The sequence below is a fragment of the Amycolatopsis sp. N2S4-7 genome, assembly GCF_058119595.1.
In genome coordinates this window covers 7,849,383-7,961,736 of record NZ_CP172299.1, presented here as the reverse complement: position 1 = coordinate 7,961,736, position 112,354 = coordinate 7,849,383, and the positions used below count along the sequence as shown (strand labels likewise).

The 112,354-nt window shown below is 70.6% G+C and carries 109 protein-coding genes and 1 pseudogene (2 of these 110 only partly in view); 49 read left to right on the top strand and 61 right to left on the bottom strand.

All coding sequences use genetic code 11. The features are described 5' to 3' along the window. The 4 genes from ACH54P_RS37810 to ACH54P_RS37795 all read right to left on the bottom strand — a co-directional run. Positions 1 to 160 carry the 5' portion of a TIGR02391 family protein gene (locus tag ACH54P_RS37810; RefSeq protein WP_489908077.1) on the bottom strand. Its footprint begins 575 nt before the window's first position, so only the first 160 of its 735 coding nucleotides appear in the window; it begins with the start codon at positions 158 to 160; the stop codon falls past the left edge of the window. Positions 161 to 272: 112 nt separating this feature from the next. Next, a complete protein-coding gene (locus ACH54P_RS37805) occupies positions 273 to 1,706 on the bottom strand; it encodes a tyrosine-type recombinase/integrase (RefSeq protein WP_489908076.1) in 1,434 nt (477 codons plus the stop codon). Continuing rightward, entirely contained in the window at positions 1,703 to 1,909 is a 207-nt protein-coding gene (locus ACH54P_RS37800; RefSeq protein WP_489908075.1) for a helix-turn-helix transcriptional regulator, read from the bottom strand. Before ACH54P_RS37800 ends, ACH54P_RS37805 begins: the two co-directional genes overlap by 4 nt. Positions 1,910 to 2,299: 390 nt before the next feature. Further along, complete coding sequence (locus ACH54P_RS37795) at positions 2,300 to 3,889, bottom strand: hypothetical protein (RefSeq protein ID WP_489908074.1); 1,590 nt, start codon at positions 3,887 to 3,889, stop codon at positions 2,300 to 2,302. A gap of 228 nt (positions 3,890 to 4,117) precedes the next feature. Here ACH54P_RS37795 and ACH54P_RS37790 point away from each other — a divergent pair, with 228 nt between their 5' ends. Further along, the gene (locus ACH54P_RS37790) at positions 4,118 to 4,744 is read left to right on the top strand and encodes a hypothetical protein (protein ID WP_489908073.1); all 627 of its coding nucleotides are present in this window, start codon (positions 4,118 to 4,120) and stop codon (positions 4,742 to 4,744) included. 13 nt (positions 4,745 to 4,757) lie between these two features. On the opposite strand, the gene ACH54P_RS37785 is transcribed toward ACH54P_RS37790, so the two are convergent. The 21 genes from ACH54P_RS37785 to ACH54P_RS37685 all read right to left on the bottom strand — a co-directional run bounded on the left by ACH54P_RS37785 (position 4,758) and on the right by ACH54P_RS37685 (position 18,329). Then, complete coding sequence (locus ACH54P_RS37785; protein WP_489908072.1) at positions 4,758 to 6,353, bottom strand: DNA cytosine methyltransferase; 1,596 nt, start codon at positions 6,351 to 6,353, stop codon at positions 4,758 to 4,760. Further along, positions 6,350 to 6,718: a hypothetical protein gene (locus tag ACH54P_RS37780; protein ID WP_489908071.1), complete on the bottom strand. Its 369-nt coding sequence runs from the start codon at positions 6,716 to 6,718 to the stop codon at positions 6,350 to 6,352. Before ACH54P_RS37780 ends, ACH54P_RS37785 begins: the two co-directional genes overlap by 4 nt. A 102-nt stretch (positions 6,719 to 6,820) precedes the next feature. Further along, positions 6,821 to 7,114, bottom strand: coding sequence for a hypothetical protein (locus ACH54P_RS37775; RefSeq protein WP_489908070.1), 294 nt, complete (start codon positions 7,112 to 7,114; stop codon positions 6,821 to 6,823). A gap of 19 nt (positions 7,115 to 7,133) precedes the next feature. Then, positions 7,134 to 8,066, bottom strand: a complete 933-nt coding sequence (locus ACH54P_RS37770) for a bifunctional DNA primase/polymerase (protein WP_489908069.1) — start codon at positions 8,064 to 8,066, stop codon at positions 7,134 to 7,136. Next, positions 8,063 to 8,362, bottom strand: a complete 300-nt coding sequence (locus ACH54P_RS37765; RefSeq protein ID WP_489908068.1) for a hypothetical protein — start codon at positions 8,360 to 8,362, stop codon at positions 8,063 to 8,065. Before ACH54P_RS37765 ends, ACH54P_RS37770 begins: the two co-directional genes overlap by 4 nt. Before the next feature lie 275 nt (positions 8,363 to 8,637). Next, on the bottom strand, positions 8,638 to 9,018 hold the full coding sequence (locus tag ACH54P_RS37760; protein WP_489908067.1) for a hypothetical protein: 381 nt from the start codon (positions 9,016 to 9,018) through the stop codon (positions 8,638 to 8,640). Between the two features lie 86 nt (positions 9,019 to 9,104). Next, positions 9,105 to 9,278: a hypothetical protein gene (locus ACH54P_RS37755; RefSeq protein WP_489908066.1), complete on the bottom strand. Its 174-nt coding sequence runs from the start codon at positions 9,276 to 9,278 to the stop codon at positions 9,105 to 9,107. A gap of 244 nt (positions 9,279 to 9,522) precedes the next feature. After that, the gene (locus tag ACH54P_RS37750) at positions 9,523 to 11,766 is read right to left on the bottom strand and encodes a cell division protein FtsK (protein WP_489908065.1); all 2,244 of its coding nucleotides are present in this window, start codon (positions 11,764 to 11,766) and stop codon (positions 9,523 to 9,525) included. Positions 11,767 to 11,870: 104 nt separating this feature from the next. Further along, positions 11,871 to 13,037, bottom strand: a complete 1,167-nt coding sequence (locus ACH54P_RS37745; RefSeq protein ID WP_489908064.1) for a conjugal transfer protein TraI — start codon at positions 13,035 to 13,037, stop codon at positions 11,871 to 11,873. After that, on the bottom strand, positions 13,034 to 13,357 hold the full coding sequence (locus ACH54P_RS37740) for a conjugal transfer protein TraH (protein WP_489908063.1): 324 nt from the start codon (positions 13,355 to 13,357) through the stop codon (positions 13,034 to 13,036). Before ACH54P_RS37740 ends, ACH54P_RS37745 begins: the two co-directional genes overlap by 4 nt. Positions 13,358 to 13,383: 26 nt before the next feature. Beyond that, entirely contained in the window at positions 13,384 to 13,749 is a 366-nt protein-coding gene (locus ACH54P_RS37735; protein ID WP_489908062.1) for a hypothetical protein, read from the bottom strand. Next, entirely contained in the window at positions 13,749 to 13,955 is a 207-nt protein-coding gene (locus tag ACH54P_RS37730; RefSeq protein ID WP_489908061.1) for a hypothetical protein, read from the bottom strand. Before ACH54P_RS37730 ends, ACH54P_RS37735 begins: the two co-directional genes overlap by 1 nt. Before the next feature lie 2 nt (positions 13,956 to 13,957). Beyond that, positions 13,958 to 14,365: a hypothetical protein gene (locus ACH54P_RS37725; protein WP_489908060.1), complete on the bottom strand. Its 408-nt coding sequence runs from the start codon at positions 14,363 to 14,365 to the stop codon at positions 13,958 to 13,960. Next, a complete protein-coding gene (locus tag ACH54P_RS37720; protein ID WP_489908059.1) occupies positions 14,362 to 15,342 on the bottom strand; it encodes a hypothetical protein in 981 nt (326 codons plus the stop codon). Before ACH54P_RS37720 ends, ACH54P_RS37725 begins: the two co-directional genes overlap by 4 nt. An 8-nt stretch (positions 15,343 to 15,350) precedes the next feature. Beyond that, positions 15,351 to 15,947: a hypothetical protein gene (locus ACH54P_RS37715; RefSeq protein ID WP_489908058.1), complete on the bottom strand. Its 597-nt coding sequence runs from the start codon at positions 15,945 to 15,947 to the stop codon at positions 15,351 to 15,353. A 43-nt stretch (positions 15,948 to 15,990) separates the two neighbouring features. Further along, positions 15,991 to 16,380 (bottom strand): SsgA family sporulation/cell division regulator, encoded by a 390-nt coding sequence (locus tag ACH54P_RS37710; RefSeq protein WP_489908057.1) that lies wholly within the window; start codon positions 16,378 to 16,380, stop codon positions 15,991 to 15,993. Between the two features lie 148 nt (positions 16,381 to 16,528). Then, positions 16,529 to 17,227 carry a hypothetical protein gene (locus tag ACH54P_RS37705; protein WP_489908056.1) on the bottom strand — a complete coding sequence of 233 codons (699 nt, stop codon included), beginning with the start codon at positions 17,225 to 17,227 and terminating at the stop codon, positions 16,529 to 16,531. A 116-nt stretch (positions 17,228 to 17,343) separates the two neighbouring features. After that, positions 17,344 to 17,580, bottom strand: coding sequence for a hypothetical protein (locus tag ACH54P_RS37700; RefSeq protein ID WP_489908055.1), 237 nt, complete (start codon positions 17,578 to 17,580; stop codon positions 17,344 to 17,346). Continuing rightward, the gene (locus ACH54P_RS37695) at positions 17,577 to 17,873 is read right to left on the bottom strand and encodes a hypothetical protein (protein WP_489908054.1); all 297 of its coding nucleotides are present in this window, start codon (positions 17,871 to 17,873) and stop codon (positions 17,577 to 17,579) included. The genes ACH54P_RS37700 and ACH54P_RS37695 overlap by 4 nt, the downstream gene beginning before the upstream one ends. After that, entirely contained in the window at positions 17,870 to 18,073 is a 204-nt protein-coding gene (locus tag ACH54P_RS37690) for a hypothetical protein (protein ID WP_489908053.1), read from the bottom strand. The genes ACH54P_RS37695 and ACH54P_RS37690 overlap by 4 nt, the downstream gene beginning before the upstream one ends. Before the next feature lies 1 nt (position 18,074). Then, the gene (locus ACH54P_RS37685; RefSeq protein ID WP_489908052.1) at positions 18,075 to 18,329 is read right to left on the bottom strand and encodes a hypothetical protein; all 255 of its coding nucleotides are present in this window, start codon (positions 18,327 to 18,329) and stop codon (positions 18,075 to 18,077) included. 114 nt (positions 18,330 to 18,443) lie between these two features. Between ACH54P_RS37685 and ACH54P_RS37680 the strand changes: the two genes are divergently transcribed. After that, positions 18,444 to 18,764 carry a GntR family transcriptional regulator gene (locus tag ACH54P_RS37680; protein WP_489908051.1) on the top strand — a complete coding sequence of 107 codons (321 nt, stop codon included), beginning with the start codon at positions 18,444 to 18,446 and terminating at the stop codon, positions 18,762 to 18,764. Here the strand turns inward: ACH54P_RS37680 and ACH54P_RS37675 are convergent. Next, positions 18,761 to 19,048 (bottom strand): hypothetical protein, encoded by a 288-nt coding sequence (locus tag ACH54P_RS37675; protein ID WP_489908050.1) that lies wholly within the window; start codon positions 19,046 to 19,048, stop codon positions 18,761 to 18,763. The genes ACH54P_RS37680 and ACH54P_RS37675 overlap by 4 nt on opposite strands. A gap of 64 nt (positions 19,049 to 19,112) precedes the next feature. Between ACH54P_RS37675 and ACH54P_RS37670 the strand changes: the two genes are divergently transcribed. Next, a complete protein-coding gene (locus ACH54P_RS37670) occupies positions 19,113 to 20,528 on the top strand; it encodes an NsdA family TPR-like regulatory protein (protein ID WP_489908049.1) in 1,416 nt (471 codons plus the stop codon). Here ACH54P_RS37670 and ACH54P_RS37665 read toward each other — a convergent pair. After that, a complete protein-coding gene (locus tag ACH54P_RS37665) occupies positions 20,488 to 21,378 on the bottom strand; it encodes a phosphotransferase (protein WP_489908048.1) in 891 nt (296 codons plus the stop codon). The genes ACH54P_RS37670 and ACH54P_RS37665 overlap by 41 nt on opposite strands. Before the next feature lie 90 nt (positions 21,379 to 21,468). Next, entirely contained in the window at positions 21,469 to 22,098 is a 630-nt protein-coding gene (locus tag ACH54P_RS37660) for a GNAT family N-acetyltransferase (protein WP_489908047.1), read from the bottom strand. A gap of 49 nt (positions 22,099 to 22,147) precedes the next feature. On the opposite strand from ACH54P_RS37660, the gene ACH54P_RS37655 reads away from it, so the two are divergent. From ACH54P_RS37655 to ACH54P_RS37645, 3 genes are all read left to right on the top strand, one after another. Next, entirely contained in the window at positions 22,148 to 23,068 is a 921-nt protein-coding gene (locus tag ACH54P_RS37655) for a hypothetical protein (RefSeq protein ID WP_489908046.1), read from the top strand. 517 nt (positions 23,069 to 23,585) lie between these two features. Next, entirely contained in the window at positions 23,586 to 23,756 is a 171-nt protein-coding gene (locus tag ACH54P_RS37650; RefSeq protein WP_489908045.1) for a hypothetical protein, read from the top strand. Positions 23,757 to 23,830: 74 nt separating this feature from the next. Beyond that, positions 23,831 to 25,615 carry an HEXXH motif domain-containing protein gene (locus tag ACH54P_RS37645; protein WP_489908044.1) on the top strand — a complete coding sequence of 595 codons (1,785 nt, stop codon included), beginning with the start codon at positions 23,831 to 23,833 and terminating at the stop codon, positions 25,613 to 25,615. Positions 25,616 to 25,639: 24 nt separating this feature from the next. Here ACH54P_RS37645 and fxsT (ACH54P_RS37640) read toward each other — a convergent pair whose 3' ends face one another. From fxsT (ACH54P_RS37640) to ACH54P_RS37630, 3 genes are read right to left on the bottom strand one after another with little or no spacing between them, the layout of a single operon-like run. Beyond that, on the bottom strand, positions 25,640 to 30,106 hold the full coding sequence (gene fxsT, locus ACH54P_RS37640) for an FxSxx-COOH system tetratricopeptide repeat protein (RefSeq protein WP_489908043.1): 4,467 nt from the start codon (positions 30,104 to 30,106) through the stop codon (positions 25,640 to 25,642). Beyond that, the gene (locus ACH54P_RS37635; protein ID WP_489908042.1) at positions 30,103 to 31,143 is read right to left on the bottom strand and encodes an AAA family ATPase; all 1,041 of its coding nucleotides are present in this window, start codon (positions 31,141 to 31,143) and stop codon (positions 30,103 to 30,105) included. The genes fxsT (ACH54P_RS37640) and ACH54P_RS37635 overlap by 4 nt, the downstream gene beginning before the upstream one ends. Next, a complete protein-coding gene (locus ACH54P_RS37630; RefSeq protein WP_489916869.1) occupies positions 31,140 to 32,636 on the bottom strand; it encodes a VMAP-C domain-containing protein in 1,497 nt (498 codons plus the stop codon). Before ACH54P_RS37630 ends, ACH54P_RS37635 begins: the two co-directional genes overlap by 4 nt. A 456-nt stretch (positions 32,637 to 33,092) precedes the next feature. Here ACH54P_RS37630 and ACH54P_RS37625 point away from each other — a divergent pair, with 456 nt between their 5' ends. Next, entirely contained in the window at positions 33,093 to 33,368 is a 276-nt protein-coding gene (locus tag ACH54P_RS37625) for a YggT family protein (RefSeq protein WP_489908041.1), read from the top strand. Here the strand turns inward: ACH54P_RS37625 and ACH54P_RS37620 are convergent. Then, positions 33,365 to 34,015 (bottom strand): TetR/AcrR family transcriptional regulator, encoded by a 651-nt coding sequence (locus ACH54P_RS37620; RefSeq protein ID WP_489908040.1) that lies wholly within the window; start codon positions 34,013 to 34,015, stop codon positions 33,365 to 33,367. The two genes, ACH54P_RS37625 and ACH54P_RS37620, sit on opposite strands and share 4 nt — an antisense overlap. A 121-nt stretch (positions 34,016 to 34,136) precedes the next feature. On the opposite strand from ACH54P_RS37620, the gene ACH54P_RS37615 reads away from it, so the two are divergent. From ACH54P_RS37615 to ACH54P_RS37605, 3 genes are all read left to right on the top strand, one after another. Next, the gene (locus tag ACH54P_RS37615) at positions 34,137 to 35,327 is read left to right on the top strand and encodes an FAD-dependent monooxygenase (RefSeq protein ID WP_489908039.1); all 1,191 of its coding nucleotides are present in this window, start codon (positions 34,137 to 34,139) and stop codon (positions 35,325 to 35,327) included. 70 nt (positions 35,328 to 35,397) lie between these two features. Continuing rightward, positions 35,398 to 36,381, top strand: coding sequence for an MCE family protein (locus ACH54P_RS37610; protein ID WP_489908038.1), 984 nt, complete (start codon positions 35,398 to 35,400; stop codon positions 36,379 to 36,381). Positions 36,382 to 36,403: 22 nt separating this feature from the next. Continuing rightward, positions 36,404 to 36,754 carry a YciI family protein gene (locus tag ACH54P_RS37605; protein WP_489908037.1) on the top strand — a complete coding sequence of 117 codons (351 nt, stop codon included), beginning with the start codon at positions 36,404 to 36,406 and terminating at the stop codon, positions 36,752 to 36,754. Here the strand turns inward: ACH54P_RS37605 and ACH54P_RS37600 are convergent. Continuing rightward, positions 36,741 to 37,454, bottom strand: a complete 714-nt coding sequence (locus tag ACH54P_RS37600) for a class I SAM-dependent methyltransferase (protein ID WP_489916867.1) — start codon at positions 37,452 to 37,454, stop codon at positions 36,741 to 36,743. The two genes, ACH54P_RS37605 and ACH54P_RS37600, sit on opposite strands and share 14 nt — an antisense overlap. Further along, complete coding sequence (locus ACH54P_RS37595; protein ID WP_489908036.1) at positions 37,405 to 37,986, bottom strand: PaaI family thioesterase; 582 nt, start codon at positions 37,984 to 37,986, stop codon at positions 37,405 to 37,407. The genes ACH54P_RS37600 and ACH54P_RS37595 overlap by 50 nt, the downstream gene beginning before the upstream one ends. Before the next feature lie 67 nt (positions 37,987 to 38,053). Here ACH54P_RS37595 and ACH54P_RS37590 point away from each other — a divergent pair, with 67 nt between their 5' ends. Continuing rightward, on the top strand, positions 38,054 to 38,476 hold the full coding sequence (locus tag ACH54P_RS37590; RefSeq protein WP_489908035.1) for a MarR family winged helix-turn-helix transcriptional regulator: 423 nt from the start codon (positions 38,054 to 38,056) through the stop codon (positions 38,474 to 38,476). Between the two features lie 4 nt (positions 38,477 to 38,480). Here ACH54P_RS37590 and ACH54P_RS37585 read toward each other — a convergent pair whose 3' ends face one another. Beyond that, positions 38,481 to 39,212 (bottom strand): class I SAM-dependent methyltransferase, encoded by a 732-nt coding sequence (locus ACH54P_RS37585; RefSeq protein WP_489908034.1) that lies wholly within the window; start codon positions 39,210 to 39,212, stop codon positions 38,481 to 38,483. Next, a complete protein-coding gene (locus tag ACH54P_RS37580; RefSeq protein ID WP_489908033.1) occupies positions 39,212 to 40,129 on the bottom strand; it encodes a proteasome assembly chaperone family protein in 918 nt (305 codons plus the stop codon). The genes ACH54P_RS37585 and ACH54P_RS37580 overlap by 1 nt, the downstream gene beginning before the upstream one ends. A 173-nt stretch (positions 40,130 to 40,302) precedes the next feature. Here ACH54P_RS37580 and ACH54P_RS37575 point away from each other — a divergent pair, with 173 nt between their 5' ends. The 7 genes from ACH54P_RS37575 to ACH54P_RS37545 all read left to right on the top strand — a co-directional run bounded on the left by ACH54P_RS37575 (position 40,303) and on the right by ACH54P_RS37545 (position 45,335). Beyond that, on the top strand, positions 40,303 to 40,812 hold the full coding sequence (locus ACH54P_RS37575; RefSeq protein ID WP_489908032.1) for a PH domain-containing protein: 510 nt from the start codon (positions 40,303 to 40,305) through the stop codon (positions 40,810 to 40,812). A gap of 28 nt (positions 40,813 to 40,840) precedes the next feature. Further along, a complete protein-coding gene (locus tag ACH54P_RS37570) occupies positions 40,841 to 42,376 on the top strand; it encodes a PH domain-containing protein (RefSeq protein WP_489908031.1) in 1,536 nt (511 codons plus the stop codon). 74 nt (positions 42,377 to 42,450) lie between these two features. Continuing rightward, entirely contained in the window at positions 42,451 to 43,143 is a 693-nt protein-coding gene (locus ACH54P_RS37565) for a 3-keto-alpha-glucoside-1,2-lyase-like domain-containing protein (protein ID WP_489908030.1), read from the top strand. A gap of 121 nt (positions 43,144 to 43,264) precedes the next feature. Beyond that, positions 43,265 to 44,053: an IclR family transcriptional regulator gene (locus ACH54P_RS37560; protein ID WP_489916865.1), complete on the top strand. Its 789-nt coding sequence runs from the start codon at positions 43,265 to 43,267 to the stop codon at positions 44,051 to 44,053. Between the two features lie 31 nt (positions 44,054 to 44,084). Further along, positions 44,085 to 44,588 (top strand): GNAT family N-acetyltransferase, encoded by a 504-nt coding sequence (locus ACH54P_RS37555; protein WP_489908029.1) that lies wholly within the window; start codon positions 44,085 to 44,087, stop codon positions 44,586 to 44,588. A gap of 133 nt (positions 44,589 to 44,721) precedes the next feature. Then, positions 44,722 to 44,919 carry a hypothetical protein gene (locus ACH54P_RS37550; protein ID WP_004561810.1) on the top strand — a complete coding sequence of 66 codons (198 nt, stop codon included), beginning with the start codon at positions 44,722 to 44,724 and terminating at the stop codon, positions 44,917 to 44,919. Continuing rightward, on the top strand, positions 44,919 to 45,335 hold the full coding sequence (locus tag ACH54P_RS37545) for a VOC family protein (RefSeq protein ID WP_489916863.1): 417 nt from the start codon (positions 44,919 to 44,921) through the stop codon (positions 45,333 to 45,335). Before ACH54P_RS37550 ends, ACH54P_RS37545 begins: the two co-directional genes overlap by 1 nt. Positions 45,336 to 45,597: 262 nt before the next feature. Here ACH54P_RS37545 and ACH54P_RS37540 read toward each other — a convergent pair. Together ACH54P_RS37540 and ACH54P_RS37535 are read right to left on the bottom strand one after the other, a co-directional pair. Continuing rightward, positions 45,598 to 46,865, bottom strand: a pseudogene (locus ACH54P_RS37540) (aminotransferase family protein). Between the two features lie 92 nt (positions 46,866 to 46,957). Then, the gene (locus ACH54P_RS37535) at positions 46,958 to 48,154 is read right to left on the bottom strand and encodes a CaiB/BaiF CoA transferase family protein (protein ID WP_489908028.1); all 1,197 of its coding nucleotides are present in this window, start codon (positions 48,152 to 48,154) and stop codon (positions 46,958 to 46,960) included. A 300-nt stretch (positions 48,155 to 48,454) separates the two neighbouring features. On the opposite strand from ACH54P_RS37535, the gene ACH54P_RS37530 reads away from it, so the two are divergent. After that, on the top strand, positions 48,455 to 50,272 hold the full coding sequence (locus tag ACH54P_RS37530; RefSeq protein WP_489908027.1) for an NPCBM/NEW2 domain-containing protein: 1,818 nt from the start codon (positions 48,455 to 48,457) through the stop codon (positions 50,270 to 50,272). On the opposite strand, the gene ACH54P_RS37525 is transcribed toward ACH54P_RS37530, so the two are convergent. Further along, positions 50,262 to 51,248 carry an ArsR/SmtB family transcription factor gene (locus tag ACH54P_RS37525; RefSeq protein WP_489908026.1) on the bottom strand — a complete coding sequence of 329 codons (987 nt, stop codon included), beginning with the start codon at positions 51,246 to 51,248 and terminating at the stop codon, positions 50,262 to 50,264. The two genes, ACH54P_RS37530 and ACH54P_RS37525, sit on opposite strands and share 11 nt — an antisense overlap. Before the next feature lie 85 nt (positions 51,249 to 51,333). Here ACH54P_RS37525 and ACH54P_RS37520 point away from each other — a divergent pair, with 85 nt between their 5' ends. Beyond that, the gene (locus tag ACH54P_RS37520) at positions 51,334 to 51,585 is read left to right on the top strand and encodes a hypothetical protein (protein WP_489908025.1); all 252 of its coding nucleotides are present in this window, start codon (positions 51,334 to 51,336) and stop codon (positions 51,583 to 51,585) included. Here ACH54P_RS37520 and ACH54P_RS37515 read toward each other — a convergent pair. The 6 genes from ACH54P_RS37515 to ACH54P_RS37490 form a co-directional block, all read right to left on the bottom strand. Continuing rightward, complete coding sequence (locus tag ACH54P_RS37515) at positions 51,536 to 52,252, bottom strand: GntR family transcriptional regulator (protein WP_489908024.1); 717 nt, start codon at positions 52,250 to 52,252, stop codon at positions 51,536 to 51,538. The genes ACH54P_RS37520 and ACH54P_RS37515 overlap by 50 nt on opposite strands. A 4-nt stretch (positions 52,253 to 52,256) precedes the next feature. Then, a complete protein-coding gene (locus ACH54P_RS37510) occupies positions 52,257 to 53,042 on the bottom strand; it encodes an SDR family NAD(P)-dependent oxidoreductase (protein WP_489908023.1) in 786 nt (261 codons plus the stop codon). Positions 53,043 to 53,044: 2 nt separating this feature from the next. Beyond that, positions 53,045 to 54,745 carry a hydantoinase B/oxoprolinase family protein gene (locus tag ACH54P_RS37505; protein WP_489908022.1) on the bottom strand — a complete coding sequence of 567 codons (1,701 nt, stop codon included), beginning with the start codon at positions 54,743 to 54,745 and terminating at the stop codon, positions 53,045 to 53,047. Further along, entirely contained in the window at positions 54,742 to 56,760 is a 2,019-nt protein-coding gene (locus ACH54P_RS37500; RefSeq protein WP_489908021.1) for a hydantoinase/oxoprolinase family protein, read from the bottom strand. The genes ACH54P_RS37505 and ACH54P_RS37500 overlap by 4 nt, the downstream gene beginning before the upstream one ends. After that, the gene (locus ACH54P_RS37495; RefSeq protein ID WP_489916861.1) at positions 56,757 to 58,352 is read right to left on the bottom strand and encodes a thiamine pyrophosphate-binding protein; all 1,596 of its coding nucleotides are present in this window, start codon (positions 58,350 to 58,352) and stop codon (positions 56,757 to 56,759) included. Before ACH54P_RS37495 ends, ACH54P_RS37500 begins: the two co-directional genes overlap by 4 nt. Positions 58,353 to 58,423: 71 nt before the next feature. After that, on the bottom strand, positions 58,424 to 59,563 hold the full coding sequence (locus ACH54P_RS37490; RefSeq protein WP_489916859.1) for an NAD(P)/FAD-dependent oxidoreductase: 1,140 nt from the start codon (positions 59,561 to 59,563) through the stop codon (positions 58,424 to 58,426). 119 nt (positions 59,564 to 59,682) lie between these two features. Here ACH54P_RS37490 and ACH54P_RS37485 point away from each other — a divergent pair, with 119 nt between their 5' ends. The 9 genes from ACH54P_RS37485 (at position 59,683) to ACH54P_RS37445 (ending at position 67,499) form a co-directional block, all read left to right on the top strand. After that, on the top strand, positions 59,683 to 61,047 hold the full coding sequence (locus ACH54P_RS37485; RefSeq protein WP_489908020.1) for a WS/DGAT/MGAT family O-acyltransferase: 1,365 nt from the start codon (positions 59,683 to 59,685) through the stop codon (positions 61,045 to 61,047). A gap of 127 nt (positions 61,048 to 61,174) precedes the next feature. Next, positions 61,175 to 61,261: a pyrroloquinoline quinone precursor peptide PqqA gene (pqqA, locus tag ACH54P_RS37480; RefSeq protein WP_086864059.1), complete on the top strand. Its 87-nt coding sequence runs from the start codon at positions 61,175 to 61,177 to the stop codon at positions 61,259 to 61,261. A gap of 3 nt (positions 61,262 to 61,264) precedes the next feature. Further along, positions 61,265 to 61,954, top strand: a complete 690-nt coding sequence (gene pqqC / locus ACH54P_RS37475; protein ID WP_489908019.1) for a pyrroloquinoline-quinone synthase PqqC — start codon at positions 61,265 to 61,267, stop codon at positions 61,952 to 61,954. Beyond that, positions 61,951 to 62,217: a pyrroloquinoline quinone biosynthesis peptide chaperone PqqD gene (pqqD, locus tag ACH54P_RS37470; protein ID WP_489908018.1), complete on the top strand. Its 267-nt coding sequence runs from the start codon at positions 61,951 to 61,953 to the stop codon at positions 62,215 to 62,217. Before pqqC ends, pqqD begins: the two co-directional genes overlap by 4 nt. Continuing rightward, positions 62,208 to 63,275, top strand: coding sequence for a pyrroloquinoline quinone biosynthesis protein PqqE (gene pqqE, locus ACH54P_RS37465; RefSeq protein WP_489908017.1), 1,068 nt, complete (start codon positions 62,208 to 62,210; stop codon positions 63,273 to 63,275). Before pqqD ends, pqqE begins: the two co-directional genes overlap by 10 nt. Further along, positions 63,272 to 64,129, top strand: coding sequence for a pyrroloquinoline quinone biosynthesis protein PqqB (gene pqqB, locus ACH54P_RS37460; RefSeq protein ID WP_489908016.1), 858 nt, complete (start codon positions 63,272 to 63,274; stop codon positions 64,127 to 64,129). The genes pqqE and pqqB overlap by 4 nt, the downstream gene beginning before the upstream one ends. 118 nt (positions 64,130 to 64,247) lie before the next feature. After that, a complete protein-coding gene (locus ACH54P_RS37455) occupies positions 64,248 to 65,651 on the top strand; it encodes a hypothetical protein (protein ID WP_489908015.1) in 1,404 nt (467 codons plus the stop codon). A gap of 79 nt (positions 65,652 to 65,730) precedes the next feature. Beyond that, entirely contained in the window at positions 65,731 to 66,270 is a 540-nt protein-coding gene (locus ACH54P_RS37450) for an ArsR/SmtB family transcription factor (RefSeq protein WP_489908014.1), read from the top strand. Further along, the gene (locus ACH54P_RS37445; RefSeq protein ID WP_489908013.1) at positions 66,267 to 67,499 is read left to right on the top strand and encodes an MFS transporter; all 1,233 of its coding nucleotides are present in this window, start codon (positions 66,267 to 66,269) and stop codon (positions 67,497 to 67,499) included. Before ACH54P_RS37450 ends, ACH54P_RS37445 begins: the two co-directional genes overlap by 4 nt. Here the strand turns inward: ACH54P_RS37445 and ACH54P_RS37440 are convergent. Beyond that, positions 67,477 to 67,929, bottom strand: coding sequence for a MaoC family dehydratase (locus tag ACH54P_RS37440; protein ID WP_489908012.1), 453 nt, complete (start codon positions 67,927 to 67,929; stop codon positions 67,477 to 67,479). The genes ACH54P_RS37445 and ACH54P_RS37440 overlap by 23 nt on opposite strands. 57 nt (positions 67,930 to 67,986) lie before the next feature. Here ACH54P_RS37440 and ACH54P_RS37435 point away from each other — a divergent pair, with 57 nt between their 5' ends. Beyond that, a complete protein-coding gene (locus tag ACH54P_RS37435) occupies positions 67,987 to 68,664 on the top strand; it encodes an ArsR/SmtB family transcription factor (RefSeq protein ID WP_489908011.1) in 678 nt (225 codons plus the stop codon). A gap of 316 nt (positions 68,665 to 68,980) precedes the next feature. Here ACH54P_RS37435 and ACH54P_RS37430 read toward each other — a convergent pair whose 3' ends face one another. The 3 genes from ACH54P_RS37430 to ACH54P_RS37420 are packed head-to-tail and all read right to left on the bottom strand — an operon-like array spanning position 68,981 to position 71,675. Beyond that, entirely contained in the window at positions 68,981 to 69,238 is a 258-nt protein-coding gene (locus ACH54P_RS37430; RefSeq protein WP_489908010.1) for a hypothetical protein, read from the bottom strand. Between the two features lie 56 nt (positions 69,239 to 69,294). After that, on the bottom strand, positions 69,295 to 70,677 hold the full coding sequence (locus ACH54P_RS37425; RefSeq protein ID WP_489908009.1) for an amidase: 1,383 nt from the start codon (positions 70,675 to 70,677) through the stop codon (positions 69,295 to 69,297). Then, positions 70,674 to 71,675, bottom strand: a complete 1,002-nt coding sequence (locus ACH54P_RS37420) for a D-2-hydroxyacid dehydrogenase (protein ID WP_489908008.1) — start codon at positions 71,673 to 71,675, stop codon at positions 70,674 to 70,676. The genes ACH54P_RS37425 and ACH54P_RS37420 overlap by 4 nt, the downstream gene beginning before the upstream one ends. Before the next feature lie 101 nt (positions 71,676 to 71,776). On the opposite strand from ACH54P_RS37420, the gene ACH54P_RS37415 reads away from it, so the two are divergent. The 3 genes from ACH54P_RS37415 to ACH54P_RS37405 are packed head-to-tail and all read left to right on the top strand — an operon-like array spanning position 71,777 to position 74,045. Next, the gene (locus tag ACH54P_RS37415) at positions 71,777 to 72,517 is read left to right on the top strand and encodes a maleate cis-trans isomerase family protein (RefSeq protein WP_489908007.1); all 741 of its coding nucleotides are present in this window, start codon (positions 71,777 to 71,779) and stop codon (positions 72,515 to 72,517) included. 60 nt (positions 72,518 to 72,577) lie between these two features. Continuing rightward, entirely contained in the window at positions 72,578 to 73,324 is a 747-nt protein-coding gene (locus ACH54P_RS37410; protein ID WP_489908006.1) for a maleate cis-trans isomerase family protein, read from the top strand. A 1-nt stretch (position 73,325) separates the two neighbouring features. Then, positions 73,326 to 74,045 carry a GntR family transcriptional regulator gene (locus ACH54P_RS37405; RefSeq protein WP_489908005.1) on the top strand — a complete coding sequence of 240 codons (720 nt, stop codon included), beginning with the start codon at positions 73,326 to 73,328 and terminating at the stop codon, positions 74,043 to 74,045. Between the two features lie 139 nt (positions 74,046 to 74,184). On the opposite strand, the gene ACH54P_RS37400 is transcribed toward ACH54P_RS37405, so the two are convergent. The 3 genes from ACH54P_RS37400 to ACH54P_RS37390 are packed head-to-tail and all read right to left on the bottom strand — an operon-like array spanning position 74,185 to position 77,234. Beyond that, positions 74,185 to 74,655 carry a DUF4262 domain-containing protein gene (locus ACH54P_RS37400; protein ID WP_489908004.1) on the bottom strand — a complete coding sequence of 157 codons (471 nt, stop codon included), beginning with the start codon at positions 74,653 to 74,655 and terminating at the stop codon, positions 74,185 to 74,187. A gap of 60 nt (positions 74,656 to 74,715) precedes the next feature. Next, positions 74,716 to 75,774, bottom strand: a complete 1,059-nt coding sequence (locus ACH54P_RS37395; RefSeq protein WP_489908003.1) for a tartrate dehydrogenase — start codon at positions 75,772 to 75,774, stop codon at positions 74,716 to 74,718. Continuing rightward, positions 75,771 to 77,234, bottom strand: coding sequence for an NAD-dependent succinate-semialdehyde dehydrogenase (locus tag ACH54P_RS37390; protein WP_489908002.1), 1,464 nt, complete (start codon positions 77,232 to 77,234; stop codon positions 75,771 to 75,773). The genes ACH54P_RS37395 and ACH54P_RS37390 overlap by 4 nt, the downstream gene beginning before the upstream one ends. A gap of 92 nt (positions 77,235 to 77,326) precedes the next feature. Here ACH54P_RS37390 and ACH54P_RS37385 point away from each other — a divergent pair, with 92 nt between their 5' ends. Both ACH54P_RS37385 and ACH54P_RS37380 read left to right on the top strand, forming a co-directional pair. Further along, on the top strand, positions 77,327 to 78,583 hold the full coding sequence (locus ACH54P_RS37385; protein ID WP_489908001.1) for an aspartate aminotransferase family protein: 1,257 nt from the start codon (positions 77,327 to 77,329) through the stop codon (positions 78,581 to 78,583). A 2-nt stretch (positions 78,584 to 78,585) separates the two neighbouring features. Further along, positions 78,586 to 79,083 carry a DUF3830 family protein gene (locus tag ACH54P_RS37380; RefSeq protein WP_013229621.1) on the top strand — a complete coding sequence of 166 codons (498 nt, stop codon included), beginning with the start codon at positions 78,586 to 78,588 and terminating at the stop codon, positions 79,081 to 79,083. Between the two features lie 538 nt (positions 79,084 to 79,621). Here the strand turns inward: ACH54P_RS37380 and ACH54P_RS37375 are convergent. Continuing rightward, entirely contained in the window at positions 79,622 to 80,443 is an 822-nt protein-coding gene (locus ACH54P_RS37375) for an aldo/keto reductase (RefSeq protein WP_489908000.1), read from the bottom strand. Positions 80,444 to 80,597: 154 nt separating this feature from the next. On the opposite strand from ACH54P_RS37375, the gene ACH54P_RS37370 reads away from it, so the two are divergent. Further along, on the top strand, positions 80,598 to 81,353 hold the full coding sequence (locus ACH54P_RS37370; protein WP_489907999.1) for a PE-PPE domain-containing protein: 756 nt from the start codon (positions 80,598 to 80,600) through the stop codon (positions 81,351 to 81,353). A gap of 32 nt (positions 81,354 to 81,385) precedes the next feature. Here ACH54P_RS37370 and ACH54P_RS37365 read toward each other — a convergent pair whose 3' ends face one another. Further along, the gene (locus tag ACH54P_RS37365; protein WP_489907998.1) at positions 81,386 to 82,261 is read right to left on the bottom strand and encodes a LysR family transcriptional regulator; all 876 of its coding nucleotides are present in this window, start codon (positions 82,259 to 82,261) and stop codon (positions 81,386 to 81,388) included. 77 nt (positions 82,262 to 82,338) lie between these two features. Between ACH54P_RS37365 and ACH54P_RS37360 the strand changes: the two genes are divergently transcribed. The 6 genes from ACH54P_RS37360 (at position 82,339) to ACH54P_RS37335 (ending at position 88,983) form a co-directional block, all read left to right on the top strand. Continuing rightward, complete coding sequence (locus tag ACH54P_RS37360) at positions 82,339 to 82,689, top strand: hypothetical protein (RefSeq protein ID WP_489907997.1); 351 nt, start codon at positions 82,339 to 82,341, stop codon at positions 82,687 to 82,689. Beyond that, a complete protein-coding gene (locus tag ACH54P_RS37355) occupies positions 82,686 to 84,245 on the top strand; it encodes a multicopper oxidase family protein (protein ID WP_489907996.1) in 1,560 nt (519 codons plus the stop codon). Before ACH54P_RS37360 ends, ACH54P_RS37355 begins: the two co-directional genes overlap by 4 nt. Positions 84,246 to 84,324: 79 nt before the next feature. Next, positions 84,325 to 85,710 carry an FAD-binding oxidoreductase gene (locus tag ACH54P_RS37350; RefSeq protein WP_489907995.1) on the top strand — a complete coding sequence of 462 codons (1,386 nt, stop codon included), beginning with the start codon at positions 84,325 to 84,327 and terminating at the stop codon, positions 85,708 to 85,710. A 5-nt stretch (positions 85,711 to 85,715) separates the two neighbouring features. After that, complete coding sequence (locus tag ACH54P_RS37345; RefSeq protein WP_489916857.1) at positions 85,716 to 87,269, top strand: acetolactate synthase large subunit; 1,554 nt, start codon at positions 85,716 to 85,718, stop codon at positions 87,267 to 87,269. Between the two features lie 19 nt (positions 87,270 to 87,288). Next, positions 87,289 to 88,092 (top strand): SAM-dependent methyltransferase, encoded by an 804-nt coding sequence (locus ACH54P_RS37340; protein WP_489907994.1) that lies wholly within the window; start codon positions 87,289 to 87,291, stop codon positions 88,090 to 88,092. A gap of 84 nt (positions 88,093 to 88,176) precedes the next feature. Next, on the top strand, positions 88,177 to 88,983 hold the full coding sequence (locus tag ACH54P_RS37335; RefSeq protein ID WP_489907993.1) for an SAM-dependent methyltransferase: 807 nt from the start codon (positions 88,177 to 88,179) through the stop codon (positions 88,981 to 88,983). On the opposite strand, the gene ACH54P_RS37330 is transcribed toward ACH54P_RS37335, so the two are convergent. After that, the gene (locus tag ACH54P_RS37330; protein ID WP_489907992.1) at positions 88,980 to 90,392 is read right to left on the bottom strand and encodes an MFS transporter; all 1,413 of its coding nucleotides are present in this window, start codon (positions 90,390 to 90,392) and stop codon (positions 88,980 to 88,982) included. The two genes, ACH54P_RS37335 and ACH54P_RS37330, sit on opposite strands and share 4 nt — an antisense overlap. 169 nt (positions 90,393 to 90,561) lie before the next feature. On the opposite strand from ACH54P_RS37330, the gene ACH54P_RS37325 reads away from it, so the two are divergent. The 4 genes from ACH54P_RS37325 (at position 90,562) to ACH54P_RS37310 (ending at position 95,176) form a co-directional block, all read left to right on the top strand. Further along, positions 90,562 to 91,251, top strand: a complete 690-nt coding sequence (locus ACH54P_RS37325; RefSeq protein WP_489907991.1) for an MBL fold metallo-hydrolase — start codon at positions 90,562 to 90,564, stop codon at positions 91,249 to 91,251. Between the two features lie 9 nt (positions 91,252 to 91,260). After that, positions 91,261 to 92,328: a sensor histidine kinase gene (locus tag ACH54P_RS37320; RefSeq protein WP_489907990.1), complete on the top strand. Its 1,068-nt coding sequence runs from the start codon at positions 91,261 to 91,263 to the stop codon at positions 92,326 to 92,328. 7 nt (positions 92,329 to 92,335) lie between these two features. Further along, on the top strand, positions 92,336 to 93,001 hold the full coding sequence (locus tag ACH54P_RS37315; RefSeq protein ID WP_489907989.1) for a response regulator: 666 nt from the start codon (positions 92,336 to 92,338) through the stop codon (positions 92,999 to 93,001). Positions 93,002 to 93,115: 114 nt separating this feature from the next. Beyond that, positions 93,116 to 95,176 carry an MMPL family transporter gene (locus tag ACH54P_RS37310; RefSeq protein ID WP_489907988.1) on the top strand — a complete coding sequence of 687 codons (2,061 nt, stop codon included), beginning with the start codon at positions 93,116 to 93,118 and terminating at the stop codon, positions 95,174 to 95,176. On the opposite strand, the gene ACH54P_RS37305 is transcribed toward ACH54P_RS37310, so the two are convergent. Further along, entirely contained in the window at positions 95,173 to 96,696 is a 1,524-nt protein-coding gene (locus ACH54P_RS37305; protein ID WP_489907987.1) for a hypothetical protein, read from the bottom strand. The two genes, ACH54P_RS37310 and ACH54P_RS37305, sit on opposite strands and share 4 nt — an antisense overlap. A 42-nt stretch (positions 96,697 to 96,738) precedes the next feature. Then, positions 96,739 to 99,075 (bottom strand): GH92 family glycosyl hydrolase, encoded by a 2,337-nt coding sequence (locus tag ACH54P_RS37300; protein WP_489907986.1) that lies wholly within the window; start codon positions 99,073 to 99,075, stop codon positions 96,739 to 96,741. Positions 99,076 to 99,203: 128 nt separating this feature from the next. Between ACH54P_RS37300 and ACH54P_RS37295 the strand changes: the two genes are divergently transcribed. Then, complete coding sequence (locus tag ACH54P_RS37295; protein ID WP_489907985.1) at positions 99,204 to 99,509, top strand: antibiotic biosynthesis monooxygenase family protein; 306 nt, start codon at positions 99,204 to 99,206, stop codon at positions 99,507 to 99,509. Between the two features lie 48 nt (positions 99,510 to 99,557). Here ACH54P_RS37295 and ACH54P_RS37290 read toward each other — a convergent pair whose 3' ends face one another. Continuing rightward, positions 99,558 to 101,729, bottom strand: coding sequence for a 3-hydroxyacyl-CoA dehydrogenase NAD-binding domain-containing protein (locus tag ACH54P_RS37290; protein ID WP_489907984.1), 2,172 nt, complete (start codon positions 101,727 to 101,729; stop codon positions 99,558 to 99,560). 7 nt (positions 101,730 to 101,736) lie between these two features. Beyond that, a complete protein-coding gene (locus tag ACH54P_RS37285) occupies positions 101,737 to 102,948 on the bottom strand; it encodes an acetyl-CoA C-acetyltransferase (protein WP_489907983.1) in 1,212 nt (403 codons plus the stop codon). Positions 102,949 to 103,107: 159 nt separating this feature from the next. On the opposite strand from ACH54P_RS37285, the gene ACH54P_RS37280 reads away from it, so the two are divergent. Then, the gene (locus ACH54P_RS37280) at positions 103,108 to 104,289 is read left to right on the top strand and encodes a TetR/AcrR family transcriptional regulator (RefSeq protein WP_489907982.1); all 1,182 of its coding nucleotides are present in this window, start codon (positions 103,108 to 103,110) and stop codon (positions 104,287 to 104,289) included. Positions 104,290 to 104,355: 66 nt separating this feature from the next. Here ACH54P_RS37280 and fxsT (ACH54P_RS37275) read toward each other — a convergent pair whose 3' ends face one another. Beyond that, complete coding sequence (gene fxsT / locus ACH54P_RS37275; RefSeq protein WP_489907981.1) at positions 104,356 to 107,061, bottom strand: FxSxx-COOH system tetratricopeptide repeat protein; 2,706 nt, start codon at positions 107,059 to 107,061, stop codon at positions 104,356 to 104,358. Between the two features lie 1,572 nt (positions 107,062 to 108,633). Between fxsT (ACH54P_RS37275) and ACH54P_RS37270 the strand changes: the two genes are divergently transcribed. Continuing rightward, positions 108,634 to 110,457, top strand: a complete 1,824-nt coding sequence (locus tag ACH54P_RS37270) for an HEXXH motif domain-containing protein (RefSeq protein ID WP_489907980.1) — start codon at positions 108,634 to 108,636, stop codon at positions 110,455 to 110,457. Between the two features lie 4 nt (positions 110,458 to 110,461). Here the strand turns inward: ACH54P_RS37270 and fxsT (ACH54P_RS37265) are convergent, their stop codons facing one another. Continuing rightward, positions 110,462 to 112,354, bottom strand: the 3' portion of a protein-coding gene (gene fxsT / locus ACH54P_RS37265) for an FxSxx-COOH system tetratricopeptide repeat protein (protein ID WP_489907979.1). It continues 2,295 nt past the right edge of the window; 1,893 of the gene's 4,188 nt are visible here — the last part of the coding sequence; the start codon falls outside the window, past its right edge; the stop codon is at positions 110,462 to 110,464.

The window sequence follows — 112,354 nt, the reverse complement described above, 5'->3', positions numbered from 1 at the left end:
CGACGATCTGCGCCGACGCAACGATCTCGTCGGGACGGCCGCGGTTGCTCAAACGGGGGCCGAGGCCGACCACGCCGGGAGGACTGGGAGGTCGGTAGAGCTCTGCGACCTGCAGGAACTTGCTTAGCTCGTCCAGCGCCCATTCCGTGTCCATGCTCATACACTCATTCTCTTCCAGGGCGCCGATATCGTTGGGACGTCTCGGGCAGGGCGTGGCGATCACTGGACATGGAGTACGTCAACTCTCTAGGCACCTCACTCGGGAATCGATCTCACTCCTTCGGCTCGCGCTGGGGCTTGTGGCCGAGGATCTTCTCGATCCGGGCCCGGTTGGCCTCCTCTCCCCCGTCGAGGAACGCGGCATAGACCTCGAACAGCACGCCGACAGAGTGGCCGGCCCACTCGGCCACGGTCGCCGGGTCGACGCCCGCCACCAGCTGCGTGCTCACCGCGGCGTGTCGCAGATCGTATGGCCGGGCGGCCAGCGGAGTTTGCTGCTGTTCTTCCGTCAGCACCACCCTGCGCACCGCACGCCAGGCGCGGGTGTAGGTGATCATCGGGATCTCCCCGCCCTGCTCCGCCTGGAACAACCGGCCGTCAGGCCCGTAGCCGTATCGCAGGATGTGCCGGTGCAGCAGCCTGGTCAGATCCGGCGGGAACGACACGGTGCGCTCAGCGTCGTCATCCCGAGACTTGAGCGGCCGGTCATCGCGGGGCTTGCCAGTGTCCGTCCACCGCCCGCCCGCATGGGGCTCGGCCTTGTCGAGACGGAACTCACCCCAGCCGTAGACATACTCGCCGTCGTCGTCGTTCCACACCGGATCGGGCAAGGACACGACGTTCCGCTTGTTCAGCGACACCGCCTCCTCCGGACGCAGGCCGGCGTAGTACATCGCGCCGAAGAACGCCTCAAGCCGCGGCCCGCTGCGCGGCAGCGCACCGACGCCGGACAGCAGCGCCCGCGCCTGAGTCGGGTTCGGCACCGCCCGCCGGTCAACCTTCCTCTTGCCTTTCGGCATCGCCGTCCACTTGACCGACGACAGCGGGTTCGCGTCGATCAGCTTCTTCTCGACCGCGTAGTCCAACGCGTTGAACAAAACTCCTCGGGTCTTCCGCGCCACGCTTGGGGCGAACTTCTTCCCGTCCAAACGCCTGGTGACTGCGCGCTGGAGGGCTCGCAGAACGTCCGGGTCGACGGCGGCCCGCACGGGTAAGGTGTTGCGCTCCAACCACTTCAACACCTTCCGAACGTCGTCCGGCACCTCCCGGTTGGTGCGGTACTCGGTGTTGTAGCCCCACTGCCGCAGCGCCGAACGGACGACCTTCGCGTCCGGGCTGTTCTTGTCCCGCTTCACGAACACCGGCATCACGCGAATCAGCGCCTCGGCCATGGTCTGACGCGCGGTGGCCGCAGCGTCCGGCCACTTCATGTCGATATAGGCCACCGTGAGCGCATACCAGCTCATGTCCCCCGCCGGCCGGGTCAGCGACGGCGGGAGCCCGGAGACGATGTCGAACGCCTCCCCCGCTCGCTGCGCCGTCAGCAGCGAAGAGCGGAACCCGTCCGCCTGCGTGTAGAGCTTGAACGACTCCTTGAAGTCCTTCTTATCGACCCGCCACAGCACGCGGTAGCTTGTGGGCTTGCCAGCCGCGTTGCTGCGGGTCTCGATCGCCCACACGCGGACGTTGTACGAAGAGCTGATCACGCGGCCTCCTCTCGGGTTTCAAGCCAGGCGTCAAGGTCGCCGCGGCGGACCCTGACACCGCCGTTCGGCAGCTTGATGCATCGCGGGCCGCGGTTCTTCGCACGCCAGTCGTAGAAAGTGGACTCCGCCACCGACAGCTCCTCGCACACCTCGGTGATCTTGAGAAGCTGTCGTGAGCCGGTGAGGTTGCGCTGCTGCGCCATGACTGCACCTCCAAGACGCCCGGCGAGCGGGCATGGTGAAGCGCCACCGAGCACAGGCCGGGCGGCACGTTGCTGGTTACGTTGCGTGGTTGTGGGGTTAGGCGGGCTGGCAGAGAGGCAGGCGGCTGAGGTGCGGGAGGCCGGAACCAAACACCGCAACACCGCAAACACCGCAAAGTGGCCCGTGACCTGCGGATCCTTCTGCGGTGTTTGTGGGTGAGGCTGGATGGCTAAATACCGCAAATACCGCAACTTGCGGTGTTTGCGGTATTTGGAGTCTCCGGATCGAGGTCAAACACCGCAGAGACCACGGTGTCGTTTCTCCTGCTCAGAGCCACTTTTTAGAGCCGTTGCGGTGTTTGCGGTGTTTGCGGTGTTTGATTCGGGGGGTCAGCTCGAATCGGTGCCGCGCTCAACCGTGTAGAGCTTCATCTTGGTGTGCGGGTCGACTTCGCTGCGTAACACCAGGTCGCCGCGCCAGCGGTCTTTTTGCCCTGCCAGCCTCTTTCCCAGCGACTTCGGGGTCAGGGGCTTGCCCGCGGCGGTGGTCGGGAACGTCCCCTTCCACCGGTCCGGTGCGCCGTACTCGGGTTCGGCGTCCGAGCGCAGCTGCTGCGCGGTCACCGGCTCGCCGCCGTAGAGGTCGCGCCAGGTGGCCAGGAACGCGTACCACTCCGCATGGTCCTCATCCAGGCCGCGGCCGGCGTCGGCGTTGCCGAGGAAGTCGCCGACGCCGTGGTGGGCCAGGAACCCGCCGAGGTACTGGGCCCAGCGGGTGAACTGCCGCATCTGCGGGACGTTGCTGGCGGTCGGTGCACCGTTGGCCGTCCAGTCGAGCACCAGCGTGAGGACGTGGCGGAGAACGGTGGCCCGGTTGACCGGGTCGAGGATCCAGGAGTCGAGGTTCGGGATCGTGAACCCGGTGCGGGCTTCCGGGCGCGGGCAGTTCGGATCGAGCCGCACCCACACCGTGCGGGAGGCCATGTCCCCGCCGGTGCGCAGGTTGTTGCCGGTGGCCAGCCACAACCGGTCGTTGGTGAAGTTGCTCGACACGTTCGTCCCCAGCCGCCGATCCGACCACGTGCGTTCGGTGACCAGCCGCGCCAGCACCGCTGAGTTGACCATCTCACCCTCGGTGAGGTTGTCGAACACCACCACTCCCACCGAATCCGACAACACGGTGGTGATCGACTTGCGCAGTTCCTCATCCGAGTCGGTCCAGGTCAGAACCCGCTGCCCGACCAGCAACCCGACGCACCCGGCGAGGATCGTCTTACCGGATCCGGGCATGGACGCCTCGATCATCCCGAACGGGGACAGCGCGTTGGTGAACGGCCGGATCAGCGGCGTCACCAGCAACGCCAGGTAGTTCGCCCGGTCAGCGGCCGACCGCCACGGGAAGTCCCGCAGGAACCGTTCCAGCAGGAATTCCCGCGCCGCGGCGACCTGCGCCGCGCTCGGCCGGTCCGGGATCGGGTCGAGGTGGCCGTTGGCGGTCAGGTAGAAGCCGGTCGCCGGGTCGTAGCCCGGCGTTTGCAGCAGCGTCCCGTCCGGGCGCAGCACCGGTGTGGAGATGATCCGGCGCAGCACCGGCAGGCCAGGCCAGGAACGCCCGGCCAGCACCGCGCTCAACACGCTCGCCGGTGGCGACACTTCCACGTCGTAGGTGTCGCCTTTCTCGTTCACCTTGCTCTGGATCACGTCGGTGTGGGTGGCCAGCAAGTTCGCCAGCAGTGCAGGCTTGAGCACCGACGCCGCGACCGGCAGCGCCACGTCATCGTCCCCGGCGGTGGGGTCAGCCGCGCCGGAGACCTGTTCGACGACCACAGGCGCGCCGTCGGCGACGTAGGTGTCGGGGATGATGCGGCCGTCCACCGCGGCAGTCAGGACCCGGATGGTTTCCGGCGCGGCCCCGGTCCGCAGCCGTGGCCGGCCACCAGGCCCGACCGACCACAGGCGTTGCGAATTCGTGCTGGCCATGGCGTTCCCTCCGTCGTGCGGGTGGTACGTGTGATACGCGCGAGCCGCATTCGTATGCCCGCCTCGAAGGCCGCCAGCGCAGTCCGCTATGCCGCTGGTGGCAACTTCGGGCATGGGCGACGAACGGGCGTGGTTTACTCGGGGGTCTGCGGCTGGATGAGGGGGCACACTGTGGGCTGGATGGAATTCACGAGTTCCGTCGTTGGTTCGTTAGCTTGGCCCGCGTGCGTGTTGTTGATCGTCATGTCATTGCGACGCGGATTGATCAACATGTTGACCTCCGGACCGCTCAAGGTGCTGAAGGCTGGCCCCAGCGGGTTCGAGCTTGAGTTCGACCGCACGTTGACTGATGCCCAAGCCAACGCGGGCATCCCGGCGGACAGGCCGAAGAAGCGGCGCCGTCGTTTCAACCTATTCGGCGTGCCGGACAAGCCGACACCCCACATGGAGGCTGAAGGAACGGCCGGGGACATGCGCCAACTCGCAGAACTGGCCCCGGCGGCTGCGATCCTCGAAGCCTTCGGCCGTCTGGAGAAGACCTTGCGCGACCGACTGGAGCCAATTATCGGCGAGCCGCGTAACTTGGAACCCATTCGACGGCTCGGTATTTATGCCGAGGACTACGACGTTCTGACCATTTCTGAAATGAAGTCGCTTTTTGAGCTTGCAACCCTGCGCGATGCGCTCGCGCACGGTGAAGGACGAGACGTAGTGGACCAGGATCGTGCGCTGGCGTACATCGAAGTCACCAACAGATTGATCAACCGGATCGAGACCGCCATGGTGGAGGACGATCCCTGGTCAGGTAAAGACACGGCTCCTGAGAAGCAGCGAACTCCGCAGGAGCGTGAGTGATCAGGTGCCGCGCTTACGCGGCGGGTTCCAGCGGTTCGCCGGTGATCGCCTCGATCACGGCGGAGCCGAGGACTTCGGCCATGCCGGGCGGGACGGCGTTGCCCCAGCCGCGGACGCACTTGCGCTTGGACTTCGCGACCTTCGGCGGCACCTTGTAGCCGCGCGGGAACCCCATCCCGGCGGCGATTTCGTGCGGTTCGAGCATCCGGAACGTGCACGACTCGACCGGCGGGGCGCCGCCCACAAGGGCGTAGCGGTCGCGGGTGGTCAGCGTGCCGATCGGCTGGTCGGTCGGCTGGGTGCCGCCGTTGCTGTAGTAGGCCATCAGCAACGCCAGCTCGCGCTCGCCGGTCGGCGGGCCGACCAGGCCGTGGTGGTTGCCCCCGGCTGACACGGTGGGGATCGGCCCGTCGATCGGGTAGGCGGCGTTGAACGAGCCGCCGTTGCGCTGGATCGAGATGAACGGCGGCACCACCACCGCGGTCTCCCGGCGGCAGGTCTGCGTCCGCATCGGTTCGAGGATCGTGCTGGCGGTGTCGACCCCGGCCCGCGCCGCGCACGAAACGAGCAGCGGCGGGCACACCAGCCCATCGGTCTCCCGGGTCGTGCGGGTCGGCAGCGGCTCGCCGACGCTGATCGCGTGCTGGCGCCACGTCCCGCCCGCCGGGGTCAGCAGCGCCCCGACGTGGCGGCGCAATCCGGCCTTGATCCGGTCCATGGTGTTCTCGGTGAGCGGGTCCGGCCGGCCGCGGTCGTCGACCCGCTCCCCGATCCGCTGGCCGGGGTCGAGCGACCAGTCGATGATGGTCGAGGCGGGCAGCACCTCGGGTTCGACGATCTGGTGACGGCAGGACCGGTTGGGGCAGCGGTAGACGTACTGGCCGTGACGGATGCCGTAGACGCCCATCGTGTTGCGCGGGTCCTTGAACACCTGCACCGCCGACACCACCTCGTCGCAGACCGGGCAGTACGCCGCCGGGCGCAGCCACTTGTCCCAGTCCGGGTCCCGGCCCAGGCTCACGTGCCAGTAGGCCAGGAAGAACCGGTTGCGGCTCTGCGCCACCTTCCCGAGCGTGGGCCCGTTGACGTGCATGGCGTTCAACGCGATCACGCGGCTGCGGTAGCCCTCGGCCTCGATCTCGCGGCGCCAGCGGCCGAACTCGGCCCACTTCACGACCTGCACCACGTTCTCCACCACGCCCCCGAGCACGGGCTTGCCGCGCCGGTTCATCGCCTGCAGGTAGCGCGGGATCTCCTCCATCAGCGCGCGTGCCCGCGCGGTCTCCGGGTTGAGCGCCCGCGGCCCGGTAACCGGGTCGAACAGCACCCCTTGCGTGCTCTGGTCGAAGTCCCGCTTCTGGCCCCGGGCGTCCGTCCACGGCGGACACGACGGCGAGGCCCAGAAGAAGTCCACCCGCGGGAACTTGCCGATGTCGGCCTTGGCGATGTCGCCCTCGTAGTGGTCCATGGTCGGGAAGTTCGCCGCGTGGGTGGCGATCGCGTCCGGGCTGTGGTTGGCCCCGAGGATGCCTTTGGTGCCGGGCACGGCCAGCACGCCGGTGGTGTCGCCGCCGAACCCGGCGAACTCGTGGTAAGTGGTGACGGTCATCGGCCGGCCGCCTTTCCGGTGCGGCGTTCGATGGCCTCGGCCCAGCACGCTGCGGTGGCGGCGACCTGGATCAGTTCCTCGGCCAGGTCGGCGACGTCGGCTTCGGCGAAGCCTTCGTAGACCTCCTCGCGCAGGATGTGCAGCCAGGTGAGGCGGCCTTCGGCGCGGGCCATCTCGGTGGTGAACCGCGCGGTGTGAGCGGCGTCGGCGGCGCGGCGGCTCAGCCCGGCCACCTCGACCTCGGGGCCGGTCCCGTCGGGGTGGTTCTGCTCGCCCCACAGCGCGTCCTGGCGGGCGCGTTCGGCGGCGATCCTGGCCAGGATGGCGGCGGTGTGCTGCGAGATGATCGGTTGGGTGGTAGTCATGGCGCGGGCTCGCTTTCGGGAGGCGGGCACGAGAAGGGCCGGGCACGCGTGGTGCCCGGCCCTCTCTGTCCGATGTGGTCAGTGCGGTGGTAGCAGCGGTGCTCAGGCGGCCTGTCCGCTGGCGGTGTCGTAGAGCGACCAGCAGTCCTCGCAGTCGCACAGCCGGCCGAGCCCGGGGCCGTCGACCGTTCCGGGCGTGATCGTGGTCGGGTCGGGCATCGCCTGCGCGGTCGCGTTGGCCGTCCGCCAGGTCGGGATGATCTCCGGTGCCTGAACGTCTGCGTCCGCACAGCCACAGCGGGCGGCGAGGCAGGGGCGGGTGTCGTCCTTGAGGGGGTGCTCGCGGTGGTGACTGTCCAGGTGCCCGCAGGCGCAGCGGTGAACGATGGCGGCCATCGTGATGGTCTCCTTCTCCTCAGGCGGCGCGGCGGGTGCCGCGTCGGGGGGTGATCCGTCGGGGGTTGTCCATCCCGGCCCGCAGCGACGTTTCGATCACGCCGTCGTCCTTGACCGCGGACTCCGGGGTGTTCCAGGTCGCGACCGCGGCCCGCAGCTGCACCCGGGCGTAGGTCTCCTCCAGCACACCGGCCCCGACCAGCTGACCGAGGGCATAGGCGGCGGTCGACAGAACCTTGTTGCGGGTGCCTGGTTGCGCCGCCACGACGCGGTCGCACTCGTCTCGCACTGCCTTCGCCGCGTACGTGGTCGGGGCGGCTACAGGCTTCTGAGTGCGGCCTGAGTTGGCCGTGGGCGGGAGTTTGACGCTGGCTTGGACAAGCCACCCCGGCAGCGCCGGGCCCTCGGTGTCGTCGAGCAGCTCATACGCGCCGTCGTCGCGGACGCTGCCGGGCGCCAGGGCGTAGCCGCCCCAGCCGCGGGTGTCGATGTGGTCGGCGATCCACTTGACCGTCGAGCCCAGCCGCACCCCGGGCGGCACCGGGTACCACAGCTGACGCCCCCCGCTGGGCGTCGAGGTGGTCCAGGTGTCCGGCAGCGGCCCGCCCCGCACGCCGGCCAGCGCTTGCAGCTCTTCCCAGCCGTCGGGGCCGGGCGCTTCGGCGGGCTTGCGGACGTCGCAGTCGATGACGTGCCACCCGGACTTGCCGGGGAACACCGCGACGTTGTACGGGACCGTCGCCCACACCCGTGTGATCGTCTCGGGGTCGGTGGTGGCCAGCGACTCCGGCGTCACGTGCCCCGCCGCGCACGGCCCCCGGCCGGGGCAGGTGTCCTTGCGGTGCCAGGCGGGCGGCCACTTGCGGTTCGGCATGATCGGGAACACCGCCCACCCTCTGCCAGCCATGGCCAGCGCGACCCGTTCCAGTCCGGCGCGTTGGGCCTCGCTCATGCGCCGATCTCCTTTCGCCAGTCGGGCCGGGGATCCCAGGCCGCGACGTCGTGCAGGTGCACCCCGAACGCCCGCGCCAGCAGATCGCCCACCCGGTCCACATCGGAGGGTGGTTGCCCGCAGGTGCGCAGGTACTTAGCCAGCGCGGGCAGAGTGGCGGAGGCGTAGAACTCCCGGTCGTTCCAGCCGCGGGCGATCGCCCGGCCGGCGCGGCGGGCTGCGTCCGCGTCGGCGTTCTCCAGCTCCGCCAGCCACGCGGTGATCTCGGCCGCGCGGTACTTCGTTTTGTCCGCCACGGCCGCCCTCCACTCGTTCGGACGGGTTGGTGTGCGCGGTATCCGGTTGCGCGTGCTGGGATCAGTGGTCGCCGCGGGTGATGAGGCTGAGTGCGGCGGTCAAGCTCCGGCAGCCGGCTGGGCTGGCGACGAGGATGGCGGCGATCGCGGCGGCGGTGACAGTGCGGGTGATCGTCACTTGTTCTCGCCTTTCTGCGCGGCCTCCCGCTGCTTGCGCTGGATTTCCTCCTGCTGGCGCTGCAGCTCGCGGTGCCAGGCACCCGAATCGTTGGTGCTCATGCCGCCACCCCCATCACGGCCAGTGCCTGCGCGGCGTCGCGGGTGGCGCGGGCACGGGCCTGGTCGGCGGCCCGCCAGATCACCACCGGGAAGGCGCCGTCCTCGCCCGGGCAGGCCGGGCGGAGCACGGGATCACCGGGCTTGCCGGGGTGGGTGTAGGCGAACCAGCGCAGCCGGAAGGTCTGCGCGTCGGCCCGGTCAGGAACGGGCAGCTCCATCCCGGGCGCGGCGGCGCGGATCATCGCCGCCGCCACCGCCGGGCGGGTCACGCCGACGGCGAAGATCGCGCCGGTGGGGTCGGTGAGCACGGTCGGGGTGTGCACGCGCAGGCACGCGTACACGTCGGTGATTGACAGGTCGGGGGCGGGCAGGAACATCGCGTCTCCTTGACGTGTGGGATGGGTGTCGCCGGACCGGCGGGGCATCGGGTGCCGGCCGCCGGTCCGGCGAGGTCCGGATGCGGCTACTTGCGGCTGTTCTTGCGCTGCGCGTGGATCGCCTCGCAGGACGGGCAGGCCGGGCGGGTGAACCAGGGCGACTCGCTTTGCCCGCGCGGGACGGTGAGCCCGCAGAGCGTCTTGACCTCGCCGGACCACCAGCTCTCGGTGCCGCGGTGCACGAGAGACTTTCCGGGCATGACGAAACCTCCAAGAATATGACGTTGAGTGACGAATCTGCGGCCCGGCTATCGCCGGGTTCGGCAGGGAATGGGTTAGGGAATCCGGGGTCGGCTAGGGAAAATTCCCTCACGGGCCCCGGCGGGGCGTTCCCTACGGCTGATCAGCGCGTATCGGACCGAAGGGAACGAGGGAAGCGAGGGAATCCGCCCGTCCGACGCCCGCTGGGAGCTGGGGTTCGGGGAGTGCGGGCGGATTCCCTCCCTACGCGTCGGTGTCGCGGTCGGCGAGCGCCTTTCGGACACGCTCCGTGTACACGGTGAGGACTCCGACCTTGGTCACCTTGACGCCCAGCTCGCCCAGCTGGACGGCCAGCTTGTCCGCGTTGAGCCCCTGGTAGGGCCGGTAGCCGGGGGCGAGCTGGCGCAGCCGGGCCACGACGTCGGTGGCCTTGGCCTTGTCGTCGTCCCCGAGGGCTTCGGCGACGTCTTCCAGCAGGTCGCGGGCGGTTTCCAGCTCCCGCGCGGGCCGGGCGCCGGCCACCGGGGTGCCGGGCTTGAGCTGGGCCATGGCGCGGGCGATAACGTCGGCGGCGGCGTCCCAGCCGCGGTCGTCGTCGACCTCGACGAAGAACGTCCGGACGATCTCGAACAGTTCGTCGGTCATGCCGGTGGCGACCATGGTTCCCCGGTCGACGTTGAACCGCAGCTCGGTGGCCCGGATCCCGGCCGCGAAGCTGCCGTCACCGAGGAACCCGTCGTTGGAGCGCCAGGTCTTGACTGCGAAGCAGCCGTTCGCGCCGACGTTTTCCACCAGTTGGGACGGGATCGCGTCCGCGCGGGAGGACTGGGTGTCGTAGACGGTGGAGACGCCGGTCTTGCGGCCGCGCTTGACGATGTTGACCGCTAGTTCCGCGGCGTGCTTGCCGAGGTCGGCGTGGCCGAACAGCTCGTGGCACTCGGAGAAGGCGACCAGCAGCGGACGCATGTCCTCGTGCTGTTCGGCGATCTGGCGGGTCAGCTTCTTGGCCCCGAGTTCGGCCAGCCGGCCCTCGCGGCGGCCGACTTCGGCGTAGAGCTGTTCCAGGTGCGCCAGCGCGGACTCGACGTGTTCGGTGGTGGCTCCCTTCTCGTAGTTCGACAGGCGGGGTGCGTAGGCGTCGAAGTCTCCGTTCATGGCGAAGACGTGGACCCGGATTTCGGCCAGCGGGTCCAGACCGACACCGAGGACCATGACCCGGACCGCGTTGGACTTTCCCTGGCCAGGCTGGCCGCCGAACACGGCGTTGGACCCGGCGATCGGGATGGACACGACGTCCCCGCGCTGGGTGATCCCGATCGGGACTCCGGCGAAGACGTCGGTGGACCCTTCGTGCAGCAGGGGGTAGTCCGGAGTCGGCTTGTCCATCACGCCCGAGTCGGCGACGTAGAGGTTGAGGTATCCGGCCTTGCCGCCCTTCTCGCGTCCATAGTCCGAGGCCCACACCTCGACGGCGTTGCGGTTGAGGTTCTTTGCCAGGACCTCGCGGCGGTCGGCGACCATGGTGGGTGCGACGCCCATGGGAAGGTCCACGATCGCCCGGTAGCCCTTGAACGCCCCCGCCCCCTCCCGGGTCGGGTTCAGCTCGAACCGTGGCGCCCAGCCGTCCTTGATGGCCTTGTTCATCGCGGGGATGCCGAGGTGGCGCAGTGCGGCCACGATCCCGTCCGCGGTCACCAGGGTGGACGCGTCCGTTCCGCCATCGCCGGTGCGGGCGAGCCACCCGGGGGTGGCCTCGGCCCGCCGGCCGATGTGGTGCAAGGCGGCCAGCCCGATCCACGGGGCGGCCAGCAGGAACGGACCCCACGCCACCGACACCGCGATGGTCACCCAGCGGACGAAGTCGGTGACCGCGCCGAACGGGGCACCGATCATGGACCAGTCGGAGAAGGAGATGGCCAGTAGGCAGCCGATCCCGAACAGCACCACGATCGCCACCAGCAGGCCCAGCAGCAGCGCCCGTCCGATCTTGACCGGGGCGTCCAGCCAGTCCATCGCGCGGCGGTGCCGCTTGTCCTTGGCCAGCTCGGCCCGTTCCTCCCAGTGCTTGAGCTCCTCGGCATCGCCGCGGGCCTCGGCCGCGCGCAGCAGTCGCTCGTAGCGGGAGTTCGTCTTGGCCTCCCACACCCGTTTGGCGACGATCCCGGCGCCGCCGAAGACGTAGGCGGCGTGCCGTCCGGCGAACTTGGCCGAGGCGACCGTGCGGTCGTGGGTGACCGCGGTGCGGGTGGCCTTGACCACGGCCGCGCCCTGGCGGCGGTACTGCGCGTACCGCCATGCCTGCTGCGCTTTCGGGTCGGTCAGCAGGGCCCATTCCTCCGGGGTGACGATCTCGCCCTCGATCGCTTCGGCCCCGTCAGTGTCGTGGCTGGGGAGGCGGTGGACGGTGGCCAGTTCCCCGGCCGGCTCCGCGACGGGCACGGTGTCGGTGGTGGTGTTCTCGTCGTCGTGGTGGTCGGTCGGGTTCATGGCTGGTGCCTTCCTGGCCGTGGGTGGTGCGCAGGCCAGAGCAAGACCGAACCACGTCCCGGGCGGGGCGTTGTTCAGCCCTGCCCGGCGCTGCGGGGTAGGGATCAGCCGATGCGGCCCGCGCGGTAGTCGTCGCGCAGCTGCACCGAGAACTTCTTGCCGCACCGCAGGGTGCGGCGGATCGATTCGCCGTTGTCCGGGTCGAACCCGTCCGGCCGGGCCGCCAGCGCAGCCGTGAACTCCTCACGCAGCTGCTCGATCGAGCGCCGCGCCGGTGTCGCCACCGTCGCGGTGCGACGCCGCGGGGTCGGCGTGCGCCGCGCCGCAACCGGCCGAGTGAGGCGGGGCTGGTCCGTGCGGGTGTTGCCCGGCTGAGCGATCGGCCGGCCGGGCGAGTCCGGCTTAGGGTCGAGAGTGGCGACCCCGCCGGGTCCCTCCCCCTCGCCCGGCGGGGTCGTCTCCCGTCCGGGGCCGGGCGTTGCCGGAGCGTCGGCGGGCAGGGCGAGCCCGGCGAACGCGGCGAGCAGCCTCGGCAGGCACCGCACTACCGCGACCGCGACGACCGGGCCCAGCAGGTGCAGCACCAGCCCCGAGACAGTGAAGTCGGCGGCCACGCCCGGCAGGTGCGGCCAGGCGTTCATGCCGAGGGTCAGGCCGAGGAACACCCACTCCGTGCGGTCCACCGCCCGGTCGTTGAGCGGCCGGCCGCGGGTGGTGAGGTAGGCGCGCCCGGCCACCACCATCAGCAGCGCCAGCGAGCAGAACGGTTCGGCCAGCCACGCGAACCACCACCGAGGGCTCCCGGCCGGGGCGCCCTCCGCCGCGAACGCCTGCACCCCGGCGGTCGACCACGCGAGCGCGAGGGTGAGCGACACCAGCGCCACCGCGAGCACCAGGCGGCGCATCCGGGCGTCGCGGTAGGCCAGCACGCGTGGATCGCGGTCCAGCCGCCACAGCGCGGCGGCCTGCTCGACCGCCTTGCGCCGGGTTCGGACTTTGTCCGTGGTGACCTGGAATGGGGCGGTGTCGGTCTCCAGCGCGAGCAGCTGGTGGGCTTCGGCGTGCTCGGCCACTCGCCGCCGCACCCGCCGCGTCACGCCGTGGCCCGCACGCTGCGGGGCGGGCACCGGATTCTCGAGTACCGGTTCCGGCGTGGCGGCGGCCGGGGTGGCCTGGGCGACGTCGGCGAGGTGGCGTTCCAGGGCGGCCAGGCCGCGCCCGACCTCCCCGCCGTCGTCGTGGTCGTCGCCTGCGATGTTCGTGGTGCTCATGCCTTGGCCTCCTTTCGGTCGGTGCCCGCGGCCGGGGCCGGGGCGTTGCTCGCGGCGGTGCTGGACAGCTGGCGCGCGGGCGGGGTCGTGGTGACGGCGGCCCGCCGCGCCGGGCGGGTGCGCCGGTGCAGCTGGATCTCGTTCGCTGCCCACACCCCCGCCAGCACGGCGGAGATCAGGTCCAGCCAGGGCGTCCAGATCAGCCCGGCCACCAGCGGCGCACCGACGCCGGTCAGCTCGATCGCGTGCGTGCCCAGCCAGGCCACCGCGCTCTCCTGCCGGGTCCGGGCCGCCGGGTGCTCACGGGTGGTCGTGTCCACGGCTCACCTCCTCGGGGTCGTCTCGGTCATGCATGGGCGGCCTCCCAGGCCATCCGCGGCGGCGGTGGGCTGTGCCCGGCCGCGTGGCGCTCGAAGTGGTGCGGGTCGTAGTCGTGGCCGTTGTGGGCGTCGAAGTAGTGGTTCACCCGCGCCCGCGGCGGGGTCAGCACGACGCGGGTTGTGTAGCGGTCCAGCCGGGCCAGGCACCCGGTCAGCACCCGGACCACCAGCACCAGCGCCGCCCGACCGAGGTGCACCAGCAGCCACAGCACCAGCGCGGCGACCACCTTGGACAGTGCCCACGTGCCGTTGCGCTCCACCAGGCGGCGCAGCAGCAGCACCGTGTCCGCCGCATCGGCCGGCGAGAGATTCGGAGTGTCTGGTGTGGACATCACCGCTCCACCCCCGTCGCCTTGTCCCACGCCTGCGCGGCCTTGCCGGACATCCGCCCCGCCGACGCGGTGGCGGCGGCCAGCGCCAGCATCGCGTGAACCGTCGCGGCAGCCAGGGTGTTGGCCACGTCCACGACGTCAGCGTGCGAGCCGAAAGCGTTGCGGAGCAGGTGTTCGGCTTCGGTGTAGTGCTCGGGTCCGGTCACGGTCAGCACTCCTCGGTGGTCGGGTCGATGGCGGCGGGGTCGTCGTCGGGGTGCAGGTCGGCGGAGATCCCGACCGGGCAGCCCTGCCGGCCGTTTCGCTGCGGGAGGTCGCCGATGGCGGCCAGGTGGACGGTGCCGTGGCTGCCGCGGCTGGTGCGACGGCTGGTCAGGCCGAGGAAATCGGCCCACGCGGTGTAGATCTCGCGGACGTCGGCCTGCGCGATCCCGAGCGTGGGCACGGTGCCGTGCAGCTGGCCGAGCTGGCCGAGACTCCAGTGCAGCGGTACCAGCCCCGCCCGGTTCGCCTTGTGCAGCACGGTGGCCAGCGCGGCGTGCGCCTGAATCTGCCAGCGTCGGCGGTCGACGTCGGTGACCGGGCCGAACAGGCTCGATCCGGTGTGGTCGGTCACGACGTCCCCGATCCCCGGCCGTGGTACCCGGCGGCCTGTTCGATGAGCTGTTTGGCCTGCGCCGCCGATTGGAGCGCTTTGCCGTAGTGCATGCGCAGGATCTGCTGGGTTTCGTTGGCTCGCTCCAGCTTGGCCATGGCCTCGGTGAGCAGCGTCGCGGCCCGTGAGGCGTCGGCGGTGTTGCCGAGGACCCCGAGGGCCTGGTTCCCCAGCGACGACATCGCATCGCGGGCGGCCTGCACCTCCGGCGGCAACTCGGCCTCGGCGAGCTGCTGCAGCGCGCCCAGCGGGATGGCTTCGGCGATGGCGTTGAGCTGCGCGACTTCTTCGGGAATGGACATGACTGTCCCCTTTCGATCGGGTGTGGGTGGAGTGCTGGAATCTCGTTGCAGCGCAACAGGTTGCGCCGAGTGCGGGCGGGTGCCGCGGGGTTGTGCGGTGGCAGGGATGTGGTGGCCGTAGCCATGGCGGGTAAGGACAAGCCGGGCGAAGTGCAGCACCAACCCCTGCATCTGAGGTGCTTTGAACCGGTCGGTCCACCAGAGGTGATCACCGCGAAGGTGATCGATGTCGGTGATCACGTCGCCGGGCATGTTCGGGCCGTCTACGACCCGGGGCCGGGTTTCGGCGATGTTCCCGCTCAGGTAGCGGTCGCACACGGCCTGGCGGTCGTGTTCGCCGAAGATGTCCAGAACCGTCCCCGCCGGGGTCAGGGCCCCGCTGTGCGCGGGTTGCCAGACCTCCTCACCGACCGCCCGGTAGTCGATGGTGAACAGGTCCCATCCGGTGATCGAATGGATCGCCCCGGCCAGCCAGTGGCAGAACCCCCGGCCGAAGAACGACTCCGCATCCCCGTCGATCTCCCCGGAGATCAGTGTGAAGAACCGACGGCCCTCCGGGGTCGGCTCCGGAAGGTTCAGGTCCACCAGCCCGTCGGAATCGCCCCGCAGATCCACCGCCGGTTCGGTGGTGGTCATGGCCGGAGTCAGGCGGCCGGCAACGCCGGGTGGCGGTGGCCGCTGATTGCGGTGACCCGCAATGCGGCGGCGACGTCGGTCACCAGGTCCACCGCCCGCTGCGGGTAGCCACCGGCGCGCAGGTGGCGGACGACCTCGTCGAGCAGCCCGGCACGGGCGACCGGGTCCCGGTCGCTCACGTAGCAGGCCATGAGGTGAGCGATCGGCCCGGTTCCCGGCTGGTAGGGGGCTCCGGTGGCGAGGGCCTCTTCGGCGGTGGCGATCATCCCGGCCAGCTCGCCCGCCACCTGGTGCTCGGTCACCCCGGCCTGCCAACGCTCGGGGTGGTCGGGTTTGGCCGCGGGGAACACCGACGCGAGGTAGGTTTCCTCGGCCGCGTACAGGTACAGCAGCCGCATCCGGTCATCGGGGCAGGCGGCCCGGGGCAGCAGCTGACGCGCCAGCCGCGCCACCCGCTGCCCGGCCTCGTGGTAGGCGGTGCCGGCCATCTGCTTGGCCAGCGCCACGGTCATGCTGGGAGCCGGGGGCGGGTAGAACGGCTCATCGTCGTCGCCGGGGTCCGGCGCGGTGGTCAGGGCCGTCGTGGAGATCGTGGCAAGGGACATGGCGAAGCCTCCAAAAAGGACACGGGAACGAACGAGGCGGGACTCAGGCGGCGGGCGGGGTGGCCAGGCGTGCCCATTCGGCCGGCCAGTCGACCGCGGCGGCCTCCCACCCGTCGGGCACCAGGGCGTAGGAGCTCTCCAGCAACGACCGGACGGTGTCGCGGGCCATCGGCAGCCGCGCCGTCCCCGACGGGGAGCGCAGCAGCACGTTCAGCAGGCCCGGGTGGCCGCCGGTGTCGGGCATGACCTGCACATCGCCGTCCCCGGCCGGTTCGACCAGGCCGGTGCGCAGTAGCTCGCGGGCGAACATCCAGCGCTGCCCGTCCAGGTGCAGCGTGACCGCCCACGGGTCGGCGACGCGGTACTCCCAGAACCCCTCGATCGTGCCCCGGCCGAGCAACCACACCGAGCAGGGAATCCGCACCTGCGTCATCGCCAACCTCCGTCGTTGCCGGGGAGGCGGGTGCCGGATCCGGCGACCGGGTCGAGCTGGTGGATGGCGGCCGTGGCCGCGGGCGAGCCGAGCAGCGACATGACGTTCCTTTCTCGACAAGGGAATGTGCTGGCAGGTAACGGGTGGGTCAGGCGGCGTGCGGCTGGTGGGCCGGGTGGGCGGCCAACAGACTGGTGACGTAGGTGACGAACGACCGCTGGGCACACGGGTGGATGGCGTCGGTCTGCGGGTCCCGCAGCGTGGTGCGCAGCCACAGCGTCAGCCGCGCCACCGACCAGCCCTGTGCGCGGCGCTTGGCGATCGCGGAAACCAGCGCCTCCAGGAACACCCGCCGCACCCGCGGGGCGCGCACCGCGGCCTTGGCCGCGATCACGCTGTCCGGCGCGGTGTTGGACAGCGGCGGCCGGCTGGCCCGCGGCCGGGACGCCATCTCGGCCTCCCGCTCAGCGGTGGCCAGCAGCCGCAGCTGGGTCGCGACGTCGCGGTAGACCCCGGCCCGGCGGTGCATCCCCACGTCCCGGGTGTCGCGGGTCAGGAGCCGGGCATTGGCGGCCAGCAGCCCTGCCAGCGCCTCGAACCGGCGCGCCACGCCCACCGCGGTGTCCTCGGCTGCCGGGACCAGCACCAGCGGGTTGCCCGCGGCGGGGGCCTGCTCGGCCTCGGCCAGCAACCGCAGCTGTGCCGCGACGTCGCCGTACACGGCCACCCGGACCTCGGTCACGGTCTCCGGCAGCCCGGCGGTGGCCAGGAGCGCGGCGTTGCGGGTCAGGGTGTCGGCCAGGTCGGTGAACCGGGCCGCGACCGGGGTGGTCTGCGTGGCGGTCATGAGCGGTCCCTTTCGGGCGGTGGAGCCGGAAGCAGGCATGGCGGTGCCCCGAGGCGAATGCGGAATTGCGAGGCGGGGCGCGGAAACTACGCCGGAAAGTGGTGGTGAAGGGTGAGTCAGGCCGCGAGGGCCAGGTGCAGGTTCTCGATCTCGACGCGGGTGGCGGCCAGCTCGGCCAGGAACACCCGAGCCAGACGCATCGCCTCCATGCCGTGCGGGCCGGAGAACCCCGCGCGCACCTCGGTGTAGGCGATGTCCAGCCAGTGCTCCCGGTCCCACGGCGTCGCGGTGGCGGGCGGCATCGTGGCCAGCAGGTGCGCGAACGCGGCCGGGACGAACAGGCGGTCGGTCATGACGTCCTCCCACAGCGCAGAGCGATCCAGGTGGTGAGCAGCGACGCGGCCACACCGATCGCGCGGTGGGCGGCCTGGTCCAGCTCGGTCAGTGCGGTGCCCGGGCCGGATTCGTCGACCACGCCGTCGCGGCGCCGCACCGTCGCGTGCTCGACGTAGCCCTGCTTCCCGGCCAGCCGCACCAGCGCCTTCAGTGGCGCCCGGCGATCGATCACGAAGTGCGTGACCGCGTTGACCGCGGCACCCGCAGCCAGCGCCCGCAGCGGCACCCGGAACCCCAGCACCCGCGTCACGCCACCGCCGCGCCCACCTGACCAGCCGTGTAGCTGGCCACGTGCCGGGCGCAGTGCTTCGCGCCCTCCCGGCCCGGCAGGCCCTTCCCGGCCGCGTCCTCGCTGGACTGCAACCACTGGTCACACACCGGATGGATGTCCGCGAACGTCGCCTGCAACGCCGCGAACAATGCCAACCCACGCACCGCGGAACTGGTCATCTCAGGCCACCTCCCCCAACTGCCCGCGGATCGCGATCGGCAGCGTGATCACCGGAGCAACCGGAGCGTCCAGCTCGGCCAGCACTGCCTCGATCTCCGCAATCTCCGCATACAGGCCGACCAGGTCCGCGACGCCGTCGAACTCCCCCACCAACACGCTGTCACCGGCCAGACCGGTCGTATCGGCGAAGTAGTCGAAGTCCAGATCGACCGCGTCCATCTCGATCTGGCGGCGACTGGGGCGGGTGGTGTTCATCGGGTAGATCCTTTCCTCGTTGACTCATTCAAGCTAGCTCAAGCTAGTTCAACGGCGCGATAGGCCAACCGAGTGAACTAGCCCAAGCTGATACAAGCGGACTAATCTGGGGTTATGGACAGCTCCGCTGGGCAAGCGCCCTTCGAAGTCGTGGCAGCCGAGATCCGAAAGGACATGCGGGAAGGGAAGCTAAAACCAGGCGACAAGCTGCCTACCCATCGCGAGCTGGCCGGCCGATACGACATCGCCATCGCCACCGTCCAGCGGGCACTCAAGGTTCTTCAGGACGAAGGGCGTCTAGTGGCGCGCCAGTCGATAGGCGTCTTCGTCACGGAGAACGCGGGGCAGGCAGAACCGCTGACGATGAGTCAGCTGGCGGCCCAACTCGCTGACCTGCAGGAGCGTGTCGAGACGTTGGAACGCCGGTCTGGCTAACCCTTGTTCAGTTCGCGGAAGAACTGGATCACGCCGTCGAGGGCGTCGTTGCCGTGGTCAGCAGCAGTGCCGACGGCCCCAGCAGCAACGATCGGAGCCTTGATCACGATGAGGATCACCCCCAGAACGATCAGCGCGAAGACGAACTTCTTGGCGGCTCCGCCGCCGGTCTTGAAGCCGGGGAACGAACTCTTGGCCATGATCTCTCCTTTGTGCTCGTTTGACTTGTCCAGTTCGACCGTGTCGATGTTGATGACTCCATGAAACAGGCCTCTGAGCTGCACGAACAGGGCACACTAGGGGGCACACTCGTACAGTGGGGGCACAGTCGGCGGGGGAGGAGAGCGAGTGGGCAACGATCAACTCGAAGCCCTGATGATGGAGGCGGGGTACCTCCGCGAGGACGGGACCGTGGGCCTCAAGGTCTTCGCGCGAGCAGTCGGAGAACAGGCTGGCAAGACCTTTAGCCACACGTACGTCCGTCGATGGCTCGACGGGATGGTGCCGCGTGACGCCAAGACTTGCACGGCAATAGCAGGCGCACTCGGACAGCGTCTCGGCCGGCGGATCAGCCTGGCAGAGATTGGCTTCGGCAAGGCGCAGAAGGTGCGAGCCGACCTCGGGCTCGACTACCCCGACCAAATCACGGACAGCGTTAGCTCTGTCGCGCGGCTGTGGCAGGCAGATATCGACAGCATGTCGACGTTGCTAGACGCACCCGCGAATGCGGCTGCCTGGAACGAAGCGGCGTTGTCCTGGCTTGTAACGACACGTGATAACGTCCTGAGCGACACAGGCAAGCGCAAGGTGGGCGAAGCAGACATCCGGGGAATTCAAAAGACAACCGAAATGTTCGACGCGCTCGACGGTGAATACGGAGGCGGTCACGCGCGAAGAGCCTTGATTGAATTCCTGCGAACAGATCTGACTGGGCTGCTCGCAGGGCAAACGACCAGCAAGGCAGTCAAAACCAAACTCTTCAAGTCGGCAACGCAGGCGACTCTACTGGGCGCCTGGATGTCATACGACGCCGGGCTACACGGACTGGCGCAGCGGTATTTCATTCAAGCACTTAGAATCTCGGAAAGCGCCGACGACCGCCTGTTAGGTGCAAGCATCCTCGATGCGATGAGTCATCAGGCGACATTTCTGGGTCGCTACAAAGAGGCGGCCAACCTTGCGAGGACGGCCCGAATGGGCACAACTCTTTCGGGATCGGCAAGTGCTGCCGCTCATTTTCATGCAATGGAAGCCCGGGCCCTTGCCCGACTCGGCGACTCAGTCGGATGCGATAAGGCAATGGCGGCAGCCGTTAAAGAGTTCGAGAGGCGCGATCCCGAGAACGACCCGGCCGACTGGTTCTCGTACTTCAATGAGGCTGAATTGGCCGCCGAACTTGGCCACTGCAACCGGGACCTCGGCCGCCCAAATGACGGAGTCACGTACGCGACGCAGTCTCTTGGCCCAACGGCTAGCGGCTACGTGCGCAGCGATTTCTTTGTAACCATGGTTCTTGCCGACTCTCATCTCGACAATGGAGATGTAGGCCAAGCCTGCGAAGTCGCCCTTAGGGCGATCGACATTGGCGAGTCGCTGAAATCCGCCCGATGTGGCGCGTACGTAGATGAATTTCGCACACGCCTCACCGGAATCGGCCAGACCGCTGAATCCAGGGACTTCTTCGACAGGGTGGCCACGGCGCGACTGTGGACACCGCAGGATGCTAAAAAGGCGCCCAGTCGCGGCGGTCTCCACCTGTCTTGATCGCAGAGACCCGCTTACGCACCTCCTGGGCCGCGTCCTCGGAGTCCTTTCCCGCGAGCCAGAGAGTCATGGCGATCTCGCGATAGTCAGCCAATGTCTCGTACCCGGACCACTTCATGATGTCGAATCCATACACATCAACAAAGGTCCGATACTCATCGGCAGTGTGCCACCCGAACCGCTCGTAAAACAACGCAGTCTGCACTAGGTCCCACTCTCTCGGACCGATACAGAAGCTGTCCAAGTCAATAAGGCAAGCGACACCTTCTCGGGAGAGAATGACGTTTCCAACGTTTGCATCACCGTGGATAACACCTCGTGGCAGCGGAAATTCGAGGCGTTCATAGCTTGCCTTCAACTCGCTAATCCGACTACGCAAATAAGCCTCGTCATCCCGAGCAAGGCTGCGCGCCTCATTAAGGCGACCTTCGATCTCCGTGAAGGGCTTCTTTGTTGCCAGCTCCAGGCTGGCGGGCGCGCGTAACGCATGTAGATCGCGAATAATTCTGGCCACATCCGCGATAGGCGCATACTTCTCTTCTTCCGAAACGGATTCCCAGAAAGTTGCGGGATGACCGGACGCGTCGACCGGCTGTGGGATATTCAGGGCGCGGTTGGCAGGGAATTCTTCGGATGCGAGCCAACGTGCTACGTCGACTTGGCGGCGAGCTTCGTCGAACCCCTGTCGCTCTCGTCCGACGCGAAGGATGACATGGTCCGGTAGTCGGAATACAGCGTTCGAGCCAATCCTGATGAGCTCGGCATTTGCGCCGTCGATGCCCGCCCCCTTGCAGGCAGCGTCAGCCAGTTCGCGCGCTGACGCCTCGGTCAAACCCTCGGTCTGACTCACGTTGTCGCCTCCCTTTGCAGTTCGACTCAACCGCAACCCTAGTGATGGTGTCGCGGGGGCTGGTCAAGCGAGCCGCCAGCCTGCGTCGGGTTACCCCATTTCGCCGTTGGCTTCTCGCATGTGGGTGCAGTAGCGCGGTCCTCCGAGGTGCAACGGTTCGGCGGGGTCCTGATAGGTCCAGAAGTCCTGCGCGTCTTCGGACTGGTCGAACGCGACGGTCGACCAGTGATAACCGGGGCCGCGGGCCTGCGCGGCGTCCAGCAGCAGCGTGCCGAACCCGCGCAGCCGGTGGGCGGGGTCCACCTGGATATGACGGACGACCCCGCGGTGGTCGACACCGCACAGCTGCACGTCGGCGACCGCGACGACCGCGCCGCGCACCCGCACCTCAAGCCGGCCGACCCCAGCGCGAACAGCTGGCCGGCGGGCGACGACCAGAATCTGCGCCCGGCGGTCTTCGGGCTGGTCGGCCTGCTCCACGGGCATCGGTGTGCGGTGGTCGACGATGAGCCAGCGGGCCCGAGGTCGGCGCCGAGCCCAGCAACGGGCGCACACCTGACTGGAAAGCCGGAGGGCGTGGTGGTAGCCGCTGCCGCCGTTGGCGAGCGCCATCCGGTGCTTGCGGTTGAGGCACCAGACGTGGTCGCGCTGCGAGCGGACCGGCAGGTCCTCGGGTTCAGTCGTGTCGGGTGTCGCGTTCAGCCACTCTCGCTCGCTCACGTGTTCGATGGTAGTGGCATCGCTGCAGCTCACCAGGCATCCTGGCGGCATGGGTGAGGGAACGATCTTCGACAGGTGGGAGACGGCCGGCCGCCAGGCGATGCAGCGAGATGAGGCGCGGCGCGCGCGGTGGGCGGCGATCGAGCGGGCCGCGCGGTGGCCGCTGCTGGCGGGTGTGGCCGTGGTCGGGCTGGTGCTCGGGGTGCTGGCGGACTGGCCGTGGTTGCCGTGGGCGATCGGCGCGGGCGCGCTGGTGCTTCTCGCCCTGGTGGGGGTCCGTCGGCGGCTGGGCGTGGCCTACACCGCCACGGCGGCTCTACTGGTGGTCGACGCCGGGCTGCTGACCTACGTGACGCCGTGGCTGTGGGGCCTGCTCGCCGGGATCGGCGGGCTGGGGTTCGCCGCGGTGGCCGCGGTGAGGCTGGGCTGGTGGCAGGATCGTCGGCCGCAGGTGCTGGCCGTCGCGGTGGCCGGGCTGGTGCTGATGGTGGCGTCCACGGTCGGGCTCGGGGTGCACGCGGCCGAGGTGGCCGCGAACGAGCGTCAGCAGCTCGCTCAGGCGCATGAGGAGGCGTTCAGCCGGATCATGCCGCACTCGGCCGGGTCGTTCGTCCAGTTGATGATCAGGTCGATCGGGGAGCGGCAGCCGGACGTCGCGTGCACGATCCTCACGGCGCCGGCCAGGCGGGACTTCGCCGCCGCGAACGGCGCAGACAGCTGCGAACACGCCATCGACGCGCTGTCCGCTCGCGTGCCCAACGGCATCGCCTACCAGAACGCGGCGATTCTGCCGCTGCCCGGCGCCGCGACCGAATACGGGCCGGGCGGCCGCTGGCTGCGAGTGGACGCGTGCGACCTTTCGATCGACCCGCCGACCGCAGGGCCGACCTCGCTGGGCATCTTCCGGCTGGAACTCGCCAAGGGCGGGGGCGGCGGCTACCAGGCCACCACGTTCACGAAGTGCCAGTAGGAAGCCGTTCCCAGCAGCGGGCGACAGGCCGGGTTTCCCAATGCCTTCCCAATCGCTGCACCACCGACCATCAACGGTGACCGTTTCCGCAGGTCAGCAGCCGTGCCGCGCCTGCACAGCTTCTAACCCTCCGGAGGCAGGTGTCGCAGGTTCGAATCCTGCCGAGGGCACCCTTTTTGAACAACGGCCAGTGGCCCCTACCAGCGATCACGCGGTAGGGGCCGTTTTGCGATCCGGCCCGGCGGCCACGGCTGCATCCGTGGACCAACGGCCAATGCGCAGCCAGACGGGTCCCCGCCGCGTGCATCTCCACCTGCCGGCGCATGGCCGGTCGAGTGGCCGCCCGGTCAGCCCAGCGCCCGAACCGAACCAGGCGCGGAAGGCGGGCCCCAGGGCCCCGGCGGGGGGGTGACAAGAGGTTGACAGTCGGCCGCGGACCCGCCACTCGACGGTTCCCGCGGGACCTGCCTCTCATGCATAATGGAACAACGCGATCGCGATAGGGAGGCTGGTCGACGTGAGGTCCACCGATTCGGAAGTGCGCACGGAATTGCTCGACCTCAGCAACGTTCCCCTCGGAGAACTCCGCACGCTCCACACCCCGTCGCTGAACACGGCGATCAAAAAAGTGTTCGACCGCTCCAAACACGTTGACGTCGACGAGATCCAGGGGCAGATTTCGATCTGATCCGGGCCTGACGAGACTGCGCCAGGATCTCCGTGATTCGCCTGGGGCGAGCCGGCGAAAAGGAGCACAACCGAATGCAGGCCGAGCTGCCGCGTCACCAACTGCCGTGGTCGTTCTTCGCCCAGCTCTGCACCGGACCCACGTCGGCCGCCGTCATCGAAAACCTGCGTTCGGGGCAGCTCAGCCGGCGCAAACTGCAGATTCGCGCCTTGACCGAACTCCTCGACGACCGCCCGGAAACCCCGGCCGGTGCCTGGTCCGTCCTCGTCGCGGCGGACCGGCGGAATCCCGGGTTCGTCAACGAACTGCTCCTGCATCCTTCCGTCGGTGTTTGGCTGACCCGCACGCTCCGCAAGCTTTCCGGCGCGGCCACCGACAGCACGCCGTTGCGGACCGATCTGGACTACTTCGCCTCGATCGCCGGCTCGGCGGCCATCCGGTGCGGCGTGCCCTGCACCCTCGAAGTCCCGGTCGTGCACGGAGTCACCACGCTTCCGGCGGTCGGCCAGGTCAAGCTGCCCTCGGCGTTCCCGGCGGGCCGGGCGGTCCTCGAAGTCGCCCCGGACGGCGTGGCCACCGTGCGGGCGCTCGGCTCCAGCGCCGCCGTGGAATTCTTCCCGCCGGAACCCGCTCCCGGATTCGTGCCGGTCAACCGGCACACCATGACGTCGCACGGAATCCGCCTTTCGGTCGAGATCGACGATCGCGGCCCCTACCGGACGTTCTCCGCGCCGACGGCCCCGCGTCCGCTCGACCCGCTCGAATACACCGAATGGACGAAACTGCTCGGCGAAGCCTGGGACATCCTGAGCACGCACTACCGGGGATTCGCCGAAGAACTGTCCGCCGGTATGTCCACGCTCGTGCCACTGGAAAGCGAAAACTCCATCACCGGAGCGTCTTCGTCCATCGCGTTCGGCGCCATCGCGATGACCGCGAAGTACTCGGCGGTCGACTTGGCCGAAGCGCTCGTCCACGAACTCCAGCATTCGAAGCTGAACGCGCTGCTCGATCTCGTCGAACTGCACGACCCGGACTCGGCCGGGCTCCATTACGCGCCCTGGCGTGACGATCCCCGCCCGCTCGCCGGGCTTCTGCACGGTGTTCTGGCGTTCGTGACGGCCGTGGAGTTCTGGCGGCTCCAAACCGAGCACGACGAACACGATGGCCTGTACGCCCAGTTCAACTACGCCTACCGTCGCCGGCAGGTGCGGCAAACGGCTGACACGCTGCTCAGATCACCGGCGTTGACCGAACTCGGCCGCCGGTTCGTCGAATCGGTGTCCGCCAGGCTGTCCGTCGTCGAAAACGCGCCGGTCGCCGACGAAGTCCTCGAAGTGGTGGCGAAGGTATCGGACGAGCACCAGGCGGCGTGGCGCCTCCAGCACCTGCGCCCGGACGAGAAGCAGGTGGCCGCGCTGGCGGAAGCGTGGGCGGCCGGCGACCGGACCCGTCCCCCGGCCCTCGACCTCGGTGCCGTCGTCCCGTGCTACCGGTCGCTCGCTCGCTCGCCGCGGGCCGAGCTGCTGAAGATGCGGTTCCTGACGTCCGCCGACGCGGTGCCCGCGGCGCGCCTGCGCGCCCTGTCCACCGCGGATCTGACGTACGTGAACGGTCACCACAGCAACGCCCACGCGGCCTACGGCGAGACGATCCGGGTCACGCCCAAGGACGACCAGGCGTGGCTCGGGCTGGGCCTCACCTCACCGGCCGGACCCGACGGGAAGCGGAGCGTCCTGCTCACCGCACCCCACGTCGTGCTCGCCGTCCGAGACAAGCTGCTCGGCGCGAACCACCGGCTCGAGCGGCCGGTCGAGCTGGTGCACTGGCTGAACTCCGCTCCCGTGTCCGCCGGCTGACCGGCGGACACGGGAGCGGGACCGTCAGAGCTGCATGGTGTCGGTGTCGCAGTTGGCCCGCTCGGACTTGACGGCGGCGGCCACGGCCTGGTGCTGCTCCCCGAGCGCCTTGCGCAACCCGGCGAGCGTGTTCGCGTGCAGGATGGTGGCCTCGTCGTCGCGTCCCATGGCCCGCAGGTCGATCGACAGGTTCAGGGCGATCGCCAGCGTGGCGGGGTGTTCCGCCCCGAGCACCCGGCTGGACCGCTCCAGGTTCGCCACGTCGAGCTCGTACGCCGCTTCCGCCTGCCCCAGGGCCGCCAAATCGCTCGCCAGGTTCGTGACGCAGACCATTGTGGACGGGTGGTCGTCCCCGAAGACCCTCTGCAGCGCCTCGGTCGTGCGCTTGTCGAGCATCCGTGCCTGCTCGACGTCGCCGATCAACCGCAGTGTGATGCCCAGGTTGATGGCGGACACCAGGGTGAACGGGTGTTCCGGGCCGTGGGTTTCGACGAAGAGCTGGTGACTCGACTCGCCGAGCTTGCGGGCTCCGGCCAGGTCACCGAGGTGCCGCAGGTCGGCGGCCATGCACGTCTCCGACGTCATGGTGTCGAGGTGCCGGTCGCCGTGCCGGCGGCGGTAGCGGTCGACGCACTCCTGGGAAAGGTCGTAGGCACCGGTGTGGTCACCGGCCTTGCGCCGGGCGACGGCGAGGTTGCGCATCGCGCCGATCGTGCGCGGGTGGTCGTCGCCGACGACCTCGCGCTGGCGGGCCAGCGTCTGTTCCTGCAGCGTGCAAGCCTCGACGTACTGGCCGCACTCGCGCAGGTCCATGGCCAGCGCGTTCAGCGTCAGGAACGTGTCGATGTGCTCCTCCCCCAGCACGATCTTCTTGCGCCGCCAGACGTCCTCGTCGAGTTCCCGCGCGTCGAAGAACTTGCCGACCAGGCGGAGGGTGCCCGCCAGGTTCACGCCGGCGGCCAGCGTCGCCGGGTCGTCCTCACCGAGCACGCGCTTCGACCGCGCGAGGATGTCCTCGCCCATTTCCAGCTCGCGGTCGAACCGGCCGAGGGACCGCATGTCCTGCCGCACCGTGTTGGCGACGCTGAGGAAGAGGTCGTTCTCTTCCCCCATGGTCTCCCGGACCAGTTCGTAGGTGCGGTTGTTGAGCTCACGGGCCTCGTCCGTGCGTCCGAGCCGCCACAGCGAAACACCCTGCAGCCGCGCCATGGCCAACGTGTCGGGGTCGCTCTCGCCGAACATCTCCTGCCACTTGCTCAGCGCCTGGCGTGACGTTTCGCGCGCGCCTTCGTAGTCGCCGTAGCTGACGAGGTACCGCACCAGGTTGACCATCATCCGGCGCACCCACGCGTCGGACTGGCACTCCATCATCCGCGACACCATGGCGTGCGGGAGCAGCTCGGAATAGGTCTTCCAGTTGGCCGAGTTCTCCGGGTCGTTCGGGTCGCCGTGCACCAGGAGGATGTGGACGGCGTGCCGCATCACGTCGTGCTCGGCGTCGTCCAGTTTGTTCTTGAGCACGGTCTGCACGAGCCGGTGGAGCTGGAGGGTGTTGGTCCGGTGGTCGATCCGCGCCAGGCTGTACCGGCTGATCTCGCGGATGGCCAGGTTGAGCTTGATCGGCTGGCTGAACGCGGTGGCGAGCTCTTCGGGCACCGGGACGTCCCGCACCGCGGTGAACAGGTTCCGGGAGATGGGTTCGGGTCCGAAGAACGCGCAGACCTGGAGCAGCTGCAGGGCGGCGGGGTGCGAGGCGCGCAGCTTGGCCAGCGGGACGTTCCAGGCCGCGGCCACCGACCGCTGGTAGTCGACCGAGCCTTCGCTCTCCGTCATCTCGGCCAGGTTCTGGTCCAGCAACTGGAGGTATTCCGCGACCGGCATCCCGGTTTGCGCCCGCCACGCCGCGGCCTGCTCGATCGCCAACGGCAGGTCTCCGAGTGCGTCGGCGAGTTGATCGGCATCGCTGTCGCTGATTTCACCGCCGGCGCGGCGGAGCAGTTCTTTGCTTTCTTCGCGGGTGAAGAGATCGACCTCGACCGTGCGCGCCACACCGGACCACTGCGAGTTCCGGGAAGTCACGACGATGTGCCCGGTTTCGCCGGAAACCGCCGGGAAGAACGGGCTCACGATCTCCGGGCGGTCGGCGTTGTCGAATACCAGCAGCCACCGTGAATAAGGATCGCCCTTGCGCAGCGCTTCGAGAACGCCGGGCACGGCCGCGTCCGCCGTTCCCGGCACCTGCAGTCCGAGCCGCTTGGCCAAATCGACCAGGCTGTTCGAAATCTGTGACGCGTGTTCGGCGGGAATCCACCAGATTACATCGTATTCACCGGCGTGCCGGTAGATGTATTCGACCACGGTCTGCGATTTCCCGACACCGCCCATGCCGTGCAGCGCCTCCGGCAGCACCGCCGTCGCGCCGCCGGACTGCACGAGCCGCTCCCGGAGCTGGTCCAGCAGATCGATCCGACCGACGAAGTCGGGGTTGCGCAGGGGGATCGTGCCCCAGATCTGCGGCCGGTTCGCGGTTCGGGGTGAGCCGGTGGCCGGAACAGGAGATGCGGGAATAGTCACGGCGTCGTCTCCTCCGGAGGTGGTGGTACCCGTGGGCTCACCCGACGAGGGCCGGGTGTCGGTCGTGGTCAAGTCGCGTTCCTCGGGGTCCGGCTGGGGTTTCTGAATTGATCCAGAAACGGTGTTTTGTACCACATTAGGGGACCCCGGTTGGGGCTCGCCCGCCGGACCACCGTTTCGGGTGTGCGGCGCCAGATCGGCTTCGAGATTCTTGGCCCGGCGGGCGTAGCGACCCGATAACGCACGGAATACCGCTTCCTGAACGCGCAGGTAAGGGATGTTTTCCGGAGAGACCTCGAGCCTCGACGTCCGGTCCGGGTCATCGACCGCGTCCCGGTAGTTCCGCAGGGCCGCGATCCGGGCTCCGGCGTACTGGCCGAGAACGCGAGCAACTCTCACAGTGGTGTCACGTCGTTCACCCGAGAGGAGTTCGGCGCGGACTCCGTCGTGGAATTCGAACGTCACTTCCGAGGGGTCGGCGGAGTCGGTGTTCCGCGATATCCGCCGGAGCAAGCCGCCAAGGAGCACTTCGGAAAGGGCGGGCAGGCCGGAGCCCGGCAGCAGGACCCGTTGCACGAGCCGCATCATCGGCAGGTTGAGCGGCGCCGCGGCGAGGAGACCCGCCAGCTGGAAAGCCTGCGCCGAGGCGTAGGTCCGGAAGCGGAGGACCTGGTTCCGCGGGGTGGTTTCCTCGGGTGGCTCGACCTGCCGCCCGGCGTCCAGGACTCGTTTGCGGTGGTCGGTGTGGGCGAGCACGGCGGTGGTTTCGACGGTGGTGGCCGTCGAAACCAGCCTGGCCCAGTCGCCCAGCCACGCTTCCGACAAGGTCAGCACCGGGACGGCGACCGCCCCCTCGGTGGCCGCGGGAAGGGTGTCGCCGGTCGTCTGCCTGCCCACCCCCTTGGAGCGCACCCGCAGCCGCCGGTTGGGGACGCCGGGAGCGGACGCCGACAGGCGGAGCCTGTTCGGCGAAAGGCCGCCCCACGTCCACAAGCGCTGCGGCAGCACGTGGGCCACCGCCACCGGCATGTGCTCGGACCAGCGAGCGAGCATCTCGTGCGCCACGCCGTCGTGCCAGTTTTCGCCGATCGCGTCCGTCATGACGATGACCAGCCGCCGGCCCGTCGGGTCGGTGAGGTCCTTCGCCCGGTACGCCGCTCCGGCGCCGCCTTCGGCGCGCAGAACGGGATCACCCGCCGACGGTTCCGAGCTGTCCATGAGGTGGACGCGCACGTCGCGGAACGCACCCTGCCTGCGGGTCAGGTCCCGGAACTCGGCGACGGTGTGCTGCCAGATCTCCATGGAAGGCGCGGTGTCCACCACGAGGGCGAGCTCGAAACGGTGCCACAGATCCGGCTTCCAGACCGGCAACCACATCCCGCCGTCGTCCGCGGCGCGCACGGCCGTGGCTTCCTCGTCGAGCGTCGTCGCCCACGGCGAGGGTGACGACCGCATGAGCGGCCGAAGAGCGCGGCTGATCTCCCGCGCCTGCGGCAACGCCGGCACGGTCGGCCAGCTCAGCGGCGCGGCCTCCCGGCCGTCTTCGGGGGTGACGCCCGCGGCGTGGACGAACCTGGCGGGGCCCGGGACCCAGTCCTGCCAGGTCACCGGCGAGACTCCGGGATCCGGCGGGTCGTCCGGCCGTCCGCGCCCGGATCCCTTCACCCCGTCCGGGCTCGGCGGAACGGATTCGGACTCCGGCTCGGCGGCCTCCGGCCGGGGCCGTTCCTCCTCGCCGGTCCGCGCCGGCTCCTTCGTCCCGGGCTTCGGCGCTTTCCCCGCCGAGCCGGGCACGCCGAGCCGGCTCGCCAGCCACAGGACGTCCCGGACCTCCCGCCACGACAGGTCCCGGCCGCGCAGCGTGGGCTCGGCCGCGTCCAGGCCCTCTTCCGCGCCCGGCGGGTCGCCGGCGCTCACTCCGACTCCAGGGACGACAGCGGGTGCCAGATCGCCTCGAGCAGGTCCTTCCAGTCACTGTCGGTCCGGTAAGCACCCGAAGTGGCGAGTTCGGCGGCCAGGTGAACAGCGTTCAACAACTGGTCCGACGCCAATCCGCCCACGCGCTCGCTGCGCTCGAGGAACTGGTCGATGAGCAGCCGGACGTCCACGCCGTCGGTGTCGCCGAACTGGGCCGCCACCATCAGTCCCAGCTGCTCGAACGTGGGCGGCCGCATGTCGAGCCGGAGACACCGGCGGAGGAAGGCCGGGGGGAAATCCCGTTCACCGTTGCTCGTGATGATGACGATCGGGAAGGCGCGGGGCCGGACCCGGCCCTCCCGGACATCGGCCGAGCCGCCCCGGTCGTGCGTGAGCACCGTGACTTCCGGCCGCATTTTCGCGAGGCGGACCAGTTCGGGGATTTCGTATTCGCCGTCTTCGAAGACATTCAGCAAATCGTTTGGCAGATCGATATCACTCTTGTCGAGCTCGTCGATCAACAGGACGCGGGGTTCGTCGAACGGCAGCAACGCGGTACCGAGCGGCCCGAGCCGGATGTAGTCGCCGATGTCGGCGGGCTCGGCGAGGTGCTCGCCCGCCGCCTGGACCCGGCCGATGGCGTCGTAGAGGTACAGCCCGTCCTTGAGGACGGACCGGCTGGAAATCGGCCACTTGAGCACCGGCCCGAGTCCCAGTTCCATGGCCACCAGGTAGGCGAGGCTCGATTTCCCCGTGCCCGGCCGTCCGGTCACGAGGAGCGGGCGCCGCAGGTAGATGGCCGCGTTGACCATGTCCACTTCCCGCGGCCCCGGCACCCGGGCCTGGTCCCGCAGCCGCCCGATCCGCCGCTGCCCGTCGCCACCGTCGTCGTCCGGCCGGCTGACCCGGCCTTCACCGCCGAACTCACGCCAGGGCGGCGGAGCGGGCAGGGGCACCGCCCCGTCCGCTGGGGGAAGACCGGTGCCGCGGTAGACCCGCCAGTCGCTCCGGTGGTTTGCCGATTCGGTTCCGGTCACAGGCTCGGCACCGCCTCGGGTGCGGTCGGGCGCTGAGGGACCACCATGCGTTCCGGGTCGTCCCAAAGAACCGCCAGGCGGTTGCCGACGTGACTCCCTTCCGGTCCTTCGGCGAAGGCGGACAGCCTGATGCGCCGTAGCCGTTCGAGCAGGTGGTGCGGGTCTTCGGCGTGCAGTAGTTCTTTCACGGTGTGGGAAAATTCCTCCGAACGGCAGTCTTCTCGATGCCAGACCATGACCGGGAAACCCGCACGAAGACCGATCGCGATCTCGTCGCTTTCCAGGGTGAACGGGCGGGGTGGGGCACTGAGCACGAAGGCGACCAGATTCGGCATGGCCTCGAAACGCGAAGTGAGTTCACGCAGGTTCTGGGCCTTTTCCCGATGGCTCCAGAACCCGGAATCGAGCGCGATCGGACCACCACCCCCGGCCTGCGCCTTTAGTTCTTTCCAGCGGACGTACCAGGCGCGGTGCCATTTGCGCAACTTCATCCGTTCCAGGCTGCGCACCCCCATGGGAAAGTGGCAGCCGAGCGGCTCCGGAACACTGGACTCGGTTTCCCACGGCCACTGGTCCACGTCCATGTGGAGCAGTTCCCGGGAAAGGATGAAGTCGAGCCGGATGTCCGGGTCGTAAGGCGCCCATTCGCCTTCGACCTTCTCCGCGAGCTCGGCGACCTTGTACTTCACCTGTTCGAAAGCACCCACGAAGTCGGGTCCGCGTTCCGGGTACCACCCACCGGAGACGTCGAGCTGCCGCCAATGGGACAGCAGGTAGCTGTCACCGTTGGGCCCGTCGGGCTGCAGCAGGAAGACCAGGTAGGCCTCCGACCGGGGCTTCGGCGGTTCGACCAGCCGGGTCAGCCCCTTGGCCTGGGCGCGGAAGGCTTCGAGCTCCGCGACGAGGTCCATGCGGCGGGCCTTCTCGTTCACCCACCCGCGCAGCTCCGCGGCCAGGTCGAACCGGAGCCGCCCGGCGACGTACTCGACGAGCATCAGGCACTTCGGCAGCCCGTTCGGCCCGCTGTTCAACGTCTCCAAAAGCAGAAACGCTTCTTCGAGCGTGGCTTCGGACGGCAGCGGAGGTGCCCCGATCCCGGCCACCAGGCCGTAGATCTCGGCAACATCGGAGACGCCCACTCCCGACAACAGGGCGAAAAGCTGACGCCGTTCGTCGGCCGTCCAAGCCTCCAGGGAGGTCATGTCGACGATGATCTGCCGGACCTCGGTCATCGCGATCGTGCCCGGTTCGATTTTCTCGAGTGCGGAGAGCAACGCGACCAAGCCGTCCGGGCGCTGACGGCAAGCCTCGACGATGGCGAACAAATGGAGGTTCGTCTGCGGGTATTCGGTCACCGGCAACGAATACCCCAGTTCGTCGGAAAGGAGCTGGAGGACCAGTCGTCGGCTGTTGAGGTCGACCATGCACGATACGCGGTGCAAGGCTTGCACAAGTGACCACAGGACTCCGGCGCCCGGTGCCTCACCCACCATCGCACGCCCCTCCACCTCACCACGGGCACAGCCCGAACCATCGTAGCGAGGTTCGGTCACGAGTTGCCCAGCCCCAGTTATATTGGTCCGATTGGGGCACTGTTGGAACGAAGCCAACAACTCGACGTCGCATGAAATCGCTCTGACCAGCTATTACCGCACTCTGTAACGGGCAGTTAGCGAGAGCGGCGATCATTCACACCGGGTGACGCGTGAACAGTTCGCGGCGCACTTCGAACTGACGTTTGCCCGCGTCCGAGAACGTGAACAGTGAGCCGTCGCCTTCGACCCGATCGACAGCCGGCCGGGGCCCCGCGCACCCGCCGAACGCCGACGCGGCCGGTCGCGTCGGCGTCACCGATCGGCTTGAATCCTGTTGAAATGCTGTGAACCGGACGGATCCGGCACCATCCACAGCCCTTTGGGCGTTCTCCGGGTACTGAGAACGGAGGATCCATGGGTGCTCTAGGGACGCTGCTCGGCTTCGCGCTGACCCTCTACATGCTCGTGCTGATCGCGCGGATGGTGCTCGACTGGACCGGCATGGTGGCCGCCAGCCCGCCGTGGGCGCGGCGGGCTCGGAGCCTTGCCTATTCGGCCACCGAGCCCGTCATCGGGCCCGTGCGGCGGGTGGTGCGGCCCGTGCGGATCGGGGGTATTTCGCTCGATCTCGCCTTCACGCTGGTCTTCATCGCCGTCGTCGTGCTGCGGTCGGTGGCCTTCGCGCTTTAGAGGGTGCCGCGGAAGCTTGCGGACAGGCGGTCGATGCCGCGCTCCAGCTCTGCCCGGACGCCGCCCAGGTCGATTCCGGCCGGGTCGACCAGTGCCTGCATCGAAATCCCGCGCAACTGGGCCAGCAGCGCCGACGCGTACGAATCCGCGTCGCGGACGCCGGTGATCGTGCCGTCCGCGACGCCGCTGGCCACCGTCTGGGCGATCGCGAACCGGAAGCGGCGGTCGGCCTCCGTCAGGGCGCCGCGCAGGGCCGAGTGCTCCGCCGCCGCGTCGCCCCAGAGGGCGAGGAACGCCCGGTTGAGCGTCGGCATCGTGCGGATCAGCTCGAAGATGATGTCCAGCAGCGCGCGCAGCATGTCCATCGGCGTCGCGGTCGCCGCGCCGGTGCGGGCCGCGACCGCCTCGCTGTAGGCGTTCGTGAACTCTTCGACCGCGTGCTCGACGAGCCGTTGCCCCAGCTCGTCCTTGTCGCCGAAGTGCTGGAAGATCACCGACCGCGCGTAGCCCGAACGGGCGCAGACGCCGCCGATCTTCAGCCGGCCGAACCCCTCTTCGGCGATGAGGTGCGCGGCCGCATCCAGGATGCGCGCCTCGACGATCTCCTCGCCGTCCTGCTGGATCCGGCCTGCGGCGGAGCGGTCCACCGCGTCATGTTAGCGACTGCAACCGCACACCACCGGCCGAACCGTCAGCGGACGGTGCGGGGACCGTCAGCGGCGGTGAGCAGTCTCGGACCGGCAACCACCGATCCGGGAGGAACCTCCGATGACCACCAAGACCGTGCTCGTCTCCGGGGCCAGCATCGCCGGCCCGTCCGCGGCCTTCTGGCTGCACCGCGGCGGCTACCGCGTGACCGTCGTCGAGACCGCGCCCGCCCTGCGGCCCGGCGGCCAGGCCGTCGACTTCCGCGGTGAGCAGGTGAAGCTGCTGGCCGCCATGGGGATCCTCGACGAGGTCCGCTGGTACGAGACGGCGATGGGCGACCAGACGGTGCTCGGCCTCGACGGGCGGCCCGCGCTGACCGTGCCCGGCGCCGCCTGGAGCGGGGAGGTCGAGATCCTGCGCGGCGACCTCGCGCGGGTCCTGTACGACCGCACCGAGGACCACACCGAGTACGTCTTCGGCGACCGCGTCACGAGCCTCACCGAGACGGCGGACGGCGTCGACGTCACCTTCCGGCACGGGGCGCCGCGGACGTTCGACCTGGTCGTCGGCGCCGACGGCGTGCACTCCGGCGTGCGGGCCGCCGCGTTCGGGCCGGAGCGGGACTTCCGGCGCGACCTCGGCTTCGGCATCGCCGGCTTCACCGCGCCCAACCACCTCGGGCTCGACCACACCAGCGTGATGTACAACGAGCCGGGCCGTGGCCTCGTGGTCGGCAGCCACCGGTTGCCGGACCGGCTGCACGTCGGCCTGGTCTTCGCCGCCGACGGCGTCGAGTTCCGCCGCCGCTCCGCCGACGAGCAGCGCGAACTCGTCGAGCGGCTCTTCGCGGACACCGGCTGGGAGACGCGGAAGCTGCTCGAGGCCCTGCCCGCGGCGGACGACCTCTACGTCGACTCGATCAGCCAGATCCACCTCGACCGCTGGGCCAGGGGCCGGGTCGTGCTGCTCGGCGACGCCGCTTGGTGCGCCGGGCCCGGCGGGTCCGGCACCGGCCTCGCGATGATGGGTGCCCAGGTGCTGGCCGGCGAGCTCGCCGCGGCCGGCGGCGACCACGTGACGGCGTTCGCGAAGTACGAGGAGCGCCTCCGCAAGCCGGCCACGGTCGGGCAGAAGAACGGGAAGGGCTCGGGCAACTTCCTCGCGCCGCGCACGGCCGCGAAGATCCGCGGCCGCAACCGCGCCTACCGGATGCTGAGCACGCGGTTGTTCGGCAGTATCTTCCTCAAGATGACCGACCGGGCGGCCAACGCGCTCGAGTACCGCGAGTACCCCGCGCTCACCGCCGCGTGACGGCGACGATCTTCGTCTCATCGGGGGACTCCGGTGGCGGCCCGGCGTGGCGTACGTCACTCTTGACGCCATGTCAATACGCCGGGCCGACGCTCCGGTCAGGACGGCCCTGATCGGCCTGGCCGTGCTGGCCCTGGGCATGGTCACCGCGCTCAACGCCCGGTCCCTGCCCGTGCTCGGCGACGGCACGACGTACGCCGCGGAGTTCAGCGAAGCAGCCGGGCTCTTCGACGGCAACGACGTCCGCATCGCCGGGGTCAAGGTCGGCCGCGTCTCGGACATCCGGCTGCGCGGCGACCACGTGCTGGTTTCGTTCAAGGCCAAGGGCGCGTGGCTGGGCGACACGACGGGCGCGGCGATCCGGCTGAAGACCGTGCTGGGCCAGAAGTACCTCGCGCTCGACCCGCAGGGCGAAGGAACCCTCGACCCGGGGACGCCGATCCCGCGGTCCCGCACCAGCGTCCCCTACGACGTCCTCGCGGCGTTCGGCGAGCTTTCGTCCACTGTGGACCGCATCGACACCACCCAGCTGGCGAAGAGCTTCGACACGCTGTCCGCGACGCTGGCGAACACCCCGCAGAGCGTCCGCGCCGCGCTCACCGGGCTGTCCCGGCTGTCGGACACGCTCGCGTCGCGCGACCACCAGCTCGCCACCCTGCTGGCCAACACCCGGATCGTTTCGCGGACGCTCGTCGACCGCGACGACGCCGTCCGGCGGCTCCTCGACGACGGCAACCAGCTGCTCGCCGAGGTGAGCAACCGGGAGGCGGCGATCAGCACCCTGCTCGACGGCTCGCGGCAGCTCGCGACCGAGCTGTCCGGGCTGATCGGCGACAACGAGGCGCAGGTCGGCCCGCTGCTCACCCAGCTCGACCAGCTGACGTCGATGCTGCAGCGCAACCAGGACGCGCTCGCCGCCGGCATCAGGGGCTTCGCGCCGCTGGTCCGGCTCGGCACCAACATCGCCGGGAACGGCCGGTTCATCGACGGCTACCTGTGCGGGCTCATCCTGCCGTCGATGGGCCCGCTGAACGAGGAAGGCTGCCACGGCTGAGCCGCCGTGGCATGCTGGCGCCGTGCGATACCTGCTCCTGCTGTGCGGCGGCGAGGACGCCGCCGAAGCCGCCGGCCCGGAAATGGCCCGGCGCTGCCACGAGTGGAGCGCCGAGGTCGAGCGGCGCGGCGTCCGGCAGGCCGGCACGGGCCTGCGCCCGCCCGCCGAGGCGAAGACGATCCGGGTGCGCGACGGCGCGGTGCTGCTGACCGACGGCCCGTTCGCCGAGACGAAGGAGCAGATCGGCGGTTACGCCGTGCTCGAGTGCCCGGACCGCGAGACGGCCGTCGAGGCCGCCTCGCGGCACCCCTGGGCCGAGGTCGGCACGCTGGAGCTGCGCGAAATCGTCGACGGTCCGCCTACGGCTTCGTGATCTTCACCGTCACCTGGTTGTCGTTGTAGGTGTAGGCGACGTATTCGAACTCGACGCCGGTGCGCTCGACGTACTCCGTCCAGGCGCGGTACTCGTGCCGCTTCCAGCCGGGGAAGTTGAAGAACTCGTCGAAGTGCACGATGCTGCCGGCGCGCAACCGCGGCCCGCACAGGTCGAGCACGGTCTTGGCGGAGCTGTAGAGGTCGCCGTCGACGTGCAGGAAGTCGACGTGGCCCTCGTGCTCGTCCAGGAACCCGGGGAGGCTGTCGGCGAACAGGCCGACGACCAGTTCGGCGCCGGGGACGTCCGGCAGGTCGTCGCGGGCGAAGGCACCGGCGGGCATGCCGTTCAGCCACGCCTCGGGCAGCCCGTCGAAGGAGTCGAAACCGTAGACCCGCTCCCCGCCGCGGGCGCGGGCGATCGTCCGCAGCGTGTTGCCGGAGGCGACGCCGAACTCCAGCGCCATCCCGCCCTGCGGCGCCAGGGAAAGCGCGTACCGGAGGGTCTCGGGTGGACTGCCGAAGTGCCGGGAGCCGACCAGGTGCTCGCGGGCGAAGACGTTGCTCTCCAGCGCCGCGTCCTGGTCGCCGGCGTAGACGATGTCGCGGCGGCTGCGGATCTCGAACTCCACCACCCGGTCGAGGAGCCGGTCACCCTGCCGGACGATCTCCTCGCGGAGCTCGGCGGCCATCCGGTTCAGCTGATCGGTGTACGGGTCGTGCACTTTCGAGGCGACCTGGTGCAGCAGCCTGCCCAGGGTCCGCCTCAGGGATTTCGTTACCGGTGAACGGGCTTCCGTGCGGCTCATCCGGGGACGGTACCCGACCGCGCCGGACCACCCGTGCGCTCCCCTGCGCCGCGGCGCACAGCGTGCTCGCGCCCGCATCGTCCACTGTGTACACCTCGCACCGGCAGGTGGCCCGCGACCGCCCGGCCTGCACCACGACGGCGCGGGCCCGCAGCGTGACGCCCACCGCCGGGCGGAGGTAGTCGATCGTGAAGCCGGCGGTGAGCAGCGCGGGCCCGAGCACGGTGCCCGCGGCGAAGGTGAGCGCGTTGTCGGCGGCGTAGGCGAGCACGCCGCCGTGCAGGTAGCCGTTCTGCTGCCGGAGCTCGTCGCGCACGTCCAGTTCCAGCGTGGCCGCGCCGTCGCCGAACTCGGTCAGCCGGGCGCCGAGCAGGCGGCTGAACGGCTGGCTCTCGAGGCCGCGGCGGGCCAGGTCGAGGTCCATCGCCCCTCCTCACTTCACTAGTGAAGCGAGAATGGCGCCCGAGCCGCCGCGCTGTCAAGATCGGGGCGTGCCCGAACCCGACCAGCGCCTGTTCTTCCTGCTCCAGCAGGCCGCCCACCGGCTGCGCGTCGCCGCCGACCGCCGCTGCCTGGCCGCGGCCGGCATCACCACGGCCCAGCTCGGCGCGCTCTTCGCCGTCCGCGAAGGCGGCCTGACCCAGCGAGACCTCGCCGCCCGGCTCGGCCAGCGCGAATCGGCGGTGACGGCGATGGTCGGCCGCCTGGCCGACGCGGGCCTGGTCGCCAGGCGCGCCCACCCGCGCGAGCACCGCGCGGTGGTGCTGGAGCTGACGGCGGCGGGCGAGGACGCGCTGACCCGCGTCGCGCCGGAGATCGAGGAGTTCAACGCCCGGCTGCGCGCGGTGCTCGGCGAGGAGGGCTTCCGCCGGACCGTCGAAGGCGTCGGCGAACTGGCGGCCCGGGAGTGGTGAGCGCCTACGTCACGATGAGCCGGAAGCCCGCGTCCCACTCCGGGAGGTCCAGCAGGTCCGCGTGTTCCGCCCGCCAGCGGCCCGACTCCAGGTCCGCCCGCAGCCGGGCCATCCCGCGCTCCACCGCGGCGGGTGCCGTCTGCGCCAGCGCCGAGCACGACCGCCGCACCGCCGGGTCGAGGTAGGCCTCCGGACGCCGCCAGTACGCCGGGAAGACGCCGTCGGTGAAGTCCCACGGCACCGGTAGCGGCAGCACCGTGCGCGCCTGGAGGAAGTCCGCGATCTCCGGCGCCGAAGGACGGCCGAGTTCCAGCGCGGCGACCTCGGGCACGTACTCACGCACGAGCCAGAAGTCGTTGTGCAGCCGGGTGTCGTAGGCCAGGACGACCTGACGCCGCGCGACCCGGCGCAGCTCGGTGAGGCCGCGGCGCCAGCCGGGCCAGTGGTGGACGGTCAGCACCGCCAGCGCGGCGTCGAACGCGCCGTCGGCGAACGGCAGGGCTTCGGCGACCGCGCGCACCACCGGTGCGGCGCCGGGACGGCGTTGCCGGATCATCTCCGCGGACGGCTCGACCGCGACCACCCGTCGTCCGGGCGGCTCGTACGACCCCGTCCCGGACCCCACGTCGACGACCGTGGCCGCCGGACCGAGCGCGTCGAGCACCGGCGCGAGCCACCGCGGGTCGGTCCGCCGCCCCAGCGCGTACCCGATCCCGATCTCGTCGTAGCGCGTCATCAGCGCTCCGGGCCGTCGCCGCCGTTCTGCTCGGCGAGGAAGCGCTCGAACTGCGAGCCCAGCTCCTCCGCGGTCGGCATGTGCTCGACCGACTCCGCCAGCAGGCTGCCGCGCTCGGAGGCCTCGATGAACGTGTCGTACTGCCGCTCCAGGGCGCGGACGACGTCGGCGACCTCGTCGGACTCCGCCACCTGCCGGTTGATCTCGGCGTCGGCGAGTTCGGCCGCCGCGCGCAGTTCTCCCTCGGCCAGGCTCAGGCCGGTCGAGCGGCTCAGCGCGTCGAGCACGATCAGCGACGCCGCCGGGTACGTCGACTGCGCCAGGTAGTGCGGCACGTGCGCGGCGAAGCCGACGGCGTCGTGGCCCCACTCGCCGAGCCGGTACTCCAGCAGCGCGGCGAGGCTTCCCGGCACCTGCAGCCGGTTCGGCAGCGGCTGGTGCTCGCCGACGAGGTCCTTGCGGGTGGCGTGCGCGGTGACGCCGAGCGGGCGCGTGTGCGGCGCCCCCATCGGGATGCCGTGGAAGCCGGCGGTCAGCCGGACGCCCCACCGCTCGACGAGGTTGCGGACCGCGGCGCAGAACCGCTCCCAGTCGTGGTCCGGCTCCGGGCCGGACAGCAGCAGGAACGGCGTGCCGTCGGTGTCGTGCAGCAGGTGCACGACCAGCTCCGGCGCGTCGTAGTCCTCCCAGTGGTCCACCGCGTAGGTCATCGTCGGGCGCCGCGACCGGTAGTCGATGAGCCGGTCGACGTCGAAGCGGGCGACCACCCGGTGGTCGCCACCGAGCAGGTGCTCGGCCAGCAGACGGCCCGCCGAGCCCGCGTCCATGAACCCTTCGAAGTGGTGCAGCAGCACCGCCCCCGTCAGGTCGGGGACGTCCGAGTCCACCTCATACAGGTTGTCGGGATCGAGTCCCACCGGATCCTCCTGCTCGCCGACACGTCAATCCTTCAAGCACAACACACCCCGACGGCGTTTCCATTCCTCCGACGGTGTCGCCGATCGTAACCCCGTGCGTTCGACACCGGACCGGATCGGCATCGTGACACATGTCGTGGGCACGCAAGTCGCCGATCGGGCACGCTTGAGGCGTGAGCGAACACACCACGAACACGGCCTTGCGGTTGCGGCCGCCGGCGCACCGGGTCAGCCGCCGGGCCATCGGCTACTGGACCGCGATGGCTTCGATCTCCTGGATCGTCGTGATCGGGGTGCTGACGGCCATCGTGGTGACCAGCGACGATCCGCCGTCGTTCCTCACCGTGGCGCTGGTGATCGCCTGCGTGGCGGGGCCGCTGCACCTGGTCGTGATGCCCCAGTGGCGGTACCGGGTGCACCGCTGGGAGGTCACCGACGAGGCCGTCTACACGCAGTCCGGCTGGCTGAAGCAGGAATGGCGGATCGCGCCGATCTCGCGGATCCAGACCGTCGACATCGAGCGCGACCCCCTCGAGCAGCTGTTCCGGCTGGCGAAGATCACCGTGACGACGGCGTCCGCGGCGGGCCCGCTGCGCATCGCGGGCCTCGGGCACGATCGCGCGCTCGAACTGGCCGACGAGCTGACCAAGACGACGCAGGCGGCTCGGGGAGACGCGACGTGAGCCCCGCACTTTTTCCCGCGGAGGCGGCATGAGCACCGAAGTGGTCGTCACACCGCCCGCCGAAGGGACGCAGGACGCGCCCTGGCACCACCTCGACCGGCGCATGCTGCTCATCCGGCCGGTGCTGGACCTGGTGAAGTCGCTGCCTGTGCTGCTGGGCGCGCTGGTGTTCGGCCACGGCGAATCGTGGCAGTGGGTCGGCCTCGCCGTCACCGCGATCACCGTTTTCACCGGCATTTCGCACGTGCTGACCTCCCGCTACCGCATCACCGGGTCGCAGATCGAGTGGCACACCGGGCTGCTGCTGCGCAAGCAGCGGGCCATCCCGCTCGACCGGATCCGCACGGTCGACGTCACCTCCGAGCCGAAGCACCGGCTCTTCTCGCTGGCCGCCGCGCGGATCGGCACCGGACGGCACTCGAACGGGAGCAGGCACAAGGACGAGCTCGTCCTCGACGCCGTCACCACCGCCGAAGCGCGGCGGCTGCGGACGCTCCTGCTGCACCGCAAGGCCGACGCCGTTTCCCCGGAGGCGGCCGCCGCTCCGCCGGAGCAGCTGATCGCCGCGGTCGACAAGCGGTGGCTGCGGTACGCGCCGTTCACGCTGTCCGGGCTGGCCGTGGTCGGCGCCGCCGTCGGCACCGTCTACCACTTCGCGCACGAACTGCACTTCGACCCGATCCAGTTCTCCCTGGTGCAGGCGGTTGTCGGGCACTTCGCCGACACCCCGACGTGGCTGAGCCTGGTGCTCGCCGCGGCCGGGTTGCTGGTGCTCGTTTCGATCCTTTCGATCGGCGGGTACGTGCTGTCGTTCTGGAACTTCCGGCTCACCCGCGAGCCCGCCGGCACGCTGCACGTCCGGCGCGGGCTGATCACGACGCGGTCGGTGTCGATCGAGGAGGACCGCCTGCGGGGCGTCGAAATCCGCGAACCGCTGCCGCTGCGGCTGGCCGGCGGCGCCCGCTGCGTCGCCATCGCGGGCGGCCTGCGCGAAGGCAAGGGCGCCGACAAGGGCGGCGGGCTGCTGCTGCCGCCGGCCCCGCTCGGGCGCGCGCACGAGGTTGTCGCCGAGGTCCTGGGCGAAGACCCGGCCGCGACGCCGCTGGTGCGCCACCCGCGCCGGGCGCTGTACCGGCGGCTGTCCCGGGCCGTCGTCGGCGTGCTGCTGCTCGCCGCGGCGCTCTACGGGCTGGCGTGGCTCGGCGCGCTGCCGGACTGGCCGTGGCAGGCGGCGCTCGCGCTGCTGCCGTTCGCGGCGTTGGTCGGCTGGGACCGCTACCGCGGCCTCGGACACGCGTTCACCGGCCGCTACCTCGTGACGCGCTCGGGTTCCCTGGACCGCGGCACCGCGGCGGTCCGCTGCGACGGGATGACCGGGATCGTCGTCGAGCGCTCGTACTTCCAGCGCCGGGCCGGGCTGGTCACGATCATCGCACCGGTCGCCGCGGGCAAGGGGCACTACCGCGTGCTCGACGTCGGGGAGGCCGACGGGCTAGCGCTCGCGGACCGGGCCGTCCCCGGCCTGCTGACGCCGTTCCTGACCGGTGACCGGGACCGAGGTTGACGCTCTACCGGCCCGGCTCCTAACGTGAAATCCGCCGTCCGAACCCTCTGTCAACGTCGGAGAGGACGGCTGGAATGTTCCGGAAGCTCCTTGGTGTGGTGGCCGCGGGGATCGTCGCGGCTTCGGTCGCGGCGCCGGCGGCGGCCGCCGACAACCCCTACGGCGACCCGAACCTCGTTTCGATGTTCGACGGCACCGGCCTGAGCGCCTGGACGTCGTCGAAAACCGGCCTTTGGTCGGCGAAGAACGGCGTCATCCACGGCAATGGCACGGCCCGCGGCTGGTTGTACTACAACAAACAGCAGGTCGGCACGTTTCGGTGGATATTCAATGTCCGCCAGGTCAAGGGCAACCACAAACCGACCGTGCTGATCTGGGGCACCACCGACCCGATCCGCGACGCGCTGAGCGCCATCCAGTTCCAGCCGCCGAACGGCGGGCACTGGGACTACCGGCCGGGCCACAACGACGGCGGCGGCAAGCTTTTCCAGCAGCTGCCGCACACCTCGATCGACATCAAGAAGTGGGCGCAGTGCGAGCTGATCGGCGACACGGCCACCGGCGTGGCCCGGATGGCGTGCTGCCCGCTCACCGGGACGGCCGTGACCTGCAAGGGGGTGGAGGTCCTGCGGTTCACCGACAAGACCGCCGGGCGCATCGGCCCGCTGGCGCTGCAGGTGCACAACTCCGGGATCCAGGACGAGTACCGGGGGCTCTACGTCGAGTCACCGGTGGTGACGAAACCGGGCGCGTTCCTCACGCTCTGACCGCCGTTTTTTCCCGAATGGCGGCCCGTCGGCGCAATGCTGGCCTTCGATTAACACAACGTGCTAATTTATTCACCGCGTGTGATAGCGAAGGTCGTTTTTGTCTTACCGAGAGGTCATGATGACGCCTGCCGTCAGTGCCGTCGACGGTTCCGCCACCACCACCGCTCCGCGCCGGACTCCCGGCGCCAGCAGTTCCCGCAAGGTCCTCCAGCTGCTGCTCGCCTTTTCCGAACGGCGTTGGGAGGCCAGCGTCGCCGAGCTCGCCGCGACGATCGGCACCCCGGTCGCGACGACCTACCGCTACGTCGCCCTGCTCAAGGAGCTGCAGCTGCTCGAAGAAGGCCGGGCCGGGCACTACCACCTGACCAGCCAGGTGATGCCGCTGGCGCGGGCGGCGCAGCTGGCGAACGACCTCGTCCGGCTGGCGAGGCCGTCGATGGAGGAGGCCGCGCGGGAACTCGGCGAGACGGTGATGCTGTTCCAGCAGTTCGCCGACGCCGCCGTGTGCGTCGACCGCGTCGAATGCGACCGCGCCATGCGGTTCACGTTCGAACCGGGGCATTCGATGCCGCTCGGCCTCGGCGCGTCCGGCAAGATGCTGCTCGCCCTGCTGCCCGAGATGGAGCGCGACCGGCGGCTGCCGTCGATCGCCGAGCAGCGGGGCACGGCCGTGCGCGACGAGCTGAAGCACGCGCTGGAGAACCGGTATTCGGTCAGCTCCGGGGAAATCGACGAAGGCGTCTGGGCGTGTTCCGTGCCGGTGCTGACGCTCGGGCGGCGGCCCACCGTGCTGAGCCTGGCCGGGCCGGCCGCACGGATCACCGCCGAGGCCCGGGACACCGCGATCACCACGCTGCAGGAGTACGCGACGCGCATCCAGCGGACGATTTCGTCTTATTCGCTGTGAAACCCGCGCCCGGAAGCGTAGGAATGCCCAGGTGATCCGGCTCGCGCGCCCCGACGACCTGCCCGCGTTGATCGACATCGAACGCGAGGCCGGCAGCCTCTTCCGCGACCTCGGCATGGCCGCCATCGCCGACGACGACCCGGGCTCGGTGGCGGAGCTGGCGGTGTACCAGGCGGCCGGCCGCGCCTGGGTGAGCGCCGACGCCGACGACCGGCCGGTGGCGTACCTCGTCGCGGAGGTTGTCGACGGGCACGCGCACGTCGAACAGGTCTCGGTCCGGCCGAGCCACGCGCGGCGGGGACTGGGCAGCGCGCTGATCGAGACGCTCGCCGGGTGGGCCGCCGCGCGCGGGCTGACGGCGCTGACGCTGACGACGTTCGCGGCCGTGCCGTGGAACGCGCCCTACTACGAACGGCTGCGGTTCCGGGTCCTCGAGGACGCGGAAATCGGCGCCGAGCTGCGGGAAATCCGCCGCGCGGAGGTCGCCCGGGGCTTGGACGCCTGGCCGCGCGTGGCGATGATCCGACCACTCTGACCAGGCCTTTTGCCTTTTTCTCCCCTACCTGGGGGATGCACTGGCGTACCCGGTCGAACATGTGTTCTACTGTGCTGGCCGGTCCCGGAGGGGGAAGCTCCGCGGGCCGGCCCACAGACTTCGGGAGGTTGTTGTGGCGGTCAAGATCACCCACCTGACGAACGGCCAGCAGGTGCGGTTCGCCAACGCCGACGGCGCCCGCCGGTACGCCGAAATCATGGGCGGCGGCGTGGACAAGTGGCGCTTCACGGTCGTGCCCGAGGACCCGATGCTCCGAAAAATGTCGGACTCGGTCGTTAACGTGCCGGTATGGCGCATGACTTCCAGGTAGTGGTGGATTCGGCCGACCCGCACGTGCTGGCCGACTGGTGGGCGGAGACGCTCGGCTGGTCCGTGGAGCCGACCGACGAGGGTTTCGTCCGCGAGATGATCGCGAAGGGGTACGCGAAGGAGGAGGAGACCCGCACGTATCGCGGCGCGCTGGTCTGGCGCACGGGCGCGGCGATCCGCCACCCGGACTCCCCACCCGACGGCCCACCGAGGCGGATCCTCTTCCAGGAGGTCCCGGAGGCGAAGACGGTGAAGAACCGGGTCCACGTGGACGTGTGGGTGGGCGCGGGCAACGTCGAGGCCAAGCTGGAGGAGCTGACTTCGAGGGGCGCGACGTACCTGCACCGTGGGCGGCAGGGGCCGCACAGCTGGGTGACGATGGCCGACCCGGAGGGCAACGAGTTCTGCATTTCTTGAGCGGGCTTGGGGGGCTCCGGGGAGGTTGGCCGGGCGAGGCTGGCCGGGCGAGGCTGGCCGGGCGAGGCTGGCCGGGCGAGGCTGGGGCGGTCCGGGTTAGGCGGGGCCGGTCACGCGAGTTCCGGCCCCATGCGAGTCTCGGCCCCAGTCACGCGAGACACGGCCCCCATCACGCGAGGCCCGCGCTCAGCCCACTCAACTCGGCGCGAAAGTCGTGAACGCCCCCTTCCTGTCCTCCGACGGCAGGAAAGGGGCGTCCTCCTCAGCTCGAAGCCGCCAGGCGGTCCAATGCCTTCGGCAGGGCCGAAGCCAGCAGGTCCAGTTCCGGCTCCCCCGCCACCAGCGGCGGCGATACCGCCACACCGCGGCCCAGGTTGCGCACGATCACGCCCTCGTCCCGGCAGGCCCGCTGCAGCTTCACCGGGGCGCCCGGGTCGGCGTCCATGGTCTCCGCCGTCAGCTCGACCGCCGCCAGGAAGCCCAGGCCTGCGCGGACCTCGGCCACCAGAGCGTGGCCGGCGACCCCCGACACCGCGTCGGCCAGGGGTTTCTCCAGCTCGCGGCCGCGGGGGATCAGGCCGTCGCGCTCGTAGATGTCCAGTGTGGCCAAGCCTGCCGCGCACGCCACCGGGTGACCCGCGTACGTCGCGCCGTGGCGGAAGATCGGGGCGCCCGGTGAGCCCGTGAAGAACGGCTCCGCCACCTTCGGCGCCACGATCAGCGCGCCCAGCGGGATCGTGCCGCCGGTGATGCCCTTCGCCGTCGTGATCATGTCCGGCTGCACCGCCCAGCGGTCGATGCCGAACCACGTGCCGAGCCGGCCCAGGCGGCGATGACGCAGTCCGCCACGAACAGCACGTCGTGGCGGCGGCAGATCGCCGCCACCTCCTCGATGTACCCCTCCGGGGGCAGCAGCACGCCGCCCGCCCCGATCACCGGCTCGCAGAAGAACGCCGCCACCCGCGCCGCGCCGACGCGCTGGATCTCCGCCTCCAGCGCCGCCGCGCTGTCGTACGGGACGTGCGAGAAGTCCGGCGGCTGCGGGCCGAACCCGGCCGCGTTCGCCGGGATGCCGCCGACGGCCGTGCCGAAGCCGTGCGTGCCGTGGTAGCCCTGCGCCCGCCCGATCACGTGCACCTTCTCGGGCCGGCCGGTGTGCGCGAAGTACGCCCGCGCGAGCTTCACCGCCGTGTCGATGACGTCGCCGCCGCCCGAACCGAAGAACACCTTCGACCCCGGGGACGGCGCCAGCTCGGCCACGCGGTCGGCCAGCTCGATCGCCGGCTCGTTCGCGTTGTAGCCGAAGAGGTTGTACGAGTCCAGCTTCCGCAGCTGGTTGGCGACGGCTTCGGTGATTTCCGGGCGCCCGTGACCGAAGTTCGCGTACCAGAGCGACGCGGTCGCGTCGAAGTACCGGCGGCCGGCGTCGTCCCAGACGTACGAGCCCTCGCCGCGGGTGATGACCATCCGGTCGCCGTCGACCGCGCCCATGTCGGCGAACGGGTGCCAAAGGGCGTGCTGTGCTGCCATCGGTCCTCCTCAGTCCTCCCCCATCCCTACCAGGGGGACGCGGCGAGCGCGAACACTCCATCGTGCACAGTTCCCCGGCCGGGACTGGCCGGTCAGTCCAGGAACTCCGCGATCTCCGCCGCCGAATACCCCAGCTCCGCGAGGACTTCCGCGGTGTGCTGGCCCAAGGTGGGCGGTGCCGACGTCGGACGGGCCGGGGTGTCGGACGCCTTCACCGGGAAGCCCGTGCCCAGGTACGTCCCGACCGTCGGGTGGGGCAGGCGCACCACCTGCTCCCGCGAAGCCGTCCACGGGTCCGCGTAGACGTCGTCGATCTCGTTGATCGGGGCCGCCGGGATGCCCGCCGCGTCGAACGCCTTCATCCAGTCCGCCGCCGGACGGGTCAGCAGCACCGGCTCCAGCAGCGCGTTCAGCGAATCGCGGTTGGCGGCGCGAAGGGCGTTCGACGAAAACCGCGGATCCGCGGCGATGTCGAGGTCGAGCACGCCGCAGAACGCGTGCCACAGCTTTTCGCTGCCCACCGCGATGATCAGCCAGCCGTCGGAGACGTGGTACGCCTGGTACGGGACGATGCTCGGGTGCGCCGAGCCCATCCGGCGCGGCCGCGGCGCGTCGTAGAAGTGCGCGCCCGCGGCGTAGACGTGCCAGGCCAGCTGGCTGTCCAAAAGGGACACGTCGAGGTACTGGCCGCGGCCGGTGGTGTGCCGGGCCTGCAGTGCCATCAGCACCGCGATGATCGCCCACGTCCCGGCGTTGAGATCGGCCACCGGCAGCCCGACCTTCGCGGGCGCGCCGTCGGGCTCGCCGGTCAGCGACATGACGCCGCCGAGGGCCTGCGCGACCAGGTCGTAGCCCGCGCGGTCGCGGTACGGCCCCGTCTGCCCGAACCCGGTGATCGACACGTGGATCAGCCGCGGGTTCAGTTCGGCCAACACCGGATATCCGAGACCCCACTTCTCGAGCGTGCCCGGCCGGAAGTTCTCGACGAGCACGTCGGCGCCCGCGACCAGCCGCCGCAGGGCCTCGCGCCCGCGGTCGCTCTTGAGGTCGAGGACGATCCCGCGCTTGTTCCGGTTCGCGGCCAGGTAGTAGACGGCCTCGTCGCTTTCGCCGACGAACGGCGGCCCCCAGCCGCGGGTGTCGTCGCCGTGGCCCGGCGGCTCGACCTTCACCACGCCCGCGCCCATCTCGCCGAGGTACTGGGTGCAGTACGGCCCGGCGAGGATGCGGGAGAGGTCGACGACCTTGATCCCGTCCAGCGGGCGGAATCCGTCAGGGGCAGGGGGCATCAACGGCTCCTCGTCGGGCTCGGCGTCCCCCCTTTCTACCCGGCCGCCGCCGGATTCACGGAACGCGGCGGCCCACGGGGATTCACGCACCACCCGCCGCCCCCGGCCACTCGCCAGGAGACGGCATTTCTCCCCTCATGCCCGGTTCGTCCCCGCGCCACCCTGGAGATCTTGTCCGCAGTCCCTGGGGAGGGAACATGCGACGGTTCGGGATCCTGCTGGTCACGCTGCTCGGGCTCGGCACGGCGGTCGCCGCGCCCCGCGGCCGCCGACGAGCCCGTCATCGCCGCGACCCCGCCGATGGGGATCTCGTGGTCGCGCGGCTGGAACCAGTGCCCGCGCATCGACGACGCGAAGGTCCGCGCCGCCGTCGACATGCTGGTCACCAGCGGTCTCCGGGACGCCGGCTACACCTACGTCAACATCGCGGGGTGCTGGGCCGCGAAGACGCGCGCCGCGGACGGCAGGCTGCAGCCCGATCCCGCCAAGTACCCGGACCTGCCGGGGCTGATCGCGTACGTGCACGCCAACGGCCTGAAGTTCGGGCTGCACAGCGGCACCGGCGCGCTCGTCTGCGGCAGCGCGATGCCCGGCTCCCGCGACCACGAGGAACTGGACGCGCAAACGTTCGCGGGCTGGGGCGTCGACTACCTCGAGTACGACACGTGCGGTGGCGAGAACGGCGTCGCGGCGGCGGTCAAGAAGATGAGCGACGCGCTGAAGAGCACCGGGCGGCCGATCACGCTCGCGATGATCGACACGTTTTCGGCCGACTACCGCCAGTGGGAGTGGGCGCCCGGCGCGGGCGCGCACACGTGGCAGCTCACCAGCGACCTCCCGGAACCGCTGACGAGCGTGATGCAGGCGGTCGACAAGCAGATCCCGCTCGCCGGGCACACCGGCCCCGGCGGCTGGAGCGATCCCGGGTACCTCAACTTCAGTTTCGTCGACCTGCCCGTGCGGCGGGCGCAGTTCTCGTTGTGGGCGCTGCTGAACGCGCCGCTGATGCCGAACGAGTCGTTCCCGCTGGACACGGTCGCCAACCGGGACGTCATCGCGGTCGACCAGGACTGGTCGGGCACGCCGGGCCGCAAGGTCCGCGACCTGAGCGACGGCGAGATCTGGGCGAAACCGATGTCCGACGGCTCGGTCGCCGTGCTCTTGCTCAACCGCGGCCCGGTCGCCCGGACGATCCCCTTCGACCTCGCGGAGTCCGGCGTCGCGACGGCGTCCGCCTACCGGGTCCGCGACCTGTGGACCGGCGCCGAACTGACCAGCACCGGTACCGTGCGCGCGTCCGTGCCCGCGCTGTCCGGCGTCTTCCTGCGCGCGTGGCCCGGTCAGCCGTCGCCCGCCGCACCGCTGGTGACGCTCGGTGTCGAGCTGCCCGAGGGTTTCCTGGCCGGCCAGGAGGTCCCCGGCACCGTGACGCTGACCAACGACGGCGACACCCCGATCACCGACGCGCGGTACGCGATCACCGTGCCGTCCGGGTGGGAGCTGGACGGGCCCGCGCAGGTCGACGTCCCGCGGGTGTCGCCGGGCAGCACCGTGACGCACGAAATCACCCTGCGGCCGACGGCGGCACCGGCCGCGAAGGTGCTGGTCGGGGTGAGCGGCGGCTACCCGAGCGAGTTCGGCCAGCGCACCGCGGCGGGCTCGGCCGAGGTGCCGCTGGTGACGGCGCCGTCACCGGGCACCACCTACCTGTCGACGCGGCCGTGGCTGTACTCCGAGAACGGGCTCGGCCCGGTGGAACGCGGCAGCGTGGCCAACGGGCGGGCGATGGCGATCGGCGGCGTCGGGTACCAGCCCAACAGCGGGATCGGCGTGCACGCGCCCTCGGTGATCCGCCTGTACCTGGGCGGGGCGTGCAAGTCGTTCACGACCCAGTACGGCGTCGACGACGTGTCGGGTCCGCAAGCCACCACGACGTTCCGGGTGCTCGGCGACGGCCGGGAGCTGTTCGCGACCGGCGTCGTCCGGCGCGGCACCAAGCCGCAGAAGCTGACGATCCCGGTCACGGGCGTGCGGGAGCTGGCCATCGCGGTCGACGACGGCGGCGACGGTTCGGCGGAGGAGTACGCGGACTGGATCGCCCCGAACGTCAGCTGCTGACGGCTCCTTCGAGGAGCACGACGGCCTGCGGGGTCCGCTGGTACAGCACGTAACGCCCGTCCCTGACCTTGCTGACGAGGCCCGCGCGGTGCAGCGCGGTGAGGTGGTAGGAGACGGTGCCCGGGGCGTACCCGGCCCGGGTGGCGAGTTCCGCGGTCGACCGCGCGGTTTCGAGGTCCGCCAGGAGCTTCGCCCGGGCGGCCCCGACCACCGGCGCGATCCGGCCCGGCGGGTGCGCCCCGGCCGTGCCGATCCCGTGCGCGGGGTAGCCGAGCACGACCTGGCCGGGGACGTCGATCTGGATGCTGGTGCCCGGCCAGCTGAGCACGCCGGGGGCGAGGACCAGCTCGCGGCCGGCGACGTCGACCTCGCCGTCGAACGGCTTGGCGAGGGTGATCGCGTCGCCCACCCAGCCGATGCTCGGGTGGAGGGTGCCGAGCACGCCGCCCACGCCGTGGCGGGCGATGGCCGTCGCGCGGAGGGTGATGTCGCGCTCGACGATCGAGTGCAGTTCGGCCCAGCCGTCGGCCAGGACGTCCCGCCAGAACCGGGCGAGACCGCCGGCCAGGCGCCGGGGCATCGTGCCGGACTCCGCGATCCGGCGGGCCTTGACCGGCAGTGGTCTGTTCCAGTGGACCCGCGTGCCGGCCAGCACCTGCTCTTCGAGGTCCTCCTGCGTGGTCGCTTCGATCCGCGCGATCTGCTCGTCGAGCAGGTCGCGGTGCCGGACGGCCGTGCCCGGCTGCGGGGTGAGCAGGTCGGGGGTGTAGACCTCGCCGGTGCGCGGCAGCAGGTCCAGCAGCAGGGCGACGTCCGGGTGGGCGAGCGACGCGCGGGCGAGCGGGCCCGGATCCCCGAACACCGGGTGCCGCCCCGACTCCGCGGCGAGTTTCAGCCAGGCCAGGGACTCCGCCGTCAGGGACGGGGAAAACCGTGTCCTGGCCACCGTCTCGGCGTCGACCCGCAGCGTGAACACCGGCCGACGGTAACAGGAGCCGCGGCGGATTTGAACCGGCTCGAATCCTTTCCGGTCGACGGCTCCCCCGGGGTTGAGTGGTGCCGTGTTCCCAGGACGCGTGCCGGCCGTCGCCGTCGTGGCCGCGGTGCTCCTCACCTCGGCACCGGCCGCCGAAGCGCGTCCCACCAGGCCGTCACCCGCCGGCTACACCGCGTGCGCCGTCCTCCGCACCATCGCCTGGCACCGCTGGTCGGCCGACGCCGGCGGGACGTACCGGGAGACCACCTACCGCAGGCCGTACTCGTTCACCGTGGTGTTCCCGGCGAGCGCGCCTCCTCCGTCGCCGGCGTACTGAGGTCGAGCAGCCGGGCTTCGGCGTCGCGCAGGTAGCGGTCCAGGGCGGCCTCCGCGGCGGCGAACCGGCCCCGCCGCAGGTCGCGCAGGATCTTCTCGTGGCAGTCCAGGAAGGGCTCGTAGAACTCGCGGGTGTTCTCGTTGAGGACGAAGAACAGCCGCGTTTCGGCGAGTACCTGGCGCATCGTCGCGGAGATCCGCTCGCTGCCGGCGAGGTCGGCGAGGGCCTGGTGGAAGTGGATGCTGGCGGTGCCGACGGCCGGCCAGTCCTCGGCCGCCGCCGCCGTGCGGCCGTCCCGCAGGGCCTGCTCGACCGGCGCCAGATCCACAGTGGACAATTCGGCGGCCCGGCGCAGGGCGCCGCATTCGGTGGCGCGGCGGACGACGTAGAGGTCCTCGATGTCCTCCGTGGTCAGTTCGCGCACGAACACGCCGCGGTTCAGCTCGTGCACGGCCAGCCGCTCGTGGGCCAGCAGCTGGAACGACTCGCGCAGCGTGTTGCGCGAGACGCCGAGCGCCGAGCTGATCACCGGCTCGGACAGCCGCTCACCGGGGGCGAAGACGCCGTCGGTGATGTACTGGCGCAGGATCGCCGCGACCCGCTCGGCCGTTCCGCTGCGCTCGAGCAGGTGCCGCTCGCTCTCCAGCCCCGAGGCATCGACGGTCACGGCGCTACCTGACGCCGAGTTCGAAGTCGAGGCTGTAGCGGTGGCCCGGCAGCGCACCCGCGGCCTTGGCGCCGTCGATCGGCAGCACGACGCCGTTGACGAACCGCGACTCGTCGCTCGCCAGGAACACCACGGCTTTGGCGACTTCCCAGGCTTCGCCGACGCGGGCCGCGGGCGTGCTCGCGACCAGCTGGTGCTGCTTGGTCTCGAACTCCTCCGGCGACGCGAGGGTGCCGCGGAGCATGTCGGTGTCGATCGCGCCCGGGTTCACCGTGTTCGCCCGGATGCCCTGGTGGGCGTGGGCGACGGCGATCGACTTGGTCAGCCCGACCAGCGCGTGCTTGGTGGCGTTGTACACCGGGTCGCCCGGGCGGCCCATCACGCCGCCGTTCGACGACGTCGTGATGATGCTGCCCGCCTTCTGTTCGATCATGTGCGGCAGCACGGCACGGGTGCCGAGGAACGCGGCGCGGACGTTGAGCGCGAAGATGTGGTCGAACTCGGCCAGCGTGGTGTCGGCGAGGGGCTTGCCGAGGTGGATGCCGACGTTGTTGAACAGCACGTCGACGCGGCCGGCCTCGGCGAGCACGCCGTCGACGAACGCCGCCACGGCGTCCTCGTCGGTGGCGTCCACTATGGAATGGCGGTAGCCGTCGAGGGGTTCGGCGGGCTCGCGGATGTCGGCAGCGAAGACCGTCGCGCCCTCGGCGAGGAACTCCTTCACCGTGGCGAGGCCGATGCCCCGCGCCCCGCCGAAGACGACCGCCACCTTGCCGGCCAACCGACCCATGTTCACTGCCCCGCTCTCCGTCGTGCTGTCTGCTCTTCGTCCACCGCGTAGTCCCCGGGCAGCCGGACGAGCGCGTCCGGGTCGCCCAGGTACCGCACTTCGACGCCGTACACCTCGCGCGCCGCCGCCACCGAGACGTACCCCTCGACGACGTCGGCGAGCACCGCCGCCACCGGCCGCTCGGTCGGCGGCCCGTACCCGCCGCCACCGGGCAGCGTGACGTCCACAACGGACTCCGCGGTCAGCGGCACGCGGCTCTTCGCGGGCAGATCCACCCCGCCGGACAAACCGAACCGGCCGGGCGCGCCGGGCCGTCCGCCGTCCACTCCGGATGCCGCGGCCCGCACCCGGTCGACGTTCCCATTGACGCTCCAGGAAGTCACGCCGAGTGCGCCCATCGTGGTCACCTGTCCGAGGCCGCCGCGCTTCCGGCCGGCGCCACCGGAGTCCACGCGCAGGGCACGGACGTGCTGGACGAGCGGCGCCATCATCTCGATGACCTCGGTCGGCGTCGAGCGCAGCCCGCTCGGGAAGCCCGTGGTGTTCAGGCCGTCCTTCTCCGCCCGCGCGCCCATGCCGCCGGTCTGGAAGACGTTGAGCATGAACCCGGGGCCACGCCAGATCGTCATCCACAGGGCGTCCGCGCTCGGCGCGATCGCGGTGCGGGGCAGCGCGCCGATCAGCAGGGACGGCAGGAAGTGCCCGATCAGGTGCCGGGACGCGACCGGAGCCGGCGGCAGGCAGTTGAGCACCGAGCCCTCGGGCGCGGTGACGCGCACCGGCCGGAACGACCCGGCGTTGTGCGGCACCTCCGGCGCGATCGCCGCCTTGACCGCGAACGACGCGTACGCCCGCGTGTAGTTCAGCACGACGTTGATCCCGCGACGGCTCTGCGGCGACGAGCCCGCGAAGTCGAGGTGGATCCCGTCGCCGTCCACAGTGGCCGTCACGCGCAGGACGATCTCTTCGTCGTCGAAGCCGTCGGTGACGACCTCGTTGGTGTACGTCCCGTCCGGCAGCTCGCGGAGGGCGTCCCGTAGGGCTTTCTCGGACCGGTTCATGATCTCGGCGGCGACGTCGTCGAGGGTGTCGAGGCCGAATTCGCCCAGCAGCCGCACCAGGCTCGCCGCGCCGACCTCGTTGCCGGTGACCTGCGCGTACAGGTCGCCGATGGTCTCCTCCGGCGTCCGCACGTTCGCGCGGATCAGCCGTTCCAGGTCGGTGTTGACCTCGCCCGCGCGCAGGAACTTGAGGATCGGCAGCCGCAGGCCCTCTTCGAAGACCTCGTGGGCCTCGGCCGAGACGAGCCGGCCGCCGATGTCCGGCGCGTGGCAGCAGGACGCGAACCACGCGACGATCCGGCCGTGCCGGAACACCGGGGTCGCCACCGTGATGTCGTTGATCTGCCCGGCGGTCTGCCACGGATCGTTGGTGAGCAGCACGTCACCGGGTTCGAGCGTCTCCGGCGGGTACGCGGCGACGAAGTGGTGCATGCCGGTCGCCATCGCGTTGATGTGCCCCGGCGTGCCGCCGACGGACTGGCCGATCATCTCGCCGCGCGAGTCGAACACCGCGCAGGCGAGATCGAGCGATTCACGCACGACCGCGGAGAAGGCCGTGTTGACCAGCGCGTTCTGCTGCTCGGCGAGGATGGAGTGCAGCCGGTTGCCGAACAGCCCGACGACGATGGGGTCGACGCTCACACCGTCACCTCCAGTGCGGCGTCCTCCCGGACGACGCAGTGCGCGCCCGGTGGCACGACCACAGTGGACTCGCGTTCCTCCACGATGGCCGGTCCGTCGACGCGGGTGCCGGGCTCCAGCCGGTACCGGTCGAACACCGCCGTGTCGACAAATCCCCCTGTCGATGGGAAGTAGGCCTGCCGGGTGCCCTTCCGCGCCTCCCCGGAGGAAGCGGCGGCCAACCGCAAGGTCACGTCCGGCTTCGGCCCGCTCGACACGACCCGCCAGTTCAGCACCTCGACGCCGACCTCGGGCCCGGTGCGGCGGTAGAGCGCGCGGTAGGTCCGGGTGAACTCGTCGATCAGGGCATCGGGCCAGGGCCCGCCGTGGACCGGGACGCGAATCTCGTAGCCCTGTCCGGCGTACCGCATCTCGGCGATCCGGCGGTGCGTGACGTCGTCCACGCCGGACTTCGCCAGCAGCGCCGCGCCCTCGGCTTCCATCTCGGCGAAGAGCGCGTCGACCTGTTCCCACGCCAGGTCGTGCACGGCCGCGCGGGCCGACCGCACGAAGTCGAACGCGAGCGGCGCGGTGAGGAACCCCGCCGCGCTCAGCACGCCCGCGGCCGGGGGCGCGACGACCGACGGCGCCCCGAGCGCCCGCGCGACACCGACGCCGTGCACCGGGCCCGCGCCGCCGAACGTGTACATCGGCAGCTTCGCCGGGTCCTGGCCGCGCTCGACGGCGTGCACGCGGGCGGCGTTGGCCATGTCCTCGTTGACGCTCGTGTGGATGCCCCACGCGGCTTCTTCGACGCTCACACCGAGTGGCCCGGCGATCCGGCCGCGGATCGCGTCGCGCGCGGCCGCGGCGTCGAGTTCCATGCTGCCGCCGAGGAAGTAGCCCGGGTCGAGGTAACCGAGCACCAGGTCGGCGTCGGTGACGGTCGGCTCGGTGCCGCCGCGGCCGTAGCAGGCCGGGCCGGGCTCGGACCCGGCCGAGTCGGGCCCGGCGGTGAGCAGGCCGAGCGCGTCGATCCGGGCGATCGAGCCGCCGCCGACGCCGATCTCGATCATGTCGGTGACCGGCACCTGCACCGGCAGCCCGGAGCCGGGCAGCAGCCGGTACTTGCGGTCCACCTCGAACTGGTGGCTCACCAGGGGCGCGCCCCCGGCGATCAGGCACAGCTTCGCCGTCGTCCCGCCCATGTCGAAGGCCAGGAGATCGGCGGGCCCGATCGCGGCCGCGGCCAGTGCCCCGCCCGCCGGGCCGGACTCGAGGATCCGGATCGGGTACCGCGCCGCGGTGTCCACTGTGGCCAGTCCACCGTTGGACAGCATGATGTGCGGTGCCCCGGTGATCCCGAGCCGCCGCAGCCGCTGTTCGAGGTCACGCAGGTAGCGCTCGGTGAGGTCCTGGACGTAGACGTTGGCGACCGTGGTCGACGCGCGCTCGTACTCGCGGATCTCGGGGACGACGTCGGAGGACAGCGCCACCCGGAGCGAGGGCGCCACCTCGGCGAGGATCTCCGCCACGCGCCGCTCGTGGGCCGGGTTCGTGAACGCGTGCAGGAAGCAGACCGCGACGGCCTCGATGTCCCGGGCGGCCAGCTCCCGGCCGAGCCGCCGCACGTACTCCTCGTCGAGTCCGGTGTGGACGGAACCGTCGGCGAGGATCCGCTCGGGGACGTCGAACCGCAGGTGCCGCGGGACCAGGGGCGCGGGCAGTTCCAGGTGCAGGTCGTAGAGCTCGTACCGGTGTTCGCGGCGCATTTCGAGGACGTCGCGGAACCCGGCGGTGGCGAGCAGCGCGGTGCGCGAGCCCTTGCGCTCGATCAGCGCGTTGGTCACCAGCGTCGTCCCGTGCACGACCTGCTCGACGACACCGAGGTCCGGGAGCAGCGCGGCCAAGCCCTCTTCGACCGCGCGGGCCGGCTCGTCGTGGGTGGTCAGGACCTTGCCGACGGCGGCGATCCCGGTGCCGTCCACCGCGCAGAGGTCGGTGAACGTGCCGCCGATGTCGACGCCGATCCTCATTTCCGGTACCACCGCGGTGAAGTGTTCAGCGGCGGCTTCAGCTTGGCCTTCACGACCAGCACGTTCGGCTCGTCCGATTCGACGAACTCGCCGAGCAGCCGCCGGAACGCGCGCCCGAAGCCGGACACGCGGTCGGCGTGCACCCCGAACGACCGGGCCAGGCCGACGAAGTCCGGGCTGTCCCAGTCGACCCCGCGGCGCGGCACGCCTTCGCGGTCCTGGTCGAAGCGCAGCATCCCGTACCCGCCGTCGTCGACGAGGACCACCGTGACCGGCAGCTGCTCCTGGGCGAGTGTCGCCAGATCGCCGCAGCCGTAGAGGAACCCGCCGTCGCCGGTGATGCAGATCGCGCGTCCGACGCCGGCCGCGGCGGCGCCGAGCGACGCCGGGAAGCCGTAGCCGAGGGTGCCCCAGCCCATCGGGTAGGCGAGCTTGCGCGGCGCGCGGACCCGGTGGAAGCCGCCGACCCAGTAGCCGGCGACGCACATGTCCGACACGAGCACCGCGTCCGTCGGCAGCACCTCGTCCAAAGTGGACAGCAGGTCGTAGGCCTGCGGCTCCTCCTCGCGGATGCGCTGGCGCACGCGCCGGCCGATGCCGGCCAGCCGCAGCGTGATGTCGTCGAGCCCGGGCCGCTGCTTCGGCAGCAGCCGCTCGACGATCGCGCGCGCGTCGCCCACCAGCGTCAGGTCGGGCGGGTAGTTCTTGGCGGCGTCGTCGGCGTCGACGTTGACCGCGATGAGCTTCGGCGGCTTCGGCATCAGCCAGTTCTGCGTCATCAGGCCGTCGAAGTCGGTGCCGATGGCGAGCACGACGTCGGCCTCGTCCCACAGCTCGCCGACCTCCGGCGTGTGCACCGGGTTCGGCGCCAGGCACGGGTGGTCGAGCGGGAGCAGGCCACGGGCGCCGAAGGTGGTGATGACCGGCGCGGCGATCTTTTCGGCGAGCTCGCCGATGGCCTCGCCCGCCCCGGACCGCAGGGCGCCGCCGCCGGCCCAGATCAGCGGGCGGTTCGCGTCGGACAGCATCGCCTCGGCCCGCGCCAGGTCGGGGACGTCGCCGTCGGGCTTGCGGTGCGGGGCAGGCGGACGGCGGTGCGGCACGGTCTCGCGCAGGTAGTCGGTGGGCACGCCGAGGTAGACGGGGCCGCTCTGCGGCTGCAGCGCGAGCCGCGCCGCGCGGTGCACGGTGGTGCCGATCTGGTCGGCCGCGCGCACGGTGAAGCCGCCCTTCGTCACCGGCGCGAACATCGCCTGCTGGTCGGAGGTCTCGTGCAGCACGCCGCGGACGACACCGGGGCGGCGCAGGGTCGACGGGATGTCGGTGGCGATGACCAGCACCGGAGCCGCGGACGCCATGGCCTCGCCGACCGCGCCGAGCGTGTTCGCCGCGCCGGGACCGGTGGTGACGAGGGCGACGCCGAGCTTGCCGGTGGCGCGGGCGTAGCCGTCGGCGGCGTACCCGGCGGTCTGCTCGTGCCGCACCCCGACGAGCTTGATGCCGGTCTCGGCGAGCGCCTCCCACAACGGCAGGTTGTGCACCCCCGGGAGCCCGAAGACGATCTCGGTCCCCAGCGATTCGAGCGCGTCCACCAGTTCCCGAGCACCACTCACAGCCACGGCCCGGATACTGCCAGATCGTTGAACGATCTGGCAATCAGCCCCTAGACGATGTTGTGCTCGGCCGGTGCGGTACCGGCGGTCCCGAACCGGCGGACGTCGAGCTCGGCGATGTCCACCGCCGTCGATCGGCCCAGGTAGAGGTCCCGGACGAGCTCGCCGGTGGCCGGGGCCATCTGGAACCCGTGCCCCGAGAAGCCGGTCGCGTAGAAGAACCGCGACAACAGGACGCTTTCCCCGATGATCTGGTTGCGGTCCGGCGTCGTTTCGTACAGCCCGGCCCAGGCCGTGCGGACGCCGGCGTCGAGCACGGCCGGGATCCGGCGGCCCGCCAGCTCGGCCAGCCGCGGCAGCCACGCGCCCGCCTCGTAGCGGGTGTCGAAGCCGGGGAAGCCGTCGTCCTCGCAGAACGACATGGCCAGGCCCGCGCCCTCGCGGTGGAAGTAGAACGCCGACGGCATCTCGATGGTCAGCGGCACGGACTCCGGCAGGCCCGGTACCGGCCCGGTGAACACGACCTGCCGCCGGAACGGGCGCACCGGGAGGTCGAGCCCGGCCAGCTCGCCGATCCGGCCGGACCACGCGCCCGCCGCGCACACCACCGCGCCGGTCCGCACGAACCCGGCCGTGGTGGCGACACCGGTCAGCGCGTCGCCGTCACGCTCGATCCCGGTCACCTCGACGCCGGTGCGCAGCTTCGCCCCGCACGCCTTCGCGGCCCGCGCGTAACCCTGGACGACCGCGTCCGGCGTCGCCTTGGCGTCGTCCGGGGACCAGAGGGCGGCGACGACACCGTCCGGCCGGAGCAGCGGCAGCAGGTCGCGGGCTTCGGCGGGGTCGAGCAGGTGGCTGCGGACGCCGTGCTCGCGCTGCAGCTCGGCGCAGCGTTCGAACGCGGGCACGTCGGCCGGGTCGGTGACCAGGTAGAGGTAGCCGTCGCGGCGGAAGTCGATCTCCGTGCCGAACTCGCGCGAGAAAGCGCTGTATCCGGCGAGCCCGCGCAGGCCGAGCTCGACGTTGACGCGGCTGGTGAACGACGACCGGACGCCGCCCGCGGCCTTCGCCGTCGAGCCGCCGCCCAGCCCGCCGCGCTCCAGCAGCAGGACGTCGACGCCGGCTTCCGCCAGGCGGAACGCGCAGCTCACGCCGATCACGCCGCCGCCGACGACGACGCATTCGGCCATCTGTGGCACGGACGTTTCCCCTGCGCCGCGGGCGGTCATACTCGCCAGAGTAGAACGTGATCCACCCGCGGCCGCCGAGCGCGTAGAGTCGGCGTGCCGAGTGCGGAAGGTGATGTCCCATGGCGATGATGCCCGTGACCGACTCGATGTTCCTCCTCGTCGAAACGCGCGAGCATCCGATGCACGTGGGCGGTCTGCAGCTGTTCAAGAAACCCGACGGCGCCGGGCCGGAGTACCTGCGTGACATCCGCACTTCCCTGCTGGAATCGGACAACATGCGCACGGTCTTCCGGCGCCGCCCGGCCCGGCCGGTGAACACGCTCGGGCACGTGGCCTGGGCGGCCGACGCCGACCTCGAGCTCGACTACCACTTCCGGCATTCGGCGCTGCCGCAGCCGGGGCGCGTGCGCGAGCTGCTCGAGCTGACCAGCCGCTGGCACAGCACCCTGCTCGACCGGCACCGGCCGCTGTGGGAGACCCACCTCATCGAGGGGCTGGCCGACGGCCGGTTCGCCGTCTACACCAAGGTCCACCACGCGCTGATGGACGGCGTCTCGGCACTGCGGCAGCTGCAGGGCACGCTGTCCGACGACCCGGCGGACCTGGACTGCCCGCCGTGGTGGGGCAGCCGGCGCAAGCCGGGCGAAGGCCGCGTCAAGCGCCCCCGGTCGCTCCTGCAGACCGCGGGCAAGACGGTCAACCAGCTCGCCGGGCTGGCCCCGGCCGCGATGAAGGTCGCGCGAGAGGCGTTCAGCGAGCACACGGTGACCCTGCCGGGGCAGGCGCCGAGGACGATGTTCAACGTGCCGATCGGCGGCGCGCGGCGGTTCGCGGCGCAGTCGTGGTCGCTCGACCGCGTCCGGCAGGTGGCCACGGCCGGCGGCGTCTCACGCAACGACGTCGTGCTCGCGATGTGCTCGGGCGCGCTGCGGGACTACCTCATCGAACAGCGCGCGCTGCCGGACGCGCCGCTGATCGCGATGGTGCCCGTGTCGCTGCGCCGCCAGAACGACCCGGGCGAGGCAGCCGGCAACAACATCGGCGCGCTGCTGTGCAACCTGGCCACCGACCTGCCGGACGCGGGCAAGCGGCTCGTCACGATCCACCAGTCGATGCGCAACGGCAAGCGGCTGTTCTCGGAGCTGACGCCGTTGCAGACGCTGCTGCTGTCGGCGGTCAACGTCGCGCAGCTCGGCGTCTCGCCGATCCCGGGCATCGTGAACAACACGCGGCCGCCGTTCAACCTGGTGATCTCGAACGTGCCGGGGCCGCGCAAGCAGATGTACTGGAACGGCGCGCAGCTCGACGGCATCTACCCGGCGTCGGTGCTGCTCGACGGCCAGGCCGTGAACATCACGCTGACCAGCAACGGCGACAACCTCGACTTCGGCGTCACCGGCTGCCGCCGCAGCGTCCCGCACCTGCAACGGATCCTGACACACCTCGACACGGCTTTGGTGGAACTCGAAGCTGCGGTAAGGTAGCCCGCTCATCGGCACTGGGCTCCCCCATCGGAAGGAAACTTTCCGAACGCGCGGGTGAAATGCTGGTCAGCCCGCTCTTCGCGCTCCTAGGGTGACGACGATCGACCCCCGGAGAGAGGAGCAGGCAATGACCGAGGTGTGGACGACCCCCGACTTCGTCGAGTACGAAACGCCCATGGAGGTCACCGCGTACGCGGCCCGCATGGCGGACTGACGGATGCCGGTCGAGCCACTTCCGGAAAGCGCATTCATCGCCGAGCTGCGCGGTCTTTCCGGCCGGTACTGGGGAACGCACCCGTTCCACCACCGGCTCCACGCGGGCGAACTCGACGAGCGCGGACTGCGGACCTGGGCGGCGAACCGCTGGTACTACCAGCGCGTGCTGCCGCAGAAGGACGCGGCGATCATCAGCAACTGCCCGCTGCCGGAGATCCGCCGCCAGTGGCTCGACCGGATCGTCTACCACGACGGGGTGAAAGCCGGCGACGGCGGCACCGAGCGCTGGCTGCGGCTCTGCACCGCGGTCGGCCTGGAGCGCGACGAAGTTCTCGACGAGCGGCACGTCGTCCCCGGAGTCCGGTTCGCCGTGGACGCGTACGTGACCTTCGCGCGCGCGAAGCCGTGGTGGGAGGCCGTCGCCTCCGGGCTGACCGAGATGTTCGCCGGGCACCTGATGCAGCAGCGCGTCGCGGACATGCTCGCGAACTACTCCTGGATCGCCCCCGAAGACCTCGCCTACTTCACCAACCGGATCGACAAGGTCTCCGGCGAGGGCAAGGACACCCTCGACATCGTGGTCCGCCACTGCGTCACGCGTGAACAGCAGGACCGCGCGATCGCCGCGTTGTCGTTCAAGTGCGACGTGCTGTGGTCGATGCTCGACGCGATCGAGCGGGCCGCCGCGTGATCACCACCGAGTCGGTGCCCCAGCTGCGCCGGGGCGTGCGGCTGTCCTACGACCACGTCCGGGAGACGCACGTGCTGCTGTTCCCCGAAGGCGTCCTGGTGCCGAACGCCACCGCGGCGGCGGTGCTCGAGCTCTGCGACGGCGCCCGGTCCGTCACCGAAATCACCACGGTGCTGGAGAAGCGCTACTCCGGCGTCGTGGTGCACGACGTCCTGGCCGTGCTGTCCCGGCTGGGCGAACGGCGGGTCGTCGCGTGGACGTGACCCCGCCGCTCGGCATGCTGGCCGAGCTGACCCACCGCTGCCCGCTGCACTGTCCTTATTGCTCCAACCCGGTCGAGCTGACCACCCGGGACGCCGAGCTGTCCACAGCGGACTGGCTGTCCGTGCTGTCGCAGGCCCGCGAGCTGGGTGTGCTGCAGGTGCACATGTCCGGCGGCGAGCCGCTGGCCAGGCCGGACCTGCCCGAGCTGGTCGCGCACGCGAGCGACCTGGGCTGCTACGTCAACCTCGTCACGTCCGGGCTCGGCCTGACCCCGGCGCGGCTCGACGACCTCGCCGGACGCGGGCTGGCGCACGTCCAGCTGTCGGCGCAGGGCGCGACGCGGGAACGGGCGAACCTGCTGGCCGGCGCGAACGCGCACGACCGGAAGCTCGCCGCGGCCGCGGCGGTCAAGGCGGCCGGGCTGCCCCTGTCGCTGAACGTCGTGCTGCACCGCCGCAACCACGACCAGCTGGCCGGGATCATCGAGCTGGCCGAGCGGATGGGCGCGGACCGGCTGGAGCTGGCGAACACCCAGTACTACGGCTGGGCGCTGCGCAACCGCGACGCGCTGATGCCGACCCGGGCGCAGCTCGCCGCGGCCGAGCCGGTCGTGCGCGCGGCCGTCTCGCGGCTGCGGGGCACGATGGAGATCATCTACGTCGTCGCCGACTACTACGAGCCGTACCCGAAGCCGTGCATGTACGGCTGGGGCGCGCGGCAGCTGACGGTGGCCCCGGACGGCACCGTGCTGCCGTGCCCGGCGGCGTCCGCGATCTCGACGCTCTCGCTGGCCAACGTCCGCGACACCCCGCTCGCCGAGATCTGGTACCGCTCCGAGTCGTTCAACGCCTACCGCGGCGAGGACTGGATGGCCGAGCCGTGCCGCACGTGCGACCGCCGCGGGCTCGACTTCGGCGGCTGCCGCTGCCAGGCGTTCCTGCTCACCGGCGACGCCGCGGCGACCGACCCGGTGTGCTCGCGATCGCCGCAGCGCGACGTCGTCGACGTCATCCTGGCGTCGCCGGGGACGGCGGACGACCTGGTCATGCGCCGGTGAAGGTCATCCTGCTCGGCACCGCGGCGGGCGGCGGATGTCCACAGTGGAACTGCGCCTGCCTGCTGTGCACGGCCGGGCTCACCCCGCGCACCCAGGACTGCGTCGCGGTGAGCGCCGACGGCGACGGCTGGTACCTGCTCAACTGCTCACCGGACATCCGGGCGCAGATCCTCGGGACGCCCGCGTTGCGGGCCGGGCCCGGGCCGCGCGAGATCCCACTGCGCGGGGTGCTGCTCACCGACGCCGAACTCGACCACTCGCTCGGCCTGCTCATGCTGCGCGAGGCGGGCGGGCTCCCCGTGTGGGCGCCAGGCGCCGTGCTGCACGCGCTGTCCGAGCACTTCCCGGTGCGCGGGATCGTCGACGGCTACGGCGGCTGGGACTGGCTCCCCGCGTCGTCCGACGTCGAACTCCCCGGCCTGCGCGTGCGCGTGCTGCCGGTGAGCGACAAGCGGCCGAAGTACGGTCGTTCGTCCACACAGGACGGACCGTGGGTGGTCGCCTACCGGGTCGAGGACCCGGCGACCGGCGGGGCGCTGGTGTACGCGCCGTGCCTGAAGAGCTGGCCGGACGGTTTCGGTTCCTTCGTCGAAGGGGCGAGCGTCGTGCTGCTGGACGGCACGTTCCACGCGCCGGACGAGATGACCGGCGTCGGCGGACCGGACCAGCTCGCGATGGGTCACCAGCCGATCACCGCGAGCTTGGCCCGGATCGCCGCCCTGCCGGGACCGCGCTGGGCGTTCACCCACCTCAACAACACCAATCCCGTCCTGGATCCGGCGTCCGCCGAACACGCCGCCGTGCTCGCCGCGGGCGCCGAGCTGCCGCCGGACGGCACGACGTTCACCGTGTGATCATCCGACTCCGGTCCGCACACTGTCACGATTGCATTGCGGGGTACAACTTTTCGGGCCCCTCGAGCGATATCCCCATGGGTACTTCGCATCAGAAGTCCATTGGGGAGAGGACGTCATGAGCACTGAATCCGTCGAGCGCACCGAGGAACTGCTGACGCTGCAGCCCGGAAGCGGCGCACCGTCCGCGGTCCGGCGGTACTGGCACCCGGTCGACAAGGACTGGCTGTCCGTACCCGCGCACGGCAACCAGCCGACCGCCGCGCAGCTGCAGTCCTACGGCTACCAGGCCCCGACCGCACCGCAGTTCTACGTCAGCCTGATCGGCGGCGGCGACATGGTCGAGGTGTTCCGCTGGTGGCACCCGGCCGACAAGGACTGGATCGACATGCCCGCCGGCATGGCCTCGGACGCGCAGATGACCACCTGGGGGTACCAGAACAAGACGTTCCAGTACTACGCGTTTCCCACGCAGCGCACCGGAACCGTGGCGGTGCACCGCTGGTGGCACCCGGGCGACAAGGACTGGCTCACCGTGCGGACCGGGGAGTTCACCGACGCGCAGCTGCAGGCGCTCGGCTACCAGAACAAGACCTTCCTGTTCTACGCCTTCGCCCAGCAGTCGGCGACACCGGAGACCGGCTACTTCACCCTGGGCACGCCGCAGAAGTCGGTGCTGAGCCCGGTCTCGTGGAGCGGCAACGACGACCACCCGCACACGTTCAGCGTGCTGGAGGTCAACCCGGCGCAGTCGCCGTCGATCAACCAGGGCTTCCGCTACCTCGGCTACTTCGGCCACCACGAGTGCTCCGGCCTGGGCATCGCGCGGACGAACGACCTGAACGCGACCGCGTGGACGCAGTCGACCACGCCGCTGCTCTCCGGCACCGGTGAGCGGTGGGGCTGTGCGCTGCTGAACCCCGACAACACGATCGGGCTGGTGCACAACGTCTACTGGTGCGGCGGCAACCCGGACGGCGGCGCGTACTACATCGTCGGGCGCAAGAGCACGGACGGGCTCGACGGCACGCAGTTCACCTCCTTCGTGCCGCTGGTCAAGGAAATGACGGTGATCAACGGCAACCCGACGCTGTTCCGCGACCCGGACACGCAGACCGTGTACCTGTACTGGTTCCGGGAGGCGAACGGGCGCAAGGAGATCCGTGTCAAGAGCGCCGCGTCCTTCGACGCGCTGCTGCAGACCAACCCGGCCGACCTCGGGACCCTCGTCGCGTACTCCCGCGACGTCGTCGCCGCGCCCCACGTGATCAAGGTGGGGTCGGTGTACTACCTGGCCGTGGAGACGCTGGAGCAGACCAACGTCTGGAAGACCCGGGTGCTCACCTCGACCAGCCCGACCGGCCAGTTCTTCGAGATCCCCGGCGGACCGGTCTACGGCAACGGGTCGGCGTGCGTCTTCCAGCACGTCTTCGGCAACACCCTGCACAGTTACTACTGCAACGAGGGGACCGCCGGCGCGAGCAACTGGACGCTCGACCACGTGAGCGCGCCCCTGTCGTGACGATGTCGGCTCCGGAGGGCTGCGGCCCTCCGGAGCCACCCCCAAATAAGTCTTTGACGGTCGTGGCAGACTGGGGTCCATGCCCCACGACCACCTGCGCGTACTGGCGCACCCGCTGCGGATGCGGATCCTGTCCCTCCTGACGGGCACGGCGATGAGCGCCGCCGAAGCGGCGCGCGAACTCGGCGACACGCAGGCGAACACGAGCTACCACATCCGCCGCCTGCACGACGCGGGCCTGCTGGAGGTCGCGGAGGAAGTCCGGATCCGCGGCGGCCGAGCCAAGCGCTACCGCCACCACCCCGACTCCGGCCGGCGGTTCACGAGCCGCGAGCCGGGCGAAGAGCAGCTCCTGACGAAGGCGATCGCGGAGGAACTGCTCCGCCGGGCGAGCCAGCGAGCCCCGGACCGGCCGGCGTCGTTGACGGACGCGGAGCTTTGGGTGGATCCGGAGGCGTGGGCGCGGGTTTTGAAGCAGGCAACGGCGTTGAGCCAGGAACTGCACGACGCGGCCCAGCCCCCGAGAACCCCGGGGACGGTGCGGGTCAGCGCGAGCTTGGCCCTGTTCGAGCTGACTGCGGTATCAGAGGTGGCCGCCGTGCCGGAGCCGAGCTCGTGACCACTCCGCTGCTCGCCCCGCTGCGAGAGGCTCGCTTCCGTGCCCTCGTCAGCGGGCGGACCTTCGCCGACTTCGCCAACGCCGTCGCGCCTTTCGCGCTGGCCTTCGCCGTCGTCGATCTGACCGGGTCGGCCGTGGACCTCGGCATCGTCGTCGGGGCGCGGTCGCTGGCCAACGTGCTGCTCGTGCTCTTCGGCGGAATGCTCGCCGACCGGTTGCCGCGGTCGGTGATCCTGCAGGGCACCGAAACCGCCGCCGCCCTCACGCAGGCCGCCATCGCCGCGAGTGTCCTCTGTGGATTCGCCTCGATCCCGCTGCTGGTCGGGCTCAGCCTCGTCAACGGCGCCGTCTCCGCCATCTCGCTGCCCGCCGCCGCGTCGCTCACGCCGTTGACCGTGCCCACCTCGCTGCTCGCCCAGGCGAACGCGCTGGTCCGGCTGCTGTCCAACGCCGGCCGCATCGCCGGTGCCGGGCTCGCCGGCGTCCTCGTCGCCTTCGCCGGGTCCGGCTGGGCGCTCGCCGGGAACGCCGTCCTCTTCCTCACCGCCGCGCTGATGTACCGCCGGATCCGGCTGCCGCGCGGCGAACGGGTCCCGGGCCGCCGCCCGCTCGCCGAACTCGCCGAAGGCTGGCGCGAGTTCCGCGCCCGGTCGTGGGTGTGGCTCGTGGTGCTGCAGTTCATGGTGGTCAACGCGGTGAACGCGGGCGCGCTGCTGGTGATCGGCCCGCTGGTCGCCGACGACACCTTCGGCCGCACCGGCTGGGGGCTCGCGCTGGCCGTGCAGACCGCCGGGTCGCTGCTCGGCGGCGTCGTCGCCGCGCACTGGCAACCGCGGCGGATGCTGTTGATCGGCGTCGCACTGGTCATGGTCGACGCGCTGCCGATGCTCGCCCTCGGCGAGAGCCCGTACCTGCTGCCGCTGCTGTTCGCGATGTTCCTCTCGGGCGTCGCGATCGAGCAGTTCGCCGTCGCGTGGGACGTGTCGCTGCAGGAAAACGTCCCGCCCGAGAAGCTCGCGCGGGTGTATTCCTACGACATGCTCGGCTCGTTCGTCGCGATGCCGCTCGGCCAGATCGCCGCGGGCCCGCTGGCCGAGCACGCCGGTCGCGAGCCGACGCTGCTCGGCGGCGCGGCCCTGGTCGTCGGCGCGACCGCGCTCGTCGTGGCCAACCCGCAGGTCCGCGGCCTGGTCCGGCGCGCGCCGGTCAGCCCGGACGCACCAGAATGAGGTTGAGCAGGTTCGCGCTGAACACGACCTCGTCGGCGACGTCGACGAACTCGGCGCGGGTGCGCACCAGCCCCCGGTCCGGCTTCGAGCGGGAGAGCCGCGCTTCGGTCACGGTGGCCCGCAGGCGCAGTACCGCCCCCGGCCGCACCGGGCGCGGCCAGCGCAGCTCGTCGACGCCCGGGCTGCCCAGACTGGACACAGTGGACAGGTAGTGGTCCGCGAACAGGCGCATCATCAGGCTCGCGGTGTGCCAGCCACTCGCGATGAGCCCGCCGAACGGCCCGGCCACGGCCGCGGCCGGGTCGGCGTGGAAGCTCTGCGGGTCGTAGCGCCGGGCGAACTCGAGGATCTCGGCCTCGGTCACCTCGACGCTGCCGCAGCCGTAGGTCACGCCCGGGACGTAGTCCTCGAAGTAGCGATCGCTCGTCATGGCCGCAGCGTGCCACAGAAACCCTTCGATCCGGAGCGAACGGTTACGCTGGCTCCCATGCCCGGGGAGCCCGACATCGCCTCGGTCGCCCAGGCGATCGGCGAGCCGGCGCGCGCGGCGATGCTCCTGCAGCTGATGGACGGCGCCGCGCATTCGGCCAGGGCCTTGGCGACGGTCGCGGGCATCGCCCCCTCCACGGCGAGCACCCACCTGCGCCGCCTGTGCGACGCGGGCTTGGTCCAGGCCACCGACGCCGGACGCCGGCGCCTGCACCGCCTCGCGGGCCCGGAGGTGGCCCAGCTCATCGAGGCCCTGGCCGCGCTCGCCCCACCCCGCCTGCCGGACCGTCTCCAGCCCGACCCACCGGCCGGGCCCCTCCTGCGAGCCCGAGCCTGTTACGGCCACCTGGCCGGGCAGCTGGGCATCGACCTGGCCGAGCTGCTCCGCAAGGACGGCGTCGTCGACGAGCTGGCCCCTGGAGAGACGGGCCCGGTACGCACTTTCGACCACCCACTGCTGACGGCGCTCGGAATCCTCGAGCTGCGCGGGCCAGGACCGGCGGTCCGAGCCTGCCTCGACTGGTCCCACGGCACGGCCCACCTCGCCGGAGCCCTGGGAACGGCTCTGCTGACGGCGTTGCTCGAGACGGGCTGGCTGCGACGCCGCCCGGGTGGCCGGGCGTTGCGGATCACCGAGACGGGACGGAATCGGCTGGCCGACCTCGGTCTTGGTTGACTGCGCTGCCGGTTGTCCCCATGTTCGGCCTGCTGTGGATAACTTCGGCCTTGAGCCTTCGCGAGGGCCGGACTGTCCGAGCCCGCCGATAGACAGGATCGGCCGATCGAGGCTGCCTCGAGGGGCCCGCGGGACCGCTGACCAGGCTCCTACCCGCGCCGGAGCGCCGACCCGCAGCACTTCCACCGACCTTCGCAGGAGCCGACCGCGTCGCCTACCGGCCTGTGCGGGGCCGTCGACCGCGGCTACTTCCACCGTCTGCGCGGGATCGCCGACCGCGGCTGCTATTGGCCTTCGCGGCGGCAGGCGTTCCCGTCTAGCGGCCTGTGCTGGACTCGGGGGTCCGGTCGCGGTGGCCGTCCAGGCGCCACCAGCTCTCCAGGGTCTCCCTCAGTGCCTGCAGCAGCTCGCCGCCCGTTTCGAGGGGGACCAAGGCTGCCTTGCCGTCGTCTAGTCGCAAAGCCGCGGACAGCCCGTCGCCCTGGTTGATCAAGCCGACGATGATGCGGGTCGGGTCGCCGGCCGGGTCGACCGTGGGAATGGCTCTTTCGTAGCGCCAGCCTGGAGCGTTCACCCGGCCGACAGTGGCACAGCTTTCGCCGCTCCGGCCCCCGTTTCACCCTTACGTGGTCAGGCGGGCGCCCACGGCCGGACTTCCTCCAGCAGCTTCGCCACAGCCAGCACCAGGTCGTCCGAGTGGCGCGGGCCGACGATCTGCAGGCCCACCGGCAGCCCCGCCGACGTGTGGCCGGCCGGGACGCTGATCGCCGGCTGCTGGGTCATGTTGAACGGGTACGTGAACGGCGTCCACTCCGGCCACTCGCTCAGCCCGCTGCCGGGCGGCACGTTGTGCCCCGCTTCGAACGCGGCGATCGGGACTGTCGGGGTGATCAGCACGTCGTAGCGGGTGTGGAACTCGCCCATCAGGATGCCCAGCGCGGCCCGCTCGGCGGTCGCGTCCAGGTAGTCGCTTGCCGTCCACGTGCGGCCGAGCTCCCAGACCTTGCGCAGCCCCGGGTCGGTGCGGTCTTCGGAACCCGGCGGGAACGAGTCGAGCAGCTTCGCCGCCCCCGACGACCACAGGATGTCGAACGCCGGCTTCGGGTCGGCGAAGCCGGGGTCCGTCTCCTCGATGTGCAGACCCGCGTCGCCCAGCGCGCGCACGGCTTGCGCGACGATCGCGGCGACCTCCGGGTCGACGTCGACGTAGCCGAGCGTCGGCGAGAACGCGGCGATCAGGCCGCGCACATCGCGCCGGACCGCCTCGCGGAACGACGCCACCGGCGGCGCCAGCGCGGCCGGGTCGCGGTGGTCGGGCATCGACAGCACGTCGAGCAGCAACGCCGTGTCGTCCACCGACCGGGCCATCGGACCGGCGTGCGAGAGCGGGCCGAACGGGCTCGCCGGGTACAGCGGGATCCGGCCGTGGGTCGGCTTGAGCCCGACGATCCCGCAGAACGACGCGGGAATCCGCACCGAGCCACCACCGTCGGTGCCGACGGACAGCTCGCCCATCCCGGCCGCGACGGCCGCGGCGCTGCCGCCGCTCGACCCGCCCGCCGTCTTCGACGGGTCGGCCGGGTTGCGCGTGATGCCCTGCAGCGGGCTGTCCGTGACGCCCTTCCAGGCGATTTCGGGCGTCGTCGTCTTGCCCAGCAGCACCAGGCCGGCCTCGCGCATCCGCGCGGCGACCGGGCTGTCGACGTCCCACGGCTGGTCCGGGCTGATGCTCTTCGAGCCGCGGACGGTCGGCCAGCCCTGGGTGAGGAACATGTCCTTGATCGACGCGGGGACGCCGTCGAGCAAGCCGATCGGGTTGCCGTCCCGCCAGCGGATCTCGGACGCCTTGGCCTGTTCCAGCGCCCGATCGGCGTCGACGAGGCAAAACGCGTTGCACTCGCCGTCGCGGGCCTCGATGGCCTGCAACGCGTTCTGCGTCGCCTCGATCGGTGAAAGCTCACCGGTCGCGTAGGCGGCGACGAGCTCGCTGGCGGTCAGCATCCTGTCGTTCATCCGGCTCCCTGGTTCCCCGACGGCACGTAGCCGAGCGTCTTGTCGACGACATTGCGCAGCGGCTCCCCAGCGCGCCAGCGGCGGAAGTTTTCGGTGAACACCTCGACCAGCGTGTTCCGCCAGCCGATGAAGTCCCCGGACATGTGCGGCGAGACCAGCACGTCCGGCATGCTCCACAGCGGGCTCTCGGCCGGCAGCGGCTCGGTGTCGAACACGTCGAGCGCGGCCCCGGCGATGGACCGGTTCTCGAGCGCCGCGACCAGGTCGGACGTCACCACCAGCTCGCCCCGGCCCACGTTCACGAACCGGGCCGACGGCTTCATCGCGGCGAACGCGCGCGCGTCGAACATGCCCTTGGTGTGCTCGGTCAGCGGCGCCACCGCGACGACGTAGTCGGCGTGCGGCAGGAACTCGGTGAGCTGCGAAGACTCGTGCACGACGCCGAAGTCCGGATCGCCGGTGCGGGCCCGGCGCCCGGCGCCGCTCACCCGCATCCCGGCGGCGCGCAGCAGCCGCGCGATGGCCCGGCCGATCGGCCCGGTGCCGACGACCACCACCTCGCGCCCGGCGATCCGCTCGCTCTCGCGGTGGAGCCAGCGGCCCTCGCGCTGCAGGTCGTGCGACCGCGCGAAGTCCTTCGCGAAGGCGAGCACGACGCCCAGCACGTACTCCGCGATGGCGTCGTCGAAGACGCCCCGCGAGTTCGTCAGGACCACGTCGCTCTCCCGCAGGCCGGGGAACAGCACCGGGTCGACGCCCGCGCTGGCGATGTGGAGCCAGCGCAGCCGGTCGGCCGCGTGCCAGGCGCCCGGCACGGCCGTGGAGAGGAAGTCGTAGACGAAGAGGGCATCGGCTCCGGTTAACGCTTCGGCCAGGCCCGCCGCGTCCGTGTAACGCACGACCGCCCCGGATTCGACAGCACGCATGTCCGGTGGGCGGGACTCGCCGCAGAGCACTGCCACGACGGGAGGAGTTTCCCGGTCTTCCGAGGCGATCACGTTGACACGGTAAAAGTCACTCGTATGATTGTCAACAATCCGAGGAACGACCCCCGGAGCACCGGACGTGTCAAGCACAGACGTATTCCGGAGGCTGAGCCTTGGATTTCGACTTCCTGGCGTTCGACGGCCCGCTGGCGCAGCGGGGCATCGGCGTGATCGCCCCGTTCGACCTCGCGCTGGAGCGCGAGCTCTGGCGCTGGGTGCCGATGGAGGTGTCCCTCCACCTCGCCCGCACGCCGTACGAACCCGTGCCGGTCAGCATGGAGATGGCGCGCCTCGTCAGCGACAGCCACCACCTGGCCAGCGCCACGCGCGACGTGCTGCACGTCGAGCCGGAGGTTGTCGCCTACCTCTGCACGTCGGGCAGCTTCGTCAACGGCGTCGACTACGAGCGTTCGCTGACGAAGGCGATCTGCGACGCCGGCGCGCCGGACGCCGTCACCACCTCGGGCGCGCTGGCCGAGGTGCTGCACCAGCTCGACCTCCACCGCGTCTCGGTGCTGACGCCGTACGACGCCGACCTCACCACGGCGCTGCACGACTTCCTCACCGAGCTGAGCGTCGAGACGGTCGCCAGCGACCACCTCGGGCTGGGCGGCGGGATCTGGAAGGTCAGCTACCGGACCATCGCCGAGCGCATCCTCGCCGCCGACCACGGCGACGCCGAAGCGATCTTCGTCAGCTGCACCAACCTCCCCACCTACGACCTGATCGAGCCGCTGGAAGCCGCGCTCGGCAAACCGGTGCTCACGGCCAACCAGCTGACCATGTGGGCGTGCCTGCGCCGCATGAACCTCCCCATCGTCGGACCCGGGAAGTGGCTTCGTGACGTGTCGTGAAGGTTTTCCTTGACCTCCCCTCTAGGATTGTCGACAATTTGCGTCCCCTCCGGAGGTTCCGTGACCACCATCGGTTTCATCTACCCCGACCACGCGGCCGAAGACGACTACCCGCTGGCCGAGCAGCTGCTCGGCGGCATGGCCGCCGACGAGGGCGACATCCGGCTGGCCGTCGAGCACATCTACGGCACCGACAAGCACGCGGTGGCCGAGCTGCTCGACCTCGGCAGCGAGAGCCGCCTCGCCGACGGCGCCGCCCTGCTCAAGAAGCACGAGCCCGCCGCCGTGATCTGGGCCTGCACCAGCGGCAGCTTCGTCTACGGCTGGGACGGCGCCCGCGACCAGGCCGACCGCCTCGCCGCCGTCGCCGGGGTCCCGGCTTCCAGCACCTCCTTCGCGTTCGTGCACGCCGCGCGTGCCTTGGACGTCAAGCGCGTCGCCGTCGCCGCCAGCTACCCGGACGACATCGCCCGGCTGTTCGTGGACTTCCTCAAGGCCGGCGGCATCGAGGTCGTCTCGATGGCCAGCGCCGACATCGTCACCGCCGCCGAGGTCGGCGCGATGACCCCGGAGGCCGTCGTCGAGCTCGCCGTGAGCCACGACCACCCCGACGCCGACGCGGTCCTCGTGCCGGACACCGCCATGCGCACCCTCGGCGAGATCAACGCCGTCGAGGCCGCGCTGGGCAAGCCCGTGCTGACCGCCAACCAGGTCACCGTCTGGGAGGGCCTGCGCCTGACCGGGCAGCACCGGCTCGTCCGCTCGCTCGGGGCCCTGTTCCGACATCTGCCGAACCGGAGCGCCTGACATGGCCCTGCCACCGGGCATGTTGCCCGAGATCGAACCGGTCAGCCGCGAGTCGACCGCCGCCGTCATCGCGCGCCAGCTGCGTGACGCGATCATGACCGGCGCGCTCCCGCCCGGCACCCAGCTCGGCGAGACCGAGCTGGCCTCCCGGTTCCAGGTGTCACGGGGGCCGCTCCGGGAAGCCATGCAGCACCTGGTGTCCGAAGGACTCCTGCGCAGCGAACGGCACCGCGGGCTGTTCGTGATCGACCTCGAGCCGGGCGACGTCTACGACATCTACGCCGCGCGCTCCGCGATCGAACGCGCCGCCATGCTCCGGGCGCTGCGTGGCGGGGAACGCGACCGGATCGCGGACGTGCTCGAGCACACCGTCGCGGAGATGGCGACCGCCGCCAGTGAGGACGACCCGAGTGCGCTCTCCACCGCGGACCTGAAGTTCCACGAGGCCCTGATCAACGCCTCCGGCAGCAAGCGGCTCGTGCGGATGGCGCGGACCCTGCTCATCGAGACGCGGATGTGCCTGACCGCGCTGCAGAGCACGTACCAGCGGGTCGAAGAACGCGTGGAGGAGCACACGAAGCTCATCCAGGCCCTGCGCGACGGCGACGAAGAGACGGCGCTGACGTTGCTCGAGGCCCACATGGAGGACGCCGTGCAGCGGCTCGCGCCGGGCACCAGCCTCACGGACGGGCACGCCCCGCCGGTACCGGGAAACGCGTGACCGAAGGGCCGACACGCGTGCCCGGACGGACGACACGCGTACCTGGACGGACGACTCGCGTACCTGGACGGACGACACGCGTGATTGGCGGGGCATCGGGTGTGACTGGTGGGGCATTGCGGGTGATTGCGGGGGCATATCAGCGGGCATGGCGGGCTCCCAGGACCGGCTGACCGCCTTCGCCGTCGCGGAAGTCCGGGGACCACGGCCAGCGGCCTCGGGCGTCCGCGTGGACCAGTTGCAGCGCGCGGATTTCCGGGCCGTACAACGCGACCGCGAACACCAGGTGCGCCGACGGCTCCGCGAGCGGGACCACCTCGATCAGCGGGCCGCCCCGCAGCGGGATGCGGTCCCCCGGTGACGGGGGCGACGCGTGCAGGGAGTGTTCGGCCATGCCGTTGAGCAGTTCGGCGGCCGCCCGCAGCGACAGGCCCGTCGCGACCAGCTCGGGCAGGCCGAACCCGCTGAGGCCGATCGTGTAGGCCCACGGCGGGTACGGCCCCGATCTCTCCACTCCCTGCACGAGCCAGCCCCGGTCGGCGACGCCTTCCCGGAGCAGTGTCAGGTAATCGGACCGGGACCGGTCCGGGTTGTCGCACTGCCAGCACATCGGTTTCTCCTCCCCCTCGGTGGACTCGCGACCACCGTGCCGGAGGGCACCGACAAAAACTCAGCCCAGCGCTTCGGCCACCGCCGTGCCGAGCCGTTCTGTGGTATCCGTGCCGCCGAGGTCGGGGGTGCGCACCCGGCCCTCGTCGAGCACCCGGTCCACCGCGGTCCGGATCGCTTGCGCGGCAACGGTTTCGCCCAGGTGTTCGACCAGCATCGCGGCCGCCAGGATCTGCGCGACGGGGTTGGCGATGCCTTGCCCGGCGATGTCCGGAGCGCTCCCGTGGACCGCTTCGAACATCGACGGGAATTCACCCGATGGGTTGATGTTGCCGGACGGTGCCATGCCGAGGCCGCCGGTGATCGCGGCCGCGAGGTCGCTCAGGATGTCGCCGAAGAGGTTGGACGCCACCACGACGTCGAGCCGGTCCGGCGCCTGGACCATCCGCGCTGCCAACGCATCCACGTGCATTTGTTCACTGTGGACATCGGGGTACTCGGCCGCGATCTCGGCGAAGATCTCGTCCCAGAACGGCATCGAGTGGATGAGGCCGTTCGACTTCGTCGCCGAGCAGACGCGGGAAGACCGCGTCCGCGCCAGCTCGAACGCGTACCGGATGATCCGCGAAACGCCTACACGCGTGAAAACCGACTCCTGCAGGACGAATTCGTCCGGCCGCCCGGCGTTGTGCCGCCCGCCGATCGCGGAGTACTCCCCTTCGGAGTTCTCGCGGACGATGACCAGCTCCAGCTCCTCGGCCTTCCGCCCGGCCAGCACGGACGTCGTGCCCGGCAGCAGCCGCACCGGGCGCAGGTTGACGTACTGGGAGAACGCGCGCCGCAGCGGGATCAGCAGGCCCCACAGCGAAACGTGGTCCGGAACGCCGGGGAAACCGACCGCGCCGAGCAGGATCCCGTCGAACTCCGAGAGCTGCGCGACGCCGTCGTCCGGCATCATCGACCCGAGCCGGGCGTAGCGCTCGCAGCTCCAGTCGAACTCCGTCCACTGCACCGAGAAGTCGAACCGGGCGGCCGCCCGGTCGAGGACCTTGCGGGCCTCCACCGTGACGTCCACGCCGATCCCGTCGCCGGGGATGCTCGCCAGCCGGTAGGCCTTCACAGGGCCACCGCGATGTACTTGGTCTCGAGGAACTCGTCGATGCCGACCGAGCCGCCCTCACGGCCGAGACCGGACTGCTTGATCCCGCCGAACGGTGCCGCCGGGTTCGACACGATGCCCTGGTTGAGGCCGATCATGCCGGCTTCGAGGGCCTCGGAGACGCGCAGCGCGCGCTTGAGGTCGCTGGTGAAGACGTAGGAAACGAGCCCGAACTCGGTGTCGTTCGCCTTCGCCACCGCCTCTTCTTCGGTGTCGAACGGCGTGATCGGGGCGACCGGCCCGAAGATCTCCTCGTGCGTCAGCCGCGCCTCCTGCGGGACGTCGGTGAGCACGGTGGCCTGGTAGAAGTGACCTGGCCCGTCGACGCCCGAACCGCCGGTCAGGATCCGAGCACCGCGGTCGGTGGCGTCCTTGACCAGTTCCGTCACCTTGTCGACGGCCTTGTCGTCGATCAGCGGGCCGACCACGACGTCCTTCTCCGTGCCGCGGCCCATCGGCAGCGCCTGCATGCGTTCGGTCAGCCGCCGCGCGAACTCGTCGACGACGCCGCGCTGCACGTAGAACCGGTTCGCCGCGGTGCACGCTTCGCCGATGTTGCGCATCTTCGCCTGCATCGCGCCTTCGACGGCCGCGTCCATGTCGGCGTCTTCGAAGACCAGGAAGGGCGCGTTGCCGCCCAGCTCCATCGACGTGCGGAGGATCTTGTCCGCGCACTGCTCCAGCAGCTTCCGGCCGACGCCGGTGGAGCCGGTGAAGGAGAGCTTGCGGGCCCGGCCGTCGCGGATCAGCGGTTCCATCACGCCGCCGGAGTCGCTCGTCGTGACGACGTTGAGCACGCCCTCGGGCAGCCCCGCCTCGGCGAGGATGCCGGCCAGCGCGAGCATCGACAGCGGCGTCTGCGCGGCGGGCTTGATCACCGACGTGCAGCCCGCGGCGATCGCCGGCCCGATCTTGCGGGTGCCCATCGCCATCGGGAAGTTCCACGGCGTGATCAGCAGCGTCGGCCCGACCGGCTGCTTCGTGATGAGGAACCGGCCCGAGCCGTTCGGGGCGGTCGCGTAGCCGCCGTCGATGCGGACGGCCTCCTCGGCGAACCAGCGGAAGAACTCGGCGGCGTAGGCGATCTCGCCCTTCGACTCGGCGAGCGGCTTGCCCATCTCCAGCGTCATGAGCAGGGCGAGCTCTTCCTGGCGCTTCATCAGCAGCTCGTACGCGCGGCGCAGGATCTCGCCGCGCTCGCGGGGCGCCATCTTCGCGAAGTCGGCCTGCGCGGCGACGGCGGCGTCCAGCGCGGCGACGCCGTCCGCCGGCGAGGCGTCGGCGACCTGGCACAGCTCCTTGCCGGTGGCCGGGTCGACCACCGGGAACGTCTTCCCGGACTCGGCGGCGACCCACTTGCCGCCGATGAACAGTTCCTTGCCGACCGCCTCGACGACGCCGGACTCGGTGCTCGCGCTCATCCCGACTGCTCCTCACGTGTTGTCCCGAGGGCCATGCTATGGATATTGTCAACAATCGACAACCCGCAAGACCGACCTAGGAGCCCGCTGCCATGGCCCAGCTATCTCCGCTGCTCAAGCAGGCAACGCCCGTCGTGGTCGACCACGGTGAAGGGGTTTACCTCTACGACGTCGACGGCAAACGCCACCTCGACTTCACCGCCGGGATCGGCGTCACGAGCACCGGGCACTGCCACCCGCACGTCGTCCGGGCCGCGCAGGAGCAGATCGGCAAGCTCGTCCACGGGCAGTACACGACGGTGATGCACAAACCGCTGCTGGAGCTGACGAACCGGCTGGGCGACGTCCTGCCGAGCGGGCTCGACTCGCTCTTCTACGCGAACTCGGGCAGCGAAGCGGTCGAAGCGGCGTTGCGGCTTTCGCGGCAGGCGACAAAACGCCCGAACGTCATCGTCTTCCAGGGCGGCTTCCACGGCCGGACGGTCGCGGCCGCGAGCATGACGACGTCCGGCACCCGGTTCAGCGCCGGCATCGGGCCGCTGATGGCGGGCGTGCACGTCGCGCCGTTCCCCTACGCCTACCACTACGGCTGGGACGAGCAGACCGCGACGAAGTTCGCGCTGCGCGAGCTGGACTACCTGTTCCAGACCGTCAGCGCGCCGAACGAGACCGCCGCGATGTTCGTCGAGCCGGTCCTCGGCGAAGGCGGGTACGTCCCGGCGAACACGGAGTTCATGGCCGGGCTGCGCGAGCGCGCCGACCGGCACGGCATCCTGCTCGTCGTCGACGAGATCCAGACCGGTTTCGGCCGCACCGGCAAGTTCTGGGGCCACGACCACTTCGACGTCTCGCCGGACATCGTCCTCATCGCGAAGGGCCTGGCAAGCGGCTTCCCGCTGTCCGGCATCGCCGCTTCGCAGGAGCTGATGGCGAAGGCGTTCCCCGGTTCGCAGGGCGGCACCTACGGCGGCAACGCCGTTTCGTGCGCCGCGGCGATCGCGACGCTCGAGGTGATCCAGCAGGAGAACCTGGTGGAGAACGCCGCCGAGCGTGGGCGCCAGCTGCTCGAAGGCGCGCGGGTGATCGCGGACAAGACGCCGGCCATCGGCGAGGTGCGCGGGCTCGGCCTGCTGGTCGGCTCGGAGTTCACCACCGCCGACGGCGAACCGGACGCCGCGACCGCGGCGGCCGCCCAGCAGACGGCGGCGAAGAGCGGCTTGCTGCTGCTCACCTGCGGGCCGTACATGAACGTCGTCCGCATGGTGCCGCCCCTCGTCGTCGACGCGGAGCAGGTCGACGACGCGTTGCGCATCTGGGGAGACGTCGTCGCTTCGGTCACGGGGAGCTGACCATGGCCCGGTACATCACGATCACGCTGGACAAGCGCGGGGTTTCCTGTCGGGCCCGGCTGCTGGACGACGAGGCACCCCGCACCTGCAAAGCCGTGTGGGACGCCTTGCCGCAGAGCGGTTCGGCCTACCACGCGAAGTACGCGCGCAACGAGGTCTACACGCTCGTGCCGCCGTTCGCGGAACCCAAGCCGGGACGGGAGAACCCGACGATCACGCCGATCCCCGGCGACGTCGTGTACTTCGGCTTCGAGGCCTGGGAGATCGGCAACCCGGCGTACGGCTACGACGAAGACAGCGAGGCGCACAGCGACCAGGGCGCGACCGACCTCGCGATCTTCTACGGGCGCAACAACCTGCTGATCAACGGCGACGCGGGCTGGGTGCCCGGCAACGTGTTCGCCACGATCGAGGAAGGCCTCGCCGAGATGGCGGCGGCCGCGCAGGACCTGTGGCTGCGCGGTGTCGAGGGCGAGACGCTCTCGTTCGCGCGAGCCTGAATCCCTTTCCCACCACCAGGACGCCGGGTGCGGCTGACGCACCCGGCGTCCTTTTTTACTGGGCTGGACCACTCGAAAGAGTGATCGTCGGAGACTCACCTTTCGTGGCGGGTGATCACCAGATCGAGTTACGCGACTGCCCAGGATGCCGGATCAAGGCCGGCATTACCGAGGGTGATGATCCCTCCGGCTGTTACCCACAGTGGCTGACCGCCGACCAGGGCACCCCGGCGACAAACACGAAGGGATTACGTGTTTAGCATGGGAAGATTCCGGAGCGGGGAACTCTCCCGGGAATAGCTTTTTGACACTTCGCCAGCACGGTGCGAATCTGATTCCGCTCCCCACGGGGAGCACTCCAGGGAATCATGAGTCATTCGACGAGGAGCCATTCCATGCAGATGTTCACCCAGCACGCCCACTACTGCCACGACATCATCACGGGCGCGCTGGCGCACCTGGCGCACGTTCTGGGCTGGCTCGTCTGACGCAGCCGGAACGCCGAGCCCGGCCGCGGGAAACCGCGGCCGGGCCGCTTTCACGCCGACGCGCCCAACTGCCGGAAATCGTCGTCGGAAAGCGCGATTTCGGCGGCGGCGCAGTTTTCCTCGAGGTGCGCGATCGACGACGTACCGGGAATGGGGATCATCACCGGGGAACGGTGCAGCAACCAGGCGAGGGACACCTGGGCGGGTGTCGCGCCGAGGTCGGCCGCGATCTTCCCGAGCGCTCCGCCCGCCGTCGCGTGGTCACCCCGCGCGATCGGCAGCCACGGGACGAACGCGATCCCCTCGCGCTCGCAGTAGCCGAGCACGTCCTCGGACGCGCGGTCCGTCAGGTTGTACCGGTTCTGGACGCTCGCGATCGGCGCGATGGCCCGCGCTTCGGCCAGCTGCGCGACGCTGACCTCGGACAACCCGATCCGGGCGACCTTGCCCTCGTCCCGCAGCCGGGCGAGGGCGCCGATCTGGTCGGCGAGCGGCACCTTCGGGTCGAGGCGGTGCAGCTGCAGCAGGTCGAGGCGGTCGACGCGCAGCCGTCGCAACGAAAGTTCCGCCTGCTGCCGGAGGTATTCGGGCCGGCCGAGCGGCACCCACTCGCCCCGGCTCGGGCGCGCGTGGCCGCACTTCGTCGCGATGAACAGTCCTTCGTACGGGTGGAGCGCGTCGGCCAGCAGCTCCTCGTTCAGTCCCAGGTCATAGGCGTCGGCGGTGTCGAAGAACGTCACGCCGAGCTCCGCCGCGCGGCGCGCGACGGCGGCGGCGCCGGACGGCACGTGGTCCCACTCGGTCAGCCGCATGGCGCCGAACCCCAGCCGCCGCACGGAAAAGCCGTCTTCGAAGGTGTAGGTCGAGGTCATGCCGGAAGCTTCGCCCGCCTCGGCGTCACCCACCAGAGATTTAGCCTGAGCTAAATCCTGGTCGGTAATCGGCTGATCACGCGTTTCATCCGGATTTCATCGACCCTCCCTAACGTCCGCCGGGCAGTGATCAACTGACGGAGGGGACTGCGAAGTGAAAAATCCGAAACGGCTTTCGCTGATCGGCGCGGCGGTGGTGGCGCTCGTCACCGGGCTCGTCACCACACCGGCCGCGCACGCCGAAGACGCGCACTACTACATCCTGATCGGCGGCACCTGCGACGGGAACGCCAACACCTACCAGGACTCCTGGCTGCGGGGCGGGATCCGCAAGGTCGTGCCGTACCCGGCCGGCGCCGCGGGGCTGCCCGGCTGCGACCAGACCCCGATGGACCAGAGCGTCGCGATCGGGCACGAGTCCGCCAAGCGCGTGGTCCAGGAGTCGTTCGCCGAGAACCCGGGCGCCGAGTTCACCGTGGTCGGCTACTCGCAGGGCGCGATCGTGGCGAACCTGGTGCTGAACGACATCGCCGACGACACGCTCGGCGTCGACCGGAGCCGGTTCTCCGCGAAGATCTACGCCGACCCGATGCAGCCGGTCGGACCGCCCGGGCGCGGCATCAGCGCCGTGCTGCCGGCGGGGGCGGGCGCGCCGTCGCCGTTCGGCGGGTACGTGTCGTTCGGGCCGGGCCGGGTGGACTTCGGGGGCATCCCGTTCATCCGCTACTGCATCGAGACCGACGGCGTCTGCCACTTCGACACGATCGAAGCGGCGGGCGGGTACTTCGCGCAGCACCAGTGCTACTGGCAGAACCCGATCATGGCCGACACCCTGGCCAACGGCGTGTACACGAACGCGTCGGAACGCCTGGACCGCCAGAACTGCCGTCCGCCGTGGCCGGTCGGCTGATCTCCTGAAGGGCGGGCGCTCCGGCGCCCGCCCTACCGGCGGCCGAAGAACTCCGCCGCGAAGTCGGACAGCCGTTGCGCTGCAACGGAAAAATAGGCGTCCGCTCGCCAGACGAGGCTCAGGGTGCGATGGCAGTCCGGGACGTCGAGGTGCAGCCAGACGCCCGGGATGTGGGTGGCGCCGCGGGAGTACGCGGGCACCAGACCGACGCCGAGGCCCGCGCCGATGAGGTCTCCGGTGGCGCCGGGTTCGTCGCTCTCGCAGGTGTATGCGGGGCGCAGCCCGGCGGCCGCGAACAGCCGGTCGGCCAGCTCGCGCGGCCAGTAGCCGGGACGGGTGGTGACGAACGGTTCGCCCGCCAGCTCCTCCAGCCGCACCCGTTTCCGCCCGGCGAGCCGGTGCCCGACCGGCACGGCGAGCAGCACCTCCTCGCGCAGCAGTTCCCGCGTCCGCAGGTCCGGGCCGGGCAGCGGCTGGGAGGCGAAGCAGAGATCGACTTCGCCGGTGCGCAGCTGGTGCGCCATCTCCGTGGCCGAGGACTGGTAGAGCCGGATGTCGACGCCCGCGTGCGCCGCGCGGAACTCGGTGACCACCCCGGTGAGCGTGAGCAGGGTTTCCGCGGCGACGGCGATGCTGCCGTGGTCCAGTCCCACGGCGTCGGCCAGCTCGCGGCGGGCGTCGTCCAGCTCGGCCAGCGCCCGGTCGACACGGCGGAGGAAGCCGGCGCCGAACCGGTTGAGCCGCAGCCCGCGCCCCACCCGGTCGAACAACGGCACGCCGAGATCGGCCTCGAGCCGGGCGATCGCGCGGCTGAGGGAGGGCTGCGCGACGCGGAGTTCGGCGGCGGCCCGGCTGAGGTGCTCGCGGCGGGCAACCGCCTGGAAGTAGCGGAGCTGGAGCAGGTCCATTTCATAGCCTTGGAGTCATGATTCGATGCCGTATTCGGTCTTGGACAGCATAGATCCACGGACCTAGCTTCGATCGTGTGATCAAGGCAAGACACCTCGCCCGCGGGTTCGTCACCACGCACGCCATCGCGATCTTCGGCCAGCCGGTCTTCGCCGGCCGCTACCTGACCGGCGACTACGGCATGCTGGCGCTGCACCGGTTCGGCGCGGACCTGGTCTTCTCCCTGGGACTGGCCCAGGTGCTGCTGACGGCGCTGCTCTGGTGGCGCGGCGGCCCGCGGTGGCTGTTCTGGGCGAGCCTGCTGCTGCTCCTCGGCGAGACCGCGCAGTACTTCGCCGGGCTGGCCGGCGCCCTCGACCTGCACGTTCCGCTGGGCGTCGCGCTGGTCAGCCTGGCCGTGCTCGTCCTGGTCGGGGTGTGGCGATGAGCGGGCTGTCCCGGCGCCGGTTCCTCGGCCTGGCCGGCGGCGCGAGCCTCGTCGTGGCCGCCGGGCTCACCGGGCCGCGGCTGCTCGGGCGGGCGGCGGTCACCGGGGAACTGCTGACCAGCGAGGTGCCGCTGCCCGCGCCGTTCCAGGTCCCGCTGCCGATCCCGGCGGTCCTCACGCCGGTCGCGCGCGACGCCGACGCCGACCGGTACGAAATCCTCCAGCGGGCGGCCACCGCGGAGATCCTGCCCGGCCTGCGCACGCCGATCTGGGGCTACCAGGGCACTTTCCCCGGGCCGACGATCGAGTCACGCAGCGGCCGGACGGCGATCGTCCGCCACCGCAACGAACTCCCGGTGCCGACCGTGGTCCACCTGCACGGCGGCCGCACGCCCCCGGAGTCCGACGGCTACGCCACCGACCTCGTGCTGCCCGCCGGTGGCTGGCGCACGGCGCACAAGGGCATGCTCGACCCGGACGCGAAGATCACCCGGGGCGTCCGCGACTACGTGTACCCGTTGCGGCAGCGGGCATCGACGCTCTGGTACCACGATCACCGGATGGACTTCACCGGGCCGGCCGTCCACCGCGGCCTGGCCGGGTTCCACCTCGTCCGGGACGCCGAAGAGGACGCGTTGCCGCTGCCGCGCGGCGAACGGGAACTGCCGCTCATGCTCACCGACCGGGCGTTCGCCGCGGACGGTTCGATGCGCTACCCCTCCCTCGACACGACGCTGAGCGCCGTGCCCGGCGTCGAAGAGCCCTACGCGGCGGGCGTGCTCGGCGACGTGATCCTGGTGAACGGCGCGCCGTGGCCGGTGGCCGGGGTGTCCGCGACGCGGCACCGGCTGCGGGTGCTCAACGCGTCCAACGCCCGCCGCTACGACCTCGCTCTCGACCCGCCACCGCCGGACGGCCCGGCGTTCACGCAGATCGGCTCGGACCAGGGCCTGCTCGACGCGCCGCGCGGGCACGACCACCTGCCGATCGCGCCGGCCGAGCGGTACGACGTCGTCGTCGACTTCGGCCGCTACCCGGTGGGCACCGAGGTCACCCTGGTCAACCGGGCGGGCACCGGCGGCACCGCGCACGTGATGCGGTTCCGCGTCGCCCGTCGCGGCACGGAGGACAGCCACATTCCCGGCCGGCTGAGCGAAATCGACCCGCTCGAGCGCACGGCAGCCGCCGTGACCAGGGACTTCTCCTTCCGCGGCGGGCCGTCGGGCGACCGGCACGGCTGGCTGATCGGCGGGCAGCCGTACTCGCCGTCCCGGATCGACGCCCGGCCCCGCTTCGGTGACGTCGAGATCTGGCGGTTCGTGGCGGACGTGCACCACCCGATCCACCTGCACCTGGTGCAGTTCACGGTGCTTTCCCGCGGTGGCCACGAGCCCGGGCCGTTCGACGGCGGGCTCAAGGACACCGTCGACCTGCGCCCCGGCGAAGCGGTGGAGGTGATCGCCCGGTTCGACGGCTACCGGGGCCGGTACATGTTCCACTGCCACAACGCGGAGCACGAAGACATGGGGATGATGGCCAACTTCGAGCTAACGTGAAAAACCTTCATGGCGGCGTACCGGCGGTACGTACTACGCTGCGGTAACCACAGCAACGGCGCAGAGGAAGAGGCTGTCTATGGGCGACGTGGCGGCACGGCTGGCCGAGATCGTCGGAGACAAGAACCTGCTCACGGGTGAGGCGATCTCCGAGGACTACGCGCACGACGAAGCGCTGACGGCGGAGCCGCAGAAGCCCGCGTACGTCGCGAAGCCGGCAACCGCGGAAGAAGTCTCGGAGCTGCTGAAGGCGGCTTCGGAGTACAACGTGCCCGTGACGGCCCGAGGATCCGGCAGCGGACTTTCGGGGGCCGCGCGGCCCCGGGAAGACGGGCTGCTGATTTCGTTCGAGCGCATGAACGCCGTCCTGGAGGTCGACACCGGCAACCACGTCGCCGTCGTCCAGCCCGGGGTCACGCTCGCCGAACTCGACGCCAAGACCGCCGAAGCCGGCCTCAGCTACACCGTCTACCCGGGTGAGCTGAGCGCGAGCGTCGGCGGGAACGTCGGCACCAACGCCGGCGGGATGCGCGCCGTGAAATACGGCGTCACCCGCAACAACGTGCTCGGCCTGCAGGCCGTGCTGCCGACCGGCGAGATCATCCGGACCGGCGGCAAGACGTCCAAGATCTCCACCGGCTACGACCTCACGCAGCTGATCATCGGCTCCGAAGGCACCCTCGCGCTGGCCACCGAGATCACCGTCAAGCTGCACCCGCGGCTGGCCCACGGCGCCACGGTGCTGGCGCCGTTCGGCGACTTCGGCCAGGTGATGGCCGCCGTGCCGGAGATCCTCTCCAGCGGGCTCGCGCCGCACATCCTCGAGTACATCGACAACCTGACGATGGCGGCGATCGTCTACAACGAGAAGCTCGAGCTGGGCGTGCCGGACAAGGTCCGCGAGACGAGCGAGGCGTACCTCGTGGTGGCGCTGGAAAACCGTGAGACCGGACGGCTCGAAGAGGACATCGAGACGGTCGGGGAGCTGCTCGGCGAGCTGGGCGCGACCGACGTCTACGTTCTCGAAGGCCCCGCCGCGCGCAAGCTCATCGAAGCGCGCGAGAAGGCCTTCTGGACCGCGAAGGCGGCCGGCGCCGACGACATCATCGACGTCGTTGTGCCACGGACCGCGATGCCGCAGTTCATCGCGAAAGCGCGTGAGCTGGCGATGGCCGCGGGTGGTGGCGCGCTCGGCTGCGGCCACGCCGGCGACGGCAACGTCCACCTCGGCATCTTCTGCAAGGACGACGCCAAGCGGAAGCAGCTGCTCACCGACATCTTCGCCTACGCCATGGAACTCGGCGGCGCGATCTCGGGCGAGCACGGCCTCGGCCGCACCAAGGCGCACTACCACCAGGAACTCGAAGACCCGGCGAAGATCGAGCTGATGCGCCGGATCAAGCAGAGCTTCGACCCGGCCGGGATCCTCAACCCCGGCGTTCTCTTCCCTGAAGGAATTGCATGAGCGAGATGAACGGCGCCCAGTCCCTGATCCGCACGCTGGTCGACGCCGGCGTCGAGGTGTGCTTCGCCAACCCCGGCACGTCGGAGATGCACTTCGTCGCGGCGCTCGACACCGTGACCGAGATGCGCGGTGTCCTCGCGTTGTTCGAAGGCGTCGTCACGGGGGCCGCCGACGGGTACGCGCGGATCGCCGGCAAGCCCGCCGCGACGCTGCTGCACCTCGGCCCCGGCCTGGGCAACGGCCTGGCGAACCTGCACAACGCGCGCCGCGCGCACACGCCGATCGTCAACGTCGTCGGCGACCACGCGACCCACCACAAGCAGTACGACGCGCCGCTCGAGTCGGACATCGACGCCATCGCGGGCTCGCTGGAAGGCTGGGTGCGCCGCTCGGAGCACACCAAGGACGTCGGGGCGGACGCCGCCGCCGCGGTCGCCGCCGCGCAGGACGCGCCCGGCCGCGTCGCCACGCTGATCCTGCCCGCCGACGCCTCGTGGGGCGAAGGCGGCGAGACGTGCGCGCCGGTCCCGCCGCGCGTGCCGCAGGCCGTGGACGCGACGACCGTCAAGGACGTCGCCGCGGTGTTCGGCACCGGGGAGCCGGTGGCCCTGCTCATCGGCGGTGGCGCGTGCCGCGAAGAAGGACTGCGCGCGGCCAGCCGGATCGGCGCCGCGACCGGCGCGAAGGTGTTCGTCGAGACGTTCCCCTCGCGGCTCGAGCGCGGCGAAGGACTGCCGGCGATCGAACGGCTCGGCTACCTCGCCGAGCAGGTCGCCTACCAGCTCGACGGGATCAAGCACGTCGTCGTCGCGGGCACGAAGGCGCCGGTGTCGTTCTTCGCCTACCCGGGCAAGCCGAGCGACCTGGTGCCCGAAGGCGCGAAGGTGCACACGCTCGCTTCGGTCGGCCAGGACGTCACGCGCGCGCTGAACGAGGTCGCCGACGTGGTCGCCGCGGACACCGAACCCGTGGTGGCGCAGGCGTCCCGGCCCGCGCTGCCCAGCGGGCCGCTGACCCCGCAGAACTGGGTCGACGTCATCGGAGCGCTGCTGCCGGAGAACGCGATCATCGCCGACGAGGCCAACACGTCCGGCCTGATGCTGCCGATGGCGACGGCCGGCGCGCCGCGCCACGACGTCCTCACGCTGACCGGCGGCGCGATCGGCTACGGCATGCCGGTGGCGACCGGGGCGGCCGTCGCCGCGCCGGACCGGCCGGTGCTGAACCTGCAGTCCGACGGCAGCGCGCTGTACACGATCTCGGCGCTGTGGACCCAGGCGCGGGAGAACCTGAACGTCACGACGGTGCTGCTCAACAACCGCGCGTACGCGATCCTGCGGATGGAGCTGCAGCGCGTCGGGGCGGCGTCGGGCGGCCCGAAGGCGAACGACCTGCTCGACCTTTCGCGGCCGGACATGGACTTCGTGAAGATCGCGGAAGGCATGGGCGTCCCCGCGACGCGGGCGACCACCGCCGAAGAGCTGGCCGAGCAGCTGCAGCGGGCCTTCGCCGAGCCCGGCCCGCACCTCATCGACGCGGTGGTGCCGCCGCTGCTCTGAACCGGACTATCCTCGCCCGATGACCGAGGAACACGCGAGACGCGGAATCGACTTCGACAAGCCGAACGCGGCACGCGTGTACGACTACCTGATCGGCGGCAAGCTCAACTACGCCATCGACCGGGAGTTCGCCGAGCAGATCCTCAAGGTGCGGCCGGAGGCCAAGGACCTGGCGCTGCTGAACCGGCGGTGGCTGCGCCGGGCCGTCCGGTTCGGCGCCGAGCAGGGGATCCGCCAGTTCCTCGACATCGGCTCGGGCATGCCGACCGTGGGGCACGTGCACGAGGTCGTCCAGGCGATCGACCCGGAGGCCCGCGTGGTGTACGTGGACAACGAGCCGGTCGCCGTCGCGCACAGCGAGATCGTGCTGAAGGACAACGAGAACGCGAAGATGGTGCAGGCCGACGCCGAGTTCCCGGACGACGTCCTCGAGCACCCCACGACCGAGCGGCTGCTGGACTTCGGCCAGCCCGTGATGGTGGTGATGGCGGCGTTCGTGCACTTCATCCCGGACGACCGCAACCCGGCCGGGCTGATCGCCGCGTACCTCGACGCGTTCGTCCCGGGCAGCTACCTGGCGCTGTCGTCGGGCACGTTCGAGGGCCAGGGCGAGGAGGTCCGCCGCGCGGCGGAGCTGTACCAGAAGAGCGGTACCGACGTCGTCGCCCGATCGCGTGAGGAGCTGCGGGCGTTGGTGGGCGGCCTCGAGCTGGTGCCGCCGGGGATCGTGTTCACCCCGGAGTGGCGGCCGGACGATCCTTCCGAGGTCGGGGAGCACCCGGAGCAGGCGAGCCAGCTGGCGCTGGTGGCCCGCAAGAACTGACGCTCCGGCCCGGCGCGAGTCGCCTCGCGGCCTGACCGGCGGGTCCCGCTATTCTCGCGGCACACCTGACTCCAGGAGCGGCGGATGAGCGAAGACGAGTACGCGCGGCGGGGCATCGACCTCGACAAGCCCAACGCCGCGCGCGTGTACGACTACATCCTCGGTGGCCAGCTCAACTACGCCGTCGACCGGATGTTCGCCGAACAGGTGCTCGCCGCGCAGCCGAACGCCCGGGAACGGGCGCGGCTCAACCGGCAGTGGCTGCGCCGTGCCATCCGGTTCGGGCTGGACAACGGCATCCGGCAGTTCCTCGACATCGGCTCGGGCATGCCGACCGTGGGGCACGTGCACGAGGTCGCCCACGCCGTCGACCCGGGCGCGCGGGTCGTCTACGTCGACAACGAGCCGGTCGCCGTGGCGCACAGCGAGATCGTGCTGGAAGACAACGAGAACGCGGTCATGGTGTACGCCGACGCCGAGTTCCCGGACGACGTCCTCGACCACGACACCACCGAGATGATGCTCGACCTGGACCAGCCGGTGATGGTCGTGATGGCGCTGTTCGTGCACTTCATCCCGGACGAGCGCGACCCGGCCCGGCTGATCGGCGCCTACCGGGACGCGCTCGCGCCCGGCAGCTACCTCGCGATGTCGTCGGCGACCTACGAGCAGCAGAGCGACGGGACGGCGCGGGCGGTCGAGATGTACCAGAAGAGCGCCAACCCCGTCACGCCGCGCTCGGCCGCCGAGCTCCGGGCGCTGGTCGACGGCTTCGAGATCGTCGACCCGGGCATCGTCTTCATCCCGGAGTGGCGCCCGGACTCCCCCGAGGACGTGCCGGCCGACCCGGCGGAGAGCGGCGGGCTCGCCCTGGTGGCCCGCAAGAACTAGGCGGGCACCAGCTCCGGCGCCGTCCGCGTCTTCGGGACGAGCGCCGCGAGCAGCACGCCCATCAGCGCCGCGAACGCCGCCACCGCGAAGGTCGCGCGGAAGCCGAACAGCGACGGCACGTTCGCGCCGGCGACGCTGATCGTCAGCTGGGCCAGCATCGCCGCCATCACCGCGCTGGAGATCGCCGTGCCGACCGAGCGCATCAGGGAGTTCAGGCCGTTCGCGGACGCCGTTTCGGTGACCGGCACCGAGCCCATGATCAGCGCGGGCATGGCCGCGTACGCGATGCCGACGCCGGCACCGATGATGACCGACGCCGTGATGAGCTCGAGCGCGTTGTCCATCAGCACGATCGCGAACGCGTACCCGGCGGCGATCACCAGCGCCCCGCTCATCAGCGTCGGGCGCGGGCCGAACCGGGTGATGAGCCGCGCCGAGACGGGCGAGAGCAGCATCATCACCAGGCCGTTCGGGGCCAGGGTGAGGCCGGACTCGACCATCGTCTGGCCCAGCCCGTAGCCCGTCGACGACGGCGCCTGCAGCAGCTGCGGGAACGACAACGCCATGGCGTACAACGCGAAGCCGACCATGATCGACGCCAGGTTCGTGAACAGCACCGGACGGCGGGCGGACACCCGCAGGTCGACCAGCGGGTCGCGGCGGCGCAGCTGGTAGGCGCCCCAGCCGAGCAGGATGACGACGGCCGCCGCGGCGAGCCCGAGCGTCGGTGGGCTGGTCCAGCCCCAGGTGGCGCCCTTGACGACCGGCAGCAGCAGGCAGAGCAGCCCGGCGGCCAGCCCGAGCGCGCCGAAGTAGTCGAACGGCGCCGGCGTGCGCAGCGGCGACTCCGGCACCACGGTGAGGATCAGCAGCGCGCAGGCGAGCCCGAGACCGGCCGCGGTCCAGAAGAGCGCGTGCCAGTCGGCGTTCTCGGCGACGACGGCCGCGACCGGCAGCCCGATCGCCCCGCCCACCCCGAGCGTGGCGCTCATCAGCGAGATCGCGCCGCCGACCCGTTCGGGCGGCAGCTCGTCGCGCATGATGCTGATGCCGAGCGGGATCACGCCCATCGCGCAGCCCTGCAGGCCGCGGCCGAGGATCTGGAACGCGAGCGCGCTGGTCGTCGCGGACACGACCGAACCGGCGATGAGCAGCGCGAGGCTGACGAGGATCATCCGCCGCTTGCCGTAGAGGTCGCCGAGCCGCCCGCTGACCGGGGTGATGACGGACGCGGCCAGCAGCGTCACGGTGACCACCCAGGACGCGTCGGCCGCCGAGGCGTTGAGCAGCTTCGGGAAGACCGGGATCAGCGGTACGACCAGCGTCTGCATGAACGACGCGACCAGCCCGCACGAGGCGAGCACCACGACGATCGCGCGACCGGACCGTCCGGGACGGGACACCAGCACACCCCCAGTGTGTAGTTAGTACACATCATGCAACTTCATGCACTGTACCTACGCCCTGTCGAGTTTCCGCCGAACTGGTGATGGACGCCGCTTTCGTCACAGCCTGGCGCGGTTTCGCTGTCGGCGGATCAGGCGGCGAACCCCCGCCTCGCCTCCCTACCCTCGCGGCATGGAGCTCGTCGAGATCACCCCGCGCCTGCACCTCGTCCGGTACGCGTTCGGCCAGGCCTACCTCTGGCAGGACGACGACGGGCTGACGATGGTCGACGCCGGGATCGCCGGGTCCGCGGCCGATACCGCCGCCGCGATCCGGGCCGCCGGGCGCGATCCGCAGGAGCTGCGGCGGGTCGTGCTGACCCACGCCCACGCCGATCACGCCGGCGGCGCCGCCGAGCTGCGTGCCTGGGGCGGCGTCGACGTCCTCGCCCACCGGGCCGACGCGCCCGTGATCCGCGGCGAACAGCCCGCGGCGCCGCCCGTGCTGCTCGACTGGGAACGGCCGCTCTTCGAGGAGAACAGCCCGCGGGCCGGCGGGCTCACCGGACCGCCCTGCGCCGTCGACCTCGAGCTCGAAGACGGCGACGAGATCGCCTTCGGCGGTGGCGCGCGGATCCTCGAGGTCCCCGGTCACACCGACGGCAGCATCGCGATCCACCTCCCCCGCCACGGCGTGCTCTTCACCGGCGACTCGATCGCCCAGCTGGACGGCAAAGCCATCCCCGGCGTCTTCAACACCGACCGGGAGAAGCTGCTCGAGTCCGTCGCCCGGCTGGCCGCGCTCGACGTCGAAATCGCGTGCTTCGGCCACACCGATCCCTTCACCGAAGACGCCGGGAAGAAACTGCGCGCGGCCGCCTAGACTCGCTGTATGTCCTGGTTGCGGCGTTGCGCCGCCGAGCTCGTGGTCTCCGTCGCGGTGCTCGTCGGGACGCTGTTCGCCGTGCTGAGCGACCGTGCCGATCCCCCGCACCACGCCGTCGCCGGGTGGCTGCTGACGATCGCCTGCTGCGCCGCCCTGTTCTTCCGGCGCCGCTACCCGCTGAGCGTCGCCGGGTTCGCGCTGGTCTGCTGCGCCCTCTACTACCCGCTCACCGACCCCGACGGTCTCGTCCTGCTGGCCTTCGCGTACGCGCTCTACAACGCCGCCGCGGCCGGGCGGATCCGCGGGGCCGCGCTGCTGGTCGTCGCGGCGATGGCGGGTGTCACGGCCGGCGAGATCGCCTCACGCTCCGGGCGGCACGTCGACAACTTCGCGTTCTTCCTGATGACCGGCTGGTTCGTCGCCCTGGTCGCCGGCGGCGCCGTCGCGCACTACCGCGCCGAAGCCGAGCGCACGAAGGAGGCCGAGGCCCGCGCGCGGGCCACCGAGGAACGCCTCCGCATCGCCCGCGAGCTCCACGACGTCCTGGGCCACCACCTCGCCCTGATCAACGTCCAGGCCGGCGCCGCGCTGCACCGGCGTGACCCCGGCCAGGCCGAGGAGGCCCTCGGCGCCATCAAGGACGCCAGCAAGACCGCACTCCAGGAGTTGCGCGCGACGCTCGGCATGCTCCGCCAGGCCGACCAGCCGTCGCTCTCGCGGGTCGCGGAGCTGGCCGAGTCGGTCGGCGCGTCCGGGCTGACCGTGCGCACCGAGATCGACGGCGTCGCCAGGGACCTGCCGCCGGACGTCGAACACACGGCGTTCCGCGTGGTGCAGGAGGCGCTGACGAACGTCGCCAAGCACGCCGCCGCGAAGACCGTCGTCGTCCGGCTCGGCTACGGCGCCGACGAGCTGTCCGTGCAGGTCGACGACGACGGCCGCGGCGGCGACGCCCCGCCGGGCAACGGCATCCGCGGCATGGCCGAGCGCACGCGGGCCCTCGGCGGCGAGCTGACCGCGTCCCCGCTGGAGAACGGCGGCTTCCGGGTGCGCGCCCGCCTCCCGGTGCGATGATGGGCCGATGATCCGGGTTCTGCTCGTCGACGACCAGCGGCTGGTCCGCGCCGGCTTCCGGTCCATTTTGGACGGCGAGGACGACATCAGCGTCGTCGCCGAAGCCGCCGACGGGCGCGAGGCGCTGCAGGCCGCGCACGACCACCGCCCGGATGTCGTGCTGATGGACATCCGGATGCCGGTGCTCGACGGCCTCGCCGCCACCCGGCACCTGCTCGAGGACCCCCAGGTGAGCGCCAAGGTCGTCATCCTCACGACGTTCGACCTCGACGAGGACGTCTACGGCGCGTTGCGCGCGGGCGCGAGCGGGTTCCTGGTCAAGGACACCGAGCCCGAGGAGCTGATCCACGCCGTGCGCGTCGTCGCCCGCGGTGACGCGCTGCTGGCGCCGTCGATCACCCGGCGGCTGATCGCGGAGTTCGCCGCGCGGGTCACCCGCCCGGCGCCGCCGCCGGCGCTCGACCGGCTCACCGACCGCGAACGCGAGGTGCTGTCCCTGGTCGCGGCGGGCCTGTCGAACGACGAAATCGCGCGGGAGCTCACGCTCAGCCCGGCGACGGCGAAGACGCACGTCAGCCGCATCATGACCAAGACCGGGATGCGCGACCGGGCCCAGCTCGTCGTCCTCGCCTACGAGTCCGGCGCGGTGACGCCGCGCTGGCTCACCCCCTGAGCCGTACTCCCCCGGGTGTACGGGAGAGGCCTTAGGGGACACCGCCGGGAGCAGGCGAAGTGTCCTCCCCTGCGCGACGCGGAGTAGGGCCGTTTTCACGAATCCTTGTCCACCATGGACACCATCACTCGCCCCACCGGGGGACGGCTGGCCCGGCTGGCCGGCTGGGCACAGCACCACCGGTGGCTCGCCGTCGCACTCTGGGCGCTGGTCCTCATCGGCGTCACGTTCACCTCCCGCCTCGCCGGCGACGCGTTCCACGACGACAACTCGTTGCCCGGCACCGAATCCCAGCAGGTTGTCGATCTGCTGAAGGCGACTCCGCAGTCCGGGGCGAGCGCGCAGATCGTCTTCCAGGCCGACGGCGGGCTGACCACCCAGCGCCCCGCGGTCGACGACGTGCTCGCGCGGGTCGGCACCCTGCCGCACGTGCGGTCGGTGACCGGCCCGTTCGACAGCCCCGCGACCCTCTCCCAGGACGGCCGGATCGGCTACGCCACCGTCGTCTTCGACGCCGCCGCGACCGACCTCGCCTACGACGACATCGTGCAGTTCGCCGACACCGCGAAGCAGGCCGGGCCGGTGCGAGTGGCGCTCGCCGGCGACCCGATCGAGCGGATCTCCGAGAGCGGCGGCCCCGCGGAAGGCGTCGGCCTGCTCGCCGCGCTGGTCATCCTCGTGTTCCTGTTCCGCTCGCTGCTCGCGGCCGGTCTGCCGGTCATCACGGCCGTGTTCGCCGTCGGCAGCACGCTGGGCGTGATCACGGTCGTCTCGCACTACGTCGACATCGCCAGCTACACCTCGCCGCTGATGATGCTGGTCGGGTTCGGTGTCGGCGTCGACTACGCGTTGTTGATCTTCTCGCGCTACCGCACCGAAATCCTCGCCGGACTCGACCGGGACGCGGCCGCCAGGCGGGCGCTCGACACGGCCGGCCGCTCGGTGCTGTTCGCCGGGACGACGGTGATCATCGCGCTGCTCGGCCTGCTCGCGCTGGGGCTCGGCGGCCTGCGCGGGGTCGCCGTGGCGGTCGCGCTCACCGTGCTGATGACGATGCTCGCGTCGGTGACGCTCCTGCCCGCGCTGCTCTCGCTGTTCGGCAAGCGGCTCGAACGCGGAATCCGCCGTCACGCCGCGAAACGGGACCACGGCAAGGCGTGGCGACGGCTCGCCGACGGCGTCCAGCGACGTCCCGCGGCCCCGCTGGCGATCGGCCTGATCGTCCTCTTCGGACTGTCCATTCCCGCCGCCGGGATGCGGCTCGGGTTCGCCGACGCGAGCACCGACCCGGCCGGATCGACCACGCGGCAGGCGTACGACCTGCTGGCCGAGGGCTTCGGGCCGGGCTTCAGCGGCCCGCTGGCGATCGTCGTCGAGGACGGTGACGCCGTCGCGCTGCAGCAGAAGCTCGCGGCGACCCCGGGCATCGCCCGGGTCCTGCCGCCGATGGGCCCGACCGTCCTCGCCTTCCCGACGACGTCACCGCAGGACGAGGCGACCGCCGAACTGGTGACGCGGCTGCGGACCGACGTCCTGCCGTCCCTGCCCGGTCACTACCTCGTCGGCGGCTCGGTCGCGGCCGCGACGGACTTCGCCGGCGCCGTCGCCGACCGGCTGCCGCTGTTCGTGCTGGTCGTCGTCGGGTTGTCGGCGCTGCTGCTGATGGTCGTTTTCCGGTCGATCCTCATCCCGCTCAAGGCGGCGCTGCTGAACCTGCTGAGCATCGGCGCCTCGCTCGGCGTCATGACGCTGGTGTTCGGCGACGGCTGGTTCGGCGCGCAGCCCGGCCCGATCGAGGCGTTCGTGCCGGTGATGATCTTCGCGATCGTGTTCGGGCTGTCGATGGACTACGAGGTGTTCCTGGTGTCGCGGATGCACGAGGAGTGGCGGCGCACCGGCGACGCGCGGCTCGCCGTGCGCGAGGGACTCGCCTCGACCGGCGGTGTGATCACCGCGGCCGGCGCGATCATGGTGCTGGTGTTCGGCGCGTTCCTGCTCGACCCGTCGCGGATGCTGGCGCAGTTCGGCCTCGGCCTGGCGGTCGCGGTGCTGCTGGACGCGCTGGTGATCCGCTGCCTGGTCGTCCCGGCGATCATGCGGCTGCTCGGCGAGCGGGCCTGGTGGCTGCCGCGCTGGCTGGACCGGCGCCTCCCGCACGTCGCGCTCGAGCCCTAGGCCCGCAGCCGCTGCGCGACGGTGGTGGCCAGCCGCCGGGCCGGTTCGCACAACCGGTCCGGCCGCTCGTCGGCCTTCTCGACGTCGACGAGCACCAGTTCGTCGGTCTGTTCGTGCTTCGTGTCGACGTAGGTGCGGAAGACGATCGCGACGGTGCAGCTGGTGTCACTGCGCTCCGCCTGCTGCAGGCGGGCCGGGAACCCGGGCAGCGGCAGCGGATCGCCCTTCAGCTGCTCGGCGGCGGTCCGGTCGAAGATCACCTTCACGACGCCGGGCCGGTCGGTGTAGTCCCAGCGGCAGCCCCAGTTCGCGAAGGACGGGGTCTGCTCCACCGGACCGGCGCCGAGGGCCGACGCGACCGACCCGGAGTCCAGCAGCGCGCAGGCCTCCCGGCCGGCGAGGGAACCGGCCGCCAGCGTGCGCCGCTCGATTCCCTTGTCCCGCAGCTTCGACAGCGCGCTCGCCATGACGGCTTCGGTCATCCCGCACAGGTCGACCTTTTCGTCGCCGTCCTGGTCGGCCTGGACGACCACCTGGGCGTCGTCCGGCAGGAGCAGGATCCGGCTGCAGCTGTCCGGTTCGGCGGGCGGCCGCTGGATCCCGATGGCGCCGTCCTGCTGCACCGGCAGGCCGGGGTCGTCGGCGTCCGAGGCGAACTGGACCCGGACGTCGACGAGGTCCCGGCGGTCGCTCGTGAGGTACACCAGTGCGTCGCAGCGGTTGAAGTTGCCGTAGTGGTCCGACGTCTCCACCCGGCCGTAGTGGCTCAACGCGTCGGCGTAGGTGAACGCGCACGGGTTCGCGGTCCGCGGGTCGCCCAGGAACGTGGCCTCGGGCGGATCCGCGCGAAGCCCCAGGACCGGCACGACGACGAGGAGCACGGCCGCGGACACCGCGCCGGCCCACCGCAGCAGCCGTCTCCTGGCGCGTCGCGCCACCGGCGGGTAGGGATCGTCCGGGCGGGCGATCCAGGCCGCCTCCCTGGTCTCCTTCACCTTGACCCTGACCCGCCGGTAGGTGGCGGCGTTCGCGTGCGCGCTCTGGCGAACCACTTCTTCGTAGAACCAATTCGAAGTAATCAACACCAACACGCCGTCCGACCTGGCGAGGGCCCGTTTCAGCACCTTCGCGTCGAGCAAGCGAGACGCCTTGATGATCGCCCTCGAAGCCACTCCGTGCTCGTCGTAGGCGACTTCCCCCGCGTGCAGGGCAACCCGGACGCGCATTTGCGCCTGCTTCGGGTGCTGGTCGTTGTGCGCGCGCACGGCTTTGGCCAAGGCTTCGGGAAACCGCTCCACGAAAGCCGCTTTGGGCACTTCCGCGGGGACGAGCACGAACAGGCCGTCACCCTCGTCGTCGAGCCGCGAGTCCTCCCAAGGCAGGCCGCAACCGCGGAAAGCCTTTTCCAAGGCCTCGTACAAGCCGCTCCGCAACGCGAGCAGGTCGGGTGTCGTCCTCTCCACAGCGCCGTACTTTTCGACGTCGACCAGGAAGATCGTTTGGTGCACCGGCGAAACCACCCGCAGACCGTACTCGCGCGGGCGTGCTCCCCGATCGGGTGATCAGCTCCCCCAGGTGGTCGGCGTTTCGGAAAGCCGGAAGTCCAGGGTGCCGCCGGTGCGGAGGAAGGACGCGTCGAGCTTCCAGTCCCGCTGCGGCCGGCCACCGCGGCGGACGTCCTGGACGTACTTGCCGCTGCCGGACGCCGTGATCCGGATCGGCGCGCCGGTCGCCGGCCGGACGACCGCGCTCGGGAACAGCGGGCTCGACAGCAGCAGCTCGCCGGATCCCGGCGTCCGCGGGTAGAGGCCGAGCGCGGCGAAGACGTACCAGGCGGACATCGTGCCGAGGTTGTCGTTGCCGGGCAGGCCGGACGGCCCGGTGCCGTAGACGGAGTTCACCAGCTGCCGCACGGTTTCCTGCGTCTTCCAGGGCTGACCGAGCTCGTTGTACAGCCACGGCGCGTGGATGCCGGGCTCGTTGGTGGGGTCGTACTTCAGCGGGCCGCCGCCCTTGAGCTGCCAGTTCCCGTTCGCGTCGTGGAAGAAGCCGTCGAGCCGCGTGACGGCGTTCGCCTTGCCGCCCATGGCTTCCGCCAGCCCGGAGACGTCCTGCGGGACCATCCAGGTGTAGGCCGCCGCGCTGCCCTGGGCGAAACCGCGGTCGCTCGCCGGGTCGAACGGCGTCACCCAGCCGCCGTCGAGGTTGCGGGCCTGCGCGTAGCCGGTGGCGGGGTTGAAGACGTTGCGCCAGTAGGCGCCCCGGGCCCCCAGCTCGGCGGCTTCCCTCGGCCGGCCCAGCTGCTGGGCCCACTGGCCGAGCGAGAAGTCCGCGACGGAGTCTTCGAGCGTCTCGGCGGCGCCGCCCCAGCAGTGGCAGACGTCGTTCGGCGCGTAGTGCGAGGCCAGGTACTGCGCGAGGTTCGGCCGCTGGCCGACGCACTGGCCGGGGCAGCCGCCGTCCTGCAGGCCTTCCGGCCGCGGCACGGTCGCCTGCTTGTACAGCGACTCGAACGCGCCGCGGTAGTCGAAGTTGCGGACGCCCATGGCGTAGAACGTCGCCAGCGTCGCCGCCGACGGGTCGCCGGTCATGACGTGCGTCGCGCCGTTGACGTGCACCCAGCGGTCCCAGACGCCGTCGTTCTGGCGGGCGTAGTTGAAGAGGGACTGCGCGAAGTTCCCGGCGACGCGCGGTTCCAGCAACGCCAGCAGCTGCACCTGCGCGCGGTACTGGTCCCAGCCGGAGAAGTTGCCGTACTGCGCGTCCTGCCCGCGTTCGACGCGGTGGACCTGCCGGTCCATGCCGAGGTACCGGCCGTCGACGTCGCTGACGAGGTTGGGTTGCTGCAGGCTGTGGTAGAGCGCGGTGGTGAAGGCGATCCGCTGGTTCGCCGTGCCGCCGCCGACGTCGACCCGGCCCAGCTCGGTGTTCCAGGCCCGCTTCGTCCTCTCGGCGATGCTGTCCACAGTGGACTTGCCGGGCTGCTCGGCGCGCAGGTTGCGTTCGGCGCCTTCGAGGGAGACGTACGAGATCGCGATCCGCAGGGTGACCTTGCTGCCGGGCGCGAACGTGACGTAGCCACCGGAACCGCGTCCGGCGCGGTCCTTGCCGGTCGCGTAGCCTTCGCCGCCGGTCTGGTCGAGGCCGCCGGGCTGCAGCGTCGCGTCCTTCCACGTCCCGGTGCCGGTGAAGGCCTGGTCGAACCGGGCGGTGAAGTACAGGCGGTAGTAGGACTTGCGGTTGTTGACCCCGCCGTTCGCGCGGCGGCCGCAGAACGCGCCGGTGAGCACGGACCCGGTGATCCGCTGGTTGGCGGGGTCGATGTGGGTTTCGGCGTCCTCGCTGCCGTTGAGGGAGTTCGACGTCCGGAAGAGGAGGCTGGCGGGCTTGCCTTCGGGGTATTTCAGGGTGCCGATCGCGGTCCGTTCGGTGGCGGCCACGTCGGTCGTGACGCCGTTCTGCAGGCCGAGCCGGTACCGGCCGGGTGTCGCGGCTTCGTCGGCGTGGCTGAAGTTGCTCGCGTAGACGGCGTCGGTGGTGTCGGCGGTCGGCGAGGAGGTGACGTCGCCGGCGAACGGCAGGATCGGCACGTCCCCCGCGGCACCGGGGTTGCAGCCGGCGCCGTTGACGTGGGTGAGGCTGAGGCCGCGGATCCGGGTCGTGTCGTACTGGTACCCGTTGGCGGCCCCGGTCGACGTCTGGTCGCCGCGGGTGCTGGTCGGGCTCCAGGCGAGCATGCCGAAGGGCGCGGTCGCGCCGGGATAGGTGTTGCCGTCCCCGGCGGAGCCGATCAGCGGATCGACGAAGTCGGCAGGACTGAGGTCAGCGGCGGCTGACATCGTTGTCAAGCCGGAGGCGAGGAGGGCGGCGGCCAGTGCCACCGTGACGGGACGGCGCATGCGCGGGAGATTAGCCCGCTTTGGTGGCTTTCCGGCGAACTCGAGGTGGACAAGCTCCCGGACACCCGATCGAGCCGAGGCGACGGCCGACGTGGGTACCGTCGAGACCCTCGACGAACGGGGAACCGATGATCGCACGCACCTGGCGGGGCTGGGCGCCCGCCGCGACGGCCGACGACTACCAGCGGCACTACGAAACCGAAGTGGCGGAGCGCCTGCGGGACCTGCCCGGCTTCCGGGGTGCCCGGTTGCTGCGCCGGGCGGACGGCGAGGAGGTCGAGTTCACCTCGATCACGTTCTTCACCGACCTCGACGCCGTACGCGGCTTCGCCGGCGACAGCTACGAAGAGGCCGTCGTCGAAGAGGACGCCCGGCGTGCGCTGAGCCGCTGGGACCACCGCGTCGACCACGCCGACGTCGCCGTCGCGCTATGACGAACGGGCCGTCCCCGGCTGGGAACGGCCCGTTCGACCAACGCGGCTTTATTCGTAGATCTCGCCCTTGGCGGCCTTCTCCACGAGCGACTGCGGCGGCTCGAAGTGGTCGCCGTACCGGGCGGCCAGTTCGCGGGCCCGGTCGACGAAGCCCTGCAGGCCACCCTCGTACTGGTTGATGTACTGGATGACACCGCCGGTCCACGCCGGGAAACCGATGCCGAAGATCGAGCCGATGTTGGCGTCGGCCACCGACGTCAGCACGCCCTCGTCGAAGCACTTCACCGTCTCGAGCGCCTCGGCGAAGAGCATCCGCTCCTTGAGGTCCTCGAACGGGACCTCGGCCGAGCCGGACTTGAACGCGTCGCGCAGGCCCGGCCAGAGGCCGGTGCGCTTGCCGTCCGGGCCGTACTCGTAGAAGCCCGCGCCCGTGGAACGGCCCTTGCGGTCGAACTCCTCGACCATCCGGTCGATCACGGCCTCGGACGCGTGCGACTTCCACGTGCCACCGGCGGCCTCGACGGCCTCCTTCGACTCCTGCCGGATCTTGCGCGGCAGGGTCAGCGTCAGCTCGTCCATCAGCTGCAGCGGCGGCGCGGGGTAGCCCGCCTGCGCGCCGGCCTGCTCGATCGACGCCGGCTCGACGCCCTCACCCAGCGCGGCGACGGCCTCGTTGATGAACGTGCCGATCACCCGCGAGGTGAAGAAGCCGCGGCTGTCGTTGACGACGATCGGGGTCTTCTTGATCTGCAGCGTGTAGTCGAAGACCTTGGCCAGCGTGGCCGGCGACGTCTTCTCGCCGCAGATGATCTCGACCAGCGGCATCTTGTCCACCGGCGAGAAGAAGTGGATCCCGATGAAGTCCTCGGTGCGCTGCACGCCCTCGGCGAGGGTGGTGATCGGCAGGGTCGAGGTGTTGGAGCCCAGCACCGCGTCGGCGTTGACGATGTTCTCGATCTCGCCGAACACCTTGTGCTTCAGCTCGACGCTCTCGAACACGGCCTCGATGACGAAGTCGACGCCCGCGAAGTCGGCCGGGTCGGCGGTCGGCTTGATCTTCGCCAGCAGCGCGTCCGACTTCTCCTGCGTGGTCTTGCCGCGCGAGAGGGCCTTCTCCTCGATCTTGACCGCGTAGCCCTTGCCCTTCTCGGCCGCCTCCAGCGAGACGTCCTTGAGGACGACGTCGATGCCGGCCTTCGCCGACACGTACGCGATCGCGGCGCCCATCATGCCCGCGCCGAGCACACCGACCTTCTTGGCCGTGTACTTCTCGAAGCCGTCCGGCCGCGAGCCGCCGGAGTTGATGGTCTGCAGGTCGAAGAAGAACGCCTTCGTCATGTTCTTCGAGACCTGGCCGGTGGCGAGGTGGATGAAGTAGCGCGTCTCGATGGTGATCGCGGTGTCGAAGTCGACCTGCGCGCCCTCGATCGCGGCAGCCAGGATCGCCCGCGGCGCCGGCATGTTCGCGCCCTTGATCTGCTTGCGCAGGTTGGCCGGGAACGCCGGGAGGTTGGCCGCGAAGCTCGGGTTCGACGGGGTGCCGCCGGGGATCTTGTAGCCCTTGACGTCCCACGGCTGGACGCCGCCCTCGGGGTTCGCCTTGATCCACGCCTTCGCGGCGGGGACGAGCTCCTCGACCGAGCCGACGAGCTCGTGCACGAGGCCGAGCTCGAGCGCCTTGGCCGGGCGGTGCCGCTGGCCCTGCAGGAGGACGTTCAGCAGCGCGCTCTGGATGCCGAGCAGACGGACGGTGCGGACCACGCCACCGCCGCCGGGCAGCAGGCCCAGCGTCACCTCGGGGAGGCCGATCTGGCTGCCCTTGACGTCGGCGGCGATGCGGTGGTGCGTCGCCAGCGCGATCTCGAGGCCACCGCCGAGCGCGGCGCCGTTGATCGCCGCGACAACCGGCTTGCCGAGCTGCTCGATGCGGCGCATCTGCCCCTTCATCAGGGTGCTGCCCTCGGTCAGCTCGACCGCGTTCTCCGGCTTCGCCTGGATCAGGTCGTTCAGGTCACCACCGGCGAAGAAGGTCTTCTTCGCGGACGTGATCACCACGCCGGTGATGTTGTCCTTCTCCGCCTCGAGGCGGTCGACCGTGACGCCGAGCGACTCGCGAAAGGCGGCGTTCATCGTGTTCGCCGACTGGTTCGGGTCGTCCAGGGTCAGGGTGACGATGCCGTCTTCGTCCTGCTCCCAGCGGATGGTCTTGCTCTCAGCCATTAGGTCCTCACACCCGCTCGATGATGGTCGCGACGCCCATGCCGCCGCCGATGCACAAGGTCACCAGGGCGCGGCGCGCCTGGCGGCGTTCGAGCTCGTCGACCACGGTGCCGACCAGCATCGCGCCGGTGGCGCCGAGCGGGTGGCCCATGGCGATCGCGCCGCCGTTGACGTTGACCTTCTCCTCGTCGAGGTGCAGGTCCTTGATCCACTTGAGCACGACGGACGCGAACGCCTCGTTGAGCTCCCACAGGTCGATGTCCTCGGGCTTGAGGCCCGCGGTCTTCAGGACCTTCTCGGTGGCCGGGGTCGGGCCGGTGAGCATGATCGTCGGCTCGGAGCCGATCGACGCGGTCGCCACGATCCGGGCGCGCGGCGTCAGCCCGAAGGTCTTGCCGATCTGCTCGGAGCCGACGAGCACCAGCGCGGCGCCGTCGACGATGCCGGAGGAGTTGCCGCCGGTGTGGACGTGGTTGATCTTCTCGACCGAGTGGTACTTCTGCAGCGCGACGGCGTCGAAGCCGCCCAGCTCGCCGATGCCGGCGAAGGCGGGCTTGAGCTTGCCGAGGCCCTCGATGGTGGAGCCGGGACGGCGGTGCTCGTCGTGGTCCAGCACGGTCACGCCGTTGATGTCCTTGACCGGGACGACCGACTTGGCGAAGTAGCCTCCGGACCAGGCCGCCTCGGCGCGGTCCTGCGAGCGGACGGCCCAGCGGTCGACGTCCTCGCGGGAGAAGCCCTCGATGGTCGCGATCAGGTCGGCGCCGGTGCCCTGCGGGACGATGTAGTTGTCGTACGCCGTGGCCGGGTCCATGAACAGCGCGCCGCCGTCGGAGCCCATCGGCACGCGCGACATCGACTCGACGCCGCCGGCGATGATCAGGTTGTCCCAGCCGGAGCGGATCTTCTGCGCGGCGGTGTTGGTGGCCTCGAGGCCGGAGGCGCAGAAGCGGTTGAGCTGCACGCCCGCGACCGTGTCCGGCAGGCCCGCGTTCAGCGCGGCGGTGCGCGCGATGACCGCGCCCTGCTCGCCGACCGGGGAGACGACGCCGAGCACGATGTCGTCGATCACGGCGGGGTCGAGGTTCGGGTGGCGGACCTTCAGTTCGTTGATCAGGCCGACCACCAGGTCGACCGGCTTGGTGCCGTGCAGGGCACCGCCCTTGTTCTTGCCGCGAGGCGTGCGGATCGCCTCGTAGATGTAGGCCTCGCTACTCACAGAACAACTCCTCGCGAGCGGGTGGGACGTCTTCGTGCCTAGCCGTATCGCAGCCGATGATACCGGCCAGTAGGGCTAATGGCCATTAACATATCGCTGGATAACCCCATGGTGTCAATGGGTTGCAGGTGTGCCGTTAGCCGCTATCGTTCACTCACCATGACCGACGTTGAGCGCGGTACGCGCCCCCGCGACCGCAAGGCCCAGCTGGCCGCGGTGGCGGCGGAGCTGTTCCGCGCCCGCGGCTTCCCCGGCGTCGGCATCAAGGACATCGCGGACGCGGCGGGCGTCACCGGCCCGGCGCTGTACCGGCACTTCGCGGACAAGCAGGCGATCCTGGCGTACGTCGTCCTGAGCGGCTTCGAGGACCTGGAGGCGGCGACGGCGGAGGCGCTGTCGGACTCGGTTCCTGCGCCTGACCAGCTTCAATCCCTCCTCGGCCGGCTCGCGACGCAGGCCGTCGAACGCCGTGAGATCGCGGCGCTGTGGCGCTGGGAAGGGCGTCATCTGCCCAAGGAGGACCAGCGCGAAATCGCCCGCCGCTCGACGCTGGCGCTGACGACGTGGGCGAAGGCGCTCCAGGTCCGCCGTCCCGACCTCCCCGCCGAGGACGCGGAGCTGCTCTGCTGGGCGGCGCTGTCGGTGTTCGGCAGCGTGTCGGTGCACCACACGTCCGTGGCCCGCCGGCGCTTCGCCCAGCTGCTCGTGGAACTGGCGCTGGATGTGCTCAACGCCACACTCCCGTCCCCGCCGTCCACACCCCCGTCACCGGTGGCGGGCTTGGGCACACCATCCCGCCGAGAGCAGGTCCTGGCGGCGGCGACAGGGCTGTTCGCCCAGCGAGGCTTCCACGACGTGAGCATGGAGGACATCGGCGCGGCGGCGGGCATAGCGGGCCCGAGCGTCTACCGCCACTTCCCGAGCAAGGCAGCATTGATGGTGGCGATCGGCCACCGAGCGGCGGACCGCCTGGCCCTCGCGGCCGAGCGCGCCCTGCAGACGTCCGACGAGCGCTCGGCCCTGCGCCGCCTGGCCGAGTCGTACGTGCACACGATCCTGCACACACCGGAGCTGCTGGTCTCGTTCTCGGCGGACCGCGTGACCATGCCGGACCGCGACAAGGCAGACCTCCTGCGAGTACAGCGCGACTACGTGGCGCAGTGGGTGACATTGCTTTCGACGGTGCGTCCATCGCTACCGCCGCGCGAAGCAAAGATCACGATCCACGCGGCCCTGACGATCGCGAACGACCTGGCCCGAACCCGCCGCCTGGCCGGCCGTCCCCACTTCGCGGCAGAACTGACAACCCTGCTGCACACAGTCCTGGGTGTCGCGGACTAACACCGGGCCGACGTCACGTGCGCCGCCGCACCGCCGGAACCGGTCCGGGCGGTGCGCCGATCACTACTACAGCGGCATCGGGTCGATGTCGCAGTCCGCCCGGACGCCGTGCGTCGCCGACACCGTGTCCGGGTGGTTTTCCCCGAGCACCAGCCCGTACCGCGTCACCACGTCGTCGTACAGCGCGTCCGCCTCCGCGGTTTCGCCCAGGGCCCGCAGATCCAGCGAACGGTTGAGCTGCACGGCCAGCGTCGTCGGGTGGTCTTGGCCCAGGACACGACGAGAGCGGTCGAGCAGGTCGGCGTCCAGCTCCGCCGCCTCCGCCAGCCGGTCCAGTGCGAAGAGGTCGCTCGCCAAGTCGATCCCGCTCACGATCGTGTGCGGATGGTCTTCGCCGAGCTTCTCGCGGAATCGCTCCCAGCAGCGTTCGTCGAGAGCACGAGCGCTGGCCGGGTCGCCACCGAGCCGCAGCGTCACGCCGAGGTCCAGCGCCGCCGAGAGCGTGTGCGGATGACTTTCCCCGAGGGTCTCCCGGTGGAGGTCGAAAACTTCTTCGCCGAGCGCGCGGGCCTCGGCGAACCTCCGCACGCGGCGGAGGTCGACGGAATGCGCCAGTGCGCAAGCCATCGCGTCCGGGTGTTTGTCGCCGTAGCGGATTCGGAACCTGCGCAGTGCGTCGCCCGAGAATTCCAGCGCCACGTCGTGGTCACCGTTCTTGCGGCACGCGACCGACTGGAGGTGGCGACGGCGGAGTGTGCCGACGCTGTCTTCACCGTAAAGCTGCTGAGCCCGCCCCGCGATGCTCTCCATTTCGAGGCAGGCCCACGGGTAGCGCCCGAGTTCGCGCCTCGCGAGCACGAGCAGTACCTGCGTGCCGATCGTGTGGACGTTGTCGAAGCCGAAGACCTCGACGCGGCGGCGGAAAGTTGCCTCCGCCAGGTCGCGAGCTGTCCCGTAATCGCCGACCAGGAGCAGCGCGGCGATGAACTCGTGCGCGGCGGCCAGGGTGACCGGGTCCTCGTCACCGAACAGGCCGCGGGCCTTGACGTAGATCTCCTCGTTCAGCCGCCGAGCCTCGAAGAAGTCACCGCGCGCCTTGAAAACCAGAACGTACGTGAGCTGAGCGTTCAAGGTTTCTTCGCTCTCCGGACCGAGCGCTTCGGTGTAGCTGTCCAGCGTGCGCCTCGCGACGTCGTCGGCTTCGCTGTATCGCCCGACCGCCCAGTAGAAGAACGCGAGCCGCTCCGAAGCGGCGAGTTCCAGCAGCGGCGGATCTTCGACGAGTTCCTCTCCCCGTGCCTCACGCTCCTGCCGGCCGGTCGCCCACGCCTTGACCGCCCGCTCGGCGAGCGCGACCGCGCCCTGGTGGTCGCCCCAGTGGTAAAGGAACTTCAACAGGTTGAGCACCAGCTGACGAACCCACCGATCGGTGCACTCGGTCAGCTCGGCGTCGTAGATGTGCGGCAGGATCTCCTGATACCGCGGCCAGCTCCCCGGCGATGTCGGATTGTTCGGGTCGCGTTGCGCCAGCAGCGAGTGCGCGCCGTGCCGCATCTCCCGGCCGTGCTGTTCGCTCATCCGGTTGCGCAGGACCAGCTGGACCAGGCGGTGCAGAAGCAAGGTGTCGGTCCGGTAGTCGATCTTCGCCAGGCCGTAGCGGTTGATGTCGCGGATCGCGCGGCCGAACCGCATGGGGTCGCGCAAGGCCACGTCGAGTTCGGGAGCGACGGAAACACCGTGCACACCGGTGAACAGGCTCCGTGAAATCGGCTCGGGTGCGAAGAAGGCACAGACCTGGAGGAGCTGATGAGCGGCGGGGTTGCGGGAACTGAGCTCGTCGAAGGAGACGTTCCACGCCGCGGCGACGGACACTTCGTAGTCGCGCGGTGCTGAGGTGTCGAGGATTTCGGCGACCTTCTCGTCGAACAGCCGCAGGTACTCCCGCGCCGGCATGCCGGTCTCAGCCAGCCAAGCGGCCGCTTGGTCGATCCCCAGCGGGAGATCACCGAGCCTCTCGGCGATCAGGTCGGCCTCGGCGTCGGCCAGCTGGGGTCCGCGCGCGCCGAGCAGTTTTTTGCTCTCCTCACGCTGGAAAACGGTGACCTCGAGCGGCCGCGCGATGCCGGCCCAGCCGGGGTTGCGGGAGGTGACGAGGATCTGGCCGTGTCCACTCATGGGGAAGAACGGCCGAACCGCGTCCGGGTCCTCGGCCGAGTCGAAGACCAGCAGCCAGCGCCGGAACGGCCGGTCAAGCCGCAGCGCCTCCAGGACTACGGGCACTGCGGTGATGGCTTCGTCGGCGGCCGGTAGCCGCAGGCGCTGGGCGAGTTCGGTGAGTGACCGGCGGATCGACGTGGGGTGGGTGGCCTCGACCCACCAAACGATGTCGTAGTCACCCAGGTGCCGGTAGATGTATTCGACCGCCGTCTGCGTCTTGCCGATACCACCCATTCCGTGCAATGCCGCGGGCAGGACGGCGGTCACGCCCGAACCCAGCCGCTCGCCCAATTGATCGAGCAGTTCACGCCTTCCGGTGAAATTCGGATTTTTGGGTGGAACGTTTCCCCAGACTGGTGGCCCTTCATCACTGGGACGGCGTTCGTTGCGGCTGGTCACGTGGGCGATCTCCCGGACAATCCTCGTGTGCACATCCGAGTTCGCCCCGCTCATCAGCGAGGAAACTTCGGTGGTCCCGGTTTCGGGGTGGACGGTGGAGGCATGTTCGCTCGAGGAACCCATCGGCTCGAGTTCCTGCGACATTCTGTCACTCACCGCCGGTGATGATAGTGGATAGATCGTCGAGTTGATCGGTGCCCGCGATTTTACTCTCCAAGCGATCCGCAGGGACAAATATGGCCCGGACAATGCGCGCATCACGTCGTGCTCCAGGTCGATCGCCGCATCTGCTGCAGAGGGAAGCCCGCTATCCGGAGTGACATCAGGAGTCGTCGGTGTGGCCCGCGCCTTGGCTTGACTGTGCTCGAGCCGAGATCATACGCCGGACACAAGCACCGCCGGAGGAAGGCCGACGGGAACTCGCGCTCACCGTTACTGGTGATGATGACGACTGAGAACGCCGGACCGCGGACCCCTCTGTGCTCGATTTCGGCTGTGCAGCAGGGATCCACGGTGAACACCCGGCTCGGTCCGAGCGGCGCGGAGCCACCGCGGTCCCGGCGGCGCGGGTCACCCGAACCGGTACCGCCTCCGAGATACCTGGTGATCGGCTTCACCAAGAGGAGCCGCCGGTTCGGATCATCCCACAACACCACCAGGTCCGTGACTGCGTCATCGTCCGGCGATGACGGACTTCGAGGGCGTCCGACGCGGACCGCCTTGCGAGCGCGGGAAATCATCCGGCCCGCTCGCTGCTTTCAGCGAGCCAGGCTAACACTTCGCGGACGACTTCCGAAGAGTCGACGGGCGATGACCGGCAAGGTCGTCTTGGCCCGGATCGTGCGACCGGCGATACGCCCGGCACCATCATCAGCCATTGCTCGTCGCTCGACATCGTGGTGAGCGGGAGCCGATCGCCACCCTCGCCGCGTCGGCGGAGTCCGCGGCAGCACGAGCCCGGCGCCCACACCGCGAGACGAGCGAGAGGAGCGACTCGCTCCCAGGCCTGGCCGATCCCGGATCACGCGCCCGGCCGACCGCACGTTCTTCAGGCGACGAGCTCGACGAACATCAGTAGCGGCGCCGGCTCACCAGGACCGGCGTTGAGGGCCCGCAAGATCGGCGAAGGCTTCCGGGACGACCTCGTGCGCATGGCCGACAGAAGCGAGCGCACGAACCTCCGCGCGCTCCTTCCACCTCGTCCACCAGGGGTCACTCCGCCCGGCACCGTCACCGTACAAGCACGTCGCGTCATTTCCGGATCCACAGCCGGGCCGGAATACATTCACCGCTCGGCGTAATTTTGTCACGGTTTCGTGTCATCCGTGGGCACTACTTCGTTCCGTGACATCGGGCACGACGCTGCGGAGTCGTCCAGTCCGTGAAAACGCGAAAAATCTCCGGTCGTCCAGAGTAGGCTGTCGTTCGCAGCCACCCCCGAATGGGTGAGGGAGGTGGGCATGCTAGCTTACGCGCGCCTCCAAACGGTTCTCGATGAGAGAGGGGAAATCGCGATGCGATCGCCGGGCGGCAAGAGGCGACCGGGGATCGAATCCGAGCTCCTGGACCTCAGTGCCATGCCGCTGTCCGAACTGCGGAATCTCGACTCCGCGCTCTTGCGTCGATCAGTGCGTCACGCCGTCGAGCGAACGGCGTACATCCCGATCACGGCGAGCGGGAGTCAAGGCGCGAAACGGGTCGACTGAGCGGCTTCCGGAAGGGTTGACCGTGCCCACCTCAAGCAATGCCACACGCGAATCGCTCCTGCACACCCTGCCGTGGGCGGAGTTCGACCTCGCGGCCCGGTCCGAAGGCGGCCCGGACCCGGTCCTGCGGCTGCGGACCGCGGAACGGAGCCGACGCTTGCTCCTGCTCCGCAACATCATCGACGAAGTGGCCGAGAACCCGGAGCGGCAAGGTCCGCTGGCTTCTCCGGAGACGGCGTGGAACCTGCTGGTCCTGGCCCAGGAGACCGACGCGCGAGCGCTCGACGACGTGCTCACCCACCCCTACACGGGCAGCTGGGCCGGCTACACCACCCGCCTGCTCCGGCAGGACGTCGCCTGCGACCGGCCCCTCTGGGTCCATATCGGACACATCCACGCCCTGGCGGCCGCGGCGGCGGCTCGGGCCGGCATCGAAACCTTCCACGTCCGGGTACCGGTGTGGCGTGGGATCGTCGCCCTGCCGACGCTCGGCATCGCCCACCTCGACGACGTGCCCGACAGTGCCACGGCGGAGGTCCGCGGGGTGGCCGGCCGGGTCGAGATCACCGCATGCGGCCGGACCGTCGTGGTTCCGCCCGACCCGTCGGCCGACGAACCCGGCTGGCAGGGGATCCGCACCGTTGAACTGGGTGCCGGCCCACGACGGCTGGCCATCCGCATCGACGACGTCGACCCGTACCGCGGGCTCCACGGTCCGCGGGCTCCCTACCGGCTCGGCCCGGAAGACCTGCGCATCTGGTGCGACGCGCTCGACCAGGCCTGGGAGCTGATCGTCCGGCTGATGCCGGACTTCGCTGAAGCCCTGCCCGCCGGCCTCGACACGATCGTGCCGGACCCGCCGTTCCCGTTCCGCCTGCCGAGCGCGTCGAGCGGGGAGGCCTTCGGGGGTGCGGTGATCTGCCGCCCCGAGGATCCGGCCACCCTCGCCGCGGCTTTGGTGCACGAGTTCCAGCACATCCGGCTCGGCGGTCTCCTGCAACTCCTGCCGCTCCACTCGAACGACCGGACGGAACGGCTCTACGCGCCGTGGCGAGACGACCCCAGGCCGCTCGGTGGCGTGATACACGGCGTGTACGCGTTCTTCGCGGTCACGGAGTTCTACCGCGCGCTCAGCCGCAGCAGACCGGACGACGAACTGGCCGCCTTCGAATTCGCCCACTGGCGTTACCAGGTGGGGCGGACCTTCGAGGCGATCCGCGGGGACGGCGCCCTGACGGAAGCGGGACAGCGGTTCCTTGCCCACATGGCCGACCGCATCGAAGCTTGGCAGGACGACGAGGTCCACGAGGTCGCCGCGCACTGGTCGGCCCTGCTGGCCGCCGACCACTACGCTGGCTGGCGGCTCCGCCACCTCCGCCCGGATCCCGAGACGGTTGGCCGGATCGTCGGCGCCTGGCTGGGCGGAGCCCCCGCCCCTCGCACCGATTCCGCGACCACGGAGCTGGTCACCGAACCGGACGGCACGTGGACCGAAGCGCGGTCGGACCTGCTGCGAGTCCGGCTCGCTGAAGACGGCGAACGCCGTGCCCGGGACGCTTGGCCGAAGGTCTCTGGCGCTTCGGAAGCGGATTTCGCGCTGGTGGACGGCCGCGGCGAGGCCGCTCTCGACGGGTACCGGGCCGAACTGCTCAGCGATCCGGACGCGCCCCGCGCCCTGGTCGGGCTGGGTCTCGCCCTCCGGGTGACCGGCGACGCGGCCACGGCGGCCGTCGTGCTCGACCGGCCCGAACTGGTCCGCGCGGTGCACCGGGGAATTCGGAAACGGGCGACTCCCGCCCCCGCTCCCGAAGAAGTCGCCCGCTGGCTAGCCGGCACCGGCCGATGATCCGTTACAGCGGGGTCGGGTCGATGTCGCACACCGCCCGCACCCCCTGCTCGGCGGCCACCGTCATCGGGTGGTCCCCGCGGAGCACCCGCCGGTAACGGGCCACGACGTCCTGCTGTTGCGCGGCGGCTTCTCGTTCCCGACCGACCCAGCGCAGGTCCAGAGCCCGGTTGAGCTGGGCCGCCAGGGTGATCGGATGGTCCTCGCCCAGGGCGCGGCGGGCGCGTGCCAGGCTTTCGGTGTCACGCACCAGCAGCCGCTCGGCTGTCAGCCGGGGTGGGCCGAGAGCAGCCTCGTCGTCCGCGAGGTCGATCGACGCGGCGATGGTGTGCGGATGGTCGGCGCCGAGGATCCTGCGCAGGTTGCGGAAGGCTTCGTCGTCCCGTTTCCGCGCCGCCGCGAAGTCGCCCAGCAGCCGGAGCGTCACGCCGAGGTCGATCTCCGACACCAGGGTGTGGGGATGCCGGCCGCCGAGACTGGTCCGGTAGAGGTCGACCGCCTGCTGCCCCAGCGCCCTGGCCGCCTCGAGCTCCCCGGCGTACCGGAGATCGATCGAATGCGCCAGCGCGCAGGGCAGCGTGCTCGGATGGCTGAGCCCGTAGCGGGACCGGAAGCGCTCCAGGGTGCTCTTGGAGAGCGTCAACGCAGCCGCGTGCTGGCCGTCCTTCCGCAACGCCACCGCCAGGTGGTACTCCCGCCGGACAACCCCGGCGTTGTCGTCGCGGAAGAGGCGCCGGACCCGTTCCACGATCTTCTGCAGTTCCAGCCGTGCGAGGGCGTAGTCGCCGATTTCACGCCGGCAGATCGCCAGGATGTTGAGTGTGCTGATGGTGGCCGCGTTGTCCGGGCCCAGAATGTCCGCGCACCGGGCGTACGTGTCCTCCCCGATTCGCCGTGCCTCCTCGTATTCGCCGGTGAGGAGCAGGGACACGACCAGGTCGTGCGCGGCGGTCAGGGTCTTGGGTTCGTTGCTGCCGAGGATCGCGACGGCTTCGTGGTACGTCGCGAGGTTGAGCTTGCGCGCACCGGCGAAGTCCCCGCGAGCCTTCAGCACCACGGCCACCGACAGCTGGGCGTTCAAGGTCTGTTCCGACCGCTGCCCGGCGGTCTCTTTCTCCTGGTAGAGCCGAAGAGTGCGGTTGTTGATCGCCTCGGCTTCTTCGTACCGGCCGAGCACCCACAGGAAGAAGCCGAGCCGCTCGGAAGCCTCGAGCGTCAACGGGTCGGCTTCCCCGAAGCGCTCCGTCCACGCGCCGGCCACGCGCTGGGCGAGCAGGGTCGCACCGGTGTGATCACCCCAGAAGTACAGAAACTTCATCAGGTTGATGACGAGCTCCCGCACCCAGTCGTCATCGCAGTCGATGAGGTCCGCGGCGTAGATGTGCGGGAGCACGGTGTGGTACTGGGGCCACAGGCGGGCCGAGGCCGGGTCGCCCGGATCGCGGTTCGCGAGCAGCAGGTGAGCGCCGTGCCGGACGTCCCGGCGGTGTGATTCGCTCATGCGATTGCGGAGCACCAGCTGGACCAGCCAGTGCAGCTGCAGGGTGTCGGACCGGTGGTCGACCTTGGCCAGCCCCCAGCGGTTGATGTCCCGCAGGGCCTGGTCGAGCTGGGTGGGGTCGCGCATGGCGGCGTCGAGCTCCGGTGCGATGGACAGCCTCCGGACCCCGGCGAAGATGCTGCGGGAGATCGGTTCCGGGGCGAAGAACGCGCACACCTGCAGCAGCTGGTGCGCGGCGCGGTTGCGGGTCCCGAGCTCGTCGAACGACACGTTCCACGCGGCGGCGATCGGCACTTCGTATTCGGTCGGGGTCGACGTGGCGAGGATTTCCTCCGCCTTGTCGTCGAACCTGCGCAGGTACTCGTCCACCGGCATGGCGATTTCCGTCCGCAGCGC

Excerpts from the sequence above, each read along its gene's own strand:
- ACH54P_RS37800 (WP_489908075.1), bottom strand. The coding sequence starts at position 1,909 with ATGGCGCAGCAGCGCAACCTCACCGGCTCACGACAGCTTCTCAAGATC.
- ACH54P_RS37795 (WP_489908074.1), bottom strand. The coding sequence starts at position 3,889 with ATGGCCAGCACGAATTCGCAACGCCTGTGGTCGGTCGGGCCTGGTGGC.
- ACH54P_RS37785 (WP_489908072.1), bottom strand. The coding sequence starts at position 6,353 with ATGACCGTCACCACTTACCACGAGTTCGCCGGGTTCGGCGGCGACACC.
- ACH54P_RS37780 (WP_489908071.1), bottom strand. The coding sequence starts at position 6,718 with ATGACTACCACCCAACCGATCATCTCGCAGCACACCGCCGCCATCCTG.
- ACH54P_RS37775 (WP_489908070.1), bottom strand. The coding sequence starts at position 7,114 with ATGGCCGCCATCGTTCACCGCTGCGCCTGCGGGCACCTGGACAGTCAC.
- ACH54P_RS37770 (WP_489908069.1), bottom strand. The coding sequence starts at position 8,066 with ATGAGCGAGGCCCAACGCGCCGGACTGGAACGGGTCGCGCTGGCCATG.
- ACH54P_RS37760 (WP_489908067.1), bottom strand. The coding sequence starts at position 9,018 with ATGTTCCTGCCCGCCCCCGACCTGTCAATCACCGACGTGTACGCGTGC.
- ACH54P_RS37755 (WP_489908066.1), bottom strand. The coding sequence starts at position 9,278 with ATGCCCGGAAAGTCTCTCGTGCACCGCGGCACCGAGAGCTGGTGGTCC.
- ACH54P_RS37750 (WP_489908065.1), bottom strand. The coding sequence starts at position 11,766 with ATGAACCCGACCGACCACCACGACGACGAGAACACCACCACCGACACC.
- ACH54P_RS37745 (WP_489908064.1), bottom strand. The coding sequence starts at position 13,037 with ATGAGCACCACGAACATCGCAGGCGACGACCACGACGACGGCGGGGAG.
- ACH54P_RS37735 (WP_489908062.1), bottom strand. The coding sequence starts at position 13,749 with ATGTCCACACCAGACACTCCGAATCTCTCGCCGGCCGATGCGGCGGAC.
- ACH54P_RS37720 (WP_489908059.1), bottom strand. The coding sequence starts at position 15,342 with ATGACCACCACCGAACCGGCGGTGGATCTGCGGGGCGATTCCGACGGG.
- ACH54P_RS37715 (WP_489908058.1), bottom strand. The coding sequence starts at position 15,947 with ATGTCCCTTGCCACGATCTCCACGACGGCCCTGACCACCGCGCCGGAC.
- ACH54P_RS37710 (WP_489908057.1), bottom strand. The coding sequence starts at position 16,380 with ATGACGCAGGTGCGGATTCCCTGCTCGGTGTGGTTGCTCGGCCGGGGC.
- ACH54P_RS37705 (WP_489908056.1), bottom strand. The coding sequence starts at position 17,227 with ATGACCGCCACGCAGACCACCCCGGTCGCGGCCCGGTTCACCGACCTG.
- ACH54P_RS37700 (WP_489908055.1), bottom strand. The coding sequence starts at position 17,580 with ATGACCGACCGCCTGTTCGTCCCGGCCGCGTTCGCGCACCTGCTGGCC.
- ACH54P_RS37690 (WP_489908053.1), bottom strand. The coding sequence starts at position 18,073 with ATGACCAGTTCCGCGGTGCGTGGGTTGGCATTGTTCGCGGCGTTGCAG.
- ACH54P_RS37685 (WP_489908052.1), bottom strand. The coding sequence starts at position 18,329 with ATGAACACCACCCGCCCCAGTCGCCGCCAGATCGAGATGGACGCGGTC.
- ACH54P_RS37680 (WP_489908051.1), top strand. The coding sequence starts at position 18,444 with ATGGACAGCTCCGCTGGGCAAGCGCCCTTCGAAGTCGTGGCAGCCGAG.
- ACH54P_RS37655 (WP_489908046.1), top strand. The coding sequence starts at position 22,148 with ATGGGTGAGGGAACGATCTTCGACAGGTGGGAGACGGCCGGCCGCCAG.
- ACH54P_RS37645 (WP_489908044.1), top strand. The coding sequence starts at position 23,831 with ATGCAGGCCGAGCTGCCGCGTCACCAACTGCCGTGGTCGTTCTTCGCC.
- ACH54P_RS37630 (WP_489916869.1), bottom strand. The coding sequence starts at position 32,636 with ATGGTGGGTGAGGCACCGGGCGCCGGAGTCCTGTGGTCACTTGTGCAA.
- ACH54P_RS37625 (WP_489908041.1), top strand. The coding sequence starts at position 33,093 with ATGGGTGCTCTAGGGACGCTGCTCGGCTTCGCGCTGACCCTCTACATG.
- ACH54P_RS37615 (WP_489908039.1), top strand. The coding sequence starts at position 34,137 with ATGACCACCAAGACCGTGCTCGTCTCCGGGGCCAGCATCGCCGGCCCG.
- ACH54P_RS37610 (WP_489908038.1), top strand. The coding sequence starts at position 35,398 with ATGTCAATACGCCGGGCCGACGCTCCGGTCAGGACGGCCCTGATCGGC.
- ACH54P_RS37595 (WP_489908036.1), bottom strand. The coding sequence starts at position 37,986 with ATGGACCTCGACCTGGCCCGCCGCGGCCTCGAGAGCCAGCCGTTCAGC.
- ACH54P_RS37585 (WP_489908034.1), bottom strand. The coding sequence starts at position 39,212 with ATGACGCGCTACGACGAGATCGGGATCGGGTACGCGCTGGGGCGGCGG.
- ACH54P_RS37570 (WP_489908031.1), top strand. The coding sequence starts at position 40,841 with ATGAGCACCGAAGTGGTCGTCACACCGCCCGCCGAAGGGACGCAGGAC.
- ACH54P_RS37565 (WP_489908030.1), top strand. The coding sequence starts at position 42,451 with ATGTTCCGGAAGCTCCTTGGTGTGGTGGCCGCGGGGATCGTCGCGGCT.
- ACH54P_RS37560 (WP_489916865.1), top strand. The coding sequence starts at position 43,265 with ATGACGCCTGCCGTCAGTGCCGTCGACGGTTCCGCCACCACCACCGCT.
- ACH54P_RS37535 (WP_489908028.1), bottom strand. The coding sequence starts at position 48,154 with ATGCCCCCTGCCCCTGACGGATTCCGCCCGCTGGACGGGATCAAGGTC.
- ACH54P_RS37530 (WP_489908027.1), top strand. The coding sequence starts at position 48,455 with ATGGGGATCTCGTGGTCGCGCGGCTGGAACCAGTGCCCGCGCATCGAC.
- ACH54P_RS37510 (WP_489908023.1), bottom strand. The coding sequence starts at position 53,042 with ATGGGTCGGTTGGCCGGCAAGGTGGCGGTCGTCTTCGGCGGGGCGCGG.
- ACH54P_RS37500 (WP_489908021.1), bottom strand. The coding sequence starts at position 56,760 with ATGAGGATCGGCGTCGACATCGGCGGCACGTTCACCGACCTCTGCGCG.
- ACH54P_RS37490 (WP_489916859.1), bottom strand. The coding sequence starts at position 59,563 with ATGGCCGAATGCGTCGTCGTCGGCGGCGGCGTGATCGGCGTGAGCTGC.
- ACH54P_RS37485 (WP_489908020.1), top strand. The coding sequence starts at position 59,683 with ATGGCGATGATGCCCGTGACCGACTCGATGTTCCTCCTCGTCGAAACG.
- pqqA (WP_086864059.1), top strand. The coding sequence starts at position 61,175 with ATGACCGAGGTGTGGACGACCCCCGACTTCGTCGAGTACGAAACGCCC.
- pqqC (WP_489908019.1), top strand. The coding sequence starts at position 61,265 with ATGCCGGTCGAGCCACTTCCGGAAAGCGCATTCATCGCCGAGCTGCGC.
- ACH54P_RS37455 (WP_489908015.1), top strand. The coding sequence starts at position 64,248 with ATGAGCACTGAATCCGTCGAGCGCACCGAGGAACTGCTGACGCTGCAG.
- ACH54P_RS37450 (WP_489908014.1), top strand. The coding sequence starts at position 65,731 with ATGCCCCACGACCACCTGCGCGTACTGGCGCACCCGCTGCGGATGCGG.
- ACH54P_RS37440 (WP_489908012.1), bottom strand. The coding sequence starts at position 67,929 with ATGACGAGCGATCGCTACTTCGAGGACTACGTCCCGGGCGTGACCTAC.
- ACH54P_RS37435 (WP_489908011.1), top strand. The coding sequence starts at position 67,987 with ATGCCCGGGGAGCCCGACATCGCCTCGGTCGCCCAGGCGATCGGCGAG.
- ACH54P_RS37425 (WP_489908009.1), bottom strand. The coding sequence starts at position 70,677 with ATGAACGACAGGATGCTGACCGCCAGCGAGCTCGTCGCCGCCTACGCG.
- ACH54P_RS37405 (WP_489908005.1), top strand. The coding sequence starts at position 73,326 with ATGGCCCTGCCACCGGGCATGTTGCCCGAGATCGAACCGGTCAGCCGC.
- ACH54P_RS37400 (WP_489908004.1), bottom strand. The coding sequence starts at position 74,655 with ATGTGCTGGCAGTGCGACAACCCGGACCGGTCCCGGTCCGATTACCTG.
- ACH54P_RS37390 (WP_489908002.1), bottom strand. The coding sequence starts at position 77,234 with ATGAGCGCGAGCACCGAGTCCGGCGTCGTCGAGGCGGTCGGCAAGGAA.
- ACH54P_RS37385 (WP_489908001.1), top strand. The coding sequence starts at position 77,327 with ATGGCCCAGCTATCTCCGCTGCTCAAGCAGGCAACGCCCGTCGTGGTC.
- ACH54P_RS37380 (WP_013229621.1), top strand. The coding sequence starts at position 78,586 with ATGGCCCGGTACATCACGATCACGCTGGACAAGCGCGGGGTTTCCTGT.
- ACH54P_RS37375 (WP_489908000.1), bottom strand. The coding sequence starts at position 80,443 with ATGACCTCGACCTACACCTTCGAAGACGGCTTTTCCGTGCGGCGGCTG.
- ACH54P_RS37365 (WP_489907998.1), bottom strand. The coding sequence starts at position 82,261 with ATGGACCTGCTCCAGCTCCGCTACTTCCAGGCGGTTGCCCGCCGCGAG.
- ACH54P_RS37355 (WP_489907996.1), top strand. The coding sequence starts at position 82,686 with ATGAGCGGGCTGTCCCGGCGCCGGTTCCTCGGCCTGGCCGGCGGCGCG.
- ACH54P_RS37350 (WP_489907995.1), top strand. The coding sequence starts at position 84,325 with ATGGGCGACGTGGCGGCACGGCTGGCCGAGATCGTCGGAGACAAGAAC.
- ACH54P_RS37345 (WP_489916857.1), top strand. The coding sequence starts at position 85,716 with ATGAACGGCGCCCAGTCCCTGATCCGCACGCTGGTCGACGCCGGCGTC.
- ACH54P_RS37340 (WP_489907994.1), top strand. The coding sequence starts at position 87,289 with ATGACCGAGGAACACGCGAGACGCGGAATCGACTTCGACAAGCCGAAC.
- ACH54P_RS37335 (WP_489907993.1), top strand. The coding sequence starts at position 88,177 with ATGAGCGAAGACGAGTACGCGCGGCGGGGCATCGACCTCGACAAGCCC.
- ACH54P_RS37325 (WP_489907991.1), top strand. The coding sequence starts at position 90,562 with ATGGAGCTCGTCGAGATCACCCCGCGCCTGCACCTCGTCCGGTACGCG.
- ACH54P_RS37320 (WP_489907990.1), top strand. The coding sequence starts at position 91,261 with ATGTCCTGGTTGCGGCGTTGCGCCGCCGAGCTCGTGGTCTCCGTCGCG.
- ACH54P_RS37315 (WP_489907989.1), top strand. The coding sequence starts at position 92,336 with ATGATCCGGGTTCTGCTCGTCGACGACCAGCGGCTGGTCCGCGCCGGC.
- ACH54P_RS37310 (WP_489907988.1), top strand. The coding sequence starts at position 93,116 with ATGGACACCATCACTCGCCCCACCGGGGGACGGCTGGCCCGGCTGGCC.
- ACH54P_RS37300 (WP_489907986.1), bottom strand. The coding sequence starts at position 99,075 with ATGCGCCGTCCCGTCACGGTGGCACTGGCCGCCGCCCTCCTCGCCTCC.
- ACH54P_RS37295 (WP_489907985.1), top strand. The coding sequence starts at position 99,204 with ATGATCGCACGCACCTGGCGGGGCTGGGCGCCCGCCGCGACGGCCGAC.
- ACH54P_RS37290 (WP_489907984.1), bottom strand. The coding sequence starts at position 101,729 with ATGGCTGAGAGCAAGACCATCCGCTGGGAGCAGGACGAAGACGGCATC.
- ACH54P_RS37280 (WP_489907982.1), top strand. The coding sequence starts at position 103,108 with ATGACCGACGTTGAGCGCGGTACGCGCCCCCGCGACCGCAAGGCCCAG.